The sequence below is a fragment of the Nocardia violaceofusca NBRC 14427 genome (assembly GCF_963869435.1).
In the GTDB taxonomy this organism is placed as follows: Bacteria; Actinomycetota; Actinomycetes; order Mycobacteriales; family Mycobacteriaceae; genus Nocardia; species Nocardia aobensis.
On sequence record NZ_CAWMPM010000034.1, the window covers coordinates 1 to 115,343 of the forward strand.

General features: G+C 65.9%; 107 protein-coding genes and 3 pseudogenes (1 of these 110 running past the window's edge). 43 read left to right on the forward strand and 67 right to left on the reverse strand.

Annotated elements, in window-relative coordinates; genetic code table 11:
* The first annotated feature begins 320 nt into the window (after window positions 1-320).
* The 7 genes from AC5592_RS25980 to AC5592_RS26010 all read left to right on the forward strand — a co-directional run bounded on the left by AC5592_RS25980 (window position 321) and on the right by AC5592_RS26010 (window position 11,504).
* Window positions 321-560 (forward strand): hypothetical protein, encoded by a 240-nt coding sequence (locus AC5592_RS25980; protein WP_157122203.1) that lies wholly within the window; start codon window positions 321-323, stop codon window positions 558-560.
* 94 nt (window positions 561-654) lie between these two features.
* On the forward strand, window positions 655-2,343 hold the full coding sequence (locus tag AC5592_RS25985; protein WP_063065710.1) for a ParB/RepB/Spo0J family partition protein: 1,689 nt from the start codon (window positions 655-657) through the stop codon (window positions 2,341-2,343).
* A gap of 81 nt (window positions 2,344-2,424) precedes the next feature.
* Window positions 2,425-2,982 carry a single-stranded DNA-binding protein gene (locus AC5592_RS25990; RefSeq protein ID WP_063065711.1) on the forward strand — a complete coding sequence of 186 codons (558 nt, stop codon included), beginning with the start codon at window positions 2,425-2,427 and terminating at the stop codon, window positions 2,980-2,982.
* Between the two features lie 405 nt (window positions 2,983-3,387).
* Complete coding sequence (locus tag AC5592_RS25995) at window positions 3,388-4,830, forward strand: hypothetical protein (protein ID WP_063065712.1); 1,443 nt, start codon at window positions 3,388-3,390, stop codon at window positions 4,828-4,830.
* Window positions 4,831-5,398: 568 nt separating this feature from the next.
* A complete protein-coding gene (mobF, locus tag AC5592_RS26000) occupies window positions 5,399-10,945 on the forward strand; it encodes a MobF family relaxase (protein ID WP_063065713.1) in 5,547 nt (1,848 codons plus the stop codon).
* Between the two features lie 120 nt (window positions 10,946-11,065).
* Window positions 11,066-11,350: a recombinase family protein gene (locus tag AC5592_RS26005; RefSeq protein WP_063065714.1), complete on the forward strand. Its 285-nt coding sequence runs from the start codon at window positions 11,066-11,068 to the stop codon at window positions 11,348-11,350.
* Window positions 11,304-11,504 (forward strand): recombinase family protein, encoded by a 201-nt coding sequence (locus AC5592_RS26010; protein ID WP_084507167.1) that lies wholly within the window; start codon window positions 11,304-11,306, stop codon window positions 11,502-11,504. Before AC5592_RS26005 ends, AC5592_RS26010 begins: the two co-directional genes overlap by 47 nt.
* A gap of 289 nt (window positions 11,505-11,793) precedes the next feature.
* Here the strand turns inward: AC5592_RS26010 and AC5592_RS26015 are convergent, their stop codons facing one another.
* The gene (locus tag AC5592_RS26015) at window positions 11,794-12,543 is read right to left on the reverse strand and encodes a hypothetical protein (protein WP_063065715.1); all 750 of its coding nucleotides are present in this window, start codon (window positions 12,541-12,543) and stop codon (window positions 11,794-11,796) included.
* A gap of 419 nt (window positions 12,544-12,962) precedes the next feature.
* Between AC5592_RS26015 and AC5592_RS26020 the strand changes: the two genes are divergently transcribed.
* The 3 genes from AC5592_RS26020 to AC5592_RS26030 all read left to right on the forward strand — a co-directional run bounded on the left by AC5592_RS26020 (window position 12,963) and on the right by AC5592_RS26030 (window position 15,650).
* The gene (locus AC5592_RS26020) at window positions 12,963-13,226 is read left to right on the forward strand and encodes a hypothetical protein (protein WP_157122204.1); all 264 of its coding nucleotides are present in this window, start codon (window positions 12,963-12,965) and stop codon (window positions 13,224-13,226) included.
* 26 nt (window positions 13,227-13,252) lie between these two features.
* Entirely contained in the window at window positions 13,253-13,792 is a 540-nt protein-coding gene (locus AC5592_RS26025) for a hypothetical protein (RefSeq protein ID WP_157122206.1), read from the forward strand.
* A 361-nt stretch (window positions 13,793-14,153) separates the two neighbouring features.
* Entirely contained in the window at window positions 14,154-15,650 is a 1,497-nt protein-coding gene (locus AC5592_RS26030; protein ID WP_063065718.1) for a serine/threonine-protein kinase, read from the forward strand.
* Between the two features lie 150 nt (window positions 15,651-15,800).
* On the opposite strand, the gene AC5592_RS26035 is transcribed toward AC5592_RS26030, so the two are convergent.
* Window positions 15,801-16,232 (reverse strand): low affinity iron permease family protein, encoded by a 432-nt coding sequence (locus tag AC5592_RS26035; protein ID WP_063065822.1) that lies wholly within the window; start codon window positions 16,230-16,232, stop codon window positions 15,801-15,803.
* Window positions 16,233-16,496: 264 nt separating this feature from the next.
* Between AC5592_RS26035 and AC5592_RS26040 the strand changes: the two genes are divergently transcribed.
* The 5 genes from AC5592_RS26040 to AC5592_RS26060 all read left to right on the forward strand — a co-directional run bounded on the left by AC5592_RS26040 (window position 16,497) and on the right by AC5592_RS26060 (window position 19,601).
* Window positions 16,497-16,757, forward strand: a complete 261-nt coding sequence (locus AC5592_RS26040) for a hypothetical protein (RefSeq protein ID WP_063065719.1) — start codon at window positions 16,497-16,499, stop codon at window positions 16,755-16,757.
* Window positions 16,744-17,676 carry a hypothetical protein gene (locus AC5592_RS26045; RefSeq protein WP_157122208.1) on the forward strand — a complete coding sequence of 311 codons (933 nt, stop codon included), beginning with the start codon at window positions 16,744-16,746 and terminating at the stop codon, window positions 17,674-17,676. The genes AC5592_RS26040 and AC5592_RS26045 overlap by 14 nt, the downstream gene beginning before the upstream one ends.
* A gap of 252 nt (window positions 17,677-17,928) precedes the next feature.
* Window positions 17,929-18,396, forward strand: coding sequence for an NUDIX hydrolase (locus tag AC5592_RS26050; protein WP_063065721.1), 468 nt, complete (start codon window positions 17,929-17,931; stop codon window positions 18,394-18,396).
* 140 nt (window positions 18,397-18,536) lie between these two features.
* Window positions 18,537-19,325 carry a carbohydrate kinase family protein gene (locus tag AC5592_RS26055; protein ID WP_063065722.1) on the forward strand — a complete coding sequence of 263 codons (789 nt, stop codon included), beginning with the start codon at window positions 18,537-18,539 and terminating at the stop codon, window positions 19,323-19,325.
* 144 nt (window positions 19,326-19,469) lie between these two features.
* Window positions 19,470-19,601, forward strand: a complete 132-nt coding sequence (locus AC5592_RS26060) for a hypothetical protein (RefSeq protein WP_269750211.1) — start codon at window positions 19,470-19,472, stop codon at window positions 19,599-19,601.
* A 62-nt stretch (window positions 19,602-19,663) separates the two neighbouring features.
* Here the strand turns inward: AC5592_RS26060 and AC5592_RS26065 are convergent, their stop codons facing one another.
* Genes AC5592_RS26065 through AC5592_RS26075 form a run of 3 tightly spaced genes read right to left on the reverse strand, consistent with a single transcriptional unit; the run spans window position 19,664 to window position 22,148 of the window.
* Complete coding sequence (locus AC5592_RS26065; RefSeq protein ID WP_063920384.1) at window positions 19,664-20,317, reverse strand: hypothetical protein; 654 nt, start codon at window positions 20,315-20,317, stop codon at window positions 19,664-19,666.
* 5 nt (window positions 20,318-20,322) lie between these two features.
* On the reverse strand, window positions 20,323-21,468 hold the full coding sequence (locus AC5592_RS26070) for a radical SAM protein (protein ID WP_063065723.1): 1,146 nt from the start codon (window positions 21,466-21,468) through the stop codon (window positions 20,323-20,325).
* The gene (locus AC5592_RS26075; RefSeq protein WP_084507176.1) at window positions 21,465-22,148 is read right to left on the reverse strand and encodes an adenylate kinase family protein; all 684 of its coding nucleotides are present in this window, start codon (window positions 22,146-22,148) and stop codon (window positions 21,465-21,467) included. The genes AC5592_RS26070 and AC5592_RS26075 overlap by 4 nt, the downstream gene beginning before the upstream one ends.
* A 320-nt stretch (window positions 22,149-22,468) precedes the next feature.
* On the opposite strand from AC5592_RS26075, the gene AC5592_RS26080 reads away from it, so the two are divergent.
* Both AC5592_RS26080 and AC5592_RS26085 read left to right on the forward strand, forming a co-directional pair.
* On the forward strand, window positions 22,469-23,776 hold the full coding sequence (locus AC5592_RS26080; protein ID WP_232329557.1) for a helix-turn-helix domain-containing protein: 1,308 nt from the start codon (window positions 22,469-22,471) through the stop codon (window positions 23,774-23,776).
* A complete protein-coding gene (locus tag AC5592_RS26085; protein ID WP_063065725.1) occupies window positions 23,773-24,672 on the forward strand; it encodes an aminoglycoside phosphotransferase family protein in 900 nt (299 codons plus the stop codon). The genes AC5592_RS26080 and AC5592_RS26085 overlap by 4 nt, the downstream gene beginning before the upstream one ends.
* A 245-nt stretch (window positions 24,673-24,917) precedes the next feature.
* Here the strand turns inward: AC5592_RS26085 and AC5592_RS26090 are convergent, their stop codons facing one another.
* From AC5592_RS26090 to AC5592_RS26225, 28 genes are all read right to left on the reverse strand, one after another.
* A complete protein-coding gene (locus tag AC5592_RS26090) occupies window positions 24,918-25,454 on the reverse strand; it encodes an NUDIX domain-containing protein (protein ID WP_084507246.1) in 537 nt (178 codons plus the stop codon).
* Window positions 25,455-25,702: 248 nt separating this feature from the next.
* Complete coding sequence (locus AC5592_RS26095) at window positions 25,703-26,506, reverse strand: DUF4913 domain-containing protein (protein ID WP_063065726.1); 804 nt, start codon at window positions 26,504-26,506, stop codon at window positions 25,703-25,705.
* 41 nt (window positions 26,507-26,547) lie between these two features.
* A complete protein-coding gene (locus AC5592_RS26100) occupies window positions 26,548-28,407 on the reverse strand; it encodes a type IV secretory system conjugative DNA transfer family protein (protein WP_063065727.1) in 1,860 nt (619 codons plus the stop codon).
* A 61-nt stretch (window positions 28,408-28,468) separates the two neighbouring features.
* Entirely contained in the window at window positions 28,469-29,734 is a 1,266-nt protein-coding gene (locus AC5592_RS26105) for a hypothetical protein (RefSeq protein WP_063065728.1), read from the reverse strand.
* Entirely contained in the window at window positions 29,731-30,438 is a 708-nt protein-coding gene (locus AC5592_RS26110; protein ID WP_063065729.1) for a hypothetical protein, read from the reverse strand. Before AC5592_RS26110 ends, AC5592_RS26105 begins: the two co-directional genes overlap by 4 nt.
* Window positions 30,439-30,754: 316 nt before the next feature.
* Entirely contained in the window at window positions 30,755-31,714 is a 960-nt protein-coding gene (locus AC5592_RS26115; RefSeq protein ID WP_063065730.1) for a hypothetical protein, read from the reverse strand.
* Between the two features lie 67 nt (window positions 31,715-31,781).
* A complete protein-coding gene (locus AC5592_RS26120) occupies window positions 31,782-32,699 on the reverse strand; it encodes a hypothetical protein (RefSeq protein ID WP_063065731.1) in 918 nt (305 codons plus the stop codon).
* Window positions 32,700-32,760: 61 nt separating this feature from the next.
* Window positions 32,761-33,699, reverse strand: coding sequence for a hypothetical protein (locus AC5592_RS26125; RefSeq protein WP_063065732.1), 939 nt, complete (start codon window positions 33,697-33,699; stop codon window positions 32,761-32,763).
* Between the two features lie 70 nt (window positions 33,700-33,769).
* Window positions 33,770-34,666 (reverse strand): hypothetical protein, encoded by an 897-nt coding sequence (locus tag AC5592_RS26130; RefSeq protein WP_063065733.1) that lies wholly within the window; start codon window positions 34,664-34,666, stop codon window positions 33,770-33,772.
* A gap of 41 nt (window positions 34,667-34,707) precedes the next feature.
* Entirely contained in the window at window positions 34,708-35,649 is a 942-nt protein-coding gene (locus AC5592_RS26135; RefSeq protein WP_063065734.1) for a hypothetical protein, read from the reverse strand.
* Window positions 35,646-36,713, reverse strand: a complete 1,068-nt coding sequence (locus AC5592_RS26140) for a hypothetical protein (RefSeq protein WP_063065735.1) — start codon at window positions 36,711-36,713, stop codon at window positions 35,646-35,648. Before AC5592_RS26140 ends, AC5592_RS26135 begins: the two co-directional genes overlap by 4 nt.
* The gene (locus AC5592_RS26145) at window positions 36,710-37,264 is read right to left on the reverse strand and encodes a hypothetical protein (protein WP_157122210.1); all 555 of its coding nucleotides are present in this window, start codon (window positions 37,262-37,264) and stop codon (window positions 36,710-36,712) included. Before AC5592_RS26145 ends, AC5592_RS26140 begins: the two co-directional genes overlap by 4 nt.
* Window positions 37,261-37,722 carry a hypothetical protein gene (locus AC5592_RS26150; protein ID WP_063065737.1) on the reverse strand — a complete coding sequence of 154 codons (462 nt, stop codon included), beginning with the start codon at window positions 37,720-37,722 and terminating at the stop codon, window positions 37,261-37,263. The genes AC5592_RS26145 and AC5592_RS26150 overlap by 4 nt, the downstream gene beginning before the upstream one ends.
* Window positions 37,723-37,808: 86 nt before the next feature.
* Window positions 37,809-38,906 (reverse strand): C40 family peptidase, encoded by a 1,098-nt coding sequence (locus tag AC5592_RS26155; protein ID WP_232329558.1) that lies wholly within the window; start codon window positions 38,904-38,906, stop codon window positions 37,809-37,811.
* A 29-nt stretch (window positions 38,907-38,935) separates the two neighbouring features.
* On the reverse strand, window positions 38,936-40,237 hold the full coding sequence (locus AC5592_RS26160; RefSeq protein WP_157122212.1) for a putative type IV secretion/conjugal transfer ATPase: 1,302 nt from the start codon (window positions 40,235-40,237) through the stop codon (window positions 38,936-38,938).
* Between the two features lie 464 nt (window positions 40,238-40,701).
* The gene (locus AC5592_RS26165) at window positions 40,702-42,180 is read right to left on the reverse strand and encodes an SCO6880 family protein (RefSeq protein WP_063920386.1); all 1,479 of its coding nucleotides are present in this window, start codon (window positions 42,178-42,180) and stop codon (window positions 40,702-40,704) included.
* Entirely contained in the window at window positions 42,177-43,598 is a 1,422-nt protein-coding gene (locus tag AC5592_RS26170) for a TrbL/VirB6 family protein (protein ID WP_157122214.1), read from the reverse strand. Before AC5592_RS26170 ends, AC5592_RS26165 begins: the two co-directional genes overlap by 4 nt.
* On the reverse strand, window positions 43,595-44,392 hold the full coding sequence (locus AC5592_RS26175; protein ID WP_498974573.1) for a DUF8175 domain-containg protein: 798 nt from the start codon (window positions 44,390-44,392) through the stop codon (window positions 43,595-43,597). The genes AC5592_RS26170 and AC5592_RS26175 overlap by 4 nt, the downstream gene beginning before the upstream one ends.
* The gene (locus AC5592_RS26180) at window positions 44,389-45,027 is read right to left on the reverse strand and encodes a DUF8175 domain-containg protein (protein WP_063065742.1); all 639 of its coding nucleotides are present in this window, start codon (window positions 45,025-45,027) and stop codon (window positions 44,389-44,391) included. Before AC5592_RS26180 ends, AC5592_RS26175 begins: the two co-directional genes overlap by 4 nt.
* Window positions 45,028-45,049: 22 nt before the next feature.
* A complete protein-coding gene (locus tag AC5592_RS26185; protein WP_036510321.1) occupies window positions 45,050-45,283 on the reverse strand; it encodes a hypothetical protein in 234 nt (77 codons plus the stop codon).
* Window positions 45,280-46,215, reverse strand: coding sequence for an alpha/beta fold hydrolase (locus AC5592_RS26190; RefSeq protein ID WP_063065743.1), 936 nt, complete (start codon window positions 46,213-46,215; stop codon window positions 45,280-45,282). The genes AC5592_RS26185 and AC5592_RS26190 overlap by 4 nt, the downstream gene beginning before the upstream one ends.
* Window positions 46,216-46,331: 116 nt before the next feature.
* On the reverse strand, window positions 46,332-46,616 hold the full coding sequence (locus AC5592_RS26195) for a hypothetical protein (protein ID WP_063065744.1): 285 nt from the start codon (window positions 46,614-46,616) through the stop codon (window positions 46,332-46,334).
* A complete protein-coding gene (locus tag AC5592_RS26200) occupies window positions 46,613-47,272 on the reverse strand; it encodes a CpaE/TadZ family protein (protein WP_063065745.1) in 660 nt (219 codons plus the stop codon). Before AC5592_RS26200 ends, AC5592_RS26195 begins: the two co-directional genes overlap by 4 nt.
* Complete coding sequence (locus tag AC5592_RS26205) at window positions 47,269-47,964, reverse strand: DUF8176 domain-containing protein (RefSeq protein ID WP_157122216.1); 696 nt, start codon at window positions 47,962-47,964, stop codon at window positions 47,269-47,271. Before AC5592_RS26205 ends, AC5592_RS26200 begins: the two co-directional genes overlap by 4 nt.
* A 114-nt stretch (window positions 47,965-48,078) precedes the next feature.
* Window positions 48,079-49,611, reverse strand: coding sequence for a cutinase family protein (locus tag AC5592_RS26210; protein WP_063065747.1), 1,533 nt, complete (start codon window positions 49,609-49,611; stop codon window positions 48,079-48,081).
* A gap of 6 nt (window positions 49,612-49,617) precedes the next feature.
* Entirely contained in the window at window positions 49,618-50,715 is a 1,098-nt protein-coding gene (locus AC5592_RS26215; RefSeq protein ID WP_063065748.1) for a lipase family protein, read from the reverse strand.
* On the reverse strand, window positions 50,712-51,953 hold the full coding sequence (locus AC5592_RS26220; protein ID WP_232329559.1) for a cutinase family protein: 1,242 nt from the start codon (window positions 51,951-51,953) through the stop codon (window positions 50,712-50,714). Before AC5592_RS26220 ends, AC5592_RS26215 begins: the two co-directional genes overlap by 4 nt.
* Complete coding sequence (locus AC5592_RS26225; RefSeq protein WP_157122218.1) at window positions 51,950-52,681, reverse strand: hypothetical protein; 732 nt, start codon at window positions 52,679-52,681, stop codon at window positions 51,950-51,952. The genes AC5592_RS26220 and AC5592_RS26225 overlap by 4 nt, the downstream gene beginning before the upstream one ends.
* 805 nt (window positions 52,682-53,486) lie before the next feature.
* Here AC5592_RS26225 and AC5592_RS26230 point away from each other — a divergent pair.
* Window positions 53,487-54,332: a helix-turn-helix domain-containing protein gene (locus tag AC5592_RS26230; RefSeq protein WP_084507186.1), complete on the forward strand. Its 846-nt coding sequence runs from the start codon at window positions 53,487-53,489 to the stop codon at window positions 54,330-54,332.
* 418 nt (window positions 54,333-54,750) lie between these two features.
* On the opposite strand, the gene AC5592_RS26235 is transcribed toward AC5592_RS26230, so the two are convergent.
* Entirely contained in the window at window positions 54,751-55,569 is an 819-nt protein-coding gene (locus tag AC5592_RS26235) for a helix-turn-helix domain-containing protein (RefSeq protein WP_157122220.1), read from the reverse strand.
* Window positions 55,570-55,755: 186 nt separating this feature from the next.
* Here AC5592_RS26235 and AC5592_RS26240 point away from each other — a divergent pair, with 186 nt between their 5' ends.
* The 3 genes from AC5592_RS26240 to AC5592_RS26250 all read left to right on the forward strand — a co-directional run bounded on the left by AC5592_RS26240 (window position 55,756) and on the right by AC5592_RS26250 (window position 57,896).
* On the forward strand, window positions 55,756-56,028 hold the full coding sequence (locus AC5592_RS26240) for a hypothetical protein (RefSeq protein WP_157122221.1): 273 nt from the start codon (window positions 55,756-55,758) through the stop codon (window positions 56,026-56,028).
* Between the two features lie 180 nt (window positions 56,029-56,208).
* The gene (locus AC5592_RS26245) at window positions 56,209-56,955 is read left to right on the forward strand and encodes a helix-turn-helix domain-containing protein (RefSeq protein WP_232329570.1); all 747 of its coding nucleotides are present in this window, start codon (window positions 56,209-56,211) and stop codon (window positions 56,953-56,955) included.
* Between the two features lie 35 nt (window positions 56,956-56,990).
* Entirely contained in the window at window positions 56,991-57,896 is a 906-nt protein-coding gene (locus tag AC5592_RS26250) for a beta-ketoacyl-[acyl-carrier-protein] synthase family protein (protein ID WP_084507189.1), read from the forward strand.
* A gap of 97 nt (window positions 57,897-57,993) precedes the next feature.
* Here the strand turns inward: AC5592_RS26250 and ligD are convergent, their stop codons facing one another.
* From ligD to AC5592_RS26275, 5 genes are all read right to left on the reverse strand, one after another.
* A complete protein-coding gene (ligD, locus tag AC5592_RS26255) occupies window positions 57,994-58,941 on the reverse strand; it encodes a non-homologous end-joining DNA ligase (protein WP_232329560.1) in 948 nt (315 codons plus the stop codon).
* Between the two features lie 206 nt (window positions 58,942-59,147).
* Window positions 59,148-59,417, reverse strand: a complete 270-nt coding sequence (locus AC5592_RS26260; protein ID WP_157122223.1) for a hypothetical protein — start codon at window positions 59,415-59,417, stop codon at window positions 59,148-59,150.
* 160 nt (window positions 59,418-59,577) lie between these two features.
* Entirely contained in the window at window positions 59,578-59,787 is a 210-nt protein-coding gene (locus AC5592_RS26265; protein ID WP_063065756.1) for a hypothetical protein, read from the reverse strand.
* Between the two features lie 79 nt (window positions 59,788-59,866).
* Window positions 59,867-60,475, reverse strand: coding sequence for a helix-turn-helix domain-containing protein (locus AC5592_RS26270; protein WP_063065757.1), 609 nt, complete (start codon window positions 60,473-60,475; stop codon window positions 59,867-59,869).
* A gap of 29 nt (window positions 60,476-60,504) precedes the next feature.
* Window positions 60,505-60,999, reverse strand: a complete 495-nt coding sequence (locus AC5592_RS26275; protein WP_063065758.1) for an Lrp/AsnC family transcriptional regulator — start codon at window positions 60,997-60,999, stop codon at window positions 60,505-60,507.
* Between the two features lie 99 nt (window positions 61,000-61,098).
* On the opposite strand from AC5592_RS26275, the gene AC5592_RS26280 reads away from it, so the two are divergent.
* The 4 genes from AC5592_RS26280 (at window position 61,099) to AC5592_RS26295 (ending at window position 65,602) form a co-directional block, all read left to right on the forward strand.
* Window positions 61,099-61,290: a hypothetical protein gene (locus tag AC5592_RS26280; RefSeq protein ID WP_157122225.1), complete on the forward strand. Its 192-nt coding sequence runs from the start codon at window positions 61,099-61,101 to the stop codon at window positions 61,288-61,290.
* Window positions 61,287-63,614 carry a thiamine pyrophosphate-binding protein gene (locus AC5592_RS26285; protein ID WP_063065759.1) on the forward strand — a complete coding sequence of 776 codons (2,328 nt, stop codon included), beginning with the start codon at window positions 61,287-61,289 and terminating at the stop codon, window positions 63,612-63,614. Before AC5592_RS26280 ends, AC5592_RS26285 begins: the two co-directional genes overlap by 4 nt.
* A 301-nt stretch (window positions 63,615-63,915) precedes the next feature.
* Window positions 63,916-65,139 carry a 2-oxo acid dehydrogenase subunit E2 gene (locus tag AC5592_RS26290; RefSeq protein ID WP_063065829.1) on the forward strand — a complete coding sequence of 408 codons (1,224 nt, stop codon included), beginning with the start codon at window positions 63,916-63,918 and terminating at the stop codon, window positions 65,137-65,139.
* A gap of 190 nt (window positions 65,140-65,329) precedes the next feature.
* Entirely contained in the window at window positions 65,330-65,602 is a 273-nt protein-coding gene (locus AC5592_RS26295; protein WP_063065760.1) for a DoxX family membrane protein, read from the forward strand.
* Between the two features lie 124 nt (window positions 65,603-65,726).
* Here the strand turns inward: AC5592_RS26295 and AC5592_RS26300 are convergent, their stop codons facing one another.
* On the reverse strand, window positions 65,727-65,930 hold the full coding sequence (locus tag AC5592_RS26300; RefSeq protein ID WP_063065761.1) for an ATP-binding protein: 204 nt from the start codon (window positions 65,928-65,930) through the stop codon (window positions 65,727-65,729).
* Window positions 65,931-66,162: 232 nt separating this feature from the next.
* On the reverse strand, window positions 66,163-66,924 hold the full coding sequence (locus AC5592_RS26305) for an IclR family transcriptional regulator (protein WP_063065762.1): 762 nt from the start codon (window positions 66,922-66,924) through the stop codon (window positions 66,163-66,165).
* Between the two features lie 155 nt (window positions 66,925-67,079).
* Here AC5592_RS26305 and AC5592_RS26310 point away from each other — a divergent pair, with 155 nt between their 5' ends.
* The 5 genes from AC5592_RS26310 (at window position 67,080) to pcaC (ending at window position 72,151) form a co-directional block, all read left to right on the forward strand.
* Window positions 67,080-68,258, forward strand: a complete 1,179-nt coding sequence (locus AC5592_RS26310) for a 4-hydroxybenzoate 3-monooxygenase (RefSeq protein ID WP_063065763.1) — start codon at window positions 67,080-67,082, stop codon at window positions 68,256-68,258.
* A gap of 8 nt (window positions 68,259-68,266) precedes the next feature.
* Complete coding sequence (pcaH, locus tag AC5592_RS26315) at window positions 68,267-68,974, forward strand: protocatechuate 3,4-dioxygenase subunit beta (RefSeq protein WP_198163947.1); 708 nt, start codon at window positions 68,267-68,269, stop codon at window positions 68,972-68,974.
* The gene (gene pcaG / locus AC5592_RS26320; RefSeq protein ID WP_063065765.1) at window positions 68,967-69,521 is read left to right on the forward strand and encodes a protocatechuate 3,4-dioxygenase subunit alpha; all 555 of its coding nucleotides are present in this window, start codon (window positions 68,967-68,969) and stop codon (window positions 69,519-69,521) included. Before pcaH ends, pcaG begins: the two co-directional genes overlap by 8 nt.
* The gene (gene pcaD / locus AC5592_RS26325) at window positions 69,514-71,697 is read left to right on the forward strand and encodes a 3-oxoadipate enol-lactonase (protein WP_084507192.1); all 2,184 of its coding nucleotides are present in this window, start codon (window positions 69,514-69,516) and stop codon (window positions 71,695-71,697) included. Before pcaG ends, pcaD begins: the two co-directional genes overlap by 8 nt.
* A 70-nt stretch (window positions 71,698-71,767) precedes the next feature.
* Window positions 71,768-72,151, forward strand: a complete 384-nt coding sequence (pcaC, locus tag AC5592_RS26330; protein ID WP_063065830.1) for a 4-carboxymuconolactone decarboxylase — start codon at window positions 71,768-71,770, stop codon at window positions 72,149-72,151.
* A 541-nt stretch (window positions 72,152-72,692) separates the two neighbouring features.
* Here pcaC and AC5592_RS26335 read toward each other — a convergent pair.
* Entirely contained in the window at window positions 72,693-73,079 is a 387-nt protein-coding gene (locus AC5592_RS26335) for a hypothetical protein (RefSeq protein WP_063065766.1), read from the reverse strand.
* A 102-nt stretch (window positions 73,080-73,181) separates the two neighbouring features.
* Window positions 73,182-73,286 (reverse strand): annotated as a pseudogene (locus AC5592_RS26340) (helix-turn-helix domain-containing protein); the annotation flags it as partial.
* A gap of 11 nt (window positions 73,287-73,297) precedes the next feature.
* On the opposite strand from AC5592_RS26340, the gene AC5592_RS26345 reads away from it, so the two are divergent.
* Together AC5592_RS26345 and AC5592_RS26350 are read left to right on the forward strand one after the other, a co-directional pair.
* Window positions 73,298-73,690 (forward strand): hypothetical protein, encoded by a 393-nt coding sequence (locus tag AC5592_RS26345; protein ID WP_063065767.1) that lies wholly within the window; start codon window positions 73,298-73,300, stop codon window positions 73,688-73,690.
* 118 nt (window positions 73,691-73,808) lie between these two features.
* The gene (locus tag AC5592_RS26350) at window positions 73,809-73,976 is read left to right on the forward strand and encodes a hypothetical protein (RefSeq protein WP_157122228.1); all 168 of its coding nucleotides are present in this window, start codon (window positions 73,809-73,811) and stop codon (window positions 73,974-73,976) included.
* On the opposite strand, the gene AC5592_RS26355 is transcribed toward AC5592_RS26350, so the two are convergent.
* The gene (locus tag AC5592_RS26355; RefSeq protein WP_198163936.1) at window positions 73,977-74,939 is read right to left on the reverse strand and encodes an alpha/beta hydrolase; all 963 of its coding nucleotides are present in this window, start codon (window positions 74,937-74,939) and stop codon (window positions 73,977-73,979) included.
* A 690-nt stretch (window positions 74,940-75,629) separates the two neighbouring features.
* On the opposite strand from AC5592_RS26355, the gene AC5592_RS26360 reads away from it, so the two are divergent.
* Both AC5592_RS26360 and AC5592_RS26365 read left to right on the forward strand, forming a co-directional pair.
* Window positions 75,630-76,406, forward strand: coding sequence for an IclR family transcriptional regulator (locus AC5592_RS26360; protein WP_198163937.1), 777 nt, complete (start codon window positions 75,630-75,632; stop codon window positions 76,404-76,406).
* Window positions 76,407-76,759: 353 nt separating this feature from the next.
* Entirely contained in the window at window positions 76,760-78,223 is a 1,464-nt protein-coding gene (locus AC5592_RS26365) for an aldehyde dehydrogenase family protein (protein WP_063065769.1), read from the forward strand.
* An 83-nt stretch (window positions 78,224-78,306) separates the two neighbouring features.
* On the opposite strand, the gene AC5592_RS26370 is transcribed toward AC5592_RS26365, so the two are convergent.
* The 7 genes from AC5592_RS26370 to AC5592_RS26400 all read right to left on the reverse strand — a co-directional run bounded on the left by AC5592_RS26370 (window position 78,307) and on the right by AC5592_RS26400 (window position 85,870).
* Complete coding sequence (locus tag AC5592_RS26370; RefSeq protein ID WP_063065770.1) at window positions 78,307-79,179, reverse strand: fumarylacetoacetate hydrolase family protein; 873 nt, start codon at window positions 79,177-79,179, stop codon at window positions 78,307-78,309.
* Window positions 79,176-80,867 carry a bifunctional 3-(3-hydroxy-phenyl)propionate/3-hydroxycinnamic acid hydroxylase gene (locus AC5592_RS26375; protein ID WP_063065771.1) on the reverse strand — a complete coding sequence of 564 codons (1,692 nt, stop codon included), beginning with the start codon at window positions 80,865-80,867 and terminating at the stop codon, window positions 79,176-79,178. The genes AC5592_RS26370 and AC5592_RS26375 overlap by 4 nt, the downstream gene beginning before the upstream one ends.
* Before the next feature lie 24 nt (window positions 80,868-80,891).
* Window positions 80,892-81,386 (reverse strand): VOC family protein, encoded by a 495-nt coding sequence (locus AC5592_RS26380; protein ID WP_063065772.1) that lies wholly within the window; start codon window positions 81,384-81,386, stop codon window positions 80,892-80,894.
* 55 nt (window positions 81,387-81,441) lie between these two features.
* Window positions 81,442-82,863 carry an aldehyde dehydrogenase family protein gene (locus AC5592_RS26385; RefSeq protein WP_232329561.1) on the reverse strand — a complete coding sequence of 474 codons (1,422 nt, stop codon included), beginning with the start codon at window positions 82,861-82,863 and terminating at the stop codon, window positions 81,442-81,444.
* A 91-nt stretch (window positions 82,864-82,954) separates the two neighbouring features.
* Entirely contained in the window at window positions 82,955-84,190 is a 1,236-nt protein-coding gene (locus AC5592_RS26390) for a M24 family metallopeptidase (protein ID WP_063065773.1), read from the reverse strand.
* A gap of 109 nt (window positions 84,191-84,299) precedes the next feature.
* Window positions 84,300-84,635 carry a hypothetical protein gene (locus tag AC5592_RS26395; RefSeq protein WP_063065774.1) on the reverse strand — a complete coding sequence of 112 codons (336 nt, stop codon included), beginning with the start codon at window positions 84,633-84,635 and terminating at the stop codon, window positions 84,300-84,302.
* Entirely contained in the window at window positions 84,635-85,870 is a 1,236-nt protein-coding gene (locus AC5592_RS26400) for an aromatic ring-hydroxylating oxygenase subunit alpha (RefSeq protein ID WP_084507202.1), read from the reverse strand. Before AC5592_RS26400 ends, AC5592_RS26395 begins: the two co-directional genes overlap by 1 nt.
* 218 nt (window positions 85,871-86,088) lie before the next feature.
* On the opposite strand from AC5592_RS26400, the gene AC5592_RS26405 reads away from it, so the two are divergent.
* The 4 genes and pseudogenes from AC5592_RS26405 to AC5592_RS26420 form a co-directional block, all read left to right on the forward strand.
* Entirely contained in the window at window positions 86,089-87,528 is a 1,440-nt protein-coding gene (locus AC5592_RS26405) for a carotenoid oxygenase family protein (protein ID WP_063920388.1), read from the forward strand.
* 191 nt (window positions 87,529-87,719) lie between these two features.
* Window positions 87,720-88,751: an MFS transporter gene (locus tag AC5592_RS26410; protein ID WP_063065777.1), complete on the forward strand. Its 1,032-nt coding sequence runs from the start codon at window positions 87,720-87,722 to the stop codon at window positions 88,749-88,751.
* A complete protein-coding gene (locus AC5592_RS26415; protein ID WP_063065778.1) occupies window positions 88,720-89,634 on the forward strand; it encodes a PDR/VanB family oxidoreductase in 915 nt (304 codons plus the stop codon). The genes AC5592_RS26410 and AC5592_RS26415 overlap by 32 nt, the downstream gene beginning before the upstream one ends.
* A 251-nt stretch (window positions 89,635-89,885) precedes the next feature.
* A pseudogene (locus AC5592_RS26420) lies at window positions 89,886-90,406 on the forward strand (IS3 family transposase); the annotation flags it as partial.
* Between the two features lie 307 nt (window positions 90,407-90,713).
* On the opposite strand, the gene AC5592_RS26425 reads toward AC5592_RS26420, so the two are convergent.
* The 6 genes and pseudogenes from AC5592_RS26425 to AC5592_RS26450 form a co-directional block, all read right to left on the reverse strand.
* Window positions 90,714-93,962, reverse strand: coding sequence for a protein kinase domain-containing protein (locus AC5592_RS26425; protein ID WP_232329562.1), 3,249 nt, complete (start codon window positions 93,960-93,962; stop codon window positions 90,714-90,716).
* Between the two features lie 263 nt (window positions 93,963-94,225).
* A pseudogene (locus AC5592_RS26430) lies at window positions 94,226-95,030 on the reverse strand (transketolase-like TK C-terminal-containing protein); the annotation flags it as partial.
* Window positions 95,031-95,422: 392 nt separating this feature from the next.
* Entirely contained in the window at window positions 95,423-96,334 is a 912-nt protein-coding gene (locus AC5592_RS26435) for a LysR family transcriptional regulator (protein ID WP_084507214.1), read from the reverse strand.
* Between the two features lie 82 nt (window positions 96,335-96,416).
* A complete protein-coding gene (locus AC5592_RS26440; RefSeq protein WP_063065781.1) occupies window positions 96,417-97,202 on the reverse strand; it encodes an HpcH/HpaI aldolase family protein in 786 nt (261 codons plus the stop codon).
* Window positions 97,203-97,211: 9 nt separating this feature from the next.
* The gene (locus AC5592_RS26445) at window positions 97,212-98,420 is read right to left on the reverse strand and encodes a DUF3500 domain-containing protein (RefSeq protein ID WP_371507490.1); all 1,209 of its coding nucleotides are present in this window, start codon (window positions 98,418-98,420) and stop codon (window positions 97,212-97,214) included.
* A complete protein-coding gene (locus AC5592_RS26450; RefSeq protein WP_063920389.1) occupies window positions 98,383-99,483 on the reverse strand; it encodes a zinc-dependent alcohol dehydrogenase in 1,101 nt (366 codons plus the stop codon). Before AC5592_RS26450 ends, AC5592_RS26445 begins: the two co-directional genes overlap by 38 nt.
* 425 nt (window positions 99,484-99,908) lie before the next feature.
* Here AC5592_RS26450 and AC5592_RS26455 point away from each other — a divergent pair, with 425 nt between their 5' ends.
* Together AC5592_RS26455 and AC5592_RS26460 are read left to right on the forward strand one after the other, a co-directional pair.
* The gene (locus tag AC5592_RS26455) at window positions 99,909-101,255 is read left to right on the forward strand and encodes an amidohydrolase family protein (RefSeq protein ID WP_063920399.1); all 1,347 of its coding nucleotides are present in this window, start codon (window positions 99,909-99,911) and stop codon (window positions 101,253-101,255) included.
* Window positions 101,252-103,390 carry a bifunctional 3-(3-hydroxy-phenyl)propionate/3-hydroxycinnamic acid hydroxylase gene (locus AC5592_RS26460; protein WP_063065783.1) on the forward strand — a complete coding sequence of 713 codons (2,139 nt, stop codon included), beginning with the start codon at window positions 101,252-101,254 and terminating at the stop codon, window positions 103,388-103,390. The genes AC5592_RS26455 and AC5592_RS26460 overlap by 4 nt, the downstream gene beginning before the upstream one ends.
* Window positions 103,391-103,698: 308 nt before the next feature.
* Here AC5592_RS26460 and AC5592_RS26465 read toward each other — a convergent pair whose 3' ends face one another.
* From AC5592_RS26465 to AC5592_RS26475, 3 genes are read right to left on the reverse strand one after another with little or no spacing between them, the layout of a single operon-like run.
* Window positions 103,699-105,285, reverse strand: coding sequence for an FAD-dependent oxidoreductase (locus tag AC5592_RS26465; RefSeq protein WP_063065784.1), 1,587 nt, complete (start codon window positions 105,283-105,285; stop codon window positions 103,699-103,701).
* Complete coding sequence (locus AC5592_RS26470) at window positions 105,282-106,244, reverse strand: alpha/beta fold hydrolase (RefSeq protein WP_232329563.1); 963 nt, start codon at window positions 106,242-106,244, stop codon at window positions 105,282-105,284. Before AC5592_RS26470 ends, AC5592_RS26465 begins: the two co-directional genes overlap by 4 nt.
* Window positions 106,175-107,029, reverse strand: coding sequence for an alpha/beta fold hydrolase (locus tag AC5592_RS26475; protein WP_063065786.1), 855 nt, complete (start codon window positions 107,027-107,029; stop codon window positions 106,175-106,177). Before AC5592_RS26475 ends, AC5592_RS26470 begins: the two co-directional genes overlap by 70 nt.
* Before the next feature lie 77 nt (window positions 107,030-107,106).
* Here AC5592_RS26475 and AC5592_RS26480 point away from each other — a divergent pair, with 77 nt between their 5' ends.
* The 3 genes from AC5592_RS26480 to AC5592_RS26490 all read left to right on the forward strand — a co-directional run bounded on the left by AC5592_RS26480 (window position 107,107) and on the right by AC5592_RS26490 (window position 108,952).
* Window positions 107,107-107,850 (forward strand): TetR/AcrR family transcriptional regulator C-terminal domain-containing protein, encoded by a 744-nt coding sequence (locus tag AC5592_RS26480; RefSeq protein ID WP_232329564.1) that lies wholly within the window; start codon window positions 107,107-107,109, stop codon window positions 107,848-107,850.
* A gap of 144 nt (window positions 107,851-107,994) precedes the next feature.
* Window positions 107,995-108,426, forward strand: a complete 432-nt coding sequence (locus AC5592_RS26485; RefSeq protein WP_063065788.1) for a type II toxin-antitoxin system Rv0910 family toxin — start codon at window positions 107,995-107,997, stop codon at window positions 108,424-108,426.
* Between the two features lie 289 nt (window positions 108,427-108,715).
* Window positions 108,716-108,952 (forward strand): hypothetical protein, encoded by a 237-nt coding sequence (locus AC5592_RS26490; protein ID WP_157122232.1) that lies wholly within the window; start codon window positions 108,716-108,718, stop codon window positions 108,950-108,952.
* Window positions 108,953-108,960: 8 nt separating this feature from the next.
* Here the strand turns inward: AC5592_RS26490 and AC5592_RS26495 are convergent.
* From AC5592_RS26495 to AC5592_RS26525, 7 genes are all read right to left on the reverse strand, one after another.
* A protein-coding gene (locus AC5592_RS26495; RefSeq protein WP_198163941.1) for an IS5 family transposase occupies window positions 108,961-109,778 on the reverse strand; the annotation gives its coding sequence in 2 pieces (ribosomal slippage) (window positions 108,961-109,422 and window positions 109,425-109,778; 816 coding nt in all).
* A gap of 141 nt (window positions 109,779-109,919) precedes the next feature.
* The gene (locus tag AC5592_RS26500) at window positions 109,920-110,537 is read right to left on the reverse strand and encodes a hypothetical protein (protein WP_232329565.1); all 618 of its coding nucleotides are present in this window, start codon (window positions 110,535-110,537) and stop codon (window positions 109,920-109,922) included.
* 38 nt (window positions 110,538-110,575) lie between these two features.
* Window positions 110,576-111,544 (reverse strand): MlaD family protein, encoded by a 969-nt coding sequence (locus tag AC5592_RS26505; protein ID WP_063065792.1) that lies wholly within the window; start codon window positions 111,542-111,544, stop codon window positions 110,576-110,578.
* Window positions 111,541-112,629 (reverse strand): MlaD family protein, encoded by a 1,089-nt coding sequence (locus AC5592_RS26510; RefSeq protein WP_232329566.1) that lies wholly within the window; start codon window positions 112,627-112,629, stop codon window positions 111,541-111,543. The genes AC5592_RS26505 and AC5592_RS26510 overlap by 4 nt, the downstream gene beginning before the upstream one ends.
* A gap of 8 nt (window positions 112,630-112,637) precedes the next feature.
* Window positions 112,638-113,711, reverse strand: coding sequence for an MlaD family protein (locus AC5592_RS26515; protein ID WP_232329567.1), 1,074 nt, complete (start codon window positions 113,709-113,711; stop codon window positions 112,638-112,640).
* Window positions 113,712-113,740: 29 nt separating this feature from the next.
* Window positions 113,741-114,664, reverse strand: a complete 924-nt coding sequence (locus tag AC5592_RS26520) for an MlaD family protein (RefSeq protein WP_232329568.1) — start codon at window positions 114,662-114,664, stop codon at window positions 113,741-113,743.
* A gap of 107 nt (window positions 114,665-114,771) precedes the next feature.
* Window positions 114,772-115,343, reverse strand: partial view of an MlaD family protein gene (locus AC5592_RS26525; RefSeq protein WP_063065796.1) — the 3' portion only. 436 nt of this gene lie beyond the right edge of the window; 572 of the gene's 1,008 nt are visible here — the last part of the coding sequence; the start codon falls outside the window, past its right edge; the stop codon is at window positions 114,772-114,774.

Consider the following 115,343-nt stretch of genomic DNA (forward strand, 5'->3'; position numbering starts at 1 on the left):
CCCGACCGGCCGATGTTGGGCCGAGGCCAAATCCCGAACGCGCCCATGCCGCGGCTCTGCTGGCGTTCTCGGCCTAACACCGAGGCGATGGAGTGCTGGCCTCGACCGCGCTAGACGCGGCATCGACCTCCGACCCCCAGCATCGTTTCACCAAGCCCTCGACACCACACCGCGTGCGGGAACGTCTCCACTCCAATTTCAGCCTGTCGTCGATTACACACACGACCGCCCGCACCTTCGGTGTCGATCTCCACTGTTGACCAGTACCGCTCTCGTTTTGTCTTCTCGTCTTCGGTCCCCTATCGGAAAGGTTTGTGTTCATGCCGTCTGCGAACTCTGTTCCTACCGTGTCCCGCCCGGAATTCGATCGCCTCGAACAACGCGGCGCTGCGGGCACCACCCGCGTCCTCGACGAGATGGGCTCCACCGTCGCCGATCGCTGGCGTGGTGAGCACGCCGGGTGGCGGGGCCGTCACTGGGCCTACCTCGACGACCAGCACGGGGTGCTGCGCCTGCACCCGATCAACGTGACCCGCGTGTCGAGCCAGGCAGCCGCCTGAACTAGCCGATTCCGTTTCACCGTCCAGATCACCGCGGCCCCCCACCATTCATAGCGGTGGGTCGCGCCGTTCGTCTCCTTGTAGGAGGTCTTCTGTGAGTTCGACCGCCCTTTCCGTTGTCCCCGACATCGAACCCGACACCGACTCGACCACGTCCACCGCGGCTGGCGATCCCGCCGACGGTGAGCGCACTGGCTTCCAGCCCGAGTCCTCTCCCACCGGTGACGACGCCTCCGACGGCCAGTCAGTTCCGCCGGATGCGACTGCGGCGTATATGGATCCGCGGGAGTTGGTGATCGCGGAGAATGTGCGCAAAGACTTCGATGTCGCCGAACACCCGAAACAGGCCGACTCGATCCGCGAGTTCGGCGTCGGTGCGCCGGTGCTGGCCGAACGCGAACCCGACGGCACCGTGCATGTGATCGATGGCCAGGTGCGGGTGTTAATCGCCCAAGCCGTCGGCGTCGCCCGAGTTCCGGTGTGGATCACCGACGCACCCACCACCGTCGATGCCAAGCAGCGTCGCATCGACCGCACGATGGCCCAGATCAACCTCAACGAGCGCCGGATCCCGTTGACCCAGGCCGACTACGCCGCCGGTGTCGCGCTCATGCTGGATCTGGGTGCCTCACCGACACGGGTGGCGAAAGGGCTGCAACAGACCAAGCGCGCCGACGTGCGCAAGCTCGCCGCGGTGGGCCGGTCCGCGACCGGACGCAAGCTCGCCGACAACGGACAGTTCAGTCTCGATCAGCTCGCGGTCATCGCCGAGTACGACAACCTCGGCGACACTGACGCGGTGGAGAAGCTAACCTCCGCGTCCCGCTACAACTTCGGCTACACGGCCAAGGCGATCGCCGCCGACCGTGAGGAAACCCGACGACGCCTGCACGCCTCACTTCCCCACGCCGCCTGCGGATTCGGGATCCTCACCGACGAACTCGGGACCGACGACGGCTACCTACCTGCCGCCGATCTCGCCCGCGCCGATGGCGAACCGGTCACCGACGCCGACGTGTATGCCGACCCGGCGCGGTGGGTGGTGTGGGTCGATGTCGAGGAAAACGGTGAGCTGATCGATACCGCCACCGGCGCGCTCGTCGATCCCGACACCGTCGACTGGGACACCCAGCACGACCCCGACATCGAACCCGGTGACGGGTTGCGTCGCGCCGACGGGCTCGCCTGGCGCGACCGCTGGATCCCGACCTACTACCTGCCCGCAGACCAACTCGACACCACCGGACTACGGCTGCCTGTCCCGCAGGCCACCGACCCGCAGGAGGCCCTGGCCGCCGCCGAACGCGCTGCGGCGGCGCGGGAGGAATCACGATTGGCGCGGCGCCGGGTACGGGAGCTGAACAAGCGCGGTGTCGCCGCAGCCGAGCGGCGCGAGGAATTCCTCGCCAAATACTTCCAACGCACCAAACCACCCACCCAGGCCGCGCATTTCGTCGCCGAGTACCTGGCACGGAACGTGGCGCCGGGAGCGGCGCAGCTGGTGACCAAGCTGCTCGGAATCGGGTGGTCTACGGAAGAACTGGTGAAAGTCATCCGATCGGCGTCGGCCAACCGTGCCTGGGTGCTCGCGCTGGGCATGGTGCTGGCCAACCGGGAAGTTACCCTGGACAAGAGCCTGTGGCGAACCCGGTCCGAGTCCACCACCCGATATCTGCACCTGCTCGCTGACATCGCCGCTGGCGACGACGATTTCGCGTTGGTCGACGTCGAACAGGCCGCCGCCGGCGACATCGACTACCACGACATCCCCATCGACAAATAACCACACCGGCCCTGCCACTCCGCGGCCGGGCCGGTCCGCATGCAATCCGATCCTGCTTGCTGATGAATGAGGAGTACGCCCATGGCCGGTGACACGGTCTTGACCGTCATAGGAAATCTGACTGACTCGCCAGAGCTCAGATTTACCCCCGCCGGCGCGGCGGTCGTCAATTTCACCGTCGCCTCGACGCCGCGGTATTTCGACCGCAACGCCGGTGAGTGGAAAGACGGCGATCCGTTGTTCCTGCGGTGCAACCTGTGGCGACAGGCAGCGGAGAATCTCGCCGAATCCCTCTCGCGCGGCGCGCGGGTGATCGTGACCGGGCGACTCAAGCAGCGCTCGTTCACCACCCGCGAGGGCGACAAACGCACCGTCGTCGAACTTGACGTCGACGAGGTCGGCGCCTCGTTGCGCTACGCCACCGCGACCGTCACCCGCGCCTCCACCGGCGCTTCCGGTGGGCCACGTACCCGCCGTGCCGTGACAACGCATCGCGACGGGTTCGGCAACCCCGACACGGACACCAGCACGGGGTTCGATCAGCCAGCGGCGGCCCCGTCGGGTGGTGAGGATCCGTGGCGGGAGCCGGCGATGGCCGGCGCCGGCGCGGGGTTCGGCGACGACGCACCCCCGTTCTAACGCACTGTCTCTCTGTTCCATTTGCTCGGCTCGCTCACCCCGCCCGGAACCGTCTCCCGGTTCCGGGCGGGGTGAGTGCGTTGTGGGGCGGGCGGCTGGCCGGTCGGTGTGACCAGCCGTCCGAGGGCTACCAGGGCGGGCCGCGCCGCGCGTGACGGCCCGCGCCCGGCGCCCACGAATTCCCCGGCGCGCCGCCCACACGCCCCAGCCAGTCCGGTTGGTGTGCGCGGGAATTCGCCCGCGCACGCCCCGGCGCGTTCCGCCATATCCCGCGCGTCGTGTCCCTCCCTGGTTCTTGCGCCCTCGGCTGGTCACCACGACCGGCCCGACACCCGCCTGTTCGATCGGGGCCGTGACGGTCCCAGCGGGTGCTCGCACATCTTCGATTGACGATAGGACGAACTCGTGACCGAAACCAGCACCTTCCTCGATGCCATCGCCGAACTCGACTACCGCATCACCAGTGACCGCCGCGCCGCGCGCCGCACCTTCACCATCGCACTGACCCTCGCCACCCCGGCTGAGCGGGAGGTGCTCGACGCGATGGTCGAGACCTTCACCCTCTACCCGTACCGCACCGCGCTGCTGCGCCTGGACGCCTCGTTCCGCGACGACGAACCCCAACGCGCACTGCTGGCGCGGCTGCTGCCCGGCACCGACCCCGGTCTGTATGTGCGTGAGCGTGCCGGGCGGATCGCGCTCTTGGAACAGCGCGCCCGCACAGGCGGCGGCAGCGTCGATGACGAAGCCTTCCGCGACTACGCCCCCCTCACCGCCGTCGAAACCGAGCGCACCTCGATCCGGTTGTGGCGCAACCCGCCCGCCCGCGTCTACCTCGCGCCGTCACGGCAGACCGACAAGTCACGCATGACCCCCGAGCAGATCACCGCGCGGGTCCGTGCCCGCGGCAAACGCCGACCCGCGCTCGTCGAACCCGATGCGGTCGCCGCCTACGTCGCCGACACTCTGCACCGCGACACCATGGCCGGTGAGCTCTCCCGGACCCGCGCCAGCGAGCAGCGCTTCCGCGACCTCGGCCTGCTCGCCGAACCCACCCCCTCCTCGTCGGAGCGCGTGCAGGGCGCGCAGCCGCGCAGCGACGAGGACGTGCGGGCACGCTGGGATTTCGAGTTCGTCCACCACGTCGCCGACCAGCACACCCACGACGCCGCGACCGCCGAGCCCAGTCGCCGAATCTCGCACGACAACGCGCTCGCCTACGCCGATGCCCGCACCGGTGTGCGCGGAGATCTGCGGCCCGAGTTGCCGTTCCAAGGCGACAGTGTCGACTACACCCGCGAAGCCATGACCCCGATCTCCGGGTGGCGCTGCGTCGCCTGCTTCATCGAACGCTCCACCCACGACCAGCACCTGATCCACTCCGACAACGGGCGGCGGCGCAGCGACGACGGGCTGTGCGACCACTGCCGCAGCGACGAGCGCACCCCGCGCCTGCCCGAACTCCCCACCGGATTCACCGCCCCCGACCTCGCCTGCACCTACTGCCGATTCCTCACCACCAGCTACCCGGGCGCCGCGCCCGCCCTGCTCGCGGAGACACGGCGCCGCGCGCCGCGCTGGCTGACCACCATCATCGACGAACACCTTCCCCAGCCCGAACGCACCGAGCAGGCCGCCGATCGCGGCGCCGACGTCGAACCCGGTGCGGCACAGGCGAAGCCTGCGACCCGTCGCCGTCAAGGCCCGGTGACCGGTGCCGGGCAGCGCCAGGCCCGCTGCGAGGGATGCACCCGCATCCGCGCCATCCACGACGACGGGTTCTGCACCGAATGCCGCGTCTGGCTCGGACTCGTCACCCCACCCACACGCCAGACCGTCGCCGCCTGACACAGACGACGCTCGCGCTCCGGTCCGTCGCGGTGACGCCTCCCCCGCGACGGACCGGCCACCACCCCCTCTGTGAGGAGTTTCGCGTGCACGACCTGCTCATTTTCATCGTCGGCCTTCCCATCGGTCTTGCACTGTCGGGCCACCCACTCATGACCGTCCCCGACGCCCGCGCACCGCGCGACGACAGGCGCCCGCACGACTAACCCGGCTACGCCACGCCGCCGCGGCGCAGCCGCGCTCGCGTGCGTCAGCGTGGGGCCTGCGAACAGCCGACCCGCAGGCCCCACCATCGTTCCCCCACATTCACTCTCACTCACTCCACACACACTCACCACACCACCCCCACACCACATATTCCACACCCACCCATAACCCCCATTCCCCCATAACCCCTCACCCCCACACACTCACTCACCTTAAGCACACACTCACTCACCTTAAGCAGACCTCATGCATCGAGGAATCTGAGAATTTCCTTACATCGTGGGGAAATGACGCGATTTGATACAAACTACCTCCCTTCGAAACCTGGAAACAATGGGCGCCATGGGCATGTGATGAATAGATGACCGCGACGCTCCACAAAATTCTCGCGGGCGATAGCTACCGGTATTACCTTCGTCAGGTCGCTGCGGCCGATGCCACCGACCGCGGCCCGGGAACCCTATCGGACTACTACTCCGTCCACGGTGAGCAACCCGGCCTGTGGTGGGGTGACGGGCTTGCCGCCCTGGGCCTCTCGCCCGGTGAGGAGGTCGCCGAAGCGCAGATGCGGGCGTTGTTCGGCCACGGCCGCCATCCCGACACCGACGCGATCACCGCACGCATTATCGCTTCCGAGACTGCGAATGGAACCAGCCTCAAAGCCGCGTCCGAAATCGCGGCACGCGCGACACGTTTGGGTAATCCGTATCGCACCTATTCCGATGACAACGAGTTCCGAAAACGCTGCGGCAAGGCGTTCGCTGAACACAATCTCGCTGCCGGAGTCGACGCCCGCGCGGCGATTCCCGACGAGGTTCGCGCACGGATTCGCACCGACGTCGCGACGGAAATGTTCACCGAACATTACGAGCGACCGCCGTTGGATGACCGCGAGTTGTCCGGGTTCGTCGCCAAGATTTCGCGCCCGAAGTCAGCGGCGGTCGCCGGGTTCGACCTCACGTTCTCTCCGGTCAAAAGCGTCTCCGCGCTGTGGGCCATCGCCCCCGTCGAGGTCTCCCGGCGCATCGCCGCAGCGCACGACGCCGCCGTGGACGACGCACTGCGATGGCTGCAAAAGCATGGGATCTTCACCCGAGCGGGCCGCAACGGGGTGCGTCAACTCGATGTCGACGGCATCATCGCCGCACGATTCGTTCACCGCGAATCCCGGTGCGGGGACCCTGATTTGCACACCCACGTCGTCATCGCCAACCGCGTCCGCGTTGCGGACGGGCGCTGGCGGACCCTGGACGCGGCGCAGATCTACCGGCTGAACGTGACGATCAGCGAGATCTACAACACCCGCCTCGAACACCACCTACGCGCCGACCTCGGCGTCGAGTTCGCCGAGGTCGGCGCCGGCACCAACCCGAACAAACGCCCCATCCGCGAGATCGTCGGCATCCCCGCGGTATTGATCCGGTACTGGTCACGCCGCGACGCCGCCATCCGCACACGGCTGGGCGAGCTGACTGTCGAGTTCCACCAGCAACTCGGGCGCGAGCCCACCGCGGCCGAGATGTGGAATCTCTCCCAGGTCGCGACGTTGCAGACCCGCCCCGCCAAACACCTATCGCGGTCGTGGGCCGAGCAACGCCGCGACTGGCGCACCCAAGCCTCCACTGTGCTCGGGAGCCACACCATCCTCGACCGAGTCGTTGCCACCAGCATCAACCGCGCGTCGCCTCCCTCGCCGGTGGTCCATGAGGATCGCGTCGCGGGTATCGCGCGTGAGGTGGTGGAGGTGGTGTCGGCGCAGCGGTCGGTGTGGCAGCACCACCACATCCGCGCCGAAACCGAACGCCGCATCCGGGCCCTCACCGACCGCGATACGTGGGCGGGCGTCGCCGACGCCGTTGTCGTCCAAGCACTCTCGCCCCGCCATTCACTCGCCCGGACCGATCCCGATATCGCTGCCGAACCCGACCTCGCCGCTGTGCCCGCGCCGTTCCAGCGCCGCGACGGCGCCAGCGTCTACACCCGGTCCGGCACCCAGACCTATACCTCCGCCCGCCAACTCGACATCGAATACCGCCTCACGGCGCTGTCGGTCCAGCCCGGCGCCCGCACCATCGATGAGCGTTTCGTGACCGCCGCGATCGCGGCCTACAACACCGATCCCGCCCACGAAGGCAAGAAACTCAACGCCGGCCAAGCCGCCATGGTCACCCACTTCTCCACATCCGCGGCGCGCATCGCGGTCGCCTCCGCCCCGGCGGGCACCGGGAAAACCACCGCCATGCGCGTCCTCGTCGACGCCTGGCACGCCTCCGGCGGAACAGTCCTGGGTCTGGCCCCCGAGGCCGCGCCCGCCGCGATCCTCGCCGAAGCCACCGGCGCCCGCGTCGAAACCGTCGACCGACTCCTCCACATCCTCGACCCACACCGACCACGCAATGACCCCGAAACCGTGCGATCGGCCGACGATTTCCCCGCCTCCGTACCGATGTGGGTCCACCAAATCGACGACCGGACGCTGGTGATCGTCGATGAACACATCAAACTATCGGATCGAAAACGGCTACGGTTGTTCGAATTCCTCACCGCCCGCGGCGCCACCATCCGGTGTGTCGGCGACGACAAACAACTGCCCGCCATCGACGCCGGCGGCGCCGGAATCGACACCACCCACACCCCCGACACGATCACCTTGACCCACGTGGTGCGCTTCGCCGACACCGCAGAAGCCACCGCCGGCCTCGCACTGCGCGACGGCGATCCATCAGGTCTCGGCTTCTACCTCGACCACCAGCGCATCCATTCCGGCAGCGCCGCCACCGTCGCCGACAAAGCCTATGGCGCCTGGTTCGCCGACCGGCACACCGGACGCGACGCGATCATGCTCGCGCCGACCCACGACATCGTCACCGACCTCAACCACCGCGCCCGCGCCGACCGCCTCGCCCGCACCACCGAAAGCGCCTCGGCTATGACGGTATTGGGAGATGGGTTGTCCGCGTCCGCCGGTGACATCGTCTGCACCCGCCGCAACAACCGCCACCTTTCTCTCGGGGAACGCGACTGGGTGCGCAACGGCTACCGCTGGCACATCGACACCGTCCACTCCGACGGCAGCCTCACCGTCACCCACCTGCGCCCCGGCGGCCGGCCCGGTCCGGCCACGGTGCTTCCTCCCGAATACGTCGGCCTGCATGTGCGTCTCGGGTACGCGATGACGATCGATTCCGCCCAAGGCACCACCGCCGACACCTGCCACACCGTGCTCACGGGCAGCGAATCACGCAACCAGCTCTACGTCGCGATCACCCGCGGCATCCACGCCAACCACCTCTACATCCCCACCACCATCGACGGCAGCGAACTCTCTTTCTGGACCGAACCCGCCATACTCCCCCGCACCGCCGTCGAAGTCCTGCAACACATCCTCGCCCGCGAGGCCACCCACACCAGCGCCCACACCTCCCTGCGCGACGCCCTCGACCCCCACCGCCGCCTCGGCCGCGCCGTCGACATCTGCCTCGACGCCATCGGCGTCGCCACCGAACACACCCTCGGACCCGACACCCTCACCCGGCTCGACCACCACGCCGAAACTCTGTTGCCCGGACTCACCGACGCACCCGCCTACCCCACGCTGCGCCAGCACCTCGCCATCCTCGCCCTCGCCGGCCACAACCCCGCTAACGCGCTGCGCGAGGCTATCGACGAACGCGAACTCGACACCGCGAAAGACCCCGCCGCCGTGCTGGATTGGCGCCTCGACACCAGCGGCGCACACTCCACCGGAACCGGACCCCTGCCCTGGCTCAACGGCCTCCCCGACCAGATCACCGACAAAACCATCGCCGACCAACTGTGCGCCCACCAGCGGATCGTCGCCGACCTCGCCGCCCGGATAACCATCGATGCCCGCACGTGGGTCGCTGCTACTGCACCGGGCTGGGCGCGGCCGCTACTTGGCAACCGGGAACTGATCGCGGAGCTGGCGGTGTGGCGCGCCGCCCACCACGTCCCCGACACCGACCTACGCCCTACCGGCCCCACCCGCTTTCCCACCCGCGAACGCGACCACCAAACACGTCTCACCGCCCGGGTGACCGATGCGCTCGGCGACCTCCACACCGCCACCCACACCTGGGAACCGCTGGCCAAACGACTCGACACCCGCATCACCAGCGACCCCTGGTGGCCCGTCCTCGCCGACTATCTCGACACCGCCGCCGCGGCCGGACTCGACGTCGACCCCCTGCTCACCAACGCCGCCGCCACCCGTCCGCTGCCCGACGACATGCCCGCCACCGCACTCTGGTCACGGCTGCGCCTCGATCCCGCGGCGCTGACCACCCCCACCGGACCCCCTCTGCGCCCCGACTGGACACCGCACCTGCACGACATCCTCGGCCCCGACACCGCCGAACACGTCATCAACGACCCGGCATGGCCGCGGCTGGTCGCCGCCATCGACACCGCCCCCACCGACTGGTCACCGCGCGATCTCATCACCGCCGCCCACGAACTTCTACTCGCCGCCACCGACGACAACGCGTCCCCGCCGCGCGCCGATCAACTTGCTACCGCATTGGCCTGGCGCATCGAAATACTCACCCACTCCACCGAAAACGCCACGCCGACAGCCGAAACCGACGGGAACATGACACCAAACCCACCCGATCCCAACGAAAACCCGACCGCCCACCCAGCCCAGGGAAATCCCGATTCCGGACCTGCCGCCATCGTCGGCGAGATCGGCGAACGGGTGTCCACCGGCCGCTTCGACGACGCCCGACAGACCTTCACGCGCCTCACCGCACACCTGCACGACACCGACCGCGACTTGCTGCGACGAGTCATCACAACCCTGTCCACCCGCGCCTATCCCGTCGCGGTCGCCCGCCTGCACTGGGCCGCCGACCACTACCCCGACCACCGCGCCTTCATCCTCGCCGCCATCCCTGCCACCGATCCCCACCTCTATCAACCCCAAGACACCACCCGCCCCATCCGCGACCCGCGCACCGCAGCACGCGATCATCGCGAATGGACCGACCACACACGCCGACGCACGCCCCGACCCGACCCTGGCCGCGACGCCTTCGACGCCTACACACGATTCTTCGCCGATCTCGACGTCGACCCCACCCACCTGTCCGTCCCCGAAGGCACCGGTACCACCCGACATCAACCCACCCGCGAAGCATCAGAACGCGCCGAAACCACCAGCTTCCTGGCCGACACCGGCTACATCGTCGACTACGACCGTTACGCAGTCGCCGACCATCACGGCCTTCCCTGCCTGGCCTGCGGACTCGAACGCGCCCTGCTCGACACCCCCCTACCGCTCGTAAACCACTGCGACGACGGGCTGTGCAGTACCTGCCGCGACGACAACCAACGCGGCATCCCCGACCACAATCCCGTCGACCACATGAACGCTCGCTGCACCTTCATCACCACTCACCACACCCCGGCAGCCGCGCTGTCTCTGCTACGGAAGACATGGCGGCACACCACAAATCCTGCCGACCGCACCACCATCGAAACCTTCGCCCGCACTGTCCACACACCCTCAACAGACACCGCAGACCCGAACCTCGACAGCGGCTTCGATCCAACCAACCCGATTCACCTGCTTACCGACGCGGCACTGCGCGACTCCGCCCACACCGTCGAACTCCGCATCCACCTTGCCGACAACGAGGCCACCATGTACGGGCCCGCGCCCGGTACCTCTGACGACGCCAACCCAACCGATACTCACTGGCTAGAAGAAGAACTCACCGAACTCCAAGCAGAACTCACACGCCGCGCACACCTCACCCCAAAACAAGCGGCCACCGACCACGCAAAACGAACCCCACCCCCGGACGAATCCGACACATGGTCGCCTTTCGAGCCACCAGCACCAGAGTTCAACTCCGGCCGCGACGGCCACGGTCCAGAATTCTGACCGACCCGAGTGGATCGATGTGATCCCCGTCCCATCCCGCCGAGGTTCGGCGCGATCGCGCTGGCCTGCCTCGAAACCTTGGTTTCGAGACAGAGCCCGGTTCGAATACGCGCGGGTGTCGTGTCGACCACCCACCAGCACCTCGAACGCCAGCTGGTCGCGTTGCGCGAGTACGGAATTCCGGAGGACCGGATCTACACCGACCGCAAGACCGGCGCCACCATGGACCGCCCAGGGTGGGGCAAGCTGCAGAAGATGCTGCGTGAGGGCGATCGGATCGTGGCAACCAACCTCGACCGCTACGGGCGCAACCTGCGCGAGTGCCTCAACATCATCCACGACCTGCGCGAGCAGGGGCGTGGGCATCAAGACGTTGAAAGACCCGATCCCGATCGACACCAGTAACGCCTCGCCGATGGCCGAGATCGCCGTCGCGCTGCTGGCGCTGTTCGCGCACATGGAGCGGACTTTCAAGCACGAGCGGGCCGCTCACGCCCGAGAGGTCGCTACCGCCCGCGGCGTGCGCGCTGGCCAGCCACGCAGACTCACCGCCGATTAGCTTGCTGCCGCCCAGGCCGCGCTCGGCGCCGGGCAGAAACCCGAATCGGTCGCGGCCGCTTTCGGCGTCTCCCGCGCTATCCTCTACCCCTATTTCGCCGAGGCCGCCGAGGCTGGATCGGCCGACGGGAAGGCTTCGCAGTGACCACCTCCGTTCCGCTGCCGTGGCTGGCATCTCCAATCCAGTACTACGGCGACAAGGCCCGCCTCGCCGAACAGATCGCGGCTACGCAAGCCCAGTGAAGAGCGATCTGGAGCGGCATGGGAGTTCCGGAATGATCGCGAGACGGTTACAGAACGCCCCACTGCTCCAACGCTTTGTGGGCTTCGACGCCCGTGGTGAGAACCTTCTCCCCAGTCGTCATCGTGAGCGTGACCGCAGCGAGAACCGCCCGGAACCGGTCCATGAAGCCCCGCGTCTTCGGGGTGGGGTTGTTCACCACCATCTGAGGCCCCTTGATGGCCACAGCACCGATGCTGGTCTCGACGGCTTCCTCGAGGGCTTTCGGTCCACGCACAACGCACAGCCGAATCGCGCTTTGAATCCGGGAGAGCTGTTCGAGGATGAACTCCTTGAGCGGGGACGGGACCTCGGTATCGGCAAGGAGATCGGAGTAGAGCGTCGTGATCGACTCGTTCAGCTCAACCAGCTTGTCATTGTCGACACGGGGTTCGACCCCCGCCCGGCTCAGCAGTCCGCTGCACGCGCGGAGGACGGAAATCTCCGGGTCACCGTAGAACTGCGTAACGCCTTGAGTGGTGGAGGTGAGTGACCACATCCGGCCAATGACGCCGTCCACCTTGGGCTTCCAGCTCAGCAGCCACTGAAGGTCGTCGTGGTCCTTGTCTGCGGCAGCCGTGACGAGGGGCTCGATCTTGGCTGGCAGCGCAACGAAGTATCCGAAACTCTGGATGAATTCGGTGTCGTTGCTCGCACCGAAGACGATCTCCAGCGACTGCTTGAGCGGCGCGCCCTGCTCGACCTTCCTCAGTTGATCGAGAAGGTCAGCAAGGCGCTGGGCAGGGTTGTTGGATGGCACTCGAAAATTGTGCCGTCGAGCCCTGCGGGTAACTACGTCACCCCCCTGGTGCCCTCGACCGCTCGCATCCGCGACGGCAAGGTCAAGGCCGCTCCCAAAGAGGGGGCTCCTGCACGGTCGGGTGACAGTTGTCACCTCCCCGTGCAGCAGCCCCGAGTCTTGAGCTGCGTCCAGACTGCGTTACGAAAGTCGGTAGGGCACCACGTACTACTTCCCCTAGCGCCCCTACCTGCGGATCTGTCGAACGGCTCGCTGGCCAATCCCGCAGGGAGAGCTGAAAATTCGGATGTGCTACCCTGTGTGCGAGGGGACAATTGTGTCCTCGATGCCTCAACCTTCAGGGTCTGAGGCATTTTTCGTATCCACAGGAAATCGAAGCCCCAGGTGGCCCGGGGGCTTTTTTTGTGCCCGGAGGCGCCATGTCCACCCCCGTACCGACTCTCCCCGATCTCTTCACAGTGAGCAGCCTGCTGCCTGTGACGGTCTTGACGGCGATGATCGTCGTCGTGACGATCGTTGCCCTGTGCCGTGCAGACAAGAAGGATGTTCCTCAAATCTTCGCTTCGTTCGCCGCAGCGTACGGATTCCGCAAGAGCCAAAGTCGTGACGACCTTTCCGGTACTTCCCGTGGCATCGACGAGGCGCAGAGCACACGGCCGCTCGAGGGCGAGGAGAAAGCGTGAGCCGGCGCAGGGTTGAGCGTGACCCGGTGGCGGAGCAAGCCACCGATGTAGCTGACGCCCCGCGTTTTCACGCGGCGTTGGCCACAGTGCTGGACTCGATCTCCGACAGTGAACGGCAGCTGATCACACGCGTCGCCAACGGAGTGCCGGTGGAGAAGATCGCGGCCGACGACAAAATTCCGGTGCAGGTAGTCCGCGTCCGGCTGCGATCCACGGTGTCACGACTGTGGCACCCGAGCCGATCAGGCCACATCCGGGGATGGATGTACGACACCAGCGACGACGAACTACACGGGATCATGCGACGGCTACAGGAGACCGTCTTGCGGGCGTTCGACATCGGCCAGCCGGAGCTTGTGTGGTGTGACCACCATGGCTGGACCGATCGTCTCGGAGGGCCTGTCTGCCAAGGCTGCCCCTGCGAAACCCGCGTCGACCCCCTCGACCGGATCCGTCAGTCATCGTTGGGCCGTCCCAGCAAGTACTGCTGCAACGCCTGCCGTCAGCGCGCCTACCGCCGACGCCGCGCGGATCAGCAGAAGCCTGAGCGCGGGGAAACCATGTGAGCCGCCCGGGATTCGGGGTTCGGGTAGTAATCGCGCGGTCGAGGCCGAGATCACCGGCCGCGCCATCGGCCGACTCACCCACGCCGCCGCGCGCACACTCATATCGGCTCTCGCGGGCCCACCGGTGCCCCGGTCGTGGATTCTTGATCCGGTTGGCCCCCGGGGTGCCCGACTGTCGCCGTAGTCAGCGTCGGTGAGCGGAACACGGGCCGCGGCGCCGGTCGCGATTCGCGCAACGCTGCCCGTTGCCGACCGGTTGTGATGCCATACGAGCTTGTCGGCTACCGGACTTAGAATGCCGCTGCGCGCTTGGGATATGGGCGCTACCCACTAGGTGGGCAATGGAAAGGATGGCGGGGAGTTGACGCAGGAGCTCATCAAGCTCGGCGATACCGAGTGGGCCATCGTGCGCGAGCTCGGTCGCGGCGGGTTCGGGGTCGTCTACGAGGTAGCCGCCGACGAACGGCGGGCCGCGATCAAGGTCGTACAGAAACACCCGGGCGCAGATCGTGAACTGCTGGCCACCGACCTGGGCGATGCCCGCAACGTGGTGCGAGTCGAAGAGTTCGGCGAGAACGAGACCAGCTACTTGCTGCGCATGCCATTGGCGAAGGACAACCTCCGCGCATGCCTGGAAGCACGCGGCGCGTTCCCCCAGGAGGAGGTCGTCAATATCCTGCGCGACATCGCCACAGCTCTCGATGACCTCGGCAAAGTGATCGTGCACCGTGATGTCAAGCCCGACAACGTGTTGCTGATCGGTGATGCCTGGTGTTTGACCGACTTCGGCATTTCCCGCTATGCCGAGGCCGCCACCGCCGCTCTCACGTGGAAGGGCTCTGCCACCTACGAATACGCACCACCTGAGTGGTGGGAACAGGATCATCTCGAGCCCCGCAGCGACATCTACTCCACCGGAGTGATGGCCTACGAGATGCTCACCGGCGCACTCCCTTTCATCGGCCCCACGCCCGCCGACTTCCGCCATCAACATCTCACGGTCACGCCGGCCCCTATTCGCGGTGTCGACCCGGGTCTGGCTGCACTGGTCCTGTCGATGCTGCACAAAGGTATCGAATCGCGGCCGTCTGCCCGGCGCGTGCTGGAGAGGTTGGAGAAGCTGTCGACAGTGTCCAACTCGCCCGGGGCCCTCAAGATCCGGCGGGCCGGCCTGGAACACACACAGCGCACCGCCGCGGCCACCGCCGCGCGCAATGCCGCCGAACTTCAGAAAGCGCGGCGCCAGAAGCTCAACGACGCCGCTCTCACCGACCTGGAGTCGATCTTCACTAATCTGCTGACCGGATTGCACGACAACGCTGCAGAAGCGCTGCAGCCCTCTGGCGACATCCTGCACCTGCGCATCGGTATGGGCGGGACAGCCACCAGCGAGCCGATTGCAATGCTGACCTTGGCTCTGGAAGACGAAGTCGACTCGGTGCAGCGGCGCAGCGACATGCCATTCGAGGTGATTGCAACCGCCTACATCGAACTCCTGCTGCCAGGCATTCGTAACCACACCTGGCCCGGGCGTCGCCACAGCCTGTGGTACTGCGACGCCAAACACAAAGGCGAATTCGCCTGGTACGAGACAGCATTCACCAAATCAGTAGCCTCACCCGACTACAACAGCGGATTCGAACCGTTCTCGCTGCCCGTCGACGAGGAATCGGCGCGGGCACTGGGGTCCGGCACCGACATCTACTGCGCGTGGCCGTTCACAGAGGTTGCCCCGCACGACATGGACGAATTCAGCGACCGATGGATGGGTTGGTTCGGCGATGCACTCGCAGGCGAGCTACACCGCCCGCCCCAGATCGAGCGAGCCGACGCCAGGGGAAGCTGGCGGCGGGACTGATCCGCCCGCAGCAAGCTTGATATATCCCGCGGACCGTTCTCCCTGCCCCGCGTGCAATTACGCGAGGTTCATTGCCTGCGCGGCCCCACAGTGATCGAACAACCCGTAGCGACGAAATAGCGGGACCCCTCCGAGCTCTGCCGGGGGGTGTTATTCGGAGACGGTAACGTGGTGTTCGAGTCCGACGGCGGCGAGTTCGGCGCTGTGGCGGCACAAACTGGGGTGCTGGTCACCGAGCTCGCCCATCAGATCGGCCAGTGCCTCGGCGACGGCGTTGAGTTTGTGCTGGACCGCGGCGTTGGCGCGGAACTGGGTGTTCTGCAGTAGCGCCACCAGCAGGAAGGTGATGATCGTCGTCACGGTGTTGATCACCAGTTGCCAGGAATCCAGGCTGGGCAGCACGACGAAGCTGGGCACCCATACCAGCACCACCAGCAGCACGCAGAACGCGAAAAACGTTGCCCGCGAAGCGACTCCGCACGCCGCGGTGGCGAAACGGTCGAACCCCGACAACCCACTCGCCACTTGCGAGGGCCGTTTCGGGGGCGGTTCCTGTACTCGGGGTCCGCACCCGTTGTCGATTGTCACGATGAATCCTTCCGCTGGGCCGCGCACCCTCAAGATGAAAGCACTGGCAGCCTTCCGAGGCGCTGCTCGGTGGCTACCGGGGATCGGGTCGGCGCATACTTCTCCCCGGTGTGGTACCCGCTGACATCTCACCGACACGGCGAAACCTCGGCCTGATGGTGGTCGGGTTGCGCCGGCTTACGGGCTGATGAGCGAATCGTCCTGGATCGTGTGAGTGAAATGGGTGCGTCGCCGGGCAGCAGTGGGTATAGGTGAGCCATGGTCAGGCCTCCGAGTTCGGTCGAGCGGCTGTTGTCCGAGCTCACCACCCGCTACGGGTCGGTCGAATCGATGTTCTCCGTGGTGGACCGGTTACGCGCCGACCCGGCCGCCACCAACACGGTGCTGCCGTCGGCGCAGCCACCACACCGCCGCCGCCGAGCATACGATCCGGGGCCGGTCACGCAGGGAGCTGCGCGGCCGCTGCGGCGGCGTCCGGGCGCGCAGCGGCGACGAATCTGGAGGTATGCGCGCCCGTGACATGGATATCGGGCAGACCTATGTAGTGCTGGTCCCTCACCGGCTCCCGGCCGCCCGCTACCCCGAGCGCGAGCGACTGGGAACATCGATGTGGATGGCCAGACTGATGACCGGCACCCGGTTCCGGCTCACCGTCACCAGCATCGATCTCGACACCGATCCGGCCACGGCTGAAGGATGGCGGCTGATCGAACGCGCCCACACCGATATCGAACTCACCGACGGCCAGGCCGCCGTGCTCGGTCTGTCGGGCGGGCAGGGCTACCGCGTCACCCAAGGTGGCCGTCGGATCGGCGTCGACCGTATCGGAGGCCGGATGTCCTGCACCCGTGGCAATGCTTCGGTATCTGCGTCTTCGCTTCTCCATGCCTCCAGTTCGGCAGTGACCGGCTCCGCCCCTTCCGCCCACCCTTCATCCTCAAGGAAGCCCTCGTCCTCATACCCCGCCCCTGATGTGAACCCGTGTCGTCGAGGTAACTGGGTTGTGGCCCAACATCTTCCAGCGCGAAAGCTCAGAATCGCCACGAACAGCACCGAGCTTGGCCAGAGAATCGAGAGGAGCGGTGCGCCCACCTCAGTCAGCCTCGACAGCCAGCAAGTACGCCGCCTCCAAATGCACCAAGCACTCGTCAGGGTGATGGTGCCGGTGGATATGGCGCAGCTCCCGGGCCCGTTCCGATGTAAGTTCGAGCAGATAGACCTGACACATGAATTCAGCCAGCTTGCCGTCTGCGTGCACAAATGTCCTGTGCGGCAGTGCGTCTCGTGGCATCATCGCTCCCACAGTTCGCCGCACGGAAGTGACGGCAACTCATCGGTCACGTGGTCATCGACCGTGATTTGGAACCTGAACTCCGAGCAGGCGCCTCGCATCAGCTCGTCGGCCACGTTCTGCGCTTGTTCTGCCGACGCCTGGTAATCCAGCTTCAACGCGCCGGATTCGATGTGGATGTGACGCTTATCGCCCATGTCCATCATCTCCGTTCCGTTGGGTGGCCAAAATGCCTGGGTAACGAGAGTGGACGGCGCTCGGAACAACATCCATACGCGAACCCATTGGTCGGTATACGGCGGGCGTATAGGGCGGCCGATGGTCGGCGCATAGGCTCAGCCTGCTTTCGCATGGCCGCAAAACCGCAGGTCAACTACCACGGAAGAAGGATTCATATTTATGGCCGAGACTATTGCTCCACACACCACCAGCTCAAAACCCCAGCGTCACAAGGTGACAGGTGACGTGCATCTCGCATTGCGCCGAGGCAGTGGCGTTTTGTTCGGGCAGCGCCAAAATACCGGCTTCGAGGATGGAGCCTGGCACCTGCCCAGCGGACATCTTGAAGCCGACGAGTCCGTTATCGAAGCGCTGATCCGTGAGGCTGAGGAAGAAATTGGAGTCATCATCAAGCCCGAAGACGTCCACTTCGCGCACATTATGCACAACTCATCCTCCGGTGGCCGCATGGCGTTCTTTTTCACAGTGCGAGCCTGGCAGGGCGATCCTGAGAACCGCGAACCAGAAAAGTGTACTGATCTGCAGTGGTTTTCGGCGGACACACTGCCGGAGCACATGATCGACTACTGCCGCGAGGCCATGGCGCACATCGCCGCCAATCGGCCCTTTTCCGTCTACGGCTGGTAGCCATGGGCAATCCGTCAGGGCCGGTAGTGTGCGTCAGTTACTTAGCCTACGCGGAACTCTGGTCCGTTCCCCAGTTCCCACACGCTAATCACGGGGCAGAAATAACGAAGATTGAGTGGTCCGTCGCAGCTGACGGCCCGATGACAGCGGCGGCGCTCGCCGCGATGGAAGCGCCAGTCCAGCTGATTGCCAACCACATTGGCACCGACGAAACTGGCAAGCTCGTCACAGGGTGGCTCCGCGAGCGTCAGGTGCCATCCGGTTCTGCCGCTCACCCAGCGGCCAGAACGCCGCGGATCGTCGTCACTGCCGACGACTACCACACCCGGACGTGGTTCGCCCATCTGCCGGAAGTAGTGGCAAGTCTGGAGCGCGCCGACTTGGCGCCGATCGACGAGGCGTCGTTCCTCTACGTGGATTGCTACGAGTTGATCGAGCAGACCGTAATGCGCGTCATCGAGGCCGGCCGCACCGCCGAGGTGCCGATGCTGCTCAACCTGGGCGGCTCGGAATTTTCTGAGCCCGTCAAACGGGCACTCGATGGATACGGCAATCTCCTTGTTCAAACCAACATCGATGACGTCGACTATGAGCACGCACAGACAATGGCCGCCTCGCTCCTGAACGAAACCAGCGCAGCCTGGGTGATCGTGACAGCTGGTGCATCCGGGTCGGTAGCAGCAAGCCACTCGGAAGAAGTTGCCGTACAGGCTTTTCCGGTAGAAGTGCGCCACACGCACTGCGCGGGCGCGGCCTTCTCGGCGGGATTACTCTACGGCCAGCGGGCAGGGTGGGCGATGGAGCGCAGTATGATGCTGGGATCCGCCAGCGGGGCACTGCGTTGTACACGACACCACAGCGCCCCCCTGCCGGTTCTGGCCGAACTGCTGGCAATGCTCCCAGAGGCGGAACGTTCAGTAGCGAGTTGACCGGCCACAGTCCGCCGCTGCAAATCGCGTCGCCGATCCTGTCGGTAATCAGGCGTACAGTGGGCTCGCGCCCGTCGCGTAGGAGAGTTTGCCCTGATGGGACGCACTAATTGCTGGGTGCTGTTTCGGTCGGAAGGACCAACTATGGCAACGGGTAAGAAGGCCGCCAGCGAGGCTGGCAAGGAATTGGGCAACAAGAAGTCGACCAAGGCGGAGAAGAGTGTCGCGGCCAGCGACCTGGCTCAGGCCAAGAAAGGCAAGGGCAAGAAGAGCTAACTCCGGGACACATCCGCCCTCCTCGACCGCAGACGAGGAGGGCCGATGTTACGCGGAGCGGACTACACCACCTTCCATTCATCGAGCCACCCGGTTACTTCCGCGAACCGTGCCCGGCTCATCTGCTTCTTTTGCGCCTCCTCGTCGGATTCGTTGTGGGCTCCGAACTGCCACCACGCGTCGTTCGTATGGCGATCCATCACCAGGAACTTGTCTTTCACCGCGGGCCCGCGGATCACCAGGCTCGCCGTGAATGGCTCGGCTACCACCGCATGCACCATCGAGTGGTGCAGGGCATAGGTCGCGCCAATCAGTTCTTCGCGGACATGCAGCACCGGCAGCTTGGTCGGCTCCACATGTTCGTCCAGCTCGGCGTTGCCGAACAGGTAGTGGCGATAGTGCCCACGCAGAATTTTGCTCGCATAGCTCCAGCGGTGGTTATGCGGCCGGTCGAAGTACCCTGGCAGGAAGACGTGCAGCCGGACCCGCACAGCCGGATTGTCCTCACTCGCGAGGACGATTTTGTCCAGGATATCGTAGTGCTCACACAGGTTCATCAGCTCGGGCCGGTTCGGCAGGTCATCAAGCCGGCCCCAGATGATGCTCGGGTTCGCCACTAGTTCATCGAAGGCGGCGCGACACATCATCTCGACTTCGTCGATGTCGTCCCAGTCGATCCAGCGCAGCTCTTCGACCACACGGTCCATGTCGTCCATCACGCTCACTCCTCGGACTTTGCGCTGGATTTCCACAGGCGGCAGACAGGCACGATGTCCTCGTAGGCGGCGCAGGACGATTCGCCCATGACGACCTCCTCAGCCGGGCACCCGCCCATGCAGTTGCTCGCTTTGCAGCCGCCGCAGGAACTTTCGTTCAAGACACTGGTGAACAGATCGAACTCATTGACGCCGTGGTTGAGCTGCACCTGTCCGTCCGTCATCTGCGCGAAGTAGAGGTCGGTGTCGAACAGGTAGGAGCAGACGTAGCAACGGCCGTCCGGAAAAATCGAAATTCGATCCAGTGTACGGCCGATGCAGCCTTGATATCCTTCGGCGCCGTAGCGTTTCATCTGGTCACGTCGGGCGTAAGTAGGTTGGTACCAAACCCGCGTGTCATGTTGCGGCGCAACGATATTCAGACGGTCGCAAAAGTCAACCCACTCAGGCGGCGTCATCGCCATGTCGGGATTGCCGTGTCCGGTACCGATGGTCGAGAAGACGTGGAACTTCACCAGACTCACTCCGAGGACATCCGCAACATCGAGCAGCTGCATAACGTCACGCTCATTGGCCTTGTTGACCGTGCAGATGATCCGAATATCGAAGCCGCGCTCGGCCAGCTCCTGTGTGGTCGCCATGGCCTCATCGAAGGTGCCAGCACCACGCACCGCATCATGTGTCGCCCGGCTGCCACCGTCCAAGCTGACCTGCACATAGGCGAAATCATCCGGTACGAGTTGCCGGAAGCGCCGCAGCGCCGGTTTCTGCGCGTTCGTCGTGGTGATGACGTGCTCGTAACCAAGCTTCCGACTGAGTCGGATCACCTCGCAGTAGTGCGGGTGAAGCGTCGGCTCGCCGCCGAGGATGGTCAATTTGCTACCGCCCAGCCGGCGCCAGGTAGTGAGCGTGTCCACAATTTTCGGCAGCGACATTTTGAGTGCCCGATCCAGGCGTTCCCCCATATAGCAGTGCTCACAACGCAATTGGCACGCCTCGGTGATGTACAGGTAGACGTTGCGGAAGCGTCCATACGGCACACGGTCGATCTTCTGCGGCTCTGGCACGTTCGCACCCCGAGGCATCCGGGCATGGCCGTAACCATCACCGTTCAGGTTGAGGCTGGGCATTGGCAGATCAGTACTCGTCATGACACAGTGCTCCGTGAAATAAGCAGGGGCGCAAGCAGGTTGGCTGCACACTCGATGGTGTTGGTGGTGTCAAGCTGGGTGACGGCGATACCAGAATCCGTAAAGCCTGCAACGATGCCCTCCGCCGCTTGGTGGTAGCGCTGGAGGCGGGCCTTGAACAGCCGAGGTGAATCTCCTCGCCGTGGATGGAGCAGGCCGCCGCATCGGCCACAGGTCCAGGCGTCCTCGGATGTCGGGACGGCTGGCAAGCGAGGGTCCCGGATCGGATCGCGTTCGCACTGGTGACAGACTTTGCGGCTTCGGGAACGCTGTTTCAGTGTGCGCGCATCGGTCACGACTTCGATGGGCTCGATGTGAACCCGTGGGATCAGCGGCCAGACGATGGCGAGCAGTTGGCTCACCTGCGAGCCCGATCCGGGAAAGTTATCGAGCAGGACGGTATGCACGGCGGGATCAGCTTGGACGGTGGCGAAGTAGGAGCTGAGCGCATCAGCGACCGTGAACTCGTCAATCCAGCCCAGCCGTGCGCTGTCGGTGGCAGTCGCAGCGAGAACCTCCTTCGGGACATGCTCGCGGAGACGAAAAATTCTTCGACCTGGCGACAAGCCGAGTTGGAGAGTGAGCGTTGTTTTTCCGGCGGCAGGTGGGCCGAATACGGGCACTACCAGGCTCAACGGCATGGCTAAACCCCTTTCGATAGGACCGGGTGTGTCCGGTCCCAAGCGTCGGGTTCGGGCCAGAATGCCACCACGACCCTGACGAATTCGGGGTATACATGAAACGTATATTCGGGCGGGGAATCCAGTGATAGCGTCGTTTGACCAGGGCGAAGGGGCGGTAAGGCGCCCCACGATCAACATCGGAGCGGCCCGTGACACGCGTACCCGACCAGCAACGCTACTGTTGTCGCTGCGGGAGCAGGCTCAATAACTACAACGATGAATCGTTATGCGGCCCTTGCACAGTCGGCGCACGCAGCGAACTCCATGACCCTCCAGCTGTGCCGCTGGCGTTCTGGCAAACCGACCAGATGCGTGATGCCCTTGCGACATGGCACATGGGTCGCGTGATCTTTGCCTATCGCAATCATCCGTACCATCGACAGCCTTTGCCGCAAGAGCGGGTCGCGGACTGGCTTGGTATTACGCAAGCCCAGCTCAGCCGACTGGAGAAGGGCCCAGCGCCGGAACATCTTTCCAAGTTGCGGCGTTGGGCGCAGAGGCTCGCCGTACCGCCCGAGCTGCTCTGGTTCAAGCTGCCAGGCGCTGTGGTCGCTACGCTCGAAGATGTGAAGCGCCAAGATTTCCTTCGTGCGGCCCTTGGCGTCACGGTGACAGGTGCCGCTGCGCCGCTGCTTGAACTGCTGAGTACCCTTGAACCGACGCCGGTGCCGTCCACCGTTGGTCTGACAGAGATCGAGCAGATACGGCAAACAGCCCGCGAGTTCAGCACGTGGGATCATACGTACGGGGGTGGGCTGGTCCGCGAAGCTGTCGGGGCACAACTCCGGTACGCGGTCAACCTACTCAACGCCCGTTGTCCCGAAAAATACCGTTCTCAACTTCAGAGTGCTGTGGGCTTCCTCGGCCACACCGCGGCGTTCATGGCCTTCGATGCCTACGCGCACGCAGACGCTCGAAGCATGTTCCGGCTGGCGTGGACGTGTGCCGAAGAAGCTGGCGATTGGCACCTTCGCGGTAAAGTGCTGTCTTCTATGGCACGCCAAGCCATTTGGTGTGGCAGTGCGGACGACGGGCTGACGTACATCGAACTAGCAATGGTGCGGTCTGACCGGCTGACCGCAACCGAGCGCGCAATGCTGCACTCGGCAAGGGCTCGGGCTCTTGCGAAACTGCACCGAGTCGAGGAAGCAGTTCAGGCCATCGGGCAAGCGGACGAAGAATTCTCTCATGCTTCGCCACAGAATGACCCACCCTGGATGACGTATTACGACGCCGCCCAACACTCCGGCGATACGGGACACGCATTGTTCGACCTAGCCCTCCAAGGGCAATTCGCTACTGAGGCACGCTCAAGGTTGCGAAGCGCAGTACAAGGCCACACCGAGGCATACGTTCGTTCGAAGGCGATTTCCGGCATCAAGCTCGCGTCGCTCACGATGGCGACGGGTGACCCGAGCGAGGCCGCCCAGTTAGGTAGTGCCGCACTGCTTGACGCCGGGCATATCCGATCACGCCGCGCCGCAGACGATCTGCGCGAGCTGTCGAGTCTTTCCGAGCCACACACCGCCACAACCGAAGTCGAAGAACTTCGCTCCCACATCGGCGCAACCGTGGCGGGCGTATGACCGACCGCGCGGTTCCGGATGAAACGCTGTCCATCTTGAAAGCCGCCTGCGAACAGGTTGGGCGCGATGCCACAGGCGCAGAACTGCTGCATCGAAGCGAGAATGCGATCTACCGCCTCCCAGGCAATACGGTGGCGCGGATCAACCAACCTGGCCAGTTTGCCGCCGCAGAGCGCGAAGTTCGCATTGCGCGGTGGCTGGAGACGCGCGGCGTATCCGCGGTTCAGATTGCTCCTGACGTCGTCCAGCCTGTCGATATCGACGGCCGATCGGTGACGTTCTGGCGCGAGCTTCCACCACACCACCACAGCACGCCCGCACAGGTTGCCGCCGCACTCAAGCAGCTTCACGCCCTGACACCGCCTGCGGACTTCACGCTCGGGGAGGTTGCGCCGTTCGTTCGATTAGAAGAGCGGATCAAGGCGGCTTCTGTCCTCGGCGAGGATGATCGACGTTGGATGTTCGGGCATCTGGCGGAGCTTCGCGAACGGTGGGTGCAGCTGCCGGAGGGGCTGCCATGGTGCGTGATTCATGGTGATGCCTGGGTAGGCAACGTGGTGGCGTCGGACGACGGGCGGGTGTTCCTTCTGGACTTGGAGCGAACGTCGATCGGCCCGCCCGAGTGGGACTTGGTGCACACTGCGATCAAGTGGTCATCGTTCGGCTGGATCAGTGCGAAACAGTACGCCCAGTTCTGTGATGTCTACGGGTACGACGTCACGACGTGGGAGGGCTTCGAACTGCTGCGGGACATCCGGGAGTTCCGGATGACGAGTATGGCGGTACAGATGGCCATAACCGACCAAACATGGAGCAGGCAGGCGGCTCACCGCTTGGCGTGTATTCGCGATAGGGCAAACCACCGACCATGGTCCGGATGGAAAGCAATGGGGTAGGAGCCAAACGGAACGGGCGACCAAGCCCGCCGCACGTGTCTACCGAAAATCTTCGGTGCTGGTTTGCCGTCCTTATTCTCTCTTCAATTCCCCCGATCACTTTCCGACGGCAGCCGCCTCATGGCCACCGGCCGCTATACACCGCAGCAGCTGCTCGACTACACGCCTGTCGACCTCACCGCCGGCGGAGTCGACGAAACCATATACGGCCGAGTCGATTCAACTTCTTGGCCGGCACCCAGCTGTCAGAGGCGCCGATCAGCTACATCCGGGACAAACTGACTTACCTCAGTTGGATCCAATATGCGCGCACCTCCGGTGGAACTACATGACAATGGGCAGGGGGTCCAGCCGTATTCGCTGAACAACGAGGCGTCACCGTCGAGGAAGGCCCGGATCCCTATAGCCGGGTACTCGATGATGTCCTCGGGCAGCTCGTCGAATCTGAACCACGCCACGCCCAGGCACTTGTCCGGTTCCCGGTTCACCGGCTCGCCCTGCCAGCTCGTCGTGTGCAGAAACACGCCGAGACGCGGCTCCGGACCCGAGCCAGCCACATGCGCGACGTGAACAGCGCGTAGATCAGCCGGGTCGATCATGACCCCGACTTCCTCGTACGCCTCACGTGCCGCCGCCGCGGTGATGGCCTCTGCTTTGTCGAGCTTTCCCGAAGGCAGGTGCCATCGACCGGCGAATTCATCGGTGCCGCCGCGACGGGTCAGCAGAAGCCGGTCACTGTGGGTGAGAAGTATGCGGACGTCGATCAGGTGGCGGTCGGCCATCGCAGACAACTCCTGAAGGGGTTCGGTGGTCGCGCAGACACTACGCCGCACCGCCAGGCGGTACCGCATCAGGTACACGTGTGTTGTCGGCCGAGCGAGATCCGTGCACACTCGCGCCGTTGCCCCAGCCCGAGCCACCACATTGTCACAACGACGGCCAAATCCGCCCGCTGCTCCAGCGGTCCCCGCGGCGTCCACCAGCAACCCGGGACCGTCATCGACATGTACGGGTCCGCGTAGGGCACTCATCAGTGTTCTGCGTGGTCCCGGAAGCCTGGTCCGAATCCCAGATCGTCCGTCGGAGCGGGGTTTCCGAGCGTGGCGAACCAATTAGCGGGCACATCTGCGGTGGGTAGTCCGGTCTCGGGTATGTGGTGGTCGGGGGTGCAGCGGTGGAGAGGCCCATTGGCGGCGTCGAGGATATACCGGAGGTGCGGGTCGATATGGGAGACGAACAGTGTCGACATGGCCGAGCCGTCCTCGGCGACGCGGGCGGCTTCGAATACGACGTGCAGGCCAGCGAAGCGCACGGCGACGCTGCGGTGATCCCACCACCGCCGACACCACGTGTATTGGTCTTCGCGGTGGTTGGCGGCGATGCGGACCGCGGTGACCGGCAGCAGCCATCGCTCGACGAAATCGGCATAGTGACCGAACCGATAGGGCTTGGTGTTGCCGGACTCGAGATCGGGCTTGCCCGGGGGTTTGAACCATCCGGGCGGCACGGGTTCGCAGGAAAGTGACGGTAGGGCGACGTGTTTGGTGCGGGTGCAGCGGTGCAGGGGTCCGTTGGCGGCGTCGAGGACGACGTGGAAGTGGGGGTCGACGTGGTGGAGTATGAAGGTCGACAGGCCGGCGGCGTTCTTGTCGGCGCGCATGGCTTCGAAGGCTCGGTGCAGGTGGGCGATGCGCACGCTCACTGCGCGGTGGCGCCACCATTGGCTGCACCAGGTCCAGGCGTGTTCGCGGTTGGCTTCGGCGAGGCGGACGGTGACGAAGGGGAATAGCCATTGCTCGGCGAAGGTGGTGAAGTCGGGATACGCCGGTGGCATGGGCTTCCGCTGTCGTGCAGATCCAGGTGTTGCGGGTGTGGTCATAGCTCGACTCCTGCTGCGTCTCCTGGGTTGTCCGGCCGCGTCGGTGGGGCGGCTGGGGCGGGTGGGTTGTCGTAGCGGGCTAGAGATCGGGTGACCAGTGGTTCGAGGGTGGGGTTGTCCCACCAGAACTGCTTTTCGATCAGGACGGGTTCGTGGCCGGGGAGCCGGACCAGGGCGCGGTCTTTCGGGAGGCGTGCGAGTTTGGCGATGTTGAGGATGGGTTCGGCGCGCCAGCTGGTGCTGCGGTTGGTGCCTCCCGGGCCGGTGGAGCGGGAGTGGTCGGCGACGTCGTGGTCGTCGACCAGTCGAGCCCACTGTTCCAGGTAGGAGGGGGTGGCGATGTTGCCGCCGTAGATTTCGATCGATTGGGCGCGGATGACGGTCAATCCGTTTGCGCCCCAGAGGTCTTCGGCTTGTTCGAGGACTTGCACGATGGTCAGCAGGATCACGCCGCACCCGGCGGCGTAGGTGTAGTAGCTGGGTAAGGCGTCGATGAGGGCGCAGTTGGCTGCTTCGTCGAGGACCGCCAGCAGTGGCACGGCGAGGCGTCCGTCGGGGCGGGCGCGGGCGAACGCCAGTGCTGATTCGAGGATTTGGCCGACGAGGGCGGCGGTGAGGGCTGCGGCGGAGTCGGGTCCGGTCATCGATAGCGCGTACAGGGTGTCGTTGCTGGTGATGAACTCGGCGGGTTTGAATTCGGGCAGGTTGTGCGTCGCCGCTGCGAGGGTGGTGTCGATGACGATCGATTCGCTGGTCTCGTAGACGGTGACGCGTTTGCGGGTGGGTGGGGTGATCATGGTGGCGTAGCCCTCGTCGGAGAGCACGTTCAAGAACCGGCGTGCCATGTCGTACAAACCGTCTCTCTGGCGCGCGTACAAGCCTTGCGCGTCGAGGATGCGTTGCGCCGCCCGGACGTGATTGTGGTGGCGCAGGATCAGGATGGGGGTTTGGTCCTGGTCGCTGGACAGCCATTCGGCGACGTGGAGCAAATCGCCCTCGACAGACGCGGCGGCCAGAAGATACAGCGCCAATAGTTCTTGAGCGCCGCCGTCGAAGTAGGAGTCGACGCGGGCGTTGGCGCGCTCCGAGGCTGATCCCGACGCACCGGATACGAAGAATGACGCCAGCTTTCGTGCGCTCGCGAGGGTGTGGACGCGGGACAGTAGGTCGACCCAGAATCCGCAGACCGGCTGCCCGGTCACTGCCTGGAGGTCGCACAGCCACACTCGGCCGCGTTGTTCACGGCCGAGTACGGTGTGGCGGTAGAGGTCGGGTTTGTTGGAGGTTGCCATCACCGGTCCCCACGCACTGAGCACCGCTGGGATCGCCCATGCCATGGTTTTGCCGGTGCGCTGCCCGGCGGCGATGAATACACCCATCTCGGCCGGCACGTACAACTCCACTCCCCCGACGACGGTGCGGCCCAGCGGCGGCCCCGGCAGGGCCCGCACCTCGGCTGGTGCGTCTTTGAGCAGCCGCTCGCCGGCGGTGGCGTTGTCTTGCTGTCGCGCGGCAGAAATGTGTCGCGGGGACACCATGGTGCGCGCCGCGCGATCGATGTCGTTGCGCCGCATCGAGGCCCACCGCCGGCGGAACATGCTCGCGAGCGCGCCGCTGGCTGCGAGCGTTATAGCGAAGAGCGCGGTGGATTGCCATGGCCACCGATGCTGGCCGGCCATCACCTGCAGCAGTGCCGCTACTGGGTGCGCGGTGATGGGGAGTCCGGCGCACCAGCTCCCGGCTGACAGCGCCCCGTAGGCGAGCAGCACTACAGCGATGACGCCGAGGGCGATGAGAAGCAGCCAGGTTTCCTCGCCGAGCCCGCCGGTGGTGCGGCGCCGCGTCTGCCGCGCCATCACGCCGCCCTCGCTGGGGACAACCCTCTGAACAGCGGTGGGTAACTCTGGCCGAGGGCCCTCACAAGCTCACCTCCCGATCGAGCGGGGAGACAACCTCTTTCGCGGCCACTTCGGTGGCGGGCGGCGACCATTCGCCGAGGTCGGTGCCGGGGAGGGCGATGTCTACGGCGGTGCTGATCGCGGCACCTGCACCGTCACCGAGGGTTAATGCTTCTGCGGCCTCGACCGAGCTACCGTGGGTGCCCGGTATTGCCGGCTCTGCGGTCGTGTCGGGCGCTGAGGTGAGTTGGCTGCGGTAGGACTCCGCGGCGGCGCGGGCGAGGTCGCGGTGTTCGAGGAGTTGGGCGATGCGTCCGAGCTGTGGATCGGATGGTTGTGTGGCCCAGTAGGTTCCGTCGCGTCCGGTGGTGTAGGCGGTCTGTACCTGGTCGTCGGTGAGTCCGACGGCGAGGGCGTCGCGGCGCGCGGCGCTCAGCCCGGCCCGCAACCGGTCGAGGCGGGCGATGCGGGCCTGGTCGTCGGTGCCGTCGAGGTGATCGGCGACATTGCTGTGCTCGGCGGCGAGGTCTTGGACCTCTCGCAGAGCCTCGACATGGCGGCGTTCCCAGGTTTCGGTGTGGCTGTAGTCGGCCGAGATCCGCGCTTCGCGAACGGCGCGGGGCAGCAGCATTTTTCGTGCCTCGCGCCCGTCGTCGAGATCGGCTGCTGATTCCTCGGTTTCGAGCAGGGCGTCGGTGTCGGCGATGACCGCGTCGACCTGCGCGAGGCTCGGCAACGCCACAGCCGGATTTCTCGGTGCGCCCAGGGTCCGTTCGACCGCGGTGCGCCGGTCAACCGTCTGCGCGCGTGGTGCTGGGGCCGGGGTGGCGCCCATGTCGGGTTGCAGGTGCGGGTAGCGGCGGGCGGCGTCTTGGGTGGAGCCGGTGATGGTGCCGGTGCCGTGGCCGGTGATGAGGCGGGCTTGTTGCAGGGTGCGCCAGATGTCGTCGTCGATCGTTACGTCGCCGGTGGCGCGGGCGCGCGCGATCTGGTCGTAGTTGCGGCGCGAGATCTCCGGTTGGGTGCGCCATCCGGCCACGACTCGTTGCAGTCCGGCCCAGGTGCCGCGCCAGTGTTCGGATTCGTGACGTGCCCACCGGATGGCCAGCTCGTCGGCGCGGGAGTTGAATTCGGCGCGCGCTTCGGCGGTGGCGGCCGAGGGCGCGATCTCGCGTAGCTGGTAGTAGCGGGCGAAGTCGGCGCGCAGCTGCCGCTCACTCTGCGAGGCGGCGTCGCGGTAGTACTCGGGGTTGGTGAATCCCAGTGGCTCGTCCAGCGCGGTCACGGCGCCACCTCCGGCCCGTGATCCGACGCGTCGGGTGGTGGCCCGGTGTCGGGGTCGGTGGTGTCGGGCCAGTAGTCGGGCTGGCCGGGCAGTGCGGTGTCGATCGCTGCGCTGATCCCATCGCTGGTGTCGAGCGATGGGGCGTGTTCGAGGGCGTCGATGTGGTTGGCCAAAGCCAGCTCGGCGTTGGATTGCGCCAGCGCGCGGGCGGGCTGCGGGCCAGGTTCGGTGTTGTGGTGGCGGTGTCCGGTGACCCAATCGGCGTCGACCAGTTCTTCGGTCTGGCGGGTGATGGTGTTGCGGGCGTGGGCGAGGTCTTCGGACAGGGTTTCGATGCGCGTGTGGGCGTGGTCGAGCTCGTTTTCGAGTTCCCGGATCCGGGCGCGGTCGTTGCCGGCGCGGGCCTCGGCGAGGGTGAGTTCGTGGGCGAGGTGTTCGAGCCGTCCCAGTAGCGGGTGGGCGGGTTGCTGGTCCCAGCTCACTCCGGCGAGCCCGAGGTCGTGGGCGGTGTCGATCTCGCTGATTGGCACCCCGTTGCGGACGGCGTCGAGGTAGGCGCGACGCAGGTCGTCTTCGATGCCGTTGATCGCGGTCAACCGCCACTCGCCGGGACCGGCAGTAGAGGTGTCGGGGGCGGGGTGGTGTTGCCAGTCGATGTAGCGCTTCACCGAGTCCTGCACCGCGCGTAGCGCGGTCGCGCGCACAGCGTCGGGGTCGTCGGGCCCGAACCGGACCGCCAGCGCAGAAGCAACGGTGCGGGATCGAAACGCCGTCGGCGGCACCGCACGAGAGGCCGATGCCAGTGCGTCGGAGGGCGTTGGGCTCGCGGTCGGGACTGGGGCGCTGGAATCGGGTGAGCGGGTTGGGGGGAATGTGTTGTCGGACATCGTGTTCCGCCTTGTCGGGAAGCGGGCCGCAGCCGGTGGGCCGGGCGTGACGGGATGTCCTCGCGGTGGTTCGAATCGATCTGCAGTGATGGTCGGCGCCAGCGCCATCACCGATGGGTGAACGGTGCGGGGGTCAGGGCTCGGGCCCTACGTCAGGACGCGTAGCGCTCGGCGGCGGTGTTGGGATGGGGTCGGGGTTCCAGTCGCGGGCGGTGGTTTCGGGCAGGGCTATATCGACGGCGGTTGCGTGGTGGATCGGGAGCCGGTCGGTGCGGTCTGGGTCGATCCCGAGCGCGGCGGCGGCGCGGGCGATCAACTCGCCGAGGTCGGGTGGGCGTGCCTGTGCGTGGGTGGTCGGGGTTCCGGTGTCCGGGTCGACGGGGATGTAGGGCGGCAAGACGGGGTCGGTGGCGGGCTGGGTGTAGCGGCGCCATTCGAATTCCAGGTGCAGGTCGTCCCACCGGTTGATCTGCTCGACGGCCTGCCGGCGCGCGGTATGGACTTGCGGGCTGTTCCACAGGGCTTCGACCTCGGGCGCGGACAGTTGCGCGGCATCGGACAGTCCGGCCGCGCGCTCATGGTGCAGATTCATGTTGCGGTGGAACTGCATATCGGCGACGGGGTCGGCGCCCAACCCCAGACGGCCGGCGTTGAGGCGGGCATCGCGGGCCGCGCACAGCAGCGCCATCCGATGCACATGCCACACATCGACGACAGCCATATCGATGAACAACTGCTTCGACGCCGATGCGACCCCGGGCATCCCGGCCTCGGGACTCGAATTCGCGCCGGTATGAGCGATACCTGCAGTGGGTAACGGCATTTGGGCTGCGTCGGTGCCGTTGGTGCGGGCGCGTTCGACCCATTGGGGTGGGATACCGAGCTCGATAGCCAGTTGTTCGATGGTTTCGCGTTCGGCTTCCAACGCGTCCAGATGCGAACGCCACTCCTGCTCCGGCGTGGCGTCACTGCCGTCGTAACCATCGAAACCACGCGCCTGCACCAGCGCGTAGGTGCGTGCCAGCCGGTCGATGCGAGCCAGCAGCTTCGCCTGCCACTGCTCCAGCGATACTCCGGAACCCGGGTTGGTCATGGTTGACACCTCTTTCGGCGGGTGAACCCCCCGTGAGTCGGTGGGCACGGACGTGGGCAGACATGGGTCATGGCTGGGTTCCAGCGTCGAGATCGCGGCGGCCGGGAAGCTGTGGTCGGTCTGCGACCGTGGGTGTGTCCCAGCGGGTGTGGTCGGCCTCGGCGGGCACGGCGCGGTCGATCGCATCGGTAATGGGGGCGGAGCCAGCGGAGGAATGGGACAGGAACGCTGCTGCGGCGGCCGTTTTCATCGCGTGCGGTGTGGGGATGCGTACCGGATGCTCGGACACGGCGACATGCACCCGCAGAGTGATGGCCGTGGCATCGCGTATCACGCTGGTTTCGATGCTGGAGCGGGCGTAGACGCGCCAGCGTTCCTCGACTGCTTCGTCGTCGTAGGTCTGTGTCGTGGCAGCGAGTAGTCGCTGCCAGTCACTGCTGGTCCGCGCCCACATTCCGGCGGCTTCATCGACGCTGAGGCCGATCGCGTCGGCGACGTTGCCCGCCCGGATCCACAACGCGCTCAGGTTGCGCTCGAACTGGGCGACCATCCCTGGTTCGGGCTCGAATCGGGGTGCGTCGGTGACCGCTCGCATCCGGTGGGCGACGTCGATCGCGGCCATGTGCTGGATCTGCCAAACATCGCTGGCCACCCAGCCCATCACGTGCTCGCGCACCGCATCGGCGCCGGGCTCGGGGCTGAGGTCGGATCGGTGGCCACGGCTTCCGGCCGCTCGGGCGGCGGCGATATCGGCGGGCGGGATGCCGATCGCGTGCGCGCGGGCTTCGATCTCGCTGCGGTCGGCTGCCAGCTGCAGCAGCTGAGTGCGCCATGCCAGCATGGACAACTCCCCCGCCCCGGGTGGAGTGTCGTAGCCTGCGCGCAGCAGCCGTCCGCGGTCGTCGGACAAGTCCTGGATCCGGTCGAGCAGTCTTTGCTGCCACACCGGTCTTCGCTGCACGCGTGGTGATTGCGAGTCGGTCATCGGTAGGCTCCTGAATCGAATTTCGTTGCATTGCTGTTGTTTTCGTCTGGCGGGGTTGCTGTCACCGTTCGGGTCCGGTGTCGAGCGCCGGGACAACACCGCGGTGCGGGTCCGATGTGGGGATTTCGGGCGCGAATTCGCGGGCCATCTCCGGTAGCGCGGCGCCGATGTTGGCGTCGATCGCGGCGCCACCGCTAACCGTGTGCTGGGCGCGTAGTGCGGCGTTGATTTGGGTGATCAGCGATTGTGGTGGGGGCACGAGGTCACGGTCGGGGTCCCAGGTGAGATCGCCGTAGTCGGCCAGCGCCGCGTGTGCGGACACGTCGGCGTCCGGGGTGGACAGGTGGGTATGCCATCGCCGCGCCAGGTCGCCGGGGTCGGTGTCGCGTACGGGGTCGGCGAAGGCCGCGATCCACGCGGGGTCCTTGGCGGGGGGCCATATCTGTTCGCGTTCCGTGCCGACGGGTTGCAGGAGCGCTGCGACGGTGCCGATCCGGTCCCAGCGTCGGCCCAGCTTTTCGGCGAGGGCTTCCTGCGCTCGGTCGGATTCGCCGGTGGCACGGAGTTGGTAGGCGGCGTGCATGGCCGCGATCTGCCCGAACTCCCGCGCCTGCTCGGCCACGGCGGCGATCAGTTCCGCACGCGGCGACACACCGGTTTCCGGCCAAGGACCCGGTACCTGCGCGATGCTGTGGCCGCGGGCGTAGCCGAGCCATGGGGCAGGGATACCGCCGGCGCGCCCGAGCGCGGTCAGTGCGTCGGCGCGGTCGTGCATCTCCTCGAGGTAGTCGTGCCACAGTTCGGCGGGAAAGTGACCGAATTCGCCTCCGAGACGGCCGGTTTCCCGCATCCGGCGCAGCCCGTCAGCGACGTCACGCAGACGTCGCAGCAGCGCAGCCTGGGCGGCGTTCGGCCCCCGGACACGGTCGCTGCCCGGCGAACCGGTCGACGCCCGTGCTGCGATGGTGGTTGGATCGGGTATCGGTTCGGGAATCGTCATCCATTTCTCCAGGTCTCGGGCTCGGTGCTCGGCCGCCGGATAGTCAGCGATTCGAGGGCGTCCCCTCCGGTCATGGGCTCGGGCCGCTGTCGCGCTGCATGAACACTCGTGTCCCGCCGACGTGCTGCTCGCCGCCGGTAGTTGGCGCGGGCAATTCGAGGCGGCGGGGTTCGCCCAGCGCGGCGGTCACAGCGCTGTCGGTGGCTGCGCCGAGGGTGAGGTCGGGAATGGCCAGCCCGGGTGGCAGTCGCAGGGCGGCGGCGATGTGTTCGACCATCACCGCGGGGACGGGCGCGATGGCGGAGTCCGGGGTGAAGTCGATGTCGCCGTGGTCGGTCAGCAGCCGGTAGGCCGCCACCGAGTTCGGTTCGTGTTCGGCGTGGGCGCGCCATTGCTGTGTCAGCAGGACAGGGTTGAGGTCTCGCACCGTGGCCGCCAGCGCGCGAGCCCAGATCGGATCCAGGGCCGGCCTGATCCGGTCGCGTTCGGGTCCGATCAGATCCAACAGCGCCGCGATCGAGGTCAGACGCTCGTGACGCACCGCTGCGGTGGCTTCGATGCGTGTGCGCAGCGAGTCGGGTTCGTCGCTGCGGGCACGTACGCGGTAGGCGGCGTGGACGGCCACGACGTCGCTGAGGTCACGGGCTTCGGCGGCGAGGTCCGCGATGAGGCGGTCCCGCTGCACGGGTTGCGGGACGGGCCATCGTTGCGGCGTGCGCCAACCCAACCCCTTTTCGCCCCGAGTACGGGCGAAATCGATCCACCGCTGCGGGATTCCACCGGCATGGCCCAGCTCAGCCAACGCGGCGCCGCGCGCCATCAAGGTGTCCAAGCGCGCGAACCAGGAGGGTTCCGCCAAAACTCCCGCTTCCCAGTGGGTGCGCGCAGTATCGAGCTGCGCCCGTGTCTGGGCCACCACGGCGGACAACCGCCGCAGCAGCGCCTTCTGCGCTGCACTCGGCGCCACCGGGCGCCGACCGCCCGCACCAACAGCGTGTTGTCGCCCCGTCATGGCTCGACCTCGACTCCGAGACCGGTCGGCCGCGGCACCGGCGCAAGATCAGGCACCAGGCCCTGATGGCCGCCGCTGCCTATTCCGGTCGCGGCCACCGCTATCTCGATGCCTTCCCCGGCTGGCGCCACCACGTCGCCGCTCAGGTGCCGGTCCGCGCTCACGGCCACGGGAACACTGGTGTGTCCAAGCTCTTTTCGAAGGACCGCGAGAATCTGATCAGGTGGTGGCAGTGCGGCGCCGGCAGGTGCGGTGATGCCCGCTTTGGTGAGTGCGCGGGCTTGGAGCACGATGCTGGTTTGGTCGCTGCGGGCGTGGGCGCGCCAGCGGGTGTCGAGTTCGTCGACACTCGCGGCGCGGGCACCCTCGGCGGCGGTGGTCCAGTGCTGGGGCGCGTTCCACATTCGGTGGGCTTCGTCGTCGGTGATCGCGAGTAGGCGGGCGAGTTGGACCAGGCGGGTGCGGGATCGGCGTAGGTTGCGCATGACCCAGGTCGCGGTTCCGGGTTCGGCGTGCGCGCCGCGATGTTCGTAGGCGACCGCGACCGCGGCGAGGTCCTGGATCCGGTGCGCCTCACCGGCCAGCCCGACCAGCAGCCTGGTCCGGTCCACCGGTTTCGGGTTGCGCCAGTGCAGGTCGCGTCGCCACGGCTGCGCCAAATGAGCGCGAGTGCGGGCCTGGTTCAGCCACTCCCGCGGCACCCCCGCGGCCAGCCCCGCTTTCCCGAGCTCTTGGCCGAGCAGGACCTCGGTGCGGAAAGCCCTCGACCACGATGGCGGCGGAAGCTCACCGGTCGCCTCCCGCCCGGCCCGGGCCACAGCGGCCATCTCCCTCGCCGCCGACACATGCGCATACACACCCGCGAGCAGCTTCATCTGCCACCGATCGGGAACGACAGCGCCCGAACTGTCGGAGCGAAAGGTATTGCGCGCCATCATGGTTCGACATCCGCCGACGGCGCGGCCCCGAGAGCCTTCACGGGTGGGAGAACCGGTGGCGCGAAGTCCACGCCCACATCGAGGTCGCCGGTGACGCCGGTGACCTCGACCGCGACGTCGATGACCTCTCCGTCGAGAACTTCGAGCTCTTCGCCTGAATCGGCATCAGGCCGGCGGGCCGCGTCGGCGGCGCTGTGGGAGTTGATGTCCCGCAGCTGGGATTCGCCGTAGCTGACAAGGGTGTACTCGGCGCTCAGTGCGCACATCTGGTTGTGGAGCTCATCGACGGCGTCGTCGAGGGCCGCAGCCTCGGCACGAGCATCAGCCAGGCTGGTGCGGGGGTCGTTGCCGGTGTCCTCGCCGTAGCGTTCGGCCCACGCATCGGCGGCGGTGCGATGGTCGTCGGACAGGTCCGCGGTGGCCTCAGCCGCCGCCCAGCCTGCCCTGGCGGTGTGAGTGCGGGCGGTGCCGGGGTCGGTGTCGGTGAGTGTTTCGGTGAGTCCGAGCGCGCGTTTGCGGGCCTCGATCAGCAGCTTCTGGTATTCGACCTTCAGATCGTGCAGGCGCTGGTCCTGGGCGATCTGTTTGTCGTAGCGGCGCAGCTGCTGGGTATGGATGGCGTCTTTGCGGTTGTACTCACCGCGCAGGGCCCACACTTGCAGCCCGTGGACCTTGTCGCGGCGTTCCTCGGTGGCTTTGTCGCTGTCCTTGGCTCGGTCTGCTCTGTCCTGATCTTGGTGCAGGCGTGCGTTTTTGACTTGCATCTCGAGCAGGTGCTCGCGGTAGCGGCCTGCTTTGATCGCCATATCGGCCCAGTGCTCGAGGCGACCGTGCTGGCCCCGGTCGAGGTAGCCCTGGATCTGCGCGGCGTGGAGGTGGCTCTTGCGCTGCTGTTCGGCGATCCGGTCGTCTTGGCGTTGGGCGAATTCTTGCCGCGAGCGCGATTCGCTCCCGCGGCGCTGCAGCAGGTTCATCGTCATCGCCGCGGTTTGCATTGCCTGCACGAACCCGGCCTTGACCGCCTGCCCGCCCTCGTCGACCGGGTCACCGTTGCCGCTGGTCACGACGCCACCTGCACACTCGACAGCAGCCACCGCGCGCCTGCGCTGGTCTGCGCCCGGTGCGCGACAACGAACACCACCAGTCGAATAGCTGGTGTGTTGTCGCTGGGTTGCATGCTCACGGTGACCACACGCGCCGCCCGCGACGAGGTGTCAGCGGGGTGATCATCGGCCGTGACGCGGGCAGTCGCGGTGACCGTGACGTGCTGGTCGCGCCACCGGTCCCACATACCAGGGGTGATCGGTGCCAACGCGATCGCCGCGGGCGCACCGCTGCGCGCGAACTCGGGATCCAGCAGCGGCGTCGCGGCTTCGAACGCGCGGCGCGAGTCAAGCCCCTCGGCTGGTCTGTAGGTCAACATCGTCCGCATCGCTGCGGAGGTGACCGAGTCGGCCGAGCATGGGTCGACCGCAATGAATGGTGGCTCGAATCCTGCATGGGCGCAGGAGTTTTCGTCCGGCGGTCGGCCGCGTGACGGGTGCTCGGTGCACGCGGTCAACAGGCACGCTCCGGCCATGACAGCGAGCAAGGTTGTGAAGGGGCGTGACGTCATTTCTGGTTCCTCGGGTGTTGGATCAGGCAGGTGAGGTCGGCGCGCCGCCAGTCGACCCAGACGCCGAGCTGATGGCCGACAGCCGGGTTGGTGGTGGCGTCGACGACCAGGTCGAGCACCAGGCCTCCGGTGACCGCCGCACGGTGCAGGGCGGCCGGGTCCGCGACGAGAGAGGAGGTGACGATGCGCAGGGTCGCCACGTCGGCGCCACAAAGGTCCTTCCCCTGTGCGGCGAGCCAGATCGCTTGCAGCGCTGCGGTTTCGATGGCAGCGTCGTCGCTGTCGATGATGAGGTCGCGGTGGAAGCGATCGTGGGCCACCGCGCGTCCGTCGGGCCGGCAGATGGTGAAGGTCTGCCGCGTCGCGGCGACCCACGCCAGAAGATGCGGCCCCGCCGCCGCCCGCGAGGCGAGCCGTTGCTCGGCAGTGACGCGGTCGCTACCGGCTGCACTGGTCATAGCGGTATTGCGCCGCTTCGGCGACGGAGGTATAGAACGTCCACGGACGGATCCCGCCTCACGTCGTCGATGCGGATTATTCGGTGTCACAGCTGTTTTCCCTCTTCCACTGTTGGGCTTCGGGGTTGCGGGATGGTGTAGCGGCGGACGTCGAGGTGGTCGGCTCCGGCGACACGGGCAAGGGGGGCGATGGTGACGGTTTGGCCGGTTTGGGGGGCGTGGATGACCAGGTCCGTGCCGTCGGCGTCGCGGCCCGCGTACACGGCGACATGGTGGGAATCGCTCTCGCCGGGGGTTGTGAAGAAGATCAGGTCCCCGGGCTGGCGCTGATCGAACCCGACGATCCGGCCGGCCGGTGAGTCTTGTTGGGCCTGGGTGTAGTGCGGCAACCGGATTCGACCGCCCGATGCCTGGTAGATCGCGTACAACGTCAATCCGGAGCAGTCGAACCCGCCGCCCGTCGGGCCGTTCGCGTCGCCCCCACCCCACACGTACGGGGTACCGAGCCACCGCTGCGCCGCGGCCACGACCGCTTGCCCGAACCCATTGGCCGGCACCGGCGCGCCGGGCGGTGCCGAGCCGGGTCCACATCCGGGAGCCGGTTGCCCTGGCACGGGGGCGGGCAGGGACGCTGGGTCGATGTCGGCGAACGTCGCGTAGAGGCGTTGGGCCAGATCCAGTTGTCCGGCATAGGCGTTCGGTGCGGACACTTCGACTGCTTGGGCGAGTTCGGCCGAGGTCATCGAGGCGGCGCCGGGGATGGTGCCGGCTTGGGTGTAGAACCAGTTGATCTGATAGATCGCATTCATCAGCGTGGCGATCCCGGCGCTTCCCCAGACGCTGACCCGCATCTGGTGCGGGCCCACCGAATCGTGGTCGGCGCCGACGCCGTCGTTGGGGTAGTTCAACGATTCCGGGACGTTGGAGTTCGCGAGGTTCCGCAGCGTCGATTCGGTGATCATCGCCGCCAGTTCGGCGATGATCACCGACTGCGCGGCTCGGCGTTGTTTGCCGATCGCGACACCGTTGCGCGCCAGCTCCAACTGCCGCTCGTTCAACCCCGCCAGCGATTGACCGGTCGGGCCCGCCACTCCCCCAGCGAGCACCTGGGCGGCACATGAGTCTGCGGGTTGTATTCCGACCAGCACCGCCAGGAACAGGATCAACACGATGGGCAGGGACACGATGCCTGTGAGGAGGGTTCTGGAGGACATTATTCATCGCCGTCCTCCCCGACCTCGAAGGCCTCGGCCTCGAACGGAGGCCGCCGCGGGCCGTTGTTGTGTTCTCCTGTGAGGTGGGAGAAGCGGCGGTTGGTGTTGTGGATGTCGTGGGCGCGCTCGGTGGGGGTGAAGGTCATGCGGAACGGGATGCCGGGTGCGTCGGCTTCGCCGGTCTTGAGTAGGAAACATCCTGTGCCGGGCGGTGTTTCGCGCGCGCCGGTGTTGTCGAGGTGATCGTCGGTGGGTGGCCTGGGCGCAGCCCAGGAGGTGACCAGCAGCTTTTCGGTGTCGGTGATGGATACCGCGGCGCGGAGGCGTTCGATCTCTTCCGGCCCGACGGGGCCGATGATCTTGGCGCGGGCGCGTTCGAAGAAGCCGAGGGCTTTGGCTTGCGCGGCCGGCGAGTCGAAGGCGGCGAGGTCTTTGATGGTGTGGCTGCACATGATCAACCCGGTGCCCAGCGGCCGGTTCAACCGGGTCAGGGCGTCTACGCGGTCGACCATGAACTCTCCCGCGCCGAGCACGCGCCAGATCTCGTCCATGACGACCTCGAACGTGCGCGGCGGCGCGAGGCCGGCGTCGGCCAGCGCATGGGCGGCGGCGACCGCGCCGAACCCTTCACTCCAGCACACCATCAGCACCGCCGCCAGCAGTTTCGTGTCACCTTCGGGGATGCGGGACACATCGATGCAGACAGCGGGGCTGTTCAGGTCCAGCGGGGTGCTGGTTTGGCGGTCGAAGATCTGGCCCCACGGGCCTTCGATCACCGCGCGCAGCGAGCGACGTAGCACTTTGGTCGCGGCCCGGAACGCGACGTCGTCGTCTTCCTCGGCGAACTGCCGCAGCCGCTGCGCGCCGCCAGAGATCGTCGCCAAAAGATCCGACAGCCGCGGCGGCCGCGCCGGGCTGAATCCTCCGGCGGGGCTGTAGAGTTCGCGCAGGCCGGCGGCGATGAGTGTTTCTTCGTAGTCGGCGACGCGGGAGCCGCGGACCAACTCGATCAGCCCGGCGACGATGTTGACTTGCCCGGCTTCTACGCGCGCGGCGACCTGGCGGCGTTGGTCGGTGTCGGGGAGCTGGTCGATGATGGTGCCGAGCGCGCCGACGGCGAGCGGATTGATGCTGCCGTGCCCGTAACCCAGGTCGACGACTTGCCCGCCGAGAGCTTCGACGAGGTCGCGGTAGTCGGGTTTGGTGTCGCCCATGCACAGCACGGTTTCTCCAGCGGCGACGGCTCCGGTCGCGAGGCGGCGGATGAGCGAGGATTTGCCGAAACCGTTGAGCGCCAGCACGAACGCGATCGGTGCGGTGATGAATCCGCGGGCGAACCACGACATCGGATCGAAGTGCACCGGCGCGCCGGTCACGAAATGAGAACCTACGGGGCAGCCCACGATCGGCGCCGTCGCGCCGACTGCGAATGGCCACAACCCGGCCACCTGCACCGTGGTCGCCCGCCATTCCGGTGTCGCCGCCACCACCGTCGCCCGCCCGCCGCCGGCACCGCGGTATCCGCGGTCGGTCAAACTGGCCACGGGCACGTCGAACCCGTCGCGGACCGAATCCTCGGCTTTCCGTGCGGCATTGGCGCGGCGATGATCGTCGCTCGACAGCACCCAGCGAGCACGCACGGCGGCCAGGCCGCGCCCGGCCGCGGCCGTTTCGACATCTGCGCGGGCCGGGGGTGTCAGCACGCGAATCCCTGCGACTGCCGTCGTTCGCGGATGGCGAGTCTTGCGGGTCCCGGTATGGATCGTCATGCGCTGAACCGCTTCGAAATCGAGGTGTGTTCGGGCAGGATCAGGCCGATGCCGAGGGAGGCGGCGAAGGCGGCGGCTTGGGAGCCGTAGCAGCGCCGCACCCGCAGCCGCGACGCCGCGCACATGGTGCGCACGGAGGTTTCGATGCCGGGCAGGTCGGCGTCGAGGACGTCGGTGACGGTGACCAGGACCCCGAATCGGGTCAGGCCCGCGCCGCGGGCTTGTTCCTGGCGGGCGGCGCGGGTGTTGTCGACGCGGATGGACGCGGCGGCCGAGGCGATGCCGCGTTCGGTCTGCTCGGCGGCCAGCGCGTCGCGGAAGTCGGCGTCGACGATGTCGGTGGCCTCGGCCGCCGAATGCAGGCGGTACACGATCGCGACCCGCTTGCGCGGCACGTCCGCGCGGGGGCGCAGCAATTCCTCCAGACCGGTTTCCAACACCGCACCCCGGGGCGGGGCGTCCATTTCCCAGGTGATCGAGCGGGCGCCGTCGTGCACCAGATGGTCCCAGCGGTCCTCGTGGGCGATCGGGCCCACCGAATCCCACGACTGCGTGTCGGTGATCTCCGGGCCCGCGGCTTCGATGTCACGCTGGGCAGCCAGGTCGTAGCGAGAACGCACCAGCCCCAGCACTTCCCATGCCTGCAAGGGCGTGGCCGGAAGTCCCGCGCGGGCCAGTTGTGACAGCACCCCTTGCAGGCGTTGCCCGATCTCGCGGGCCTGCTCGGGCAGGTCTCGACGGGTTTTGCGGGAGGTTCCGATGGCGCGGTAGGTGATGGCGATGCGGGCCTCGATCCGCACGCCCACTCCGCCGATGTCGGCGGCGGCCTCGCGCATCACCGCCCGCGCGAACTCCGGCGACTGCGGCCGGACCAGGCGTGCGACTTCGCGGCGTTGCTTGAGGTGTGTTTCGGCGACGGTGTCGAGGACCGCGGTGACCGCGACAACCTCGCCACCGCGCGACTGCAAGGCCAGGAAGTGCCCGTATTCGGCCACCCAGGCATCGATTTGGGCTTGATCGACCAGTTCCTTGCCGCGCGGCAGCACCCGCAGCACCACCGTGCAGTGATCGGTGCGGCGAATATGAACGATTGCGAACCGCTTCCCGCCAGGTGTCTCCCACTCCCCCAGACGCGAATCAGCCAGCAGGCCAGGCAATCTCGCCACACCCGGTATCCGGGAGAACCGACCGGACCGATACACCAGTTCACCGCGCGCTTTCGCCGTCGCGAACTGGGCCCGCAAGACCGCCGTCTCCCACCCGGTCCGGCCATCGATCGTGATCACCAGCGGCGCGAAAACCACTGCGACGCAGGCGAGAACGGCCAGTGTCGGGGGAATGGACCGGGTGATCATGAACGTGGCCATCACGGTGATCAGCAACGCCAGCGCGAGCATGCTTACACCCCAGGTCATGCCGAAGAACCCGGCCGAGCGTGGCTTCTCCCATCTTCCGTACATGCGGGGACTGGTCATCGCCGCACCTCCAACGGGCCGGGAGCGTCGATATCCCAGCCGTCACCGGCTTGGGATTCGACCGCCGAACTCGCCGACTGCACACCCTGACCGGCCAGTTGCGCACCCATGACGGCCGAGCCCGCCATGCCAGCGCCTGCGGCCGCGCCGCCCGCCGCACCGGAGCCGCCACCGGCTTGTCCCGCGGCGCCCGCCGACCGGCTACGGGCTCCGGCGGAGGCCGACCCACCGGATGAGGAACCACCGCCCGCGGACCCGCCGCCGGGCGAAGCACCACTGCCACCTGTTCCGCCCGAGAGCGGACGGCCCCCACTGGGGCCTGCCGAGAGGCCACTCGGCGGTGGATTGGACCCGCCACCGCCTCCGCTGGTGGTGGCGTTTTCACCTTCGGTCATCTTGCGGGCCGCGGAACGGTCGCCGCCGGCCGAGCCCATTGCGATGCCGAGGGCGCCACCGGCGAGGGCGGCACCCGCTCCTCCCCCGCCGCCGAGGGTCGCCACCGCGGGAGTAACCAGCCGCATCAAGGCCGGTAGCACGATCGTCACCGACAGCAGCAGGATCATTCCCAGCAGCACCAGTTGCGGATCCTGTTGCTGCCCGGTCGTTTTCGTGCCCGCTGCGCTGAAAGCGATCGCGTAGACGAGGGCGCCGACCGGTTTCCACAGCACGAACGCCAGCGACCACGACAGCATCCGCTTGTATGCCTGCGATCCGGGTCCGGTTCCGGCGGCGGCCGCGGCCAGCGGGATCGCGGCGACGACCAAGATCAGCACGGCTTGGCGGACGACAAGCATCGCGAGCTGGACGAGCATGCTGATCAGGCCGAGGATGGCCAGCACGAACAGGATGCCGGATCCGAGGTTGCTGTGTTCGCGCAGGTTGTTGTCGACCAGCCGCTCGACCGCGCCGCGCAGGTCGCCGCCGGTGGCGTCGTTGATCACCCAGTTGCTGAACGCGTCACCGGCTTTCGTACCGGTAGTGATGAGCGCGGAGAACATCATCGACGCGAACACCGCCCGCGCGAACATGAGAAAGCTCTCCTGCGCCTCCCCCGCGACCCCCCCGCGTTTGGCCATCGCCAGCCGGGCAGCGGCGAACAAAATCCCCGCGATCATCAGCAGAACTTGCAAACCGGAGGTGTATCCGCGGATCGATGCCAAGGCAGGCCCCGGCTCCCCGGTAGACGCCGCGAGCTGTGGAGACGGCAGGTTGACCCACCACGTCATCACGAATCTGATTCCGGATGTCATGCCGTTGACCAAAGAGTCGACAAGACTGTCAAATGCGGAGTTGGCGGCGGAGTTGGCGGCTTTGCCGCCGAGTTGTTTCAAGGCGCACACCGCGCCGGGCCCGGTGGGCAGGTCGCACACGATGTCCGGCAACTGAGCGTGTGCGGCAGTAGCGGAAGATATCGTCATGGGGTGGTCCTCCATTGCCCGAAGCCGGCGAGGGAAGAGCGGGGATCGCCGGACTGCCAGAGCGTTTCGATGTCCCCAGGCAGGCGCACTCGCCAGTCGCCGTCGTAGGCCATCGGCCAGGACGCGTAGGTGTATCCCTCGCCGGTTCGGGTGGCGATGTCGATGACGGCGAAGTCCGGCCGATAGCCGTCGCGGACGCGGATGCCGTCGGGGACGGTGACATAGCGAGCGGCGTCCGGTGTGCGAGTGCGGCTGCGCGTCACCCTGGCGATGAACGCGTCGGTGTCACCAACGAAGCGCGCACGAACCGCGTTCTGCCACAGACCTTCTGGTGCCGCGAGGGCGCGGGCGAGGGCGTCGCAGGCGGCGAGCGCGGCGCCCTGTGGAGTGTCGGCGAACCCGGAGGCGATCCCGTGGTCGATAAGGGCAGGGCCGTCACTACCGGACGCCGGTAACGCGGCACCGCCCCATCCGCGTTGCCACGTCATCCGTGCTGGGGCCGCGGTGAGGTAGTCGATTGACGATGGGTTGGGGCGCGTGGCTGGGTCTTGGGGAAGGACGCGGCCTTCGTCGCCGACGACGGCGAGACGGTTTCCGAACAGGTCTGTGGTCGGTGGCTGGGCCGGCGACGCGCTGAGCGAGGGCCGTGTGGTGTGGATCGTTGTGGATGGATCAGCGGATGGAGGTTGAGGTGCGTCGGTACCGCATCCGCCCAGCGGGACGCCCAGAGCTATCGCGAGGCCGAGCCACCGGTGGCGCCTCTGCGGTGCGGTCTTAGCGGTGGTGGTGTTCATCGGATCGGGAGCAGGATCGCGTCGGTGGGCAGCGCGTTGAGTGCGGTGACCAGTGCGGGGTGGTTCCCGTCGGGGAGCAGAAGTTTCCAGTCACCGTCGGCCCAGATAACGGTGGCGGTGTTGCAGGTCAGCGACGTGTCGGGTTGCTGGGTGTAGATCGCGGCCTCAGCGCCGGTCGGGGTGTAGCCGGTGATGCGGTAGCCGAGGATCTTCGGTGGCGGGCCGGTAACCGAAGTGGTGACCGATATTTGAGCCCGCGCCACGGCCCAGTCGTCGCGCCCGGCTCCGGGGGCGAGCATTTGTTGCCCCACGGTGGCCCATTGATCGTCGGGTGCTACGGAGATCCGGACGAGGGCGTGGATGGCGGCCAGCGCCGCCCCGGCCGGGGAGTGTGCGAACCCCGCGGCGACCGCGCCGGTCACGGTGTGGGGGCCTTGGTCGGCCACGGGGAGCGAGATGCCTTGGTAGGTCGTGGTTGTCAGGTCGGTGGGTGCGGCGTGGATGTCTGCGGGCAGTGATGAGGCGGCGGGCGGGGTGGTGTGGTCGCCGGGTGCGGTGCAGCCGGCGAGGGTTGCGATGCCGAGCAGTCCGATCAGCGCGGTGAGGCTGGCATGGTGAGTGGTAGCCGGGTCCATTGGTGTCTCCGATCGGCTGGGTTCAGTGGGTGGGGAACAGGGCTGCGGCGATGCCGCTGGCGGAGCCGACGAGGACGGCGGCGAGCAGGGCGCCGGCGAGTCCTTCGATCGCTTCGTCGCGATGTAATCGCCAGGCCAGCTGCCAGCCGATCCAGATGGTGCGGGCGATTGCGAGCAGCAGGACGAGCCAGGCGAGCCAGGCGAGCATCTGGGTCAGCGGGGCGAGGACTTTCGGGTCCAGGCGGGTGGTGGTCATGGCGCGCCGTCGGTGTCGGTGGCCAGTTCGCCGTCCTGATCGAGCAGGAGCTGGTCGACGTCGGCGTGGTAGGCGACGTCGAGCGCGGCGACGATGGTCTCGGCGGCGATGTCGGGATCGGTGCGCGGCAGCGAGTGCCCGGCGTCGGGCACTACCTGCTGGTCGGCCCAGATCTTTTCGGCGAACCGTGTCGATTGGGCGGCGGGGACTACCCGATCGCGGTCGCCGGTGATCACGAACGAGGGCACCGACCGCAGCGCGGCGGCGATGTCGGGGGCGAGGTAGAAGTGGCGGTAGGCGTGCATGAGGTCGGTCAGCACGCGCGGATCTCCGGGCCGTGCGCCGGTCGCCAGCGGTGCCTTGGAGCCGAGCCGGCGCGCGGTGCGGCGGAATCGTCGTTCGGCCAGCGATGCGGCCGCGGCCGCGACGTGGTCGAGCCGTCCGCAGCGCAGCCCCTTGATCCGTGCCGCGGCGGTGGTGAAATGCCTGGGCAGAGCGGGGAATTCCGGGAATTCACCGGCGGGGTTGAACAGCACCAAACCTGCCAGTGCGGCGGCGCGAGCCGGGTAACGCTGCGCGTAGGCGGCAGCGATCATCGACCCGGCCGAGTGTGTGACGAGCACGACGGCTCCGGTGGCCTGGGTGAGCACCGTATCGAGGTCGTCGGCCAGATGGTCGAGGGTGGTCTCGATGCTGCGGTGGGGGCGTCCGGAGCGGCCGTGTCCGCGCTGGTCCCAGACGATCTGGGCGATCTGCCCGTCGAGGCGGTCGTGCACCTGCTCGGTCAGCGGCTGCCACCAGCTGCCGTCGCACAGCAACCCGTGCACATAGACAACGGTCGCGGCGGCGAACGACGGCCCGCAACGATTTCCGGCCAGCACGAGCCCGTCGCTGGTGGGCATGGTCAACGAGGAGGTGTCGGTGACGGACATGCGTATGAATTCCTTTGCCTGAGAACGACTTACGTAGTTGCGAGAGTTGATTCCGCCCATTCCGCCGGGCACGGATGCCCGCAGGCGCCGGACGTCGAATGTGGTTGGCGCTACTGCTATTTGGCGACAATCTGGGTCATGATGGATCCGGCGCTGGTGGCGATGATTCCGCCGACGAGGGCGCCGAGCACGATCTTGGGGCTTTCGACCGCGCCGCCGTGCCAGCGTTCCCATCCGAATTTGCCGCCGGCGTAGATGAGAGCGGCGATTCCGGCGAGCATGACTGCCCAGGCGAGCCAGTTCACGACCTTGGTCAGCCCCTCCGAGCCCGGAGGCGGCTGCGGCGTGATCGGAATCTGTTGCGCTAGAACAGCGATACTGTCGACGACGATCGAGGTCATGACGATCTCCTAGGTGTGGAATCGGGTTGCAACAGCCGGGCGGCGGCGATGCGCGCGGTGATCGCGGCCCCGGCCCGGTAGACGTCGACGGGGACCGCGTCGACCAGGTGGGCGCGCCGCGGTGGCGGCGGATCATTCGGTGTGTACGTGGCGAGGTCGTCGAGTTCGTGGGTGAGCAGTTCGTCGTGCCAGCGGATCTTCCACACCGCGCCCCCGACCAGCGCCGCAACGGTGCTGCGATAGCGCCGCACCGACAGTGGGACACGACCGGGCCGCGACGGAACCAGCACCAGGCCGACCACGATCACTCCCGGGGGTGTGAGCCCCGCGTGCCATTCGCGCAGTCGGTCCGCGGCCGCGACCAGGCCTGGCAGGCAGTCGCGAGCCGCGACCACTACTCGCTGGGTTGTCACGGTGGCGGCCGGCCATGCGAGCCCGGTGTCGGCGGCGTGCGCCCACCACCGAGCCAGCGTCGAGGCGCCGGCACCGCCGTGGGCGCCGAGCACCGCGAACAGCGGAGGGTACGGTCCGGTCACCGGCAACGCTGAATTCTTCACAGGCGCCCGTCGTTCCGGGTCCGGTCCTGAGACAGTGGTCGGATCGAGCCGTCCGTCGGGGGGCGTGTCCTCGGCGTGCGCGGCGAGGGCGGCGGTCATGGTCCGGCCTGCTTTTGAATGTTGGTGATCAGCAGGCCAGCACCGTCGGGGCGGGTGTTGATCACCTGCAGGTAGTCGGTACGGCTACGGTCGGGATGTTGCTCGACCACATGCACGTTCGCGCTTCCGGCGGCGATCGGCGTGATCGCCACGCAGTAGGTGCTCCCCTCCGGGATCGAGGCGATCCCGGCGGCGAGCGCATCGGCCGCGAGACCGGCCTCCGGCGCCACGACCCGCAAGGCCGCGTCCGCACTTCGGAGCCGGTAGTAGGCGTTTTCGAACGACGCCACTGTCCCGGCGACCGTCCGTGGGTCACCGTCTCGATCGGTGACCGTGGCGCCGGTCAGTCCGGCGCAGGCCCCGCCGTCGGCTGCGGCGTTGGTCGAGGGCGGGGCCGCGGTCGGGGTCGGAACTGCGGTGTGTCCGCTCGGATCAGCAACGACCAGTGCACCGATCAGCACCAGGACCGCGGCCGCAGTCACTGCCGCACCCACGACTATCCACACCCGCGCGGACGGCAACCCGAGGTGCAGATGCTCCTCTCCTTCTATCTCCGGTGCGAGATGGGTGTCCTCACGCCCCGGACGCAGTTGCGTGGGCTCCGACTGCTGTTGTTCCGAAGAGTCGGGCTCGAGCCACCGCCATTCGTCACCCGGAACGGCAGTAGTTTCCGCAGATGCGTTGTGCGGCACGGTGATTCACCTCCTCAACGTGGATGGGTGTGTGAATGGGCCCTTCGGCGGAGGCGGCCCGCGAGGAACGAACCGATCTCTCTGGCGCAGAGAAACCGTCTCCGCCGAAGGGGTTCAAGGACTCGGCACGGCAGGGGGAGGGGTTGCCGTGCCGGTCCGCTCAGGGACGGAGCCGGACGTCGCCGGGACGGTGGGCTCCGTCGTAGTGGTGGTCGGTAGTGGTGTTTCGGTGGCTGGGTGGGTGGCGGCGAGGTCGTGGGCCAGGGCGGTGAACCAGTCGGCGACCGCGGCGAGGGCTGGTGTTCCGGTCGGGGTGGTGGGGGTGCTGGTGTAGGCGGCCTGGTGGCCCGTGGTGTCGCTGTATTGGGTGTAGGTGGCCAGCTGGTAGAGCTGGTTGCCGTCGGTGACGGTGGAGGTGATGGCGTCGAATGCCTGGTTCACCCAGCCCAGCGCGGTGTGCGGCGGTACGAGGTCGGCGACAGCGCCGGCGAGTTTCGCGCCGAGGACCCCGAGCGCGGCGGCGGGGTTGGCCATCCCGACAGTGGCCAGCTCGGCGATCGTTGCTGGGGTGAACACCTTCTGCGCAACCGACGCCACGGTGTTGAGCCCGATCGTGCCGATCCGGAACAATGCGGCCAGCGCGTCGTCGGGGCCGGGCATCGGGGTGTTCGGGTCCGACGCCTCCGCCAAGCGCTGCCCCAAGGGTTTGGCTGGTTGGTAGCTCAGTTCGTCCAGGCTGTTACCGGCGATATCGTCGGTGACGACGCCGATCGCGGTCTTCCACGTCGTGGCAGCCAAGGCTTGCGCGATGGTCGAAATCGCCGCAACCGGATCACCGAGGTTCGACTGAGCGGCAATGTTTCTCACCGTTTGCGTCAATGGCGAACCGGCGGGGGCGTCGCACGCCAGATCACCCGGTGTGCAGAGGTCGGCGACTCGACCGGCCAACGCTCCGAATCCTGCGCCTCCGGTGGCACTGGAATCGATTCCTCTACCGCCGCCTGGTGTGTTGGCGAAGTGGATCGACGTGACCGCTGCTCCCGTGGTGCCTGGTGCCGGTGCCGGGGTGGTCTGTCCCGGGCGGCCGGGAAGAACCTCGCTACCCGCTCGGGATGGGTTGGCCAGCAACGCGATCCCGGCGATGGAATCGGCTTCCACGGTGGCGGTGTTGTCGCCGACACGGTGGGCGAAATCGGTGACCGCCGCCGCGCCCTGACCCCAACCGGCGACGGCGATCTTCGTTGCCGGGCAACGATGTACGACCTCGGCGGCCTCGGATTCGAGTCGATGCGCGGCGCTCGTGGTGGCCTGGTCGTAGGTTTCGGGTTCGCCCGTGTCGTCATACCCGTAGGTGATGTAGAGCCGCCGGATCAAATCGCCGGCGTGCGCCGCCAAGGGTGTGAACAGTTGGCCCAGAGCGCCGGAATCCAGGGTTGGTGCGGTGTCGGGCGCCGACTCATCCGGTCCCTGCACCCCGAACACGAACAACGCCGGGCACCGGTCCCCGATCGGGACCGCCGCGTCAGCGGTCCCGACCTGGGCGCTGCCACCGGCGATGAGCAGACCTCCGATGGCGGCAGCGGTGCACCTCCGCAGCGCGCTAGCGCGAGCGATTCGGCGCATATGCCGGTTGCTGTTGCACCGCATCGCTTTTCACTCCTCACTCGATCGTGCGAGGTAGTCGGTCAGGTGGGCGACAGTTTCGGTGATGGCGTCGTGGGCGGTGTCGAGGTGGCCGCGGTCGTAGTTGCGCCAGCTCACCTCGACCCCGGCCTCGCGGTAGGCCGACAGCAGGCGGGTGCTCTGTCCGATCGGCACCAGCGCGTCGCGAGCGCCGTGGTAGAGGTGCACCGGCACGCTGGGTATCTGGTCGATGGGGATGGCTTCGCGGGCCAGGACGTAATGCCACATGGGATCGGTCCACGGCTGTCCCCGGTCGCACCACTGCTCGATCGGCCGCCGATACTGCGCGAGCAGCATGGGGGCACTGCGGGTTTCGGCTTCGGCGATGATCTGTCGGCCGTCGGCAGAGAGCACGTGCCGCAGGGGAAGATGGTGGTAGGCGCGCGACAAGCCGATGAGCCCGGCCAGCACGAGCGCGGAAAACGGACTGGTGTTCAGCAGGGCCGCCAGCGCGCCGGGAACGGTGATGGTCGCGCCGGCGGCGATGCCGCGCAGGTCCACTTCGGGTGCGTAGGCGCGGTGCAGCTGTGCCGCGATCGTGACCGCGCGGGCGCCGTCGGCGTAGCCCCACGCCACCACTGGTGATTCCTGCGTGTTCAGTTCTTGGATCGAGGCGGTGGCGCGGGCGAGGTCGAGGGTGTGGTGTGCTGCGGCGCGGCCGGCGAGGAAGGTGTGCGGGCCTTGGCCGGTGATGCCGAGGTTTTCCCCGTCCGGGACAGCGACGATCCAGCCGCGTTCAAGCGCCGCGGTGATCGGTGCGGTGTCGGGTTCGGCGCCGATGGCCAGCAGCCGAGACGGTGCGCAGGAGCCGCCGAGTCCGTGAAAGCTCGGGCAGTACACCAGGATCGGGCCTGGCCCGAGTTCGGGATCGGTGTCGGGGGTGATCACGATGCCGGAGGCGGCGGTGAGTTCGCCGTGGGTATCGGTGGAGGTGTAGAGCAGCTGCCACGCGGCGCCTGCCCCCATCAACGCGGGTGTGTCGGTGGGGCGCATGCGCAGGATGCGGCCGGGCTCGAAGGAGTCGTGGAGGGTGGGCGGGGCGTAGAAGGCGGTGCCGGTGTCGTTCATGACTGGTTTCCTGCGGCGTCGTGGGCGAGAGCGGTCATCCAGGCGATGCCCGAGGCGAGATGGCCGCTGACGAGGTAGCCGTTGTGGCGGGCGACGGTGTCGCCGTAGTGCATCCACACCGCCGGGTTGATCAGGTCGGCGTTGTCGGCGACCAGCTGGCCCCAGGCGGCGGCGAGTTGGCCGGCCAGCTTCGCCACGACGCCGAGCGGGTTCGCCGTCGCCGCGGCGGTGATCTGATCCCATCGCTGGGCGGCTGCCTGCACCTGATCCGGGCCCGGTGCGGGGATTCGGGGGTCGGCGGCGTCGATAAGCCTCTGCACCAATGGTTTTCCTGGAACGTAATCGGCGTTGCCGGGGTCGGTGTGGAAGTCCTCGGCGAGGACGGTGGTCCACGCTCGCCCCAGCGCCGTCGAGAACAGTCCGTTGATCGACGTCAGGGCAGCGATCGGGTCGCGCAGGTCGGCTTGGGCGGCGATTTCCGCGCCGACGCGCAGCAAGGCCGCGTGGTCGGGCGCCGAGCACGCCAGGTCACCGTCGGTGCAAATATCAGCGACACGACCGGTCAGCGCGCCGTAGCCGCTGCCGTCGGTAGCGATGCCGCTACCGGCCGCGGGCGGGTTGAGGATCTGCACTGTCGCGACCGCGGCGCCCGATGTACCCGGGGCGGGATCCGGCACCGTCTGTCCCGGCCGACCGGGAATGACCGGAGAGTTCGGGAGCCGATAGGGGTTGGCGTAGAGCGCGATCCCGGCGATCTTGTCCGGCCCGACGGGCCCATTGCCCGCGCCGACCTGTTGAGCGAACTGCGCCATCGCCTGCGCACCCTGGCTGTAAGCGACGCCAGCGAGCAGCGTGTCGGGGCACGCGTTGGTGATGTCGGTAGCGGCGGCATCGAGGCCGGCCAGTGCCTCGGTCGCCGATTCCGCATACGGTGTCGGTCCGCCGCCGGGCACGATCCCTCCGAACCCGGCTGGATACGGAATGGTGCTGTGTTGCACCAGGTCCGGGGCTCCGGCCTGGACCTGGCCCAGCAGTGCGCCGATGACTCCGGTGTCGGCGGTCGGGTCGGGGTTCGATTGCCCGGTGCCCTGGATCCCGATCACGTACAGGGCTGGGCAGCCGGGACCGATCGGCACAGCACCCGCCGTGGCACTCCCCAGACCGCTCACCATCGCCGCGCATGCCGTGCTCACCGCTATCGTGGTCAGCGCTTTCACAGTCAGAGTCGTGTCGGTCACGGCTGGCCCACCCCGACTCCGGCGCCGAATCCAGCACCGACGGTTCCGCCCGCCAGCGCGCCCGCCACCGCCACGGGGACGCCCGCGATGGCAGCGCCTGCTGCCGCACCGGCCGCGGCACCGAGCGCCGTTCCCGCGACGCCGGAGGTAACAGTGCCGACCACTGGCACCGGGACCACGGTTCCTACTGCGGCACCGGCGATTCCGCCGATGGTGCCGCCGATCAGCCCGCCCACGACCGCGCCCGCGGCGGCCACCGGTGCGCCGGCTGCGACCGCTCCGGCCGCGCCGCCGATCCCGGCGCCGGCAAGAGTTGCGCCGCTGACCCGGTCCGAGCGCCCTGCCGGGAGACCGATCGAATCCAGAGCGGTGGCGACCTGCGCTTCCGCCCCGGCCGCGGTGTTGTTGATGCAGTCACGTGCCTGGGGTGGAAGCCAATCCGGTGCCGGGGCCTGCCATTGACCGATACGAATCGTGTTGTCCGGCGGCGCAATCGGTGCGACCGGTGCCACCGGTTCGGGCAGATGCAGGTCTTGCACCTGCACCGGCGGTGCGGGGTCGTCGGCGGGTTCGGGGCGCGGGGTGGGTCCGTTGCGGACCTCGGGTGGCTGCTCGACGTAGGCAGGCTGCGGCTCGGGTGCCGGTTCCGGTTGGGGTTCCGGCGCCGGCGGCGGTGTCGCAGGTGGGGGCGGCGGTGTCGCGGTGCCGGGTTGGGAAGGGCTGGTCACGCCAGGCTGGTCCGCGATCGAAGCCGTCGACGCACCCGCCGGGCCGGCGCACGCGAGCGCGATCAGCAGCGGAACAGTACCGGCCACCACGAGCGACGCGGGTCGGGGCTTGCCTGCCTGTGACCGCTCCCGCCTTTTATAGGGTGCCGCGGTTCTTCTCTTGACGTTTCTGAAGCCTGTTTTCGGCATGCCGAATAAACCCTTCGAATGGAGGGAGGGAAAGAGGAAAAGAATGAATGGTGTGGCGTTTCGGGGGTCAGCGCCCCGGCGTCGTCAACGCTGACTGACCGGGGCGCTGATCCGCCGTTTCAGCAGCTCAGAGGAACGGTAGGACGAGCGAGAGCACTTGGGCGGCGATCGTCAGTCCGTTCGAGACTGCCGCAGAGCCGGTATCGATCCAGGAAAGAACGACCATCGGATCCACAATCAATTTCCCTTCGAAGCAGGAGCAGTTGCCCTACCATCAAAACGCGGAAAAATATGGTTCACCAGGTGTCGAAGGGATGGAGTTTTTATATATACCCGCACCACCCCCACAAAGAGGTGTGTTTACCTGCGACAGCGGCGAAAATTGATACTCCCAGTATCCCTCGAAATTTTTCCCGCCCGCCGCCGATTGGTGGACACCACGCAATGAACACAGCCGTCAGGCCGAGCTCGGGCGGGCCTGTTCGCCAGTGAGACCGCTGGTTATTCGTTGCCGCCATCGAGGGATTCTGGTAGGAACAAAAGCGTCCGGGGGAGACAGCTTTTCACCAATTCCTGCATTCGCTGGCACGAAAGTGCCAGCGGTCGAGGGGGTTTCATGACCACCACCACACCCGATTCACCTGACGCTCGACAGCCACCGGATGTCCCCCGTTTGGCCGGTAATGTGCCGGTTGGAATTCCGGCACTCGGGCCCTGGCTACGGGTGATGCGCGAACACCGCGACCTGACCCGCGAGCTGGCCGGTCAGTACACACACATCAGTGCCACCTATCTCAAGTCGGTCGAGACCGGTGCCGCAACCCCGCGCCGGGACACACTCGACAAGATCATCACCGGCTACGAACTCTCACCCACCCAGCGTCGCCACACCATCGACTTGTGGGAACCCGCCACAGTCCTGGCTCCACTGGACGAACTGCGTGAGCGCATAGCGACTCGTGGTCGCCGAGGGGAGTTGGCGACATGGGACGCCCGGGCGATCGCCTGCGGCTTCTGCGATGCCCTGTGGAACGTCGTCGCAGCCAACCGCCAGTTCCACAGCCTGTTTCCCGGCCTGGACCAGGCGGAGGACAACCTCGCCATCTGGCGATTCTCCTCGCCCGGCGAACCGTCCCGCCCGAGGGCCGGCGACGAGGATGCGCGGTTTTTCGTCGCGACGCTGCGCGCAGCGCTGGGCCGCTTCCGCGACGCGCCGCAGGGAGCCCGACTCCTTCAACGACTCGCCGCTAGTACGCACTTCGCCGCACTGTGGCGTAGCGGTGTCGAGGTCGCCTACGACGGCGGTCCGTCTCCGCGCCGCTCGGGCGACCACGATGCGCCGGTCACCGTGCAGGTCACCGAACTCATCGAAGAACCCGGGGTTCGCTTGTTCTTAGCGTATCGATCCCACGCTGCCGGGCATAAGGGCGCGGACGGCGCTGGGGCACAGCCTGTTTCATAACGCGAGGGAGGTGCTGGTGTGTCGACTGATGAGCAGCCAGACACCAAGAGTTTTGACGATGCCGCGAATGCGGTGACGGCCCCGCACGAGCCGACCTACCCGGTTTCTGTCGGCGCTCGCGCCCTGCACAAGTCCGAAGCGTGGTACCTACGGCAGCTGAAAGCCGGCACGCTGCCGGGACATCGGCCGGGCGAACATGGTTTCTCACCGCCGCCGACATCGCCGCCGCCATCGAACACACCGCGACCAAAGCCGCCGCCACGCCGCCACAGCGGTCCACCTTGTCGCCGCCGCCGCAGCAGCAGCGGCAGCGGCGTCGACGGCGCCGCCCTGGACCCCCGTGACGGTGTGCGTCACGGGCGGGCGTGGCCCGGAGGGGAGACCGCCAGGCAGCCGCCTGTCCCCTCCTGGGCCACGTTCATGCACTCACCGGCGCCGGATCTCGATCCGCGCGGGTGAGCTGCCCCTGCCACCATCCGACCCGCGGCGGAAACCGCAGCTCCGTCGCGGTGAACGCGTAGTCATGGGTGTCTGCCGTGCCTGGCCGGGTCATGCGCGCACCGTAGATGAAATCGGCGGTGGCCGGGCGGGTGGTCCACAACGTCTCCCATTCCGGTACCCGGCTGCACACTTCGAGCAGCCGCTCCCGCTCACCGTCGGGCATCACACACTCGATCAGCGGGGCGGCACCCCAGAGCACTCCGTGGGCGATCGTGTACCAGTCCTGCCCGAGCAGCTGCCGCGTCCACGGATCGGCCACCAGCCACTCGTAGATGCTCACGCCCGCTCGTAAGTGCATCAGAGACTCGCACGCGCGGTTGGCGGCCACGATCCGGCCCATCACGGTGTTGAGGATGAACACCGGCGCGGTGATCGCCTCGATCGCACGCAACTCCTGTTCACAGGGGGCACTGTCGTCGGAGCGTAGCCGCCCCTCCCGCGCCGAGAGCAAGAGCCGGACGTTGTTTTCCTGGACCTCGAGCGCGACCAACACTTTTCGCAGATTTGCATCGACGAGCCGGCGCTCTTCGAGCTCTATCTTCTTGATCGTCCCTCCTGCCAGCCCGACCCGCCGGCCCAGCTCGTGTCGGTCCAAATCCAGCTGTTTCCTGCGCTTTTCCACGAACGCACCCAGGTTGCTGAACCTCGCCGGTACTGTCAATGTCTTCCCTCCCCGCCTGTCGTGTCGGGCCACCGGACACAAGTTGTGGCCGCTGCAACCGTTGACCCCCTTCATGGTTCACACAATGCTAGAACCAGATCGCAAGCGCATACAGGCCGCAACCGCACAATCTGATGTGACGCCGGTCATGAAATACAAAGGGGTTTAAGCGCGTCGGCTGCCTCGTCGTCGAGGCATGACATTTCGCAATACGTTTGGTTCGAAAGCGTCCACGGGTGCGATGCGGGAGGGAATCGAATAATGAGTCCAGAGCGCCGAGAGTTGTTGTCGTCCGACCTCGACCGCGGGTTTCGGATCGCGACGCAGGTCAGCGATGCCGCCGATCTCATCAAGACCTACGCCGACACAGCAGATGACCTCGAATTGGCCGAATTCGCGCGACAATTCGCCACCGAACTGCGGACCGAATGCATGCTGCGCGAAAGGGCGCAACTGCTGGCCGCCGAGAAACCCCGTATGTCCTGGGTGGAATTCAGTGCCCGCCATCGCACCGGCACCAGCACACAGCGCTGACGCGGAGTGATTGGTCACGAATCAGTGCATGCGAAAATTGAGACTATTCATATTTCGGATCCGGTCGGGTCGGTGTCGGGGAGAAACGGAGACAGGCGGGTGAACCGAGCACGCGGCCATACAGACGGCAGGCATCCACCCAGACGTACTCGACGCGCCTGCGTCGCTGCCCGGGTGGAGATGCCGGACCTGCACCTGTGGTTGGATCAGTTGCGCCAGGAGCGGGGCTGGTCACGCGAGATTGCCGCAGCTCGTGCCCGGATCAGTGGCGCCTACCTCTTCAAGATCGAGCACGGCCGGTCCGTTCCCACCATCGACACCCTGGCCAGGATCGTGCGCGGCTACGACCTCGATCCCGCTCAGCGTCGCCACACCTACGACTTGTGGAACCCTCCGTTGCAGCTTGCGGCCGACGACGAACTACGGCACCAGATCTCGACACCGGAAGTCAACGCCCATCTCGCACATTTGGATGCTGCACACATCATCTGCGTCTACACCACTCCCCTATCGACCGTGCTCGCCGCCAGCGACCGTCTGTATGACGCGCTGCCCGGACTTCGTCAGGCCGGTAACAACCTGGCGCTGTGGTTCTTCCAGCCGCCCGCGCGTGAGCTGGTCGTCGACTGGGATGACGAAGCACCTCACGTGGTCGCTGCGCTGCGCGCTGCCATCGGCCCATACCGCGGCAGCCTCGATGCTCGCACCCTGGTCCGCACCCTGGCCGCCAATCCGCGCTTCGCCGAGCTCTGGACAACACACCCCACCGCCGTCAGCTACGGCGGCCCATCGGGCAGACCGGTCCTCCTGCGTCACACCGGTTCTCCCACTCCGGCCGCTATCTCGCTGCAGATCAGCGAATTCCACAGCCCGCACGCCATCCTCGTCGCCTACGGCATCAGCAACGCCAGCTCAGGATGCAAGTAACCGTCGTGTCACAGCACTTTCCAAGGTGAAACATCATGCGCGTTTTCATGACCGGAGTCGCTCACACCGTCGGCGACCCGCGACCGATCGCAGGAATAGGACCTATTGCCGCAGAGCCAGGACTGGTCGATGCCATGCACGAGGTCGGACTCTCCTACTACCGGCACGCCCGCGACTCTCCTATCGAGATGGCCGCCGTCTGTATCGCGAAGACATTAAACCAAGCGCGGATGCCGGCATCGGGGATCGACATCCTGATGCTCGCCTCCTCCACCATCGGGTTCGGCCAGATCGAAAATACCGAACTTTTGCAGCTGAGTGAGCGTTTCGGCCTCACCCACGCCACGCCGATCGGTGTCTCGGCCGCCGAATGCGCCAACTTCGGCACTGCCCTGCATCTCGCCCGCACACTCGTCGCCTCCGGTGAAGCCCGCACCGTCCTGCTGGTCACCACCGACGCCTGCACCGCCCCCGAGCAGCGTCTGCTCCGTCAAGTCAACTCCGTCGTCAGCGACGGCGCCGCATCCTGCCTCGTCACCAACGAACCCGCCCGGATCGAAATCCTCGCTACCGCGACCGCCACCAACCAGCTGATCCGCGCCGCCACCAACCCCGACGCCATCGCCGCCCTCACCCGCCGCACCCTCATCGGCCTCGTCGACGAGGTGCTATTGCGCGCGAAGACCGACCGCGACCAGATCCGGCAGGTCATTACCAACAACATCAACACCGAAGCACTGCGCTTCATGACCCTGTCCGCAGGCCTCGACCACAACCTTTCCTACGCCGACAACGTCGCGGACTTCGCGCACGTACACTCCGCGGATAACCTGCTCAACCTCCAGAGTTATCTCGAAGACGGCGCCGCACCGGACCAGATCGTCCTCACCATCAGCCACGCCTTCGGCACATGGGCAGTGGCTCCCCTCCGGATCCAGTGACGACCACCACCACGACCGGCTGCACCGCGCGCCCTCGACAGGAAGCGCAGACGGCATCCGAGGTCGGGCGCCTCTACCCGGCGCTATGGCCGGCGGCCTACTTCCAATCCGGAGGTCGGATTCGGTCGGGATCGATGTCTCGCAATCCACGCCACGACGGATGCCGCAATATGCCCGCGTGAGTCCACTCGGTGAAGGCCACTACTCCGACCAACCGAGGGTGCACCCACGTCGCCTCCGGCGCGACGGCGCTGTTGACGACCGGTGGCGTATCACGTTGCAGGGCAGTCAGTCTCGTATGCAAATCAGCCAGAGCCTTTCGGGTGAAGCCGGTTCCGACGTTGCCCGCCCAGATAAGATTCCCGTCCGGGTCGGGTACGGCCACCAGTAGCGAACCGATCCGCCCGGACCGGGCGCCGGCACCGGGCCGCCAGCCGACCACGATCACCTCCGAGACCCGCGAATTCTTGATCTTGGTCCAGGACCGACTGCGCCGCCCGGGCAGGTAGCGACCGTCCAGGCGCTTGGCGATCGGCCCCTCCAAACCGAGCTCTTGCGAACGCGCCAGCAACGCAGGGCCGCGACCGGCCAGGCGGGGCGATATCTGCCACCGCGGCCCCGACAACGCCAACTGCTCGAGCAGCTCACGACGCCGCACGTAAGGCAGCTCGATCAGCGACCGGCCCCCGACATGCAGCAAGTCGAACGCGACGAACGTCGCCGGAGCCACCGCAGCCATCGCGCCGATCGTCGCCGCGCCGCGCCGATGCATGCGCGGTTGCAGCGCTTCGAATGACGGATGCCCCTCCACGAAGGCGACGATTTCACCGTCGAGCACGAACGGCGGCCGGGCCGCCAAATCCGCCAGCTCGGGCGAGGCGGCCGTGACGTCGTTGCCGTTCCGCGAGATGAGCTGCACGCGGTCAGTGACGTAAGCGCCCGCCCGGATACCGTCGTATTTGATCTCGAATGCCCAGCCCTCATCGTCACTGGGCAACTCCCCCGCCGCCGCCAGCATCGCCGCATATCGCGGCAGCGTGATCACCGCTGCTTCGCCGCCATCAGCGGCCCCTTCGCCGACAATAACCCCAACAGCAAACTTACAGCATTCAACCGGGCGGTCTCACAGCGCCGAACAACCGAAAGCCTGCTCGACGCAGCGGCTGTGGGACCGCGTGCAGGGATGGGGCCGTGGAAATGGGGGCGAGTCGTGTGCGATGGCGCCAGCACTTGCGGTTTGACGGGATGGGGTCACATGGGTTTTTCGTCGGTGTCGACGAACTCGCGGTCGGTTTCGCGTTCCCATGTCCAGTGGTCGCCTGGCCACCACACCACGACCCACTCCGTCCCGCCGGTGGGCGGAGTTTTCGACCACACCTGAACGAGTTCGCCCGAGGCGTGGTCGAAGTCGATGCGGACCACGGCCGCGTGCCCGGCGGGGGCGACGTATCCGATGCGATCCGCGGTCGCCAGGCCGGCGCGCGACTTCAACCGGATCCGGGTACGCGGCGGAATTGGCATCGGTTGAGCTTGTCACCCGCGCTGCGCTGAGGCCTGGACGGGGTGGACGGATCGGTAAGTGATCGCGTCGAGAGGTGCAGCGACCTCCACGGCCCGCACGCCGGAAACATGCACCCCGCTCACGGCGGACTTCTGCGTGAGCGGGGTACGGGCCGAGCGTCTACTTGTGACGGTGCATCTCGAAGACCGCGGTCAGGATGGCTTGTCTGCTCGCCGGTGGCAGGCCGGCGAGCATGTCGCTGGCCGTGGTCGGTTCCATCGTGGTGAGCAGTTCGGCCGCGGCCCGGGGATCGTTGCGTAGCCCGGGCGGCAGGAGCGCCGATTCCTGGCATCGGTGGTACTCGGCCCGGCTCTTCAGGCCAGCAGCCATTCGCACTCCTGCCGCCAGCTGCGCTGAGCCTCTTCCAAGGAGGAGTGAACGGTGGTGGCTTTCACCAGCATCGTCTGGATCAGCGGCCGATACAGACCAATCCGCGGATACCGGCGCCCGGCGAAGACGTCGGCGAACGTGGCCGCAGAGTAGACGTCGCCACCGCGCAGTATCGCGATCTGTTCCACCGCTCGGTGCAAAGTACGCAGCGACGGATTCCCGATCGCAGCCCGAACCGGCGCAGCTCGGCGTTGAGCTGCGTGTAGTCCACGACCAGGTCCGGACGTGGCCGCCACTCGTTGTAGACATCGCGGGAGGGCTCGATCGACGGTGCCTGAATACTGTTGTGGCCCAACTGTTCACCGACGAGGTCTGCCGGGAACTGCTGCATCCGCAGCCGGGTTTCCTCCCAGAGCTCGCGCCAGCGTTCGATATCGTCGTCACGTTGTCCGCAGCCTTTCAGTAGTGCCTCGGTCACCGGCCACGACGGGAGCTTCTTGCCGGTCGTGGCGTCGTTGAGGGTCGAGTGCGAGTAGTTGACGGTATCTGCGATCTTGCGGAAGGTCAGCCGCGGATCCGCGTCCAGCAGCGAACGCAGCTGGTACGCGAATTCGGTGACCCGGTGACCGTCCCGCTCGATCGGTCTCCAGGCATGTCGACGAATGCCCGCAACCGACAGGGCGGCCACCCCTTCCGCTCGTGGCGTATCGCTGCGGGTCAGGCCCCGGTAATAGTAGCGTCCATCACTCGATCGATCAGCGGCGTGAGTCGGTAGTCGATGAGGCTGCGCATCACGAGGGCGGTCGTGGTTCGTTTGACACCTTTGATACTCAGAATCTGACCCGCCACGCGGTAGAGGTCGTCGGCGTCGCGAGCTACGACTTGGACCAGCAAATCCGCCATTCCGGAGAGCCCGTGCACTTCCACGACTTCGGGCACCTCATCGAGCGATTCGGCAACCTCGCTCAGCCGTTTCTGCTTGACGTTGGTCAGGACGAAGGCTCGCAAGGGGTAGCCCAGGAAACTGGGATCGATCCGGTGGTCGAAGGACTTCAGTGTGCTCGCGTCGTGCCACCGGGTGAGTCGAGCTTGAACAGTGTTGCGGGAGACCCCGATCCGATCGGCGAGTGCGATGGTGGCTGCCCGCGGGTCCTCCCTTAGTGCGAGCAGCAACCGGGCGTCGATCGCATCGGCCGCGGTTCTGCTTGTCATATCGCCAACCTTTCGAAGGTACGGAGAGGACATGCGCGTGCACTTTGTCCAATGTACACAGCCATGCTTGCTCAAATATTGCGTCCATGGTGCACTTCATTGACGGTTCTGCACAAACTGGCAGTTGTCGCGGTGGATCGCAATCCGATCGCCACTCACCCGGCCACCACGGGTTTCACCACAGCCATCCCCGAGATGGACCTGGTCCATTCGGAAGATATGCGCGTGAGGCCGGGCCAGCACCCGCGCCGTATCGCGCCACAACCCACCGATTTCAGGAAGTCGTCATGACCGCAACCATTCCCGCACCGCCGGCCATTCCGGAGCAGCGTCTCGACCCGCTCGACGAGGTCCAGCGTCGAGTTCTGTGGTTGTCGACCGCGATCATTCATCACGCCAACCGCGTTCGTCCCAATCCCTCCGGTCTCAAGGTCGGCGGTCACCAGGCCTCGTGCGCGTCGATGGTGTCGATCATGACATTGCTGTGGTTCGAGCAGTTGCAGCCCGGCGATCGTGTGTCGGTCAAACCGCATGCCTCGCCGGTGCTGCACGCCATCAACTATCTCCTGGGCGAACTCGACGAGAAGTACTTGACGACGCTGCGCGAATTCGGTGGCCTGCAGTCCTATCCGAGCCGCTCGAAGGATCCGGATCCGGTCGACTATTCCACCGGATCGGTGGGGATCGGCGCCACTGCGCCGATTTGGGGCGCGGTGGCCCGGCGTTACGTCGATGCCGCGATCGGCCCCACCGGCTCCGGTCGTCAGTACTCGCTGGTCGGTGACGCGGAACTGGACGAAGGCGCGGTCTGGGAGGCGATCCTGGATACGTCGGTGGCCGAACTCGGTGAGGTCGTCTGGATCGTCGATTTGAACCGGCAGTCTCTGGACCGAGTCGTGCCCAATATCGCCGCCGGACGCCTCGCCAAGATGTTCGACGCCGCCGGCTGGCAGGTCATCACCGTTGTCTTCGGCAAATTGCTGGAAGAACTGTTCCAACGCCCGGGCGGCGACGCGCTGCGAAGTCGCATCCTGGAGATGCCAAATGCCGAGTATCAGCGGTTGCTGCGCTGCAACGCCGACGAGGTGCGTACCCGACTGCCCGGCGACGGGCCGCAGTCAGCGGCGATCACGGACCTGATCGCCGCGCTGGACGACGGCACCCTGGTCCGCGCCATCCGAAACCTGGGCGGTCACGACCTGGACGCACTACGCGCCGCGTACGCCCAGATCGATGACACCCGGCCCACCGTGATCATCGCCTACACCATCAAGGGGTACGGCCTGCCAACGCAGGGACATCCTCAGAACCATTCGTCGCTGCTGACGGTCGAGCAATTCGACGCCCTGGCACACGATCTCGGCATGAGCGCGACGCACCCGTGGACCGGATTCGACGCATCCAGCGATGCGGGGCGACTCTGCCAGGCCGCGGCGGCGCGACTGCACCGGGACAAGATCGACTATCTGACTCCGCCGACGGTTCCCACCGATATCGGCCGGACACCGTCGGGCACCTCGAGCACCCAGGCCGCGCTCGGGCGAGCACTGCTGGACCTCAACCGGGAAGCACCGCAGGCGGCCAAGCGCGTCATCACCGTCAGCCCCGACGTCACCTCCAGCACCAACCTGGCCGGTTGGCTGAACAAGGTCGGCGTGTGGTCTCCCAACGAGCGCCACGACTGGTTCGCCGATGACGCCGAAACCATCATGCACTGGCGAGAACGACCGACCGGCCAGCACATGGAATTGGGCATCGCCGAGACCAACCTGGTCGGTTTGATGGGTGAACTCGGTGCGACCTGGAGCCGTTGGGGACAGCCACTGTTCCCGATCGGCGTCATGTACGACCCGTTCGTCGAGCGAGCCCTGGAGCCGTGGTCCTACGGCATCTACGCGGGCGGGCAATCGATACTGGTCGGCACCCCCTCCGGGGTCAGCCTGGCCGCCGAAGGCGGGGCACACCAATCGATCAAAACGCCCTCGATCGGCCTGGAACAACCGGGATGTGTCGGATTCGAACCGGCCTTCGCGATCGAGGTCGAATGGACTCTACTGGACGCGATTTCCCGACTCGGGCGACCTGACGGCAGTTCCTCGTATCTGCGGTTGTCGACCCGTCCGGTCAATCAGGCACTGGCCGCGGTCCCGAGCGATCCCGCGGCGCGCGAGCGTCGGCGCCGGCAGGTCATCGCCGGCGGCTATGTCCTGCGCCGCGCGAGCAACCCAGCGGTCACGCTCGTCGGAATGGGAGCGATGATCACCGAAACCCTCGCTGCCGCAGAGCGTTTGGCCCAGCTCGGCATCGAGGCGGAAGTAGTCTGCGTGACCAGCCCGGGCCGACTGTTCGAGGCGCTGCAGGCCCGTAAGGGACTCGGCGACGCGCCCTCGTGGATTCTGGACCAAGTCTTTCCCGCCGACCGGACCGTGCCGATGGTGACCGTGGCCGACGGCCACCCGCACACGCTGTCGTTCCTCGCGGGAATCAACCACGTGCCCAGCGCATCGCTGGGTGTCACGAAATTCGGCCAGGCCGGATCGCTCGGGGACGTCTACCGATACCACGGCATCGACACCGACAGCGTCGTCCGGGCGGCGCTGGACCTCCTCGACTGACCGGGCTCGTGCGTATGACTGCCGACGACCTGATCAAGTTCGTCGTGAAGTGGGAACCCTTCGGCGGGGGTGACGAATACATCCTCCCCGAATTCGGCATCGTGCCGGCGGTGTTCTACGACGCGTTCACGCCTTACTCCGCGATGGCATCGTGCGGGTCGATCCACGCTTGCGGCGCCGACTGGAGACACTGTGCGACAACAAGATTCGACTCTATCAGTGATAGGAACCTAGCCGGGGCTCGCGCCACGTCCGTGCCACCGCCTGCGGGCTCACCGACTGATCAAGAAAGCGAACAATGATGACTACGGACCAAGCCGTCGGGGACCCCGTGACGCTGCAGTCTCTCGGAGACAACATCAGCGAGGCAACGGTGACCCGATGGCTGAAAAGCCCCGGCGATCGGGTCGAGGTCGACGAGCCGCTACTCGAGGTCGCCACCGACAAGGTGGATACCGAAATCCTCGCTCCGGTCGCCGGGACCCTCATCGAGATTCTGGCGGCAGAAGATGAAGTAGTCGCAGTGGGCGGCAATCTGGCGATCATCGGCCGAGCACACACCGAGGCCTCATCGGCCGCGAACCAGGTCGCCGCGCCGGAGCAACCGCCCACCTCACACGGCGAAGTTGTGGACGCGAACATCGAGGTGGGTGAACAGAGCGCACCGTCGGCCCCGGATCCCACGCCCGGCACGATCAACCTCGGCGCCGACACACAACGGGAGCCACACGAAGCATCGGACGCTGACTCGCAACCCGCGCCATCAGCGAAATCCGCCGGCCCAATGACTGCGTCGGACATCGGTGCACAGGACCGCGTCGAGCGATTGCCCCGCATCCGGCAGACGATCGCGCGGCGCATGCTCGAATCTCTGCAGACCTCGGCGCAACTGACCACCGTGGTCGAGGCGGACGTCACGAGGATCGCCAACCTGCGGGCAAGCCAGAAGGACGAATTCCACCGGCGGACGGAGGCGAAGCTGTCGTTTCTTCCGTTCTTCACCAAAGCCGCGGTGGAAGCCCTGGCCGACCATCCGGTGATCAACGCGTCGGTGAACGCCGATTGCACCGAGGTCACGTATCACGCCGCAGTTCACCTGGGAATGGCTGTCGACAGTCCGAACGGGCTCATGGTGCCGGTCATCCGGAACGCCCAGAAGCTCACAGTTTCCGCACTCGCGCGCACGATCGCCGAGAACGCTGATCTCGTCCGCTCAGGAAAGATCAGCCCGGATGCCTTGTCCGGCGGCACCTTCACCATCACCAATACCGGAAGCCGTGGGGCGTTGTTCGACACCCCGATCATCAACCAGCCGCAGTCGGCCATTCTGGGCATCGGATCTGTCGTGGAGCGCGTTGTGCCGCAGCGTGACCCAAGTGGTGCCATGACTTTTGGCGCCCGATCCATGGCCTATCTGTCGATCTCCTACGACCACCGGATCATCGACGGCGCCGATGCCGCGCGGTTCCTCGCGACGGTCCGACGCCGGCTCGAAACAGGCTTCACGGCCGAAGAGCTGTCCTGACCAGTACGCGGGTGCCCGCCCCAGCTCGTCACCGCGGGCGGGCAACTGGGAAGCCCCGCAATGTCGAAAGAAGGAAAATGAAGCTCTCCTGATCCTCAGTCGCGTTCTGACCGGGTTCCACCTACGTCATACCGGGCTTCGACGCCGCACGTACCCCCTGGCGCGCGCGTCCCCATGGCAGCGGGCACCCTTGTCGGCCATCCGCAAATTCCTTCCCCTGCCGGGCAGCGCCGAGCAAATTGTCAAGGCCAATGGGGCGGTCCAGGCAGTCGGCGGAGCATTGCTGACGATCGGCGTAGCGCCGCGCCTCTCGGCCGCGTCTTTGGTGCCGACGACCATCGCCGGGCACAACTTCTGGGCGATCGAAGACCCGGCAGCACGAAAGCTGCAGCAGGTTCAGCACCACAAAAAAATGGCGATGCTCGGAAGCTTGCTCTTTGCAGTCGCCGGCGACGACGCCTGAACCTTCGTTCGGAGTGTCGCGCCTCCGACCAGCTCGCTCATAGCGTTGCGTCAGACGCGCCCCGCGGCGCTGATCGCCGCCGAGCACCGATGCGCGCGACCAGACATTAAACGGAGACGTTTGGTTAGCTGCTGGAAGCTGAGGTCGGGTCGAGTTCGGCCCAGACGGTTTTGCCGTCGTCGCGGTAGCCGACGCCCCAGCGGGTACTGAGGTTATTGATCAGCAGCAGCCCGTGGCCACCGCCGCCATCGGGGCGGCGAGCGCGAGGAGGTGTGGGAGAGCCGTCGTCGACCTCGATATGGAACCGGCCGGAGGTTTGCACGCTCATGCGGCTGCGGCACCGGCGCGGTGGAGGGGCGTGGCGATAGGCGTCGCTTCTGCGGCGACGCATCCCCGACCGGATCGCTGCGGCCGCCGGAGTCCGGATCCTGCCGTGCGCATGGGACCTCGTACCTTTGTAGAAGAGTTTTGGTGGCACCCTCCGACCGCGCACCTCCATGGCTGCGATCGGCGCTGCAGGCACAGTCGCTCGCCGCGACAGACGGACAGGTTAACCGCCCTTATCGCGGTCGCGGGGCTGCCCCCAAGACACGGGAGACTCCGTGGGCGGCGGCCAGCAAAGCCGGGACCGCCGACCCCGCAGCGTTCTCGTTCGGCAGGAGCACCGACAGCGCGGCGGGAACCCGGCCCCCGGCGGTGCGCACGGCGGCGGCGATCGATGTCGTGGTCTCATCCAGGAACCCGGGACAGTACGCGACGCCGGTGCGGCGGATCTCACCGAGCAAGGCGCGCAAGGCTTTCGGGTCAACCGGGGTATCAGGCGTGAACGCCGTCAGCGGACTGGTCAAGATTTCGTCCTGGCATTCCGCCGGTGCGTGCGCGAGCAGCACGAGACCGGGGGCGGTCGCGTGCAAGGGCAGTCTGCCTGCGAAGCGGCTGAGGTTGCGGACCGCGCCCGGTGCGGACAACCGTTCGACGTAGAGGACTTCGCGGTGTTGCAGGACGGCAAGTTGGACATGCTGGCCGACCACGGCGTGCAGGTCCTGCATGAACGGCATCGCCGCTTCCCGCAACCCGAGCGTGGGAGAAGCACGAGAAGCCAACTCCCACAATCGGACTCCGATGCGGATTCGGTTGGCGTCGTCGCGCCGCAGCCAGCCGTAGGAGATCAACTCCTTGACCAGGCGGGAGGTCGTGGCCTGCGGCAGGTCGGCGCGGCGAGCCAGTTCGGTCAGCGTGATCGCGGGAGTATCGGCGTCGAACGACTCGACTATCCGCACGATGCGCGTGAGCACCGACTCACCGCTGGTCGACCTGGCCATGCCACCAGTCTGCCAAGTACGCGCAACGACAGATCCGCCCACCCATCCATTGAATGGAAGTTGCGTAGTGGTGCGGACCACTCGATCACGATGCTGAACTCACCGGCGAGGCCCGGCTCTCGAGTCCGCCGACGATGATTGAGGAGTCCCCGCAGATGCGAACCCGAGTAGCGATCATCGGTGCGGGTCCATCCGGGTTGTTGCTCGCGCAGCTGCTCGGACTGGCCGGCATCGATTCCGTGCTGATCGAGCGACAGAGCGCCGAGCATGTGCAATCCCGTATCCGCGCCGGGATCCTCGAATCGGCAACTGTCGACCTGCTGCACCGCGCCGGTGTCGGAGAACGACTGGCGCGCGAAGGTACCGAGCATCGCGGAATCTACCTGCAGTGGCCCGGCGAGCGCCACCACCTCGATTTCACCGAACTCGCAGGCCGCTCGGTATGGGTCTACGGGCAGACCGAAGTCACCAAAGATCTCATGGACGCCCGCGAAAGGGCCGGACAGATCGCGTTCTACGACGTCACCGATGTCGCCCTGCACGGTCTCGACACCGACGAGCCCAGTGTCACCTTCGTCGACGGATCGGGGCGGCAGCAGCGGATCAGCGCCGAGATCATCGTCGGCTGCGATGGCTATCACGGCGCCAGCAGGCGAGCGATACCCGCGGTCGGACGCGAAGCCCTCGAACGCGCATATCCTTTCGCATGGCTGGGTGTGCTCGCCGATGTCGCTCCGTCCACCGATGAGCTCATCTACGCCTGGCATCCGGAAGGTTTCGCGCTGCACAGTATGCGTTCGCAGTCGGTGAGCCGCTTCTATTTGCAGGTCTCTCCCGACGAGAACATCGCCGAGTGGAGCGATGATCGGATTTGGGACGGTCTGGCCAACCGGCTCGGGCATTCGGGGTGGACGTTGAACACCGGCCCGATCACCGAGAAGAGCGTGCTGCCGATGCGAAGCTTCGTCAGCTCGCCGATGCGCTACGGGCGGCTGTTCCTGGCCGGCGATGCCGCCCATATCGTGCCGCCGACCGGCGCCAAGGGCTTGAATCTCGCGGTGGCCGATGTCGCGTTGCTGTCGCGAGCCATTCGCAGTTGGTTGTGTGACGGCGATCCCCGCCTGGCCGATTCCTATGCGCAGACCGCGCCGCAGCGGGTGTGGCGATGCACGCACTTCTCCTGGTGGATGACCAGCATGCTGCATCGCCACGGCGACGATTTCGATGCCCGGCTGCAACTGGCGCAGTTGCAGCGCACTGTCGGATCACGTTGGGCAGCAACCGAACTCGCTGAAAATTATGCCGGCATCCCGATGGAAGGAGCGGAGTTGTGAGTGAGCTCATCCTGACTGGTTATCGGCCGGACCCGCCGCGGACGCATCCGCCGCTGAACTACCCCGACTACCGCTCGACCGCACTGCGTCACCCGAAACAACCCCTCGTCTTGCTGCCGCACACCCTCACAGAGATCACCGGCCCGATACTCGGCTCCGACCGCGTTCGGCCGGGCGATCACGACCTCACCTTCGGTCACCGCGGCGAACCGCTCGGCCAGCGGATCGTGGTATTCGGGCGGCTGCTCGACAGCACGGGACGCCCGATACCGGACGCTTTGATCGAGATCTGGCAGGCCAATGCGGGTGGACGCTATCGGCATATCGGCGACCGCTGGCCCGCCCCCCTGGACCCCCACTTCGTCGGCGTAGGCCGGACCCTGACCGACAGCCGCGGCGGCTACGAGTTCGTCACCGTCAAACCCGGTGCCTACCCGTGGGGCAACCACCACAACGCGTGGCGGCCCGCGCACATCCATTTCTCGGTGTTCGGCCGCGCCTTCACCCAGCGACTGGTCACCCAGATGTATTTTCCCGACGACCCGCTGTTCGGTCAGGACCCGATCTACAACTCGGTGCCCGACGCCGCCCGGCGGAGGCTGGTATCGCGCTTCAGTCTGGAGCGCACCCGCCCGAACTGGGCACTGGCGTTCGAATTCGACATCGTGGTCCGCGGCCGCGACGCCACCCCGTTCGAGGAGCCCCACGATGACTGACCTGCCCACCACCCCGTCACAAACGGTAGGACCTTATCTGCACATCGGACTGGACTGGGGTGAAACCGGACGGCGAGTCGTACCCGCCGGAACGCCCGGCGCATTCTGGATCCGCGGACAGGTCCTCGATGGTGCCGGCGAACCCATCCCGGATGCGATGGTCGAAACCTGGCAGGCCGATCCCGACGGCCGATTCGACCATTCCGACGATCCGCGCGGAAGGGCCGGCGGCTGGCACGGCCTCGCACGCAGCGACACCCGCCTCGGCGAATACGCCATCTACACGGTCACGCCGGGCCCCGTGCCCCACCACACCGGGCCACAGGCTCCGCACATCGATGTGTCGGTGTTCGCACGGGGGATGCTGAACCGGGTCGTCACCCGAATCTATTTCCCGGACCACACCATCGCACACGACTCCGATCCGGTGCTGCGATCCGTTCCCGCGCAGCGACGTGCGGCGCTGATCGCGACCCCGTCGCGCGACGGCTATCGATTCGACATCCGACTCCAAGGCGAGGAAGAAACGGTGTTCTTCGATGTCTGAGTTGTTCGATCCGGTCCTGGCCGCCGGCCCGGTCACGGCCGCCACCTCCGATGCCGCCTGGCTACAAGCCATGCTCGACACCGAAGCGGCACTCGCCCGGGCCCACGCCGACGTCGGGACGATCCCGCCCGCCCATGCCGCGGCCATCGCGGGTGTGTGCCGTGCGGAGTATTTCGACCTCGGCGAGATCGGTAGTGCCGCAACCGGAATCGGCAACCCGGTCGGCCTGCTGGTCCGGGCACTCACCGCCCGCGTCGCAGCCGTCGACCCGGCCGCGGCGCGTGACGTGCATCGGGGCGCGACAAGTCAGGACATCCTCGACACCGCTGCCATGCTGGTCGCCCGGCGCGCAACCGGAGAAGTGCTCACCCAATCGGCCTCGATCACAGATCAGCTGGCGTCGCTGGCGTCGCAGCACGCGTGCACGCCGCAAGTGGGTCGCTCACTCATGCAGCAAGCACTGCCGATCACCTTCGGGCTCACCGTCTCGGTATGGCTGACCGCGCTCGACTCCGCCATCTCTCAGACGGAAGCAACGATTCCGCTCTTCACGGCCCAATTAGGCGGAGCAGCAGGCTCTCTCGCCTCCCTCGGCGATTCCGGCACGGCCGTACTCGCCGCCTTCGCACGCCGCGTCGGCCTTGCCGAGCCGGTCCTACCGTGGCATACCGATCGCACCCGCATCACCGCGATCGCCGCGGCATCGGGCACCCTCAGCGGCGTCGTCGCCAAGATCGCGCGCGATATCACCCTGCTCGCCCAAACCGAGGTCGCCGAAGTCGAGGAGGCCGCCGAGGGTGTCGGCGGTTCGTCCACGCTGCCCCACAAGCGAAATCCGATCGCGGCGGTCTCGGCCATCGCCGCCGCCGCACAGGCACCTGGGCTCGTCGCCACACTGCTCACGGCATCGGCACACGAGTACCAGCGCGCGGCCGGTGCCTGGCACGCCGAATGGCGGCCGTTCAACGAACTGCTGCGCAGCACCGGTTCGGCCGTGTTCTGGCTTCATACAAGCCTCGGTCGTCTTCGCGTCCATCCGGTCCGCATGCGCGAAAACCTCTCTGCGACAGGGGGGTTGATTCTTGCCGAACGCATCACCATGGAGCTCACACCCGAAATCGGGCGGCTGGCCGCCCACGATGCCGTTACACAATGCGCTCGACACGCCTGGGCTGAAGAAGGTTTCGAGGCGCTTCTGCTGAACCATCCTGTGTTGAAGAAACATCTGACAGCCGAGCGCCTACACGGTCTACTCGAGCCGTCCGGATATCTCGGCAGCACGCGCCGGTTCATCGACCGTGCCCTCACCGCGCACGCGAATGCAAGGGTCGCCGACACCGGCACACATATCGCGGACCGGTCCGCCCGCGTCCATCCACCTGCGCGTCCGACCGACCGGGTCCGTCTCGTCGACGTGCATCACCGAATCGACGGCCCGGCAGACGGCATGCCGATCTTGCTGAGCAACTCCATCGGCAGCGACCTCACCATCTGGGACTCGTACGTTCAGCCGCTGAGCGACATGGGTTTTCGCGTCATCCGGCACGATCTCCGGGGCCACGGCGACTCGCCCGTACCAGCTGGACCGTACACGATCGACGACGTGGGCGCCGACGCGCTGGCGCTACTGGACCGCCTCGGCGCCGAACGGGTCCATACGGTGGGCATCTCTCTCGGCGGCATGCTGGGGCTGTGGCTGGCCCGTCACGCACCCGAGCGTATCCACCGTCTGGTGGTGTGTTGCAGCTCCGCGCACCCGGGCAGCCGGCGGATGTGGCTCGATCGAGCAGCCCAGGCCCGCGCCGAAGGGATGCAGCGCATCGCCGACCAGAGCATCACTCGCTGGTTCACCCCCGAATGGCGCAGCGCGCACCCGGACCTCGCGGACACGATGCGACGGCTCACCGCGGGCACCCCAGCCGAGGGGTATGCCGCCTGCTGTGAACTGCTGGCCGAGCTCGACCTCAGACCCGACCTGTCGGCGATCACCGCACCGACACTCGTGATCTCCGGCGCCGACGACGTCGCCCTCGCCGCCGACCACGGCAGGGCGATCACGGCCGGGATACCGGACGCGCGCTTCGAGATCATCGACAGCGCAGCACATCTGGGCACCGTCGAACAGTCCGAGCGGTTCCTCGATGCGATCGTGCGGCATGTGCGAGCCGACACCTGACAAGCCCGATCGCGGACGGGCGATGTGGTTCTACGGCGACACCTCACCGAATCGGCAGAAAGGAAATGTCATGGATGATCGTTTCGAACGAGGAATGCAGGTACGCCGCGAGGTGCTCGGCGACGACCACGTCGACCGCGCCGGCGATCGCACGACAGAGTTCACCCGCCCGTTCCAGGACTACATCACCGAGGCAGTCTGGGGATCGATCTGGACTCGCCCCGGCCTGGACCGCCGTACCCGCAGCTGCATAACCCTCGCCGTTCTCACCGCCCTGGGACGACACGAAGAGATCGCGATGCACGTGCGCGCCGCGGTCCGAAACGGGCTGACCGCCGACGAAATCGCCGAAGTACTCCTGCACACAGGCGCCTACGCCGGTGTCCCAGCCGCCAATGCCGCCTTCTCGATCGGTCAGCAAGTACTCACCACAATCGATCCGAGCACCGAATAGCTCTTGTCGCCGTGTGGTCTACGTGCACACACGCTCGCCAGCCCGGCGGGCAGTTCCCTCGGCCGATGAAATCCTGTCCGACTCTACCGGATCCGAGTGCGATTGTCTGGAAGCCCGCGCACCAATCGCAACAGCTGTCGGCAGTGATTCGACCAGCTCCGGCTCCGCCGCTGTGGGTACACTCGGGTCGACGGTGCCACGGAAAGTGGGTTGTATCTTCGACATGCACGTGCGGGCGGCGTCTATGTGAGCGCCTGGACGTGTTCAGCCAACGGGCCCGACGACGCTGGATTCTGACTCGTGAACAGGTTGCGGTCCGTTTCGAGGTGGGCTCCCACGGAGCGCCCCCGCCCCCGCCGCCTCGCATCCGCGGATCCGCGGATCGAACAGCACTAGCAGTTCCCGGATCTGGTCTTCGAAGAGCATCGCCGTGCGATCAGACAAGCTGCGGATGCGGTCGGCGATCTCACGTGACCCGCCCAGCGCACGTTCGAGGTTGATGCATGGACCAGCCCTGCACCAACCGGGACCCGCATCCGAACTACGTACTCGCCGCCCGGCGTAGCTCTCTCTGGCGCAGGACAACCCGACACACGCTCGTGCCGAAAGGCGTGTTATCGACCGGCGGCTTCGGAGAAATAGGACAGGGCTTCTGGCATGCCTGCAGGAGGGTGCCAGTTTGGTTTCCTTGTAACCACCAGGTCACCGCGACCCGGAGGGTGTCGGTGACGGCGTGGGCGATGACCCGCATGCGGAGTTCGGCGTCGCGGGTGCGTTCGGTTTTCTCCAGGAGGGCGTTGACGAACTGCTCTTGATCGCCGCCCCACATCAGCCGGAACATGCGTGCCTGCAGGGAGGGCTCCGATTGGATCAGGCAGTGCGAGCGCGCGGTGCGTTCGGGGTCGCCCGCGGTGAGACCGGCGAGCATGGCTCTGGCGACGAATTCGGAGTCGGTTTCCCCGCAACGACGTTGCGAAAGGGCCGCCGTGGTTGCCGCGCGCCCGTCGGGGTTATCGAGGATTATGTCTTCCTGGGCGGGAAAGTAGCGGTAGAAGGTGCACGGCGCAACGTCGGCCGCGTCGGCTCTCTCCTCGACGGTGACCGCGTCATAGCCCCTTTCCTCGAACAGCCGCAGCGCGCAGTCGGATGCTCGACACCGCCATCCCGGACGTCACGCAGGACGTGCATCGCATCGTTGTCGAATACGACACCGCCGCAACGGAATTCACCGAAGGAGGAACTGTGATGATTCCGGAGGGAGCCGCCGCGTCCCTGGAACCCGGCGGGCGTCCATACCGCCTGGAGATGGTCTCTACCACTTCGACGACCGGGGCCGCATCGACCGAATTCGGCCCTACTGGGACACCGGCGATTTCGCTGCCCAACTCGGCATCGGCGTCGGCATCATCCGCGGCCTGCAAGCAAGCGCACACCACGCCTGAACCCGACGACGAGCCCATCAACGGCGAATCATGGACAACCAGCCCCTTCCGCCTCGACTGTCAACAGGTGGGTAATCCGTGGTTCGCCGGTCCGTGAGCCCGGCGGAAATCACGACCAAAGCCACCGAGGAGACCTGCACGACGAGTACCGCGAAACAGCATCCGGCCTTGGGGCTGACCCTCGAATGCACGCGGTCGCCGACACGGGAGAGCCGGTGTCGCTGCTGCTGGCCGAAGGAGACGTCCAAGGGTGCGGTGCCGTTTCATGCAGCCAGGCGCTGCCGGCAGCGCTCTGGCTGCGCCGCACTGTTTTGGCATCGAGTTTGGCTGCAGCGCAATCTATTTCGAATCCGTCGAGACCGGGATCGTCCGAAGAGCTGTGATTAGTGGGACTTCACAATCGTCATCGGGGGCTCGGCCGGCCCCCGCCCAACCCGTTGGAGAAAGGCGTCGATGCGATCGTTTGCCTGATCCGCGAGGGGGAAGGGGTATGCGGTGAAGCCATGCACGCCGCCGGGATAGACAGCCAACGCAGCCGGGCTGCCAGCCGCGACCCAGCGGATATGCATGAACAACGAGTCGTCGAGGAACGGATCCAGGGTGCCCACCGTGAACAACGCGGACGGGAGATCCCGCAGATTCGCATATAGGGGCGACAGATCCGGGTCCTGGCGCTGTTCGATTCGAGGTGCAACCGCATCAGTGCAGGTTCGTATGACCTCCGTCGGAACCGGTATCGCGTCGGCGCCGATCAGCGTCTGACTCGGGGTCATCGAGAGGTCGAAAGTCCCGAAGACGAGGTTTGCCGCCTGGAACCCGGTGGATCCACACCGCTCGCGCAGCCGGACCAGAACGGCGGCCGCGAGGTTCGCGCCCGCCGACTCGCCGCCGATCGCGAGCGCATCGGTTCCGAACAGCGACTCGGCATTCTCGATCAGCCACATCGCTGCGGATTCGGCATCGTCCCATGCCGCCGGGTGCGGGTGCATCGGCGCGAGCCTGTAGTCCACACCGATGCAGGCGAGATTCGCGTTTTGCGCGATCCGTTCCAGCACCGGATCCGATTGCCCTTCTCTGCCGTGAACGAACCCACCGCCGTGGAAGTGCAGGTAGACGCCCGTGGGGTGGTCCGGAGCGATGACCCGCAAAGCCAGGTTGTGGCCGCCCTGTCCTGTTATCCGGATCGTGTACGCGCGCTCCGAAGGCATGATAGGAGGCACCGGAAGGCCGCCGCCTGCGCCAAGACCAGCGCGGCCCTTCACCAGTTCGCGAAACTGCTGGTTGAACTCGACTGTTTCGGGCGCGATCGCTTCCGGCCGGAACCATGTCTCATCAAAGCCGCTCACACTATTCGATCCGAAAGTTGTCATCGCGGCCTCGCACCGGTGGTGACCGCCGAAGCACCCACTACATCCCCGTCGGCGCTGCCGGCCAGGGGCCAGGTCGCTCGCTCGACGTACTCGCCATCCGGGCGCTGAGCGCCAGTGGCTATTCCCACATGCATTTCGATTCCCTTCCAAGGAAAGTCGTAATTCAGTCCAGCAATTGGCGACTGCGCGGCGCGGCTGAATATCGGCCGCGAGGCACTGGAGGTCGGGTTCAGGTCCCCTTCTCGATCGACTGCGACGGAGTTCTCACGCCATCTGGGATCAACCTCGCTATCAGCGAGCTCTCCTTCAAGTCCTGACATTCTGAATTCCTATACTGTAATATAGGACAGAGAGAAGTGCAGGGGTTCGCCCGCGTCAAGCACCGATGCCCGTAACCTCCGCAAGGTCAGCGTGGCGAGCAAGCGTCGCGCTTTTGGGTCTGCGTAAGCCAGGCGGCGCGAAACACGCGGGACCGGGCTGACCTCTTCTTTGAACGCCTCATCCGACCGCGCGACAAACGTAACGGAGTCCGACTCCATGCCTGCCCTGCCTTCAACGATTCAGCCCGGTGGTCGCCAGAGTCCGCACCATTGTGCCGTCATGAGTCCGCGCCCGTGGACGCGCGGCGGCTCTCCGACCGATTAGAGTGTGCGCATGTCAGGATCAGTGTCCCCCACTTACCGTGAGCGCAATTCCACGGCCGACCGGGCGTTGGACATCCTTCTCATGTTCACCGATGCCCAGCTCGTCGTCTCCGGCAACGCCGTGGCCGAGCGGCTCGGCGTGGCCCGCTCCACGGCGTACCGCTACCTGCAAAGCCTAGTGAACAGCCGGTTCCTGGAAGAGGCGCCAGGTGGCGGCTTCCGTCTCGGGCTGCGCGTCCTGGAGATCGCCAGGCTGGCACGGCGCAGCTACGGCCTGTCGGAAGTCGCGCTGCCGGCGATGACCGCCCTCGCCGACGACCTCGGCGGGACCATTCTGCTGACCCGGCGCACCGAAGGGCTCGTCGTATGCGTCGACCGGGCGGAATCCGCGTCGGGTGCCGTGCGTATCACCTATGAGCGAGGCAGCACACTCCCGCTCAATGCGGGCGCGTCCGCGCTCGTCCTGCTCGCCTGGATCCCCGAAGACGAGGCTCGACAGCTGCTGGAAACCGCAGACCTCCAACGCTTCACTCCCGCTACCCTCACCGACGTCGACACGCTCATAAGGCGGCTCGCCCACATCCGGCGCTCCGGATACTCGGTCACCCGTGGCGAACTCGATCCCGACGTCATAGGTATCGCCGCACCCATCCGCAACGACCGACAACAGGTGGTCGCCGCAGTGAGCTTCACCGCCCTATCGTCGCGGGTGTTCTCCGAAGCCGAGACGGAGATCGCCCGAAAGCTCCTCGAGACGGCACAGGAAATAGGCGACAGGTTGAGCTCCGTCGCGGACTGATCGGCGCCCGGAGACGCCGGCTTCGAAGCCCGGGCGGCCCGACCGCCGGTCCCCCTCCTTCACGGTCAGCTCCGACCATGTCGCGGATCGGCTCACGTTCTTCCCTCCTGCGATCACATCGGTGTCGACGAAGTCACGTCGACTCTGATTTAAGTCCTGTAATATACGGCTCAAGTCCGAATATCAGGACAGTGTGTTGCGTGTCATCATGGCCACTGTCTCGGGCGGCTTCGGGGCGGTATCGGCGCCGAGCCGCACGGAGATGCACGCTGCGCAATGACACACCAGTCAAACTCGTAAGCGCCCAACCACCCTGAGTCCTCCAAGTCGAACCACACATAGAACGGAACTTCATGACTCTTCTGGACGGAGCCGACTGGGAAGGGCGGATCTTCTCGGGCGGATGGGTCAGGGGCGCAGGTGAGCCGCACGACTCCACCGAGCCGGCGACCGGTAAGACGCTGGGCTGCGTCGGCGCGGCCACGGCCGCCGATGTGAACCGGGCCGTCGCGCATGCAGCACAGGCCCAGCGTGGATGGGCGTCGCTCCACTACGTTGAGCGAGCCCAGATCCTGCGGCGCGCCGCCGCATTGTTCGAGAAGCATCACGCGGAAATAGCGGAATGGATCGTGCGCGAGTCGGGCGCCCTTCGGTCATTCGCGGGCGTCCAGACCTCTATCGGTGCGGCGGAAGAATGCCACGAGGCCGCAGCGCTCGCCGCGGCTCCCTACGGCGAAGTACTCCGGTCGATCGAGGACCGCCTCTCGTTCTCGCGCCGGCGCCCGGTGGGCGTTGTGGGTGTCATTTCCCCCTTCAATGCACCGATGACGCTCGCCATGCGGGCGGTCGCCCCAGCACTGGCCCTCGGTAACGCCGTGGTCCTCAAACCCGATCCGCGCACCGCGATCTGCGGCGGAGTGACCATCGCCCGTGTCTTCGAGGAGGCAGGGCTTCCCGATAACCTCCTGCACATCCTGTCCGGTGGCGCCGACGTCGGTGCGACGCTGGTGGACGACCCGCGTGTCCCCGTCATCGCCTTCACCGGGTCGACCCGGGCGGGGAAGGCGATCGCAACGGCAGCCGCGCAACGGCTGAAGCGAGTACACCTGGAGCTGGGCGGCAACTCGGCATTGATCGTCCTGGACGACTCCGATCTGGACAAGGCCGTGTCCGCCGGCGCCTTCGGCTCCTTCCACCACTCCGGGCAGATCTGCATGGCCGCCAGCCGCCATCTCGTGCACGCCTCGATCGCCGAGGAGTACACCACCCGCCTCGCCGAGCGTGCCGACGCGGCGGCCGTGGGCGATCCGATGACAGGCGAGGTCGCCATGGGCCCCATGATCGACCAGCGTCAGCTGCAGGCCACCCATGCCGTCGTCTCCGAGAGCCTGGCCGCCGGGGCGCGACTTGCTGCAGGTGGTACCCACGAGGGACTGTTCTACCGGCCCACAGTCCTAGCCGACGTGCCGCTCACTGCCCGCGCCTACGCGGAAGAGATCTTCGGCCCGGTCGCGCCTGTAGTGGCGTTCCACGATCTCGACGAGGCCGCCCGGCTGGCATCGAACACCGAGTACGGACTCTCCCTCGGCATCCTGACCCGCGATGTGGCCAAGGGGTTGGAGCTGGCCGACCGTATCCCGAGCGGGCTGGTGCACATCAACGACCAGACCGTGAACGACGAAGCGACCGCGCCGTTCGGCGGAGTCGGCGCCTCGGGCAACGGCTGCCGCCATGGCGGTGCCTCCGCCAACCTCGAAGCGTTCACCGAGCAGCAGTGGGTCACTGTCAGGAGCGAGATCCCCGGCTATCCGTTCTGAACGTAGCCGCCCTTCGGGGCGGCACGGGCGGGCTGAGCACCGTCTTGATGCCCTGCGGATGCACGACTTCGCCGAGCACCCACCTACACCGGCGACCCACCGATGGTCTGCGTCGTAACGGCAGGATCCTTGACCACGCCATTGCGTAGCTCGCCGATACCCTCGACGACGGTGACGAGTTGCTGCCCCGGCCGCAGGAAGACCTTGGGGTCGCGGCCCGCTCCGACACCCCCGGGGGTCCCGGTGGCGATCAGGTCGCCCGGCAGCAGCGTGATGATGGTGCTGATGTAGGCGATGATGCGTGCCACGCCGAAGAGCAGGTCGGTCGTGTTGGACTTCTGCATGGTGGACCCGTCGACACTGCATTCGATGTTCAGCCCCGCGGCACCGCGCGGGAGTTCGTCCGGGGTGACCAGGACGGGACCAACGGGGGTGGTGGCCTCGAAGGTCTTGCCGGAGAGGAACTCCCGGGTGCGGTGCTGCCAGTCGCGGACGGTGACGTCGTTGATGACCGTGTAACCGGCGACGTGAGCCAGCGCATCGGATTCGGGTACGTTGCGGGCTGGGCGGCCGATCACAACGCCGAGTTCGGCCTCCCAGTCGACATCGTCACTGACCGTCGGCATGTGGATGTCGTCGTGGGCGCCGATGAGCGACCCATCGTACTTCGCGAACAGCGTCGGGTATTGCGGCGTAGGGCGGCCCATCTCCTTGATGTGGCTCGCATAGTTGAGACCAAGGCAAATAATCTTGTTAGGATGCGGGACCAAGGGGGCGAGGGATGCGGCCGCCAGCGGAATCCGTGTCCCGTCAACTGCCCTGGCCCGTTCCGCCCAGTCCTCGCCGGAGGCCAGCAAGGCGCGAACGTCGGCATAGGGCAGCACAACGAATTCGCTACCCTGCTGGCGGGCAGCTGCGGTGCCGTTGTTTGCGGTGCGAATAGTACTGAGCCTCATGGGCGGATTCCTTTGCTGTCGAGGGCAGGAAGATAGTCGGTGAACGGCGTGTCAGCCGCCCCGCCGGACGCTGGGGTGGGTACGGGGACGACGAAGCGCCCGAGCCGGCCACCGACGCGTTCGGCCTCGGCAGGGGCGAAGACGGCCGCCACCAGGCGATCGGGACGGACCAGCACGAAGCTCCCGGCCAGCTCGCCGAAGAGGGCATCGAGGCGGCCGTCGTAGTCGGCGACAGCGGTACGGCCAGAGCCGGGACGCGGAACGCGGTCACCGAGCACCACCTCGACCCGGATGCCTTCGGGCAGCCCGGCGCGGTCGGCGCGGTGCCAGTCGGCGTCGGTCACCCCGACCCCGAGCAGGCTCCAGCCCGGGCCGAGGACATCATCCAGCCGGGTCATCTTGGTGTGCGGCCCGTGCAGGACCCGCGGCTGCGGCAGTGGAGTACCAACCAGCAGATGGGCGCGGCCGTCAAAACGGATGACGGCGCCCGAGCTCACCCGAGCAGAAGGGCGGTAGCGCATCTCGGTGAGGTAGCGGCGACCCGACTTGGTGCGCATAGCCGCCCGGACGAGCAGGTCGCGCAGCCGGGCGCGGCGAACGTCGGTGGTCATGACGATCCTGCCGAGCCGCACCGAGAGCTCGATCGAGGCTCGGGCGTGTGGGCGGCGCTCACACTCGTAGGTGCCGAGCAGTGCCTCGCCCGCTCGCCCGTCCAATGCGTGAGCGATCTTCCAGCAGAGGTTGACGGCGTCGCGCAGGCCGGAGTTGAGGCCCTGCCCAGCGAACGGAGGCATCATGTGCGCGGCGTCGCCGAGCAGGAAGCACCGCCCCTCACATAGCCGCTCGGCGAGTAATGCGTGAAAGGTGTACACCACCGCACGCTCCACCTGGCCGGAGTCGACCTCCCGGTGCGGCGAAAGCAGCCGCTGGACGAGGTCGAAGCCCGGCGGCGCGCCTGCCGCGCACTCCCCCGGTCTCAGCCGGAATTCGTAACGGCATCTGCCATCGCGGCCGGGGACGATCACGGTGGGCCGGGCCGGGTCGCCCAGGTGCATGCCATAGCGTTCATCGTGCGGGTCGCCGAGAGTGTCGACGACCAGCCAGACGTCCTCCGGGAAGCTGCGTCCGTCCATCTGGACAGCGAGCAGTTCGCGCACCGTGCTGCGCCCGCCGTCGCAGCCGAACAAGTACGCGACGCTGACCTGTTCGTCACTGCCCCCTGCGGGCGTGATGATGGCGCGCACTCCGTCGGCGTCCTGTGACAGTCCGGTCAGCGAAGTACTGAACCTGGTCTGCACGTGGGGGTAGCGGTCCAGCGCGGTGCGCAGCAGGCGCTCGAGGTCAGGTTGGGCGAAAGGATTCTTGAAGGGGTGGCCGTGGCGCAGATCACCAGGGCCCCGGGCATGGACGAGCGGGCGTCCGTCAGCGCCGAAGTACTTGGTCCCGGTGCCGGGGACGATGATCTCGGACAGCGGGCCGTCGAGCCCGGCGATCTGCAGCGTGCGCAACGACTCGTCGTCGATGCTGATGGCTTTGGCGGCGTCGCTGGTTCCGGGGTTGCGCTCGATGAGCAGGACGCGCACTCCGTACGCGCCGAGTAGGTTGGCCGCGGTGAGACCGGTCGGGCCGGCCCCCACGATCAGCACCTGGGGGAGCATGCTGGCCGGGGGGCCGGATGCGTTGCTCATGAAATGGCCTCCGATGGCACGGGGTTACTGGACGGGCTGATATGCGGGACCCCCCTCGGCGAGCAGTCGCTCCACGTCGGCGAAGACGGCCTCGGGCTCCTGATCGAGGTTGAGCGTCTTACGGAAGGGCTGGCGCACGTCGCGGTCCACGCGGAGGTAGACCTCGTTGCGGTTGCCTTCGGGGTCGAAGAAGTAGATCCCGATGGCGTTGCCGTGGGTCACTTCCTGCTGGACAGGAATGCCCTCGTCGCGGAAACGGTGGTGGAACTCGATGACGGTCTCGAGCGAGTCGACCCGCCAAGAGACCTGGTGGGTGAGTTTGGCTCCCGCGGGCGCGGTCCGGCCGCGCTGCAGCACGAATTCGTGGTGCTCCTGCTCGGGTCGCGCGGAGAGGAAGACGATGCCGAGTTCCTCGTCCTCGTCGGTCACGGTGAGACCGAGTACACGTGTGTAGAAGTCGCGCATCTTCTCGAGGTCATCGACCCAGAAGCCGGTGTGGCCGAGTTCGCTGATTGCCATGGTCTTCTCCGTAGCTGCTGTCGATGGTTGGGCCTATGGACGCTTTGTGGCGTGTTCAGGTCATCGAAGGGCGCATGATGTGGAGCACCTTGGCCTGAGTGAACGACAACAAACCGGGCAGCCCGCCCTCCACGCCCAGCCCGCTCAACTTGTGCCCGCCCATGGGCACGTCGGGCCTCAGTGCGCCATGCGTGTTGACCCAGGACGTACCGCATTCCAGCCGTGTGGCCAGTGCCGCGGCCCGTTCCGGATCCGCGCTCCACACCGAGCCGTCCAGCCCATAGCAGGTCGCGTTGGCCCGGGCCAGCGCGTCCTCGACGTCGTCGTACGGCATCACCGGCAGGACGGGCCCGAACTGCTCCTCGTCGACGACCCGTACCCCGGCGTCGAGGTCCCTCAGAATGGTCGGCGCGAAGAAGTAGCCGTCACCGTCCAGGGGTCGCCCACCGGCTGCCGCAGTGGCCCCATCGGCCAGCGCCTCTGCCACCAACTCTTGAATACGGGCGAACTGCGGGCCGGTCGCGAGCGGCCCCAGCTGGGCACCAGGCGACATCCCGTCGGCGACTTCGACCGACCGCGCCCGGTCCGCCATTGCGTCGACGACCTCGGCGTACCGGGCACGTGGGACGTAGAGCCGCTTGATCGCGACACATAGCTGCCCGTTGTTGGCGAACGCAGCCCAGAAGATCTGATCGGCGTACCGGTCGAGGTCGATGTCGTCGAGGAGGATGGCCGCATCGTTGCCGCCCAGCTCCAGGGTGAGGCGCTTGAGGTCGGATACAGCCGCCAGTGCGACACGCTTACCGGTGGCGATCGAACCCGTGAACGACACCTTGCGGGGGACGGGGTGTACGACGAGCCGTGCGCCCAGCGGGTCACGACCGGTGATGACATTGAACACGCCCGGCGGCAACACATCGCGGAGGGCAACTCCGAGCGCGAGAGACGACAAGGGTGTGTAGGGAGAAGGCTTGAGTACCACCGTGTTTCCGGCCAGCAGGGCGGGCGCGAGTTTGAGCGCGGCGAGGCCCAACGGGAAGTTCCAGGGAGTGATCAACGCCACCACCCCCATCGGCTGGGCCAGCAACTCGATCCGCTGCGCGTCGTCGTCCGAAATCACCTGCTGTGGCACGTCGAGGGCGGCCGTGCTGCGCAGGCTCAGGGCAACCACTTGGAGCTCGAACCGGGCATCGTGCAGCGGCTTGCCCTGCTCGAGGGTCAGCAGCGACGCGATTTCCTCCGCGACCTCTTCTATGCGCGCGGCCGCGGCGAGCAGCGCGGTACGCCGAGCGGCGATGTCCTCGCGCCAGCGTGGGAAAGCGTCGCCGGCCGCCTGCATCGCATCGTCCAGTTGGGCCGGTGAGCAATCGGGCGCCTCGGCGAAGACTCGGCCGGTTGCAGGGTTCTCCACCCCGAAGGTGTCACTGGTAGGGACATCCTTTCCATCCACGGTCATCGAATAGTGGTACTGGGTCACGGTGGCTCCGGATTGGTGCGACGACGGAATACCGCAGCAGGACGAGCTGGATCAACGCGATCTGGCCACGGCGAAGGGGGGCGAGCGCCAGTCACGACACGAGGCTCATGCGACGTGGGAGAGTGTTCAACTCCTCCGGTTCGCTCTCACCGACGACGACCGTGCCTCCGATGTTCACGCGATGTTGTCCGGTGCACGCATTGGGTTCGAAGGCGAACGTCATACCGGGAACGAGTTCGAGATCCCGCGTCGGCGCAAGGGTGTCGAATACCCGGTTGGCGTCCTGACCTGGGATCTGTGCAGCGTTCAGGGCAATATGTCCCACGAAGGCCGCCGGGGCGAGACTGTGCACGAGGGGCGTCATGTTGTAGAGGCCGGCCTTCAGGAGCGGTTCACTCATCGCCCTGGCCGCATCGAGGAAAGCGGTTCCCGGACGCAAGGCCGCGAGTCCGGCGTCGTAGCAGTCGAGGGCGACGTCGTGAAGCATGTGCAGCACTTGCGGCACCGGCTCGACTGCGACCGACATCTGAACCTGCGTCTCGAATCCGCCGTAGCAGGACATGATCTCAGCTTGAATCAGGTCACCGGGCTGAACTATCCGGGAGGGTCCGCCGGCGTATGTCCAGTGGGGTGGCGCCCAGCCCGGGTCGTCGGCACCGACGCTCATGATGACGTGTGGGTAGGTGGTGACGCACGAGTTGCGGTGCAGGACCTCCACGATGGCCGCGTAGATCTCGGCCTCGCGCACGCCGGGCCGGGTGATCTCCAGCATGGTCTGGCACGCTTCCTCGGCCGCTCGAGCGGAGAAGCGGACCAGTTCCAATTCCTGCGGCGCATTCGGGAGCATCATCTGGGCAAAGGCGAGGGAGACGTCCTCGAATTCGGCGACGGGAAGGCGCTTGAGGACGTAGTCCCACATCATGTAGGTGATCAGCCCTTCTGTTTCCCCTGCCGAGGTCCCGGTCAGGCTGACCACGCCGATTCGGCTCGATGTCAGTCCCGATTCGGTGATCGCGTCGACGACCCCGCGGCCGAACGGGCCGATGCGAACGTCGTCGATCCAGAAGTGCACATCCCGCATGTTCACGGCCAGGCGGCGGGTGTACCTGTGGTGCGTCCAGGTGAGGTGGACGGGGTCGCGGTCGGCGAAGAACACGACCACGCCGTCGAGGACCTCGTTTGCGAGGTAACCCTCGTACCGTTCACGGCCCTTGAGGCCGAAGACGAGCAGGCATTCGATGTCCTTCTCCTGCATGAAGACACGAGTGCGCTGCCAGCGCAGGTCCCGGGCAGCCAGGGACAGCATCGGGTAACTCGTCGCGGTCATGCCAGGACCCCGTCGGCAGACTCGCTGGCGGCGCCGACCTGCGTCAGTTCGACGAAGGTGTTATTCATTGAAGCATCCATCTCTGTGCTGGATCGGGTGGTTCGCGTGCTCACCACGCTCTGGAGGGACCGATCAGATTCATCCGGTCGCCCGGGAACAGGTCACGGACCTCGGGTGTGGCCCAGCCGAGGTCGACCGGGTGGCTGACCTCGGCGAAGGTCATGGCCAGCTCGTAGAGGGCCTGCTCCTGCGGCGGCATGTCGTCGAGGGGGAAGGCGTTCAGATGGCGCACGACTGCCTCGATGCGAGGGAGCACGACGTCGCACAGCTCGCTGAGCTCCGCCATGTCGGCGGCAGCCATCGCCGCCATCCGCTCCGGTGAGTTTCGCAGGCGCCACCGGCTCAGCAAGGGCTCCAAGTCGGCGAATTCAGCGGGGAGTTCCATTACCGATCTCCGATCAGCTCGTTGACGAGTCCGTAGCGGTGCTGGAGCGCGAACTCCTGCATAGAGAGATAGACGTCGTCGATGGCACCCGACTCGAGGCCACGCTGCACGTCCTCCATGGCGGCCAGGTCCTCCCTGGACACCGTGTACTGCAGGGCCCGCGTGTACGCCTGGGCCAGGCGATCGCCGGCGTGGCGGGCCTTTCGGGCGTAGCTGTCGAAGATGATGCGAGTGTGGCTGGGGTCGATCGGCCAGACCGTGACGACGGTGTACCAGTGCGAGCCGTTGAGGATGGCCACATTGGGGAATTGCCACACGATGTCGAAGAACCACGGACTGTGACGGGTGCGGTTCACACCCGGCGGCAGCATGGAGAAGTCGGTCTCGACCGCCGGTGTGAGCTTGCGCCCGAGGCCGTACAGCGCGCCCTCGACGGGTGGGCTGACGTAGTCGGGGTTCGCCGGATTACTGGTGCGGATGTGGCGGCGGTACATGTCGATGACGGGCTTGTGCCGCATCGGATTGCTCTTGCCAGCCAGCTTCGGCTGGGTTCGCCGATGCAGGAAGACGGTGTGGTACCCCTCTGAGAAGGAGTCCATGGCGATGTTCCAGTTGGCCCGGACATCGATGGAGAAGCAGCTGATCTTCTCCATCTCGTTGTAGTAGCCGTCGAAGCCCTCGGCGACTTCCCCCAGCCATTCGGCCAGCGGCTCGGGGTTGTCACCGAAGTGGACATAGATCAATCCGGACCGGACCTCGACGCGGATCGGTACCAGCCCGAGGCGGGACTTGTCGAGGGAGCGGAACTGCTCCTCGTCGGGCACCGAGCGCAGAGTTCCCTCGCTGGTGTACGACCAGCCGTGGAACCAGCAGGTGTGCGCGGGCGAGGCCCCTTCGGCGAAACCGCAGGCCGTGGGAATCACTTTCTTGCCGCGATGGCGACACACGTTGTGGAACGCGCGTACCTCCCCGTCTCGCCCTCGCTGAACCAGGACCGAGGTATTGAACGTAGGCACGTCCAGGACAAAGTAGCTACCCGCTTTCGGCACGTCGTTGACGTTTCCGACGAGGAACCACGACGGACGGAAGACCTCCTCGAGGACTGCGTCGTGATACTCCTGCGTCAGCTTGTCCCTGACAGACACGACGTCCTGTAGGCCGGCAAACGGATTCGGAGGCGCTGCCGGGCTCTCGCCGTTGGGAGGGGGTACAGCACGGACAACAGCTTCAGACATATGGTTCTCCAAATATCAGGATAGAGGTCCTGTCATAGGGGACAGTAATCTCGAACCGAGCGCCTGGCAATAGCGTGCGGAGGAAAGGTTTCGCGATCGACCGCCCGCGAATTGAGGTAGTTGACCTCTCTGAGATGTCGCTATATCGTCGCCGTAGAGTCCCGAATAACAAATATAAGTCCTGAATTTCAGGACCACAGATAGTGAGGAGGGTTTCCATGTGGGACCCCACGAACATGTTTCTCAACGGCCCGTACGCGCCGTGGCACGAGGAGGGGGAGGCATTCGATCTGGAGATCGAGGGGCGACTGCCACCCGAGCTGAACGGTGCTCTCTACCGGGTTGCCACCAATCAGGCCTACCGCCCCAGTGATCCGAGCCGGTATCACTGGTTCGACGGTGACGGGATGGTTCATGCGGTGTTCCTGCGGGACGGCCGGGCCACCTACCGCAACCGGTATGTGGCGACCGCCGGGCTGCAGTTCGAGCGGGAGCAGGGCAAGGCGGTCTTCGGTAGCTTCATGCACGGCAGCGATACCCCGCCGCCGCAGGGCGTTGCTCCCAAGAATCCCGCCAATACCCATGTCGCTCTTTATGACAACCGTTTGCTGGTCCTGTGCGAGGCCGCGGTTCCGCACGAGCTACGACCGGACACCTTGGCCACGACCAGCCGCAGTTACGACTTCGGCGGTGAGGTCATCGGGCCCATGACCGCGCACTACAAGATCGATCCCGCCAACGGCGACATGCTGTTCTTCGTCAGCATGGGTGGCGCGCTCACCTGGTACCGGGCCGACAATCACGGCAAAGTCCTCGACCGCCACCAGATCGATCTCGGCGTACCGACCTTCGTCCACGATTACGCCGTCACCCCCAACTACGCGATCTTCCTGGTCAACCCATCGATGGTGCGGGTAGAAAACATCATGCGCGGCCTGCCGTCCACGACGTGGGAACCCGAGACCTTGCCCACCTGCCGCTGGGCAGTCCTGGATCGCAAGACCGGCGCGGTGCGATGGTTCGAAGCCCCGGACGCCTACGCACCAACGCATTTCCTCAACGCCTATCAGGACGGGACCACGATCGTCGTCGACGGGCATCGCACCGACCGCTTCGGCCCCACTATGCAAGAAATCGAGTCAGGGCCGCCGGGCGGGGACTGGAACTGGTGGTTCAAGCAATTGGTCGCCGCACCCTGGCGCTGGGAACTCGACCTCGCGACCGGGACGATGAAGGACAGCCAGGCCACCGACATCCTCGGCGAATTCCCCCAAATCAACGACCAACGCACCGGCCTGCCACACCAGTACGGCTACTACACCACCACCCGCGGCAGCGGCGACTGGTTCACCGATGGCCTGGCCAAACACGACTACCGCACCGGCGAGACCGCGATCCAAACCCTCGATGGTTCACTGACCTCCCCCGGCGAACCCCAATTCGTGCCCCGTCCCGGTGCCACGACCGAAGACGACGGCTGGTTGCTTTCGATCTGGTGGGATCCCGCCACCGACCGCAGCGAAGTCATCGTCCAAGATGCACAGGATTTCACCGCCGCCCCGATCGCCCGGATCAAGCTCAACCATCGGGTTCCCATGGGATTCCACGGCACCTGGGCCACCGCCGAAGAACTCGACTCCGCCGTACTCGGCGCCTGAGCCACCCGGCGAAGCCACGGGCCGCCAGGGCCACACGCCTGGCGGCCTGTGTCCGGGGCTGTTCAGCAACTCATTTGCAGGATCGCGTGACTCAGACCCTGCCCAGTAGCTTTATCGGAATTCTGGAGGCCCCCGTCGTGTCGTCTGGCACTGTCCCACACCCGATAAGCCGCAGCCTGGCTCTGCTCGGAGTGGTTCTCGTGGCCGCACAGAGTTTCCAGATCATCGTGTTCCCAAGTTTTCTCCAGGCCCTGCTCACCGAACCCGGGTGGCATTTGTCCCCGCGCGATGCCGGGTTGATCGGGAGCACGGGATTCCTCGGAATGCTGGCGGGCGCCACCACCGCTGTGCCGCTGGCGCGGCGTCTCGGGCGTCGGCGGGCCACACTCGCCGCGGTCCTGTGGTTGACCCTCTCGTCGGGGGCATGCGCGCTGGCAACCGCCCCCTGGCAGCTGGGGTTTCTCAGAATACTCGCCGGAATCGGCATGGGTGCCGCCATTGTCTTGATACTGGGATTCGCCAAGGATGCCACCGCCGAAAACAAATGGGCATTCGGAATCGCGCTGTTCGGAATGCCGATGGTAGGCATCGTTACCCCACCCATCATGAGCGAACTCACGTTCGACGGCGCTTGGCGTGTTATGACAGCTACCGGGGCAGGCGTGGGGAGCATCGCCTTCGCCCTGGCCGTGTGGTTGCTGCCCCACGGCGCCGACGTATCCTCCCTGGCTCGCGAGGGGCGAAGCCGCGTCGCGTCGACCAGTCGCGTCGTCGTCTGGACCGGCATCGGCCTTATCGGAGCGACCGTGATCGCCTGGTCGAGCTTCCGGGACTTCGGCCCCGCCTACCTAGGCTTCGGCACGGTGCTGGACATCGGGGTGGTCATCACGCTCTTCGTTGTAGCGGGTGCCGCGATCCACCGTCACGAAAGACCTGGCTCGCTCGGGCGGACCGTACGGGGCACCGCGGCATTCGTACTGATCAACCCACCTACCTTCATCACGCTCTTCGTCGTCGTGGTGGTCGGCGCCGTCAGCAAAAACATCACAGGCGTCATGACGTTGTTCGGTGCGTGGATCGCAGACAGCTACAGCAGGTCGCTGACCCTCAGCGTCACACCTGACGTGTTCGACGCCGTTCCCCGCCCAACGCCTCAGTCCCCCGCCACGGACACTCGCGAAGGATCCGCCGATGACCGACACGATCGATCTCGTTGTCGCTGATCGCCGCCAAGAGGCCGCCGACGTCATATCCCTGGTCCTGCGCGCTGCCGGGGGCTGTCCGTTGCCTGGCTGGGAACCCGGTGCCCACATCGACATCGAGTTGGCACCTGGCCTCGAGCGCCAGTACTCGCTGTACGGCGGCGACTCGCACTCCTGGCGCATCGCCGTTCTGCGCGAACCGAACGGCCGCGGCGGATCCGAGTTCGTTCACACGACACTCCTACCCGGAGCGCGGGTACGGGGTCGCGGTCCGTGGAATCACTTTCCCCTCGAAGTCGCGCCCGCCTACCGTTTCATAGCAGGCGGCATCGGCATAACCCCCATTCTCCCCATGCTCGACTTCGCCTGCCCAGCACCGTGGACGCTGCTGTACGGCGGGCGCCGGCGCAGCGCAATGGCCTTCACCGAGGAACTGACGTCTCGTCACGGTTCTGGTCGCATCTTTCTCCACGAGGGCCCACTCGACCTGCACGGTTACCTCGCGGATCTGCGCCCAGGCGAACTCGTGTACGCCTGTGGTCCCGCCGCACTGCTCGAGGTGATCGAGGCCATCGTTCCCGCGGCGTCCCTGCGCACAGAGCACTTCACGGCACATGTGGAATCCGACTCCGTGAATGCCGCTTTCGCGGTCGAACTGTCGCGCTCGCGCCGGATCTTGCCCGTTGCGGCAGACGAGTCGATCCTGTCTGCTCTGCTGGCCGCGGGCGTGGACGTCCCCTACTACTGCACCGAGGGTATCTGCGGCACCTGCGAAACCCGCGTCCTCGCCGGCGATATCGACCATCGCGACAGCATCCTGACCCCGCAGGAGCAAGCCACCGGCGCGACCATGATGATCTGCGTTTCCCGGTCACAGACCCCGCGCCTCACCCTGGACCTGTAGGCCGTTCCCGACGCGGCGCTGCCGGTCGATCTTGGAGCAAGCGGTTACCTGGGCCTCGGGAGAGTTAGCTGACCCGTACCAGGGACCCGGCGCAACCGCGCATGACCGAAGACGAGTTCGATCTCAACCCCGGCCCACGCACCGACGAGAGCCTCGCGACGGTACTGTGCTCGCGCAATGGCGCACATCGGCCCAGCGATGACACTTCGCGGAGGAACAGCCGCGCACGGGCGAGGACTAGATGCTGCGGGGTCGCCGACATGACGTATGTGTCAACGTGGTCGGGCTGGGTGTATGTGGCGTTCGTGATCGACGCCTACGCCCGCCGGATTATCGGCTGGCGCACCGGCACCTCGATGACCACAGCGCTGGTGCTCGATGCGATCGAGCATGCGATCTGGACCCGCGACCACGCCGGATGGGATGTGAAAGATGTTGTGCACCATACAGATAGGGCTCGCAATACACATCTATTGCGTTCACCGAACGGCTCGCCGAAGCAGGGATCCAACCCAGCGTAGGCGCGGTGGGCTCGAGCTTCGACAACGCCCTCACCGAGACCGTCAACGGCCTCTACAAGACCGAGCTGATCAAGCCCCGCGGCCCGTGGCGCAGCGTCGATCATGTCGAGTTCGCCACCGCCGAACGGGTGGATTGGTTCAATCACCGACGCCTCTACCAGTACTGCGGCGACATCCCACCCGCCGAAATGGAAACCGCCTACTACGCTCAGAATCCAGCCCAGCAACCCGCTGAGCTGTCACACCAATAAGTCTCCGGACTCACCAGGGCGATTCACCAGCTGAATCGACTCTGGCAGCGACTGCGTAGACGGATTGTCGGACAGCCGCTCCAGCCAGAGCGAGTTGAATTTTCGAGCCACTATATCGGAAACGATGTTACCGTTATTGCGCCTGGTGTCAACAGCGGGTCACACCCTGAGATTCAGGAACGTTGAACTCCCGATCACGGTGTCCAGCCTCACCCAGCCCCTCCGCTGAAGGTGTGGTTTCGCATGCCCACGCACCCGGCCGACAATGTTTTCGCGGAGCGAAGACGACCGCCGCCCGAAATCCTTGTCAGTGCGGCCAGGAACGCTCGCGCTGGGCCTCGTCCGCGATCCGGGTCGCAATTTGCGCGCGCGAGGTGCATCCGAGTTTGGTCAGAATATGTTCGACATGCCCGTCCACGGTACGCTGCGAGATCACCAATTTCGCGGCGATTTGCTTGTTGGTGAGTCCCTGGGCGACAAGGTCTGCTACCTGCCGTTCGCGCTTGGTCAATGGCAATTCCGAAGCGAGCGCGGCGGCGGGCCGCCCCTCACCCAGTGCGTAGGTCACTGCGGCGTTGTGTTCCATGGCCTGGCCGCGCCGAAAGGCCGTATCGAATCGTCGTTCGCCGAGCGTGCGACGCACACTGCGCTCGCATTCGTCGTGAACGTGGGTCAGCCCCGGGAAGACTGAAAACCCAGATGCGGAGGACCGCAGAAGATTCTCCGCGGCACCCATCAGCACGGCCGCGCGATCACTGTCCTCATCGGCGACGGTCCAGGCCAGTCCCTCGAGATCGAGCGCCGCTACGACCGGGCTGTGCATGCCCTGGTTGACTCGCAGCGATTCCCGCAGCAACCGCTGTGCTCGAGCCCCCTCGCCTTGCAGCCATGTCGCAAGCCCCAACCCCCACAGCGCACTCGACCGATAAAGTGATTCACCGCATTCCTCGGTAATGGACAGCATTTGCTCTTGACATTCGATTGCCCGCGGTAAATCGCCCTGCGCTGTGTAGGCCCAACCAAGCAGCATCAATGCGGAAATGTATAGATACCCTCGCCTATTCGAGCCGAACGCCTCCACGGCACGCTCGAAGAAGGAGATTGCGCGAACGGGGTCGTCTCGATAAAGCGCCAGCATGCCGTCGGCATAGGCGAGCAGCGCCTTGTTCATGGGAGTGGGATCCTGTTCGGCGAGGACGCGCGCCTGCTCCAGTAGTGACGCTGCCGATCGAAGGTCCCGCTGCGCCGTGGCCATCAGAATGCCGGCCTCGAGCGCCTTGACACGGTCGGATATCGAGCCCGCGTCCGGGTTGGCCAAGGCACGGTCGAGCCACCGACGACCTTCACCGTACCGACCCCGAAAGCTCCAGAACCCGAATAGCGCATTGGCGGTGCGCAGCCCGGCAGTGGCCGAGTCCGCACTGCCCTCTGAGAGGGAGAGCTCGAGGGCAGCCCGCAGATTCGGCTGCTCGCGATCAAGGCGAGCCAGCCAGTCGGGCTGGCGGACACTGAACCAGTCCGCCACCGAATCCAGCACCAACCGCTGGCACCAGTCGCGGTGTCGTCGACGCAGCTCCCGGTCTTCGCCGGACTCTTGCAACTTCTCGCGGCCGTAGTCGCGCATGGTCTCGAGCATCCGGCAACGCACGACGCCATCCACTTCGTTGCGGTCCACAATCGATTTGTCCACCAGAGAGGACAACGCATCCAGCAGATCCTCCGGCGCCAGGTCGGCACCACACACCTGCTCGACGGCATCGAGTTCGAAACCGCCGGCGAACACCGACAACCGGGCCCACAACCGCTGCTCGACCGGCGTGCACAACTGGTAGCTCCAGTCGATGCACCACCGCAGCGTCTGCTGGCGCCTCGGCGCGGCGCGGCTACCGCGGTTCAGCAGCGCGTACCGGTCGGTCAGCCGCTGCAGGATCTGCTCGGGCGACATGGCGCGCATCCGAGCCGCGGCTAGTTCGATCGCCAGCGGCAACCCGTCCAGCTGCGTACAGATCCCGACCACGGCGGCCTTATTGTCCTGGGTGACCGCGAAACCTTGCACGGCCGCCGCAGCGCGATCGGCGAATAAACGCACCGCATCGTATTTCGACAATCCCCGCAGCGTCGGCGCAGCGCCAGCGCCAGGAACGGCCAACGGCCGCACCCGCAACACCACTTCTCCGGCAACATCCAACGGCTCACGGCTGGTGACCAGAATCCGCACACTCGGACACCGCCGCAGCAACTCCTCGACCAGCTCCGCCAACGCCTGGACAAGCTGCTCGCCATTGTCCAGAACAAGGAGCGTCTCCCGGGAACGCATGAACTCGACCAGCACCTGCCGCATCGGCCGAGCCGAATCGTTCCGCAGGCCGATACCGGCCGCCACGACATCGACCAGCAATACCGGGTCCCGCACGTCGGCGAGATCGATCATCCACACTCCGTCGGCGACATCGCGTCGAGCATTCGACGCCGCCCGCAGCGCCAGCCGGGTCTTGCCGACCCCACCGATTCCTGCCAACGTCACCAACCGCGACACCGACAGCAGGTTCTTGATCTCCGCCGTCTCAGTGCGACGGTCGATGAAACTAGTCAACTCGAGCGGCAGCTCACCAGTGCTGGCGCGACCCTCTTCGATCTGCCCCGCGGCCGATTCCGGCATCGACGGCGTACGATCCCACATCCCTTGGGCTGCAACCGGTTTCCCGTGCAGAGCCATCTCGCCGACCGGGTATCCGTGGTGGCGCTGTACCTGCCGGATCGCCTCGCCGATCTCCGCCGCCGACGGCCGCTGCCGCAAATCCCGGTTCATCGCCGATTCCACCACCGCCGCCACGTCATCGGGAATACCGTCCTCGCGCAAGTCTGGCACCGGCTGGCTGGTGATCCGCAAGAACTGCGCCACCACCTGCTCACCACTACGCCGTTCATACGCGGCATGCCCGGTCAGCGCGCAGAACAAGGTCGCACCCAGACCGTAGACATCCGCCGCCGCAGTCGGCGTCTCGCCGCCGAGTACCTCCGGTGCCGTAAACGCCGGAGAAGCGGTCAAGATGCCCGTGGCCGTTTCGAATCCACCGACAATGCGGGCGATACCGAAATCGGTCAACGCCGGCTCCCCGTAATCGGTCAGCAGAAGATTGCCCGGCTTCACATCCCGATGCACGATCCCGAGCCGATGAGCGCTCTCGAGCGCACCTGCGATCTTCACCCCGATCCACAACACGGTCTGCACCGGCATCGGCCCCTGCCGACGAACCCACGCATCCATCGAACCCAACGGGTGATACGGCATCACCAGATAAGGCCGCCCGCTCGCGGTGACACCCACTTGGAGCACCGTGACGATGTTCGGATGCCCGGTCAACCGACCCATCGCCTTCTGCTCGCGAAGAAACCGCGTCTGGTTGTCGTCGTCCAGCTCAGCGGTCAGCACCTTCACAGCAACCGTGCGGTCCAAGGCCACCTGCGTGCACCGATAGACCACACCGAAACCACCACGGCCGATCTCTTCGGCGTCCTCGAATCCGGACGCGCTCAACTCCACCGAGACGGGCATATTCACGTCACGTTGGGTCCGCGGTGCGTCATCGCCGACCATCAGCGGTGGGCAACCCACTCCCTACGCGCACGAACATCGGGCACCATGCGCTTACCTTTCGACAATGCCCAGCGTATCGCCGAACCAGTACGCGGGCCGCCCTTGTCGACCTTCAGCCGAGAGCGCCCTCGTCCAGAAAGCGGTGGACCTCGCTCGCCACGCCTGCGCCGGCGACTCCTTCACAATAACGCTTCAGCCAGCGCACCCTTGCGACACACCTGTCAAAGTAGATCGAGAGCGGCGCACACAATACTGTCGGAGTCGATGCCGTGATAGCGGTAGGCATCGTCGAGAGAGCCGACCTGCCCGAACCGTGAGACACCCAATGCGGTGTGGCGCACCCGATTGATCCCGGGCAGGAAAGCCAGCGCGTGTGGGTGGCCGTCGAGGACCGTGAGCAGCGGGGTGGCGCAATCTGAAGGGAAGAGCTGATCGAGAATCCAGGTTTCGCCAGTGCCTCGGCCTCGGCGGGCCTGGATTGCTTTGAACAGCAGGCCGGGGCTGGTGATGCAGAGGACACGTCGGCGGGGACTCCTGCGTGCGTGAGCCGTGCTGCGGCGGCGAGGGCCTCGGTCATCATCGCGCCCATTGCCGCGATGGTGACCTTGGCGTCGTCGTGGCGAACCAGTGGGTAGCCGCCAACGACGACCTGCCGGCGGCGGCGCTCCCGTGCGGCAAGGTCCGATGGGACTGCTGCCAGCATCTGGTCGACGGGCCGGGTCGACAGGCTCAGGTAGGCCGAGGAGCCGTCCGGCCGCCCGAGGCGGAACAGGCAAGCGAGCAACGTTTACTAGACGTCGACGTCGACGGAAAATGCGGGTTCGTAGCTGACACAGCCCAGTTGTTCGAGGGCCCATCGAGGGCGTCTTGATAGATTGGTGTGCTCCGCCCTCGGCGGCCAGGGTGACGCCGGACGGGAGTGCCGACAAGTATGGATTGCCCGCCGGCGTAGACGCCATACGAGCATGGTTCGAGGGCGCGTTCGGCGAAAGGATCGTAGAGAACTCCGATGGGGAGCCGCTGTCCTCACCCCTCGTGGCCAGCCACAGCACTCGCTGCTGAATCGCCTCGAGTGCTTCGGGAGGGGCCCTTCGAAGCTCTCTGCTTCAGGATCGATGGCCAGGGCGTTCATCGGGACTTCTCCTCGCACCAAATTTGTTGCGGGCATGCGGTGATACGCCGCATTTCCGCGAACCGCTGCGCGGCGGGCACGAGTCGTTCGGCGGCGTCGAGTACGTACTCGACAACCGTCGAATGGCCCGACCAGTACCGCACTGGTTATGCGCGAACTGGTCGACTACCGCATCAATCCGTTGGTCGCCGCACTGGCCAGTGCCGCGCAGGACGAACGTCAACCCGATTCACGGTGAGACCACGTCGACGCCTGGGACAACCTCGCGCGCCCGCAAGTGGTCGGCTCAGGTGAGGGAACAGGACTGCGGAAGATCAGCGCGCACCAACAGTTGCGACTGGGCGCGGCAGAGGATGTCGACGTAAGCATCAGAGATATACCGGGAACCGGGGCGGGAGTACGCGCAGATTTCGCGGTAAATCGGCGGTGTCAGCGACCGAGCGAATCGACGATATTCCCCGTTTACCGCATTGTCGGGGACCAGCGTAACCGCCACACCGCTGGATGCCAGCTCCAACGCGGCCTGGACCTGTATGGTCCAGACCGCGGCGAGCGGTTCGAATCCGGCTGCGGCGCAGAGTGTCCTGATTACCCGTGTCAGCCCGTTCTCCTTGTCGAACAGCACCCACTGATGGCGCTTCAGATCCGCCAATGTCAGCGGCGCGCCGATCGGTACACCGCTGTCGGGCCCGGCGACGAGAAGCAGTTCTTCGAATCCGATGGAGGCCACATCGGCGCCGGATAACCCCGTTCGAGGACCGATCGCCAGATCGCCTTCACCATCACGGAACGCGGCCTCCATCGCTGTGGCATGCGGGTAATCCTTGATCTCCAGCACGACCTCGGGAAATCTTTCGTGCCAGACGGCGATGCCCGGTGGAAGGATGGCGTTGGCCACCGATCGGACGGTGAGCACCTCCAGATCGCCTCGTCGACCGGTCCGCACATCATCAACTGCTTGTTCGGCCCGCTCGACGTCGGCAAGAATATCGCGTGCGACGGGCAGCAGTGCCCGCCCCGCGGGAGTGGGCCGGACACCCTGCGCCGTGCGATCGAGCAGCGTGACCTTCAGATCTGACTCCAGACGCTTTATCTGCTGGGAAAGTGAAGGTTGAGCGACGAAAAGCCGCTCGGCCGCCATGGTGAACGACTTCAGCTCACAGACCGCCACAAAGTATTGAAGCCGTCGTAGATTCACGAGTCCGCACGCTACGATCCCGCATCGACTTTGTCCATGGCCTGGGTCTCAGTCTCAGGGTTGGAGTGATTCGGCGCATTGGCTAGTCGGATCCGCGAGGCACCTGCGCGAGGTGGCTTTTGACAGCCTGTTCCAGGTGCATGAGGTCGTTGGCGATGCTGACGTAGTTGAAGCCTTCGGCTAGTCTGCGCGCGGCGGTGACGCCGTCGGGGCAATGGATGCCCACTGCTTTTCCTGCCGCTCCGGCAGCCTTCAGCACGGTGCGGAGGGCGTCGTCGAACTCGGCGTCCACCGCGGGGTCGGTGGGGGTGGTCCCGCCGAGTGCGAGGCGCAGATCCGATGGTCCGATGTAGATCGCGTCAACGCCGGGAACCGACGCGATCTCGGCGGCATTGCGTAGTCCGGATACCGTCTCGATCATCACCACGCAGGCGACCTCGGCGTTGGCCCGGGCCGGCGACGGCCCGATTCGCAGCCCCGCGCGCAGGGCCCCGTTACTACGGTGGCCTACCGGCGGGAAACGACAGGCCGCCACCGCGGCTGCGGCCTCAGCGGCCGTATCGACCATCGGCACGATAACGCCGCGGGCACCCGCATCTAGTGCCTGGGCAATCCAGAACCGATCGTTGGCCTGCACCCGGACAAGCGCGGCTGTGCCGGCAGCGTCGATCGCGGTGATTGCGGCCAGCACGCCCCGGTATTCGATCAAGCCGTGCTGGGCGTCGAGGCAGACATAGTCGTAGCCAGACATGGCGATACGTTCGGTGGCCACCGGGTTGTCGCACACAACCCAGTAGCCCACGCTCTGCCGCCCGGACCGCAACCGCTCAGCGAATCCGGTCGCGCCTGTCGTCGAATTGGTCGTCATAGTGCCTCTTCAATGGGAGTGATTCTTTCGATGTTCGGCAAGGGCGTCGAAGCCGAAGTCAGCAGACAGATCCCGCCATACGGCGTGCGCGTGATTCGCGTGACGCTGCGTGTTGTCGTACTCGATGAGCAGGTCCGGGCCCTGTATCCGGTAGTAGTGGGGATCATCGGATCCCATACCACCCGCCCAACCGAAACAGGTAAGGTCGAGTACCGCGTCGGTTGCGTAGCGCGCGGCGTGTACCTCTGCCATTGCTGTCGATACACGGCCGGTATACAGCGCGATCAGTCGTCGCAGCTCGCCGCGCTGCGTGGGATCGAGGTTTCGTGCACTGATGCCCTTGGGCGGAACGGAAATCGCCAGGGCAGCGTGATCGGCCTCGGTGTACCCGCTGGCCGCTTCCGCATTCCGGTCGACGTCATCGACAAGCTTGTTCAACGCAGGGTCCTCGAACTGGCCGCGCCATAGATCCTGCATATGCATCATGGTGTCGCCATGTGTCACACGGGCTCGGTTCCCGGACACGATGTCCGATATCGCGGACTCGTGCAGCAGTGCGTGTTCGCGCTGTTCCGCGTCGAAGGACCTGACGAGGTTCCGTGCGGCATCCTCGATCCCGCCGAGCGGCCGTAGCGGCGACCCACCCAGCAACAAGGTACTCGCCGGGTCCGCGCCGATGAAGCAGGGTGTCGTCGACACGAGACGGCCGCCGACGATGAGGTTGTTGAGCGAGATGTGATGACCGCCGAAGCGCCAACCCCACACCTGCTCACCCGGCACGCCGAACACCCTGAGCCAGTACAGTCCGGGATCGCGGCCACGTCGCCGTGCCCAGCGGGCCTTCCAGCCTTCGACCTGGTCCAGGACGTTCTCCAGACCGACCACGGTCGCGACAGTGGCGTACCCTGCCGCGGACAGTCCCGACGCTACCAACTGCATCGCCAGGCTCTGCTGATGCGGCAGCTGGTGACCTAGCGCGAGCCCGCCATGGTCGGTCGGCGTGTAGTACCACCGCACTCGCTCCGCTTCGGCATCGGGCACCAGCGGGGAATCGAACAGCGCGGCGGCACGCTGCCCGTAGGGCAGTGCGTCCAGCCATGCCGTGGCGGCGCTCGCCATCGCGCCGGCCACTGCCCGCCGTGGTTCATCGACCGCAGCCGACATCACCGAATCCGGGACGCTACCGACCATGGATCGGCTCCCTATCGTCGGACACATCGAGCATCACCTTGATGGCATCGCCTCTGCGTTCGGCGTAGGTATCGAACGCTTCACCGATGTCGCCGAGGGCGAAATGGTGTGTCACGAGCGCGTCGGTGTTCAGCCTTCCCTGGCTTGCCAGGGAAACGGCTCGCGCAACAGAGCCCGTTCCTTCGCCACGAACGGTCTGCAATGAGATTCCGTTCATGACGGCATGATTGAGGTCGGCCAGCACCGGCTGCTCGAAAAACCCCACGAGCACGACTTTGCCGGACCGCTTGGCCATATGGATCGCCTGATCGACAGCGGGCGCGGCGCCCGAGCACTCGAGGACGATATCGGCGCCGCGCCCAGCGGTGAGATCGCGTACCGCGGCGACGGCGTCCACCGCGCGCGAGTTGAGCACCACGTCGGCGCCGAACTGCTTGCCGAGCGCCAACCGGCTTGACCTGGTACCCACCAGGGCCACCGGGTCGGCTCCGAGTTGGCGGGCGACCTGAACCGCCAGCAGCCCGATGGGCCCGGGGCCGATCACGGCGACACTCGCGCCGACAACGAGGGAGCCGAGGATATCGAAGGCGTGCATAACCGAGCCGACGGTGGTGAGAACTACCGCCGTATCGAAATCAACGGAATCCGGCAGCCGATGCAGAGTGGACACATGATTCACCACATATTCGGCAAACCCGCCGTCGACCGTCATCCCCTGTGACCGATGCCCTTTCTCCCGCTTGCCGGAGTTCAGGCAATCGGTGTAGGAACCCGAGAGACAGTTGACGCATCGCATACAGCCGCGATGCGCCTCGGTCACGACCCGGTCACCAACCGAAAACTCGTCGACGCTGCTCCCCACCGCAGCCACCACACCCGCGTACTCGTGTCCAGGGACAAAGGTTCCCGGAGGCGGTCCGTCACCGGAGAAGAACCTCCGACTTCGAATCTTGAGGTCCGAACCGCACAGCGAGGCCCGGCGGACCTGGACCAGGACATCGTCCGGTCCCACCTCGGGCACCGGTAACCGCGTGGTTGTGATCGTCCCGGGTTCGCCGAGTACGGCAGCCAACATTGTCTCCGAGGGCATCTGCAACCTTTCAGTTGAAATTCGAGCAGAAAATCGGTTTGTCCTCGATTGTGTTGGCCTTTTCGTCGGCAAGTCCAAGACCAGAAGCGCTAGACACGCATAGCCAACACCTATAGAAGCTCGTGACGTCCGTGGACCACCGCTTACGAAGCGTCGGCGCGGCTCGCCTGGAGGAGGGAGATCTCGGTTGTGGAATCCTGCTCGAGTTCAGATCCGGCGCAAATGCCGGTGGGCACCGATCTACGTCGACCGCTTCAGTACCGCCGAGTAATATCGGCTACACCGTTGCCGATATAGCTGCGGCATTAGCAACGCAGACGTAGACGCCGCGACTATATTGACACCAAGCATGGTAACGGCAACACTGTCTCCATTATGGCAAAGGCGCTTTGCAACCCACCTTGTTGGTCCAATTGGAGGCGGTCATGAATTCCGAAGGTCGCTTGCTGCTGCGCGGCGGGATCGTCCTGACAATGGACGAGGAGCTGGGTGATCACGAACGCGGCGATGTGCTCATCGAGGACGGCAGGATCGTCGAGGTCGGGCAGGACCTGGCCGCCGATGCGCAGGTGCTCGACTGTGCGGGCAAGATCGTCCTTCCCGGTTTCGTGAACTCGCATCACCACATGTTCCAGACCGCTTTGCGCTCGTACTGGGCCGATGCCCTCGACCTGGACTACTTCATGCAATCGCGGGCCGGAGCCGATGCACTGTTCCACCAGTACACCCCCGAGGACGTCTACTGGGGGCAGTTCGGTGGGGCACTGGAGAACCTGGCCGCAGGAACCACGACCGTCGTCGACACATCGCAATGCTCGTATACACCCGAACACACCGACGCCGCACTCGACGGAATCCGCCGATCCGGAATCCGATGTGTCTTCAGCTTCTCGCCCTCCCTCGGCGATCACGAGCCGGACCCGTCGTATGCCCATCCAGACGACATCCGTCGTCTCATCGAAAAGACCGGTGAGGTGCACGAGGGAACCCTCGTCCGCCTGGCTCTCGGCTATCACGTCGACGAGGAATTGTTCGAGCTTGCCCGAGACCTCGGTCTGCCAATGTTCGCGCATGTCAATGACACCAGCTGGGGACATCTACTCGAACAGTTCGAGGAGGAGGGACTGCTCGGCCCCTGGATCACCTACATCCACTGCCTCGGTCTCGAAGACACCACATGGCGGGCCATCGCACGAACCGGCGGCAAGGTATCGGTCTCCACCAGCGCCGAGCAATCACTCGCCATGGGCCAGCCAGCCTTGCAAACCGCCCTCGAACAGGGCATCCCAACAAGTTTCGGCACGGACACCGTCGGCATCGCGCCTGTCGACTTCTTCTCCCAGATGCGCGCGGCCTACCAGTGGCAGCGCAGCCGGGTCCACGCGGCGATGCAGAGCAACTCCCCCGAGGTTCAGCCGGTCACGGTGCGAGACATACTCCGAATGGCAACACTCGGCGGAGCCCAAGGGGCTCATCTCGACCATCTCGTCGGGTCCCTCACCCCGGGCAAACGGGCGGACATCATCGCATTGAACGCACGCACACTCAATGCCGGACCGGTCAATCACGCGGCGGGCGCCGTGGTGCAGCACATGGACACCAGCAACGTCGACACCGTGATCGTCGACGGGCGCATCGTCAAACGCGAGGGCCGACTACTCGGAGTGGACGTCGAATCGGTACTGAAGCACCTCGAACGATCGGCGGCTGGCCTCGTAAGTCGTTCGCGAGCTACCGACATCCTCTTCACGGGTTGCCGGCACCTGTCATGAACACGTTCGACGTTGCCGTGATAGGCCTGGGTCCGGTTGGTGAGCTGGCGGCACTTCTGCTGGCACGTGCAGGGTTGACGGTTTTGGCACTCGAGCGCGAGGCCGATGTATATCCCAATCCGCGTGTCGGCGTGCTCGACGGAGAAGCGCTGCGCACGCTTCAAAAAGCCGGAGTGTACGAGCGCTCGGTTCCCGACATGCTTCTCGGAGCCGGCGCCCAGTGGGTGTCGGCTCGCGGCAAGGTTGTCGCGACGACTCTGCCGACGGAACAACTCCAGGGGCACCCGTGGATATCGGCGATCTACCAGCCGTTGCTGGATAAGCAGCTCCGGGCGGCCCTAGCGGAGTACCCGGACGTCGATATCCGCCTGGGTCACCAGCTCACCGGGTTGACCCAAGACGACGAAGGCGTCGAACTCACGTTCCGTGATATCGACGGGGGGACCGGTAACGCGCGCGCACGCTTCGTTGTCGGCTGCGATGGCGCAAACAGCACGACCCGGGCAGCGATTGGCGTCGAGCTCGCCGGATCCGGATACACCGACACGTGGCTCATCATTGATGCGAAACTACCGGAGCCGGTCACCCATCTCCCGTACTTCCAGATGACCCTGGATCCGGCGGCACCCCGCCTGACCGGACGACTCGCCGCTGGTGGGCACCGCTGGGAACGCAAGGTAATGCCTTGGGAAGACCGCGACGAGCTCCTTACACCCCGGGCTGCGCGGCAAGTGATCGCTGAGGATGCGGACCCCGACACCGCAGAGATCCTGCGCCATCTCATCTACACCTTCCGAGCCGAGAGCGCCGAGCATTGGCGCGTCGGGAGGGTGTTGCTGTGCGGCGACGCCGCCCATCTGATGCCTCCCATGATCGGCCAGGGCCTGAACTCGGGAATCCGGGATGTCACGAACCTGACCTGGAAAATTGCTGCCGTGGTGAATGGCGGGGCCCCACTGCGGATCCTCGACTCCTACGAGGCCGAGCGCCGTCCGCACGCCGACGCGATAACCACAATGTCGGTCCAGGTCGGCCGTCTGGTCACCATGCAATCGCGGTGGGCGGCGGCGATTCGCGACGCGGTGGGAGTGACGCTCCTGCGTGTCCCACCGTTACGGGAAAGCGTTCGTCAAGGACGCTGGCGCCCGCCGGCCCGGTACCGAAGCGGTTTGCTGTTGGGACAACCATCGCTGCGCTCGCCGGTTGGCCGCTTGTTCCCGCAGCCGCTCGTGCGGACATTCAGTGGAGCGGAACACCGCCTCGATGACATCTCGGGCTCTGGCTGGCGCATCATCGGCTGGGACGCCGATCCACGCGACGCGTTGTCGAAACATGGCCACCGCATCGCCCAAGACGTCTTGGGCGCGACCTATGTCACGCTGATCTCGCCGGGGCAGCGCCCCGTCCGTCCTGGTTCGGGAACCCAGATCCTCGAAGACCTTCATGAGCTGTCACGTCCATACTTCAGGCGCCAGCCGTTCGTCGTACTTCGTCCCGACCACTACATCTGCGCGAACCCATCGTCAACTGAGCTCGACCGCACACTGAGGAAGTTAATGCCACAAATATCAGATGAATCGGCTGCTCAGCAACACACCGAGGCGGTCGAGCGAACCGGTGTGTGGAGACTCGATCCCGCAACCGCAGACATCAGGTTCTTCGCCCGCGGGCTCTGGGGGCTGCTCCCGGTAACCGGCCGCTTCAGTCGAGCATCCGGCTCGTTGACCTGGGGTAAGGATGGATCGGCCACGGTGCTGCTGGAACTTCATTCCGCGAGCATCGCGACCGGTCTCGGAATGCGAGACCGGCATCTGTGCGCGCCAGAGTTCCTGGACGTGCGAAACCACCCACTGATCTCGTTCCATGGCGACGCAGTCAGTCGCGGCCCAAGGCGACTCGCGGTAGTCGGCAAGCTGACCGTTCGTGGCACCACAACCGAAATGCACCTCGAGGTCGAGCTCGAACCGGACGGCCCCGACATCGTTGCCGCGACGACTGCGCGGATCGACCTGTCCGCCTATGGCTTCGCGGCTCCACTCGATATGGTCCACCCCGGGCTCGACCTCGACATCCGAGGCCGTCTCATCCTCGCTGACCCGGAAACCGAGCGCACCCGCCTGCTTGCCTCCGACTGATCCAGCGCGCACAAACCGTGGCCCGCTGACGGCGCAGCGCAGCTGTCGGAAGCTCGAAAGTCCGGCCGAGCATCGCCGACGCTCGCATTGAACGACGTGGTTGAACGGCTGCCCCGGTCTCTCCCGGGCAGCCGTTCAACTGGCGTTTCGAGCATATCCGCAGGATCCCGCCCGCCTCGGCATCGAAAACAGGCATTGGCATGGGATAACGCTCATCCACTCGATCATCGACGGCGGCGGCCCGACCCCAACTCCCTTCGATGGCCTCCCGGAAGGGCAAGCGCAATGGTGAACCTAAACCGAAAGGTTCACCCTTTTCCCCCGACATCGGATACTGCGGGGGCATCGACGGCTGGGGTCATCGCGGTGGCGTGTGCCAGCGTCGCCCGAGCCATGTCGGTGGTGGCGATGGAGCCGATGTAACCGTCGGGGCGGATCAACAGAAGTGCGGAGCCGGCCACGCCGTAGATCTGGGCGAAGGAATCGGTAATGTCGACGAGCACGACATCGGCGTCGACCTGCTCTCCGCCATTGATGGCGACCTTTTTCAGTCCCGCGCCCGCCGCCGGCCACGTCAACGCGGCCAGTTCCTCGGCGGCCGCGCGGCCGTAGCCGATCGCGGTGAAATGCGGTCCGGAAAAGAGATCGAACAGGCGCTGCGCGCCCCCGGCCGCGTTCAGCAGTTTCGCGTCCGGTGCGCGGTCGCCGACTCGCAGCGTTCCGGTTTGTTCGGCATCGGCCGTGACCAGCGGGCCGCCGCGGTAGTGCAGGCCGAGTTGGCGTTCGTCGTCGCCGCGTTTGATCGATGACGGGTCGAGTTTGGCCAAGCCCTCGTACTTCTTGGTCGCCAACCCCAAGACCCCTGCCGCGATAGGCTGCCGCTCGGCCTCGTAGGTGTCGAGCAGGCTCTCCGGCGCCCCAGCGAGCACCTGGCCAATTTTCCAGCCAAGGTTGTAGGCGTCCTGCAGACCGGTGTTGAGTCCTTGCGCACCCGATGGGGGATGTACATGAGCGGCATCACCGGCAATGAATACCCGCCCCGACCGGTACCGGTCCGCCAGCCGGATGTTGGGGCGGAATACCGATGTCCAGCCGATGTTCGACAAGCGGATGCGGTTGTCGCCGGTCTGTTTGCGGAAGCGCGCGTTCAGGCTGTCCTCGTCGAGAGCGGGCTCCTCACCGGGTTGTAGACGGATCATCACCTGAAAGAGATCGGAGTGCGGCAACGGGCACGCACCGACGAACCGGCCGCCCGGACGCGGCCACACGTGCCAGCGATCCCGGGAAAGACCGTCCACCACGGCGTCGACGATGATCATCCGATCAGATTCGTCCGTCGAGCCCTCGAAGCCGATGTCCGCTGTCTTACGGACCGTACTCGCCCCACCATCCGCGCCGACAAGGTAGCGAGCGCCGATCTCTTCCGCACCGTCGAGACCGGCGACCGTCGCCACGACCGCATCCCTGGATTGCTCGAATCCGACCAGTTCACGTTTCGATTCGACTGTCACGCCCAGCCGCCGCAGTCCGGTGCGCAACGCGGCATCGGTGCGGAACTGAGGAATCAACCACGTATTCGGGTGTGGCACATCGGATGTCAGCTCGTTGCGGGAGATCATATGCCACGGAATCGTCAGCGGACCCGCATGAATACCCAGCAGAGGGTATTCCCCTCCGCCTGCGCGGATGTTCTCGATAACGCCCAGATCCTCGAGCACTTCCAGGCTGCGCGGCTGGATTCCCTTGGCGCGTGAACCGTCGAACGACTTCGCGGCTTTGTCGATGATCCGCACCGCCAAGCCGCGACGAGTCAGATCGATCGCCAACGCGGTGCCGGTCGGCCCGCCGCCGACGACGAGAACGTCGATCAGTCGAATGCTCGACTCGGTCTTCATCGTGACGAACCTTTCCTGGCAGTATCGGCAAATGCGGTGAACAGCAGACCCATCCGGGCCGGCTCCTCGTAGGGCACCATGTGCCCGCAGGGCGAGACGATGTGTGCCTCAGCCGGCGCGAGCAACGCGGACACCTCCTCGAAGCTCGTGATCGGAGTCACTTGATCTTCGTCGCCCCACAGCAACATCTTCGGAAACGGCAGTGTCCCGGTTCGCCGGTAGAGATCCTGACGGCCACCCAGCGGGAAGTCGGCGATCGTGGCGACCAGGGCGTAGATCGAGCCCTCGAACCGGTAACACTCGCGCACCATCGCTGTGAGCGCCGCGGACTGCTGCGGATCCCGGACATTGTGGGACAGGTGCCGGTCGAGCATTCTGCTGCCCAGCTTCTTGGCCAGAAAGGTGCCCAACATCTCCTGGCGCAGCAGGCGGGCGAAGGCCGGCGTGGACTGCAGGCCGGCGGGACCGGCCAAGGTGAAGGTGGCGATGCTGTCGGTGTGGCGTTGAGCGAAAGCCATAGCCACCAACGCGCCCATCGAAGCGCCGACGAGGTGGAAAGGTTCGGCCAGATCCAGACGCTGGGTCAAATCAGCGATTTGCCGCACGAACAGGGCCTCATCGTAGGCAGCCTCCACGCGATCGGAATAGCCGCGTCCGTACGGACTGTAGGTGACCGTGCGGAATCCGCGCGAATGCAACTCACCGGCGAGTTGATCCCAGTAGAACAGCGGCGTGGTCAGACTACCCGCGAACACGACGATCTCTCCGCCGTCGGGCCCGGTCATCTCGTAATGCGTGATCCCGTCCCCGCATTCGATGAAGTCACCGCGCAGCCCGGCACGCGTGACCTGGTCCAGGTGACGGGTTTCGCCGGGCACCACGAAGTACTTCACGACTTTCCCTTCTTCGGCGAGTGCGTCTCGGCCGTCAAAAAGTTCAGTAGCGCACTGGCCACCCATTCCGGATCTTCGTCGGGCAGCAGGTGGCCGCCGCTGGGATGAATCCGTTCGAGGCTGCCCGGGATATCGCGCGTGAAATGCTGCCCATCGACGGACGCGCTGCGCAGCACCAGCGTCGGCGCCGCAATGGCGGGAATCTCGGCGGTGCGGTCGATCTGGTCAGTGTTGGCGAAGTCGATGAACGCCTCTTGGTTGCCGGGCCGGGTCAGCATCGCGTGCACCCGGTCGACCATTGCGTCATCCACCACCGAAGGGCGCGACCCCACCGCCGAGCGCAGATTGCGTTCGGTGGCCGAGCGAGACGCCACATGTCGTACCAACACGCGACCGATCGGGTTACGCGCCAAGCGCAGCGCCAACGGCAACGACTTGCCCGGGTAGCCGGTGGCATTGATCAACACCAGCCGGTCCACCCGCTCCGGGTGATCGAGCGTGAAATTCCAGGCGATATTGCCGCCGAGGGAATTGCCGACCACCGATGACTTGGAGACTCCGACGGAATCCAAGAAGGCACCGACCGTCTTGGTGTATGTCTGTATGCGATAGTCCCGGTCGGCGCGCGGACCGGTGAGCCCGAAGCCGGGCAGGTCCGGGCGAATCACATCGAACGACGACGACAACGCCGCAGCCACCTCGTCGAAGCAGTGCAGCGAGGAGCCGCTGCCATGCAGAAGCAACACCGCAGGCCCCGCCCCGGCCCGCTTGTAGTGGACGTTACGGCCCTCGACTATCGCGAAGCGCGAATCAGGATCGATGTAATCATCGGCGACTGCTCGTCTACTCATAATGGTTACAGTGTTGCCGGTACATGACGGCTGGTCAAGTGATACTGGCAACAATGTGACCATTTTATGGTGGTCATGTGTCCAGACCGTCGATGCGCAACAATGCGAATGTGACCACCGCCGATTCAGACGCCGCCGAGACCCCAGCACGCCGCACCCCTGGCCGCCCACGGGTCCCCTTCGACCGGATCGTGACGACCGCACTGCGCATCATCGATGAGGAAGGCGCCGACACACTGTCGATGCGCACACTCGCCCAACGCCTCGAAACAGGCACCGCCGTGCTCTACCGAGCAGTCGCCAACCGTGCCGAACTCATCGCCCACGTGGTCGACTCGGTCCTCGGCGAGATCGAAATCGATGAGAACGTGCCAGATGACGACTGGCAGCGCGCATGCATCACTGCTGCAGAGGCCATCTTCGCGGTCCTGCACCGTCACCGCGGGATCGCGCCCCTGCTCATCGAGCAGGTGCCGATCGGACCCAATTCGCTCATGTTGCGCGAGCGAGTCCTGGCCCTACTGCTCGCCAACGGCTTCCCCCCGAAGTCCGCGGCACTCGTCTACGCCACCATTGCCCGCTATGCCATCGGCTTCGCCGCCCAAATCCAAGGCCACGACACCGAAGCCAACATCGACCCCACCCCACTCACCATGCTCTACCGCCAACTCGATCCAGCGCGATTCCCCGCCACGATCGCCGTCGCCGATTGCCTGCCGAGACAAACCCTGGAAAACGAATTCCGCTTCGGCCTGCAGTTGCTCGTCGCGGGCCTCGTGCCGCTGCACGACGCGGCGGCCGACGGGGTGGACCCCACCTGATTCGTTCGGATGCCGCTGCTTCGGTCCATCTTGGCGCTCGGGATTAATTCGGATACGCTGTATCCGAATTACATACCCGGACTCCGCGTGGTGACAGCCGCCGTTGCGCGGAGATCGCGAGTGTGCCGACAACAGGAGAATCGCATGCGTACCGTGCAAACCAGCGCCAGCTACAAGGCCAGCCCCGACGAGGTCTGGAAGGTCCTCGGCGATCCGTCGCGCTGGGGCGATTGGCTTGTGATTCACAAATCGTGGAAGAGCGCCGTCCCAGCCCAGCTCGCCAATGGCGACACCGCTACCGCGAGCGCGAGCGTGATGAACATGCCGATCACCATCGACTGGACCTTCGAGAATGTCGACGCGCCACGCTCGCTCGCCTTGGGCGGAACCACAAGGGCAGGCGTCAAGCTGGCACTCGCCATCAGCCTGCGAGGCGAGGCCGAGACCACCACGGTCGAGATAACAGCCAGTATCGACGGCGGGATGATCGACGGCCCCATGGGCGGGGTCTTCAAGAACTCGCTCGTCGGCGCCCTGGACAAATCACTGAAAAAGGCTCAGGGGCTCGTCGCCTGATATCTGTCAGCCGCACCGCGCGCCGTTTATGGCCCGCGGTTCGGGCCAGATTCGGTGATACTGGAAAGGTGGTTCGATTGAACGAGCCAAGCCAAACCGTTGCCGCGATCGGGTGTTCGGGCCAAGTGGCCGAAGTCTTCGTACGCGGCCTCCCGGCCCAAGGAGTCTCGGTCCGTCTCCTCGCCCGCGACGCCGATACGCTTGCGCGTCGCTGTCCCGAAGCGACGATCGTGCTGGCAGAGATGTTTTCGACCCGCGACTGGATTTGCTCAACAAGGGCAGGTTCTTGTTGCCTATCGACAAGTCGCGCCACATCAGCTATGTGAGTCGAAAAGACGTGGCCCCGTTCATCGTGCAAGAGTTGGTCTGCAAGGATCGTGTGGTGAATGGGGATATCGACTTCGTCGCACCACGAAGTTGCGCCGTCCACGAGGTCGAGCAATTGCTGACGACAGCGGTGGGCCGCACGGTCAAAGCGTCGCCGCGGTTCCCCACCTATTATCTTTTTCCGGCCGCTGTTCCTTAGACCGTGTCTCATGTCGCGGATTTCGCGAGTTTCTTGTAGCAGGTCAGTGCCGCTGCGAGTGTGAGGAAGCCGAGGAAATGCGTGGCCTTGCGGTCGTAGCGGATGTTGAGCCGGTGGTAGCCGGTCAACCAGGAAATGGTGCGTTCGATCACCCATCGGTGACGGCCGAGGCGATCGAAGGATTCGATGCCCTTGCGAGCGACCCGGACGCCGATGCCGTGATCACGCACCCATTTCCTCAGGTCAGCGGCGTCATAGGCTTTGTCGGCGTGCAGCTTGGCGTGCCTGCGCCGGCGTGGGCCGCGTCGCGATCGGACCGAGGGGATCGCTTTGACCAACGGGCGCAGCGCCTGCGCATCATTGGTGTTGGCGGCCGAAACACCCACGGACAGAGGGATTCCCGCACGATCGGACAGCACATGGATCTTCGAACCCGCCTTGCCGCGGTCGACCGGGCTCGGCCCGGTCAAAGGTCCCCCTTTTTCGCTCGCACCGACGCCGCGTCGATCACCGCACGCGACCAGTCGATCAAACCTCTGCTACCCAGCTCATCCAGCACAGCGCGGTGTAATCGCCGCCAGAGCCCGGCGTCAGTCCACGCACTGAACCGGCGATGCGCGGTCGGGACCGTGACACCGAACGATGGCGGCAGCATCCGCCACGCACAACCACTGGTCAGCACGAACACCACAGCAGTGAACACCGCACGCTCGTCGGTGGGCGCGGTGCCGCCGCCTTGCGGGCGCGGGGTGAACTCCGGTAGCAGCGGCTCCGCCAGAGCCCATAGTTCGTCTGGAACAAGGCGTTTGGACAACTCATCGACCACAAGCCGAACATCATGCAGCACAACCGGATCCGACGCAGCAGAACCAAATCACAACCACGTAAGACACGGTCTAAGACACGGTCTTATTTCCGCTGGCGCGGACACCGACTCTGATCGACCATTCCAGCAGTGCAAATAGACTCATTTCAGCGGTAGAGCGCCGTCCATACCGCCGACATCGGTAATCTTCCATCCCGCACCCGAATCGACGGTGACGTTATACGTCACCGTCGTTTGGCCTCCGTCGGGAGTCTGGGCGTTGGTGGAGTTGACATTCAGGAAGACGTTCACCTTGTATACGCCGCCGATCTCCGAGGTGACCACGGCGCTGACCGGTTTTGCAGTCGAGGACCATTTCAACGGCACCAGGATTTCCTGCAGTTTCGGTGCGGTGGCATCGAATTTATTCGCCAGCTGAGGGCTGGTATTCGCCTTGAGCTTGGCGATCCACGCGTTGTAGTCCTGAAAGTTGATGGTGGAGGCGCCGACCGCGTAATCCGTGGCGACTTGCTCGGCACGGCGGTCGGCCGCGGCGGTGGCGTCACGGTCGCTGAGCTGACCGCGAGCCGAAAGCCACAGCGCGGCGAATACGCCCGTTGCCGCCACCAGAGCGATGATCGCGGCTCCGAGTGCGATGGCGGACAGTCGTATCGACACCGTCCCCGATGCGCGCCCGGTCGCTACGGAGTTGTCCTCAGCCCCTTCCGGTCGGTCAGTTGTCGTTTCTTCGTCAATTCGTTCGTTGGCATCGATGGTCATGTGTGCTCCTTGGGTGTGGTTTTCGACCTGTTCGCCGGCTATTTGACATTGATCTGCAAACGCAAGGCGCCGTCCCCGGTTTCGGCGAGTGCTTGCGAAATCAGCGCGCTGACGTCGACGCGACTCAGCTGCCCGGCGGCATGCGTGGTCAATGGAGTGAGCACCGGCACCAGCTTCGCCATGTCGGGGCCCATCTGCTCGAGGTAGTCGGTCAATTCGGCGGAGAACGGGATGAGGCCGGTGCCTTGGACGTACATGTCCGGCATCCGTCCGATCCGGACGAGTCTCTCGATGGATTGCGCGAGGTTGTCCGTCGATGTTCCGACCTGGTTCCATCCGGGTGCGGCAGCGCTCATCGCTGGGCCGGTCCAATTCATATCCGCGCCCAACGCCTGCAGGTCGATGAGCATGCTGTGTATGGCGTCGGTGCGGGACAGCAGGGTCGCGGCGAGCAGGCTGGTGGATCGTGCCAGCTGCGGCACGATCACTTCGGCGCCCGCCAGTCCTCGGGTGAAGGTATCGACGAGGTCACCGATCGCCTGCGGGTTTAGCTGTTCCATCAAATGGGTCACCTGCCGGGCTACCTCGGGTATCGAGGTCGGCGTCCGGATGGCCCGAGTGTCGATGTGTTGTCCGTCGCGCAGATACGGGGCGGCCGCGGCCTTTACGGGCGTGAATTGGACCTGTGGTTCGCCGAGCGCCGAGAGGTTTTCGATGCTGACCGTGCTTGCCACCGGGATGTGGTAATCGTCGCGCACTCGCATGCTGACCTGAACGCCGCCGACGCCGTTGCGCACGGACACGACTTTTCCCACGCGAACCCCGGACAGCAATACCGGTGATTGCGGACCGAGGCTGCCCGAATTGGTCAGTGTCATTGTCAGTTTGGAATAGCTGGTAAACCAGTCGACGCCGACTACGTCGAAGGTGAGGTAGGCGAGAGCGAGCAGTGCTACCACGGCGATGCTGCTCAATGACAGTGCGGGACCGAGGATTCGTGATTTCAACGCACTGCTCCGATCATGCGCAAGGTATCGATGATCCGACTGGTTTGTTCCTGCGCGGGGACTCCATTTCCCGTGTCGACACCGGTGATGTCCACTTTGGGCCCATGCTCGATGAACGGAATGATCTGGTCTCGAAGCAGTGACACGAGTCGGTTGAGGTTCGATGGCGCGTCCAGGTCCAGTGGCCGATCGGTGAACAACAAGGGCACAAAAGCTTTTGCCGCGGCGTCGCCCGCCGTCACCAGCGGCGTCATCCAGGTCAGGGCGTGGGTGATGTCGCCCATCGCACCGGCCAGCCCGAGCACGAGGATCAGGGATTTCAGCGCCGAGGTGACATGTGTGGCGCCCTGCTCATTCAGCAGACCGCTCAATGCTCGATCGCGGTCGAGCACCATGGCCACATTGGCTTCCATACCGTCGAGGAAGTTGTCGACCTCGCCGAGATGCCGTGCGACATCGGTGAAGTCCGCGCCGATCACCTGCGCGATATGCGCGCTGTCGGCAGGCTGTTCGGGCAATACCGCATTCATGCGATTCACCAGGTCCTGGAACTGCCGCACCGCACCGCCCTGAACGAATGTCGCCAGGCCGGCCATGACGTCTTCCACCTGTACGGCTGGTTTCGTCTGTGCGATCGGGATGGTGCCGCCGTCGGCGATGGTTTTGTCGAATCCGTTCGGCGGTGTGGTCAACTCGATGAAAACATCACCCAGCAGGGTGTTCTGCCGCAGTTGTGCGGTGGTGGCGGTGGGCAGTTTCACCGCACGATCGATGTCGAGGTCTGCGATCACGTGGCCTGCGGCGGTGGCCGCGGGATCCACTACGCGCACTTTCGCGAGGTCCCCGACCTGTACGCCGTTGGCCATCACCTTCGCCCGCCCCGGCAGGTTGAGCGCGTTGGCGAACTCGACATGCACCCGGTAACCGTCGCCACGACCCATGCCTGGGACCGTAATGGCCGACGGATCGAGTGCGCAGCCTCCCAGCGTGCATCCCGTCACCGCGAACGCGAGCAGCTTCGTCGTGAGTTTCATTGCACCCCAGTGTCTTGCGCGGGTGCAGAGCGAAGTTTTCGACAGTGGCAACCCGGTCCTCATTTCGTTCCCGCGATGGCCAGTACCAGCGGAACCAGATCGACATCGGCCAAACCGTGCTCGGCGCTGCGACACCGGCCGGGAACAGCGATGTTGATCGCCGCACACAGCTGATCGGCATCCGGTTGGGCGAGAGCCACTTTGGGGGCGGCGTAGGCGAGTGCGACCTGTCCGGTGCCGGGATCGACCGAGCGTCGGAAGGCGTCGGTCAGCGTCGGAATCATGTCGACCAACTGCTCGAGTGTGCCGACATTCGCGCCGACCCAGCGGACCATCGGCACGCTCGCCCGCACGAGGTTCAGCAGCGGCCGCCCGAATTTCGTGGTGATGTCGTTGAACCAGGGCAGCAGTACCCGCAGCGCGTCGATGATCCCGACGAACGGCGCGATGACCTCGTTGTTGGCTTGGTCCAACATGCCGGCCAGGCGGGTGAGCATATGTTCGAGATCGCCCCAGTTGTTCTTCATCGCCGCGGCGAGTGTGTTGATCGCGTCGATCAGTTCGCCGATGCGTCCTATCGCGGCGTCCGGTGATTTCAGTGCGTCACCGAGCGTGAACAGCAACTCGTTGAGTGCGGGGCCGGTGCCCGACACGGCGGTATCCAGGGCCGAAAGACCGCCGCTGACCGTGCCCTGTCGGGCCGGGTCGTCCGGAGCGCTCATCTCGGTCGCGAGTTTCGACAGGGCGTCCAGCGTCTGGGTCATGCTCTTCGGAGTGAGTGCGCGGGTGATGCAGCGCCCGGAGTCCCACTTCGGCGCGGGTTCCGGTGCCGACAGCATCGCGAGGTTACGGTCGGCGACCAGGGTGTCGGACAGGGTCACCGCTGAAACGTCGCCGCGCAGTGGGTGATCGGATTCGACTCGGAAGTCGACCCGCACCTCGTCACCGGACGGTTCGATCCGGGTCACCGAGCCGACCGGGATGCCGAGCATGGTGACGTGGCTGCCCAGGTAGAGCCCCGCCGCGTCCGGCATCATCGCGCAGTACGAGCGCATCGGTTTATCGGCGCCGGTCAGCACGACGTACCCGGCGGCCGCGAGTACGACGATGACCAGGACGGCCGAAACCGACATGAATCCGCGGGAAGCAAGAAATCGGCGCATCAGCACGACCTCCCCGGCACCGGAATGCACAGTGCGGGGGCGGGCACAGTTGTCGCGGATCGGTCTATGGCGGGACCATTCGGTCCATCGGCGATCTGCTGCAGCTGCTGCCCCAGGTGCTCGACGGTGGCCACGACTTGGTCGAGTCGGCCGGTGAGCCTCTCCAGCTCGGGGACCACCTCGGCGAGTTTGTCGAGCATGGGTTTCAGCGAGCTGTCGTAAGCGGGTTCGGCCGCCGCGAGGCGCGACAGCAGCCGTTCGAGCAGATCCAATGATGCGTATAGCTCGGCCCGCTTGCCGACGAGAATGTCGGTAGTGAGGTTGAGTTCGCGATTGAGTCGACCGTACAGCGCGGTGTTGCCGCTGATCGCAGACAAGTACTCCTGCGAAACCGCCAGTGCCCGTGAGACGTCCGCATTCTGTTTGTCGAGGATATCGACGACGGAATCCACCGCACGTCCCAGCTGTCGCAGGCCGTCCGGGCTCCGGACGAGTGCCGTCTGCAGCTCGCCGAGATTCTGGCGCAGGGTTTCACCATCGACATCGCGGATCGGGGTCACCGCGTCCTGGAATGCCTGACCGAGCGTGTATGGCAGGTGCACCCGATCTTTCGCAATCACTTTGTGGCGCAGTGGTTTCGAACCGGCCGATGTCAGTGCCACATAGTGGCCGCCCGCGATGGTGAGCATGCGGATGTCGAGGGTGGACTGATCGCCGACGAATACATCTGAATCAACCATGAAGGTCATGTGCACCCGATCGTCGTGCAGTTCCAGCGATTTGACCGTTCCGACGGTGATGCCCGCCATGCGTATGTCCTCACCGGCGCGGATGGCTCCGGCCTCGGTCATATCGGCGCCGTATTCCGCTCGGCCCGGTGGCATGGCGTACAGGACGCCGCAGGCAGCCAGTACCAGCACCACCGCGGCCGCGCCGATCAGGCCGAGCCGCAGCTCGCGGCGGCGCACCGATCGGTCGTCGGCGACGGGGCGATCGCCGGCGAGGCGAATCCGTTTGCGGAGTCCTGAAATCAACGGTTGCATAGCTCGATCCTCTGGCCGCCGATGAATACCCGCAGCTGGGCTGGCACCGGCGCATTTCCTTTCGAACAGGTCCCGTTCATTTCGGGTCCGGCCGCAGGCAACATCGCATCGAGCGCCTGCAGGAGTCCGGGGAGTTTGCCCAATACTTCGGTCGCCGCCTGCGGATCGGGAAACGCGGCGTGCAGGGCATTTTCGAGGTCGGGATTGGTGTCGGGGGTGAATCCGAGGGTCGCGAGCATATCGTCGATGGGGCCGAGCACCGGCGGTGCGGCTAGGGCGAAGTCGACAAGACCTTTCAGTTTGTCCTCCAGCACGGTGAACAGGTCGGTCAGGCCCTGGATCAGAGTTTCCAGATACGGCGACTTACCGCCGACCCGGTCGTCGATGGCATGCAGGTTGCGGACCAGCGTGGAGATCACGACCTGCCGATCGACGGCATAGCGGCTCAGCTGTTCCACCGCGTCCAGCGCCGGTCCCAGTCCGGTGCCGTTGCCCTGGATCAACGCGAGGACGCTTTCGGCGAGTTGGTTGAGAGCACTGGGCGAAAATTCCCGAAGTA

Bases quoted from the DNA above. Each gene is read 5' to 3' on its own strand.
- AC5592_RS25980 (WP_157122203.1), top strand. From the start codon at position 321: ATGCCGTCTGCGAACTCTGTTCCTACCGTGTCCCGCCCGGAATTCGAT.
- AC5592_RS25990 (WP_063065711.1), top strand. From the start codon at position 2,425: ATGGCCGGTGACACGGTCTTGACCGTCATAGGAAATCTGACTGACTCG.
- mobF (WP_063065713.1), top strand. From the start codon at position 5,399: ATGACCGCGACGCTCCACAAAATTCTCGCGGGCGATAGCTACCGGTAT.
- AC5592_RS26020 (WP_157122204.1), top strand. From the start codon at position 12,963: ATGTCCACCCCCGTACCGACTCTCCCCGATCTCTTCACAGTGAGCAGC.
- AC5592_RS26040 (WP_063065719.1), top strand. From the start codon at position 16,497: ATGGTCAGGCCTCCGAGTTCGGTCGAGCGGCTGTTGTCCGAGCTCACC.
- AC5592_RS26045 (WP_157122208.1), top strand. From the start codon at position 16,744: ATGCGCGCCCGTGACATGGATATCGGGCAGACCTATGTAGTGCTGGTC.
- AC5592_RS26050 (WP_063065721.1), top strand. From the start codon at position 17,929: ATGGCCGAGACTATTGCTCCACACACCACCAGCTCAAAACCCCAGCGT.
- AC5592_RS26055 (WP_063065722.1), top strand. From the start codon at position 18,537: ATGACAGCGGCGGCGCTCGCCGCGATGGAAGCGCCAGTCCAGCTGATT.
- AC5592_RS26060 (WP_269750211.1), top strand. From the start codon at position 19,470: ATGGCAACGGGTAAGAAGGCCGCCAGCGAGGCTGGCAAGGAATTGGGC.
- AC5592_RS26065 (WP_063920384.1), bottom strand. From the start codon at position 20,317: ATGGACGACATGGACCGTGTGGTCGAAGAGCTGCGCTGGATCGACTGG.
- AC5592_RS26070 (WP_063065723.1), bottom strand. From the start codon at position 21,468: ATGACGAGTACTGATCTGCCAATGCCCAGCCTCAACCTGAACGGTGAT.
- AC5592_RS26075 (WP_084507176.1), bottom strand. From the start codon at position 22,148: ATGCCGTTGAGCCTGGTAGTGCCCGTATTCGGCCCACCTGCCGCCGGA.
- AC5592_RS26085 (WP_063065725.1), top strand. From the start codon at position 23,773: ATGACCGACCGCGCGGTTCCGGATGAAACGCTGTCCATCTTGAAAGCC.
- AC5592_RS26090 (WP_084507246.1), bottom strand. From the start codon at position 25,454: ATGGCCGACCGCCACCTGATCGACGTCCGCATACTTCTCACCCACAGT.
- AC5592_RS26095 (WP_063065726.1), bottom strand. From the start codon at position 26,506: ATGCCACCGGCGTATCCCGACTTCACCACCTTCGCCGAGCAATGGCTA.
- AC5592_RS26100 (WP_063065727.1), bottom strand. From the start codon at position 28,407: ATGGCGCGGCAGACGCGGCGCCGCACCACCGGCGGGCTCGGCGAGGAA.
- AC5592_RS26115 (WP_063065730.1), bottom strand. From the start codon at position 31,714: ATGACCAACCCGGGTTCCGGAGTATCGCTGGAGCAGTGGCAGGCGAAG.
- AC5592_RS26120 (WP_063065731.1), bottom strand. From the start codon at position 32,699: ATGACCGACTCGCAATCACCACGCGTGCAGCGAAGACCGGTGTGGCAG.
- AC5592_RS26125 (WP_063065732.1), bottom strand. From the start codon at position 33,699: ATGACGATTCCCGAACCGATACCCGATCCAACCACCATCGCAGCACGG.
- AC5592_RS26135 (WP_063065734.1), bottom strand. From the start codon at position 35,649: ATGATGGCGCGCAATACCTTTCGCTCCGACAGTTCGGGCGCTGTCGTT.
- AC5592_RS26145 (WP_157122210.1), bottom strand. From the start codon at position 37,264: ATGACGTCACGCCCCTTCACAACCTTGCTCGCTGTCATGGCCGGAGCG.
- AC5592_RS26150 (WP_063065737.1), bottom strand. From the start codon at position 37,722: ATGACCAGTGCAGCCGGTAGCGACCGCGTCACTGCCGAGCAACGGCTC.
- AC5592_RS26165 (WP_063920386.1), bottom strand. From the start codon at position 42,180: ATGACCAGTCCCCGCATGTACGGAAGATGGGAGAAGCCACGCTCGGCC.
- AC5592_RS26170 (WP_157122214.1), bottom strand. From the start codon at position 43,598: ATGACGATATCTTCCGCTACTGCCGCACACGCTCAGTTGCCGGACATC.
- AC5592_RS26175 (WP_498974573.1), bottom strand. From the start codon at position 44,392: ATGAACACCACCACCGCTAAGACCGCACCGCAGAGGCGCCACCGGTGG.
- AC5592_RS26180 (WP_063065742.1), bottom strand. From the start codon at position 45,027: ATGGACCCGGCTACCACTCACCATGCCAGCCTCACCGCGCTGATCGGA.
- AC5592_RS26185 (WP_036510321.1), bottom strand. From the start codon at position 45,283: ATGACCACCACCCGCCTGGACCCGAAAGTCCTCGCCCCGCTGACCCAG.
- AC5592_RS26190 (WP_063065743.1), bottom strand. From the start codon at position 46,215: ATGTCCGTCACCGACACCTCCTCGTTGACCATGCCCACCAGCGACGGG.
- AC5592_RS26195 (WP_063065744.1), bottom strand. From the start codon at position 46,616: ATGACCTCGATCGTCGTCGACAGTATCGCTGTTCTAGCGCAACAGATT.
- AC5592_RS26200 (WP_063065745.1), bottom strand. From the start codon at position 47,272: ATGACCGCCGCCCTCGCCGCGCACGCCGAGGACACGCCCCCCGACGGA.
- AC5592_RS26210 (WP_063065747.1), bottom strand. From the start codon at position 49,611: ATGCGGTGCAACAGCAACCGGCATATGCGCCGAATCGCTCGCGCTAGC.
- AC5592_RS26215 (WP_063065748.1), bottom strand. From the start codon at position 50,715: ATGAACGACACCGGCACCGCCTTCTACGCCCCGCCCACCCTCCACGAC.
- AC5592_RS26230 (WP_084507186.1), top strand. From the start codon at position 53,487: ATGACCACCACCACACCCGATTCACCTGACGCTCGACAGCCACCGGAT.
- AC5592_RS26235 (WP_157122220.1), bottom strand. From the start codon at position 55,569: ATGAAGGGGGTCAACGGTTGCAGCGGCCACAACTTGTGTCCGGTGGCC.
- AC5592_RS26240 (WP_157122221.1), top strand. From the start codon at position 55,756: ATGAGTCCAGAGCGCCGAGAGTTGTTGTCGTCCGACCTCGACCGCGGG.
- AC5592_RS26245 (WP_232329570.1), top strand. From the start codon at position 56,209: ATGCCGGACCTGCACCTGTGGTTGGATCAGTTGCGCCAGGAGCGGGGC.
- AC5592_RS26250 (WP_084507189.1), top strand. From the start codon at position 56,991: ATGCGCGTTTTCATGACCGGAGTCGCTCACACCGTCGGCGACCCGCGA.
- AC5592_RS26260 (WP_157122223.1), bottom strand. From the start codon at position 59,417: ATGCCAATTCCGCCGCGTACCCGGATCCGGTTGAAGTCGCGCGCCGGC.
- AC5592_RS26265 (WP_063065756.1), bottom strand. From the start codon at position 59,787: ATGGCTGCTGGCCTGAAGAGCCGGGCCGAGTACCACCGATGCCAGGAA.
- AC5592_RS26275 (WP_063065758.1), bottom strand. From the start codon at position 60,999: ATGACAAGCAGAACCGCGGCCGATGCGATCGACGCCCGGTTGCTGCTC.
- AC5592_RS26285 (WP_063065759.1), top strand. From the start codon at position 61,287: ATGACCGCAACCATTCCCGCACCGCCGGCCATTCCGGAGCAGCGTCTC.
- AC5592_RS26290 (WP_063065829.1), top strand. From the start codon at position 63,916: ATGACTACGGACCAAGCCGTCGGGGACCCCGTGACGCTGCAGTCTCTC.
- AC5592_RS26300 (WP_063065761.1), bottom strand. From the start codon at position 65,930: ATGAGCGTGCAAACCTCCGGCCGGTTCCATATCGAGGTCGACGACGGC.
- AC5592_RS26305 (WP_063065762.1), bottom strand. From the start codon at position 66,924: ATGGCCAGGTCGACCAGCGGTGAGTCGGTGCTCACGCGCATCGTGCGG.
- AC5592_RS26310 (WP_063065763.1), top strand. From the start codon at position 67,080: ATGCGAACCCGAGTAGCGATCATCGGTGCGGGTCCATCCGGGTTGTTG.
- pcaG (WP_063065765.1), top strand. From the start codon at position 68,967: ATGACTGACCTGCCCACCACCCCGTCACAAACGGTAGGACCTTATCTG.
- pcaD (WP_084507192.1), top strand. From the start codon at position 69,514: ATGTCTGAGTTGTTCGATCCGGTCCTGGCCGCCGGCCCGGTCACGGCC.
- pcaC (WP_063065830.1), top strand. From the start codon at position 71,768: ATGGATGATCGTTTCGAACGAGGAATGCAGGTACGCCGCGAGGTGCTC.
- AC5592_RS26335 (WP_063065766.1), bottom strand. From the start codon at position 73,079: ATGCTCGCCGGTCTCACCGCGGGCGACCCCGAACGCACCGCGCGCTCG.
- AC5592_RS26345 (WP_063065767.1), top strand. From the start codon at position 73,298: ATGCTCGACACCGCCATCCCGGACGTCACGCAGGACGTGCATCGCATC.
- AC5592_RS26365 (WP_063065769.1), top strand. From the start codon at position 76,760: ATGACTCTTCTGGACGGAGCCGACTGGGAAGGGCGGATCTTCTCGGGC.
- AC5592_RS26370 (WP_063065770.1), bottom strand. From the start codon at position 79,179: ATGAGGCTCAGTACTATTCGCACCGCAAACAACGGCACCGCAGCTGCC.
- AC5592_RS26375 (WP_063065771.1), bottom strand. From the start codon at position 80,867: ATGAGCAACGCATCCGGCCCCCCGGCCAGCATGCTCCCCCAGGTGCTG.
- AC5592_RS26380 (WP_063065772.1), bottom strand. From the start codon at position 81,386: ATGGCAATCAGCGAACTCGGCCACACCGGCTTCTGGGTCGATGACCTC.
- AC5592_RS26390 (WP_063065773.1), bottom strand. From the start codon at position 84,190: ATGACCGCGACGAGTTACCCGATGCTGTCCCTGGCTGCCCGGGACCTG.
- AC5592_RS26395 (WP_063065774.1), bottom strand. From the start codon at position 84,635: ATGGAACTCCCCGCTGAATTCGCCGACTTGGAGCCCTTGCTGAGCCGG.
- AC5592_RS26400 (WP_084507202.1), bottom strand. From the start codon at position 85,870: ATGTCTGAAGCTGTTGTCCGTGCTGTACCCCCTCCCAACGGCGAGAGC.
- AC5592_RS26405 (WP_063920388.1), top strand. From the start codon at position 86,089: ATGTGGGACCCCACGAACATGTTTCTCAACGGCCCGTACGCGCCGTGG.
- AC5592_RS26415 (WP_063065778.1), top strand. From the start codon at position 88,720: ATGACCGACACGATCGATCTCGTTGTCGCTGATCGCCGCCAAGAGGCC.
- AC5592_RS26425 (WP_232329562.1), bottom strand. From the start codon at position 93,962: ATGCCCGTCTCGGTGGAGTTGAGCGCGTCCGGATTCGAGGACGCCGAA.
- AC5592_RS26440 (WP_063065781.1), bottom strand. From the start codon at position 97,202: ATGACGACCAATTCGACGACAGGCGCGACCGGATTCGCTGAGCGGTTG.
- AC5592_RS26445 (WP_371507490.1), bottom strand. From the start codon at position 98,420: ATGTGTCCGACGATAGGGAGCCGATCCATGGTCGGTAGCGTCCCGGAT.
- AC5592_RS26450 (WP_063920389.1), bottom strand. From the start codon at position 99,483: ATGCCCTCGGAGACAATGTTGGCTGCCGTACTCGGCGAACCCGGGACG.
- AC5592_RS26455 (WP_063920399.1), top strand. From the start codon at position 99,909: ATGAATTCCGAAGGTCGCTTGCTGCTGCGCGGCGGGATCGTCCTGACA.
- AC5592_RS26460 (WP_063065783.1), top strand. From the start codon at position 101,252: ATGAACACGTTCGACGTTGCCGTGATAGGCCTGGGTCCGGTTGGTGAG.
- AC5592_RS26465 (WP_063065784.1), bottom strand. From the start codon at position 105,285: ATGAAGACCGAGTCGAGCATTCGACTGATCGACGTTCTCGTCGTCGGC.
- AC5592_RS26470 (WP_232329563.1), bottom strand. From the start codon at position 106,244: ATGGGTGGCCAGTGCGCTACTGAACTTTTTGACGGCCGAGACGCACTC.
- AC5592_RS26475 (WP_063065786.1), bottom strand. From the start codon at position 107,029: ATGAGTAGACGAGCAGTCGCCGATGATTACATCGATCCTGATTCGCGC.
- AC5592_RS26485 (WP_063065788.1), top strand. From the start codon at position 107,995: ATGCGTACCGTGCAAACCAGCGCCAGCTACAAGGCCAGCCCCGACGAG.
- AC5592_RS26500 (WP_232329565.1), bottom strand. From the start codon at position 110,537: ATGACCATCGATGCCAACGAACGAATTGACGAAGAAACGACAACTGAC.
- AC5592_RS26515 (WP_232329567.1), bottom strand. From the start codon at position 113,711: ATGTCGGTTTCGGCCGTCCTGGTCATCGTCGTACTCGCGGCCGCCGGG.